Annotated in this window: 119 protein-coding genes and 7 pseudogenes (2 of these 126 running past the window's edge); 63 read left to right on the top strand and 63 right to left on the bottom strand. The window is 58.9% G+C overall.

The window, feature by feature from the left end; genetic code table 11:
- Positions 1-110: the 5' portion of an ATP-dependent zinc metalloprotease FtsH gene (ftsH, locus tag ABIE49_RS12580; RefSeq protein WP_192740810.1), read on the bottom strand. Its footprint begins 1,732 nt before the window's first position; only the first 110 of its 1,842 coding nucleotides appear in the window; it begins with the start codon at positions 108-110; its stop codon lies off the left edge, out of view.
- Positions 111-825: 715 nt separating this feature from the next.
- Here ftsH and ABIE49_RS12575 point away from each other — a divergent pair.
- The 4 genes from ABIE49_RS12575 to greA all read left to right on the top strand — a co-directional run bounded on the left by ABIE49_RS12575 (position 826) and on the right by greA (position 4,645).
- On the top strand, positions 826-2,007 hold the full coding sequence (locus ABIE49_RS12575; protein ID WP_192740824.1) for an NEW3 domain-containing protein: 1,182 nt from the start codon (positions 826-828) through the stop codon (positions 2,005-2,007).
- On the top strand, positions 2,004-2,936 hold the full coding sequence (locus ABIE49_RS12570) for an ABC transporter ATP-binding protein (RefSeq protein WP_192740809.1): 933 nt from the start codon (positions 2,004-2,006) through the stop codon (positions 2,934-2,936). The genes ABIE49_RS12575 and ABIE49_RS12570 overlap by 4 nt, the downstream gene beginning before the upstream one ends.
- Positions 2,933-3,889 carry an ABC transporter permease gene (locus ABIE49_RS12565; RefSeq protein ID WP_192740808.1) on the top strand — a complete coding sequence of 319 codons (957 nt, stop codon included), beginning with the start codon at positions 2,933-2,935 and terminating at the stop codon, positions 3,887-3,889. The genes ABIE49_RS12570 and ABIE49_RS12565 overlap by 4 nt, the downstream gene beginning before the upstream one ends.
- A 282-nt stretch (positions 3,890-4,171) precedes the next feature.
- Positions 4,172-4,645: a transcription elongation factor GreA gene (gene greA, locus ABIE49_RS12560; protein WP_192740807.1), complete on the top strand. Its 474-nt coding sequence runs from the start codon at positions 4,172-4,174 to the stop codon at positions 4,643-4,645.
- Positions 4,646-4,911: 266 nt separating this feature from the next.
- Here the strand turns inward: greA and groL are convergent, their stop codons facing one another.
- The 5 genes from groL to ABIE49_RS12535 form a co-directional block, all read right to left on the bottom strand.
- Complete coding sequence (groL, locus tag ABIE49_RS12555; protein ID WP_354066793.1) at positions 4,912-6,534, bottom strand: chaperonin GroEL; 1,623 nt, start codon at positions 6,532-6,534, stop codon at positions 4,912-4,914.
- 48 nt (positions 6,535-6,582) lie between these two features.
- A complete protein-coding gene (gene groES, locus ABIE49_RS12550; RefSeq protein ID WP_502915902.1) occupies positions 6,583-6,909 on the bottom strand; it encodes a co-chaperone GroES in 327 nt (108 codons plus the stop codon).
- A 381-nt stretch (positions 6,910-7,290) separates the two neighbouring features.
- The gene (locus tag ABIE49_RS12545) at positions 7,291-7,944 is read right to left on the bottom strand and encodes an NADH dehydrogenase ubiquinone Fe-S protein 4 (RefSeq protein WP_502915992.1); all 654 of its coding nucleotides are present in this window, start codon (positions 7,942-7,944) and stop codon (positions 7,291-7,293) included.
- Positions 7,945-8,123: 179 nt separating this feature from the next.
- Complete coding sequence (locus tag ABIE49_RS12540; RefSeq protein WP_192740764.1) at positions 8,124-8,621, bottom strand: Hsp20/alpha crystallin family protein; 498 nt, start codon at positions 8,619-8,621, stop codon at positions 8,124-8,126.
- Positions 8,622-8,705: 84 nt separating this feature from the next.
- On the bottom strand, positions 8,706-9,158 hold the full coding sequence (locus ABIE49_RS12535) for an Hsp20 family protein (RefSeq protein ID WP_192740765.1): 453 nt from the start codon (positions 9,156-9,158) through the stop codon (positions 8,706-8,708).
- Positions 9,159-9,392: 234 nt separating this feature from the next.
- On the opposite strand from ABIE49_RS12535, the gene ABIE49_RS12530 reads away from it, so the two are divergent.
- The 4 genes from ABIE49_RS12530 (at position 9,393) to ABIE49_RS12515 (ending at position 13,886) form a co-directional block, all read left to right on the top strand.
- On the top strand, positions 9,393-10,490 hold the full coding sequence (locus tag ABIE49_RS12530; RefSeq protein WP_192740766.1) for a S1C family serine protease: 1,098 nt from the start codon (positions 9,393-9,395) through the stop codon (positions 10,488-10,490).
- A gap of 92 nt (positions 10,491-10,582) precedes the next feature.
- Positions 10,583-10,873, top strand: coding sequence for a hypothetical protein (locus tag ABIE49_RS12525; RefSeq protein WP_192740767.1), 291 nt, complete (start codon positions 10,583-10,585; stop codon positions 10,871-10,873).
- Between the two features lie 1,504 nt (positions 10,874-12,377).
- Positions 12,378-12,833, top strand: coding sequence for a small heat shock protein HspD (gene hspD / locus ABIE49_RS12520; RefSeq protein WP_192740768.1), 456 nt, complete (start codon positions 12,378-12,380; stop codon positions 12,831-12,833).
- A gap of 678 nt (positions 12,834-13,511) precedes the next feature.
- Entirely contained in the window at positions 13,512-13,886 is a 375-nt protein-coding gene (locus ABIE49_RS12515; protein WP_192740769.1) for a hypothetical protein, read from the top strand.
- 281 nt (positions 13,887-14,167) lie between these two features.
- Here the strand turns inward: ABIE49_RS12515 and ABIE49_RS12510 are convergent, their stop codons facing one another.
- Complete coding sequence (locus ABIE49_RS12510) at positions 14,168-14,413, bottom strand: DUF6894 family protein (RefSeq protein ID WP_192740770.1); 246 nt, start codon at positions 14,411-14,413, stop codon at positions 14,168-14,170.
- A gap of 393 nt (positions 14,414-14,806) precedes the next feature.
- On the opposite strand from ABIE49_RS12510, the gene ABIE49_RS12505 reads away from it, so the two are divergent.
- Positions 14,807-16,402, top strand: coding sequence for an alpha-amylase family glycosyl hydrolase (locus tag ABIE49_RS12505; RefSeq protein ID WP_192740784.1), 1,596 nt, complete (start codon positions 14,807-14,809; stop codon positions 16,400-16,402).
- A 123-nt stretch (positions 16,403-16,525) separates the two neighbouring features.
- On the opposite strand, the gene ABIE49_RS12500 is transcribed toward ABIE49_RS12505, so the two are convergent.
- The 4 genes from ABIE49_RS12500 to ABIE49_RS12485 form a co-directional block, all read right to left on the bottom strand.
- Positions 16,526-16,867 (bottom strand): hypothetical protein, encoded by a 342-nt coding sequence (locus tag ABIE49_RS12500; RefSeq protein ID WP_354066792.1) that lies wholly within the window; start codon positions 16,865-16,867, stop codon positions 16,526-16,528.
- A 5-nt stretch (positions 16,868-16,872) separates the two neighbouring features.
- Positions 16,873-17,064, bottom strand: a complete 192-nt coding sequence (locus ABIE49_RS12495; protein ID WP_354066791.1) for a hypothetical protein — start codon at positions 17,062-17,064, stop codon at positions 16,873-16,875.
- A gap of 344 nt (positions 17,065-17,408) precedes the next feature.
- Entirely contained in the window at positions 17,409-18,692 is a 1,284-nt protein-coding gene (locus ABIE49_RS12490) for a DUF892 family protein (protein ID WP_192740771.1), read from the bottom strand.
- 64 nt (positions 18,693-18,756) lie between these two features.
- A complete protein-coding gene (locus ABIE49_RS12485; protein WP_210337591.1) occupies positions 18,757-19,677 on the bottom strand; it encodes a DUF72 domain-containing protein in 921 nt (306 codons plus the stop codon).
- A gap of 87 nt (positions 19,678-19,764) precedes the next feature.
- Between ABIE49_RS12485 and ABIE49_RS12480 the strand changes: the two genes are divergently transcribed.
- Positions 19,765-20,655, top strand: coding sequence for an NAD(P)/FAD-dependent oxidoreductase (locus tag ABIE49_RS12480; protein WP_192740772.1), 891 nt, complete (start codon positions 19,765-19,767; stop codon positions 20,653-20,655).
- Positions 20,656-20,843: 188 nt separating this feature from the next.
- Positions 20,844-21,665, top strand: coding sequence for a ribonuclease HII (gene rnhB / locus ABIE49_RS12475; RefSeq protein ID WP_192740773.1), 822 nt, complete (start codon positions 20,844-20,846; stop codon positions 21,663-21,665).
- 80 nt (positions 21,666-21,745) lie between these two features.
- Here the strand turns inward: rnhB and ligD (ABIE49_RS12470) are convergent, their stop codons facing one another.
- The gene (gene ligD, locus ABIE49_RS12470) at positions 21,746-24,427 is read right to left on the bottom strand and encodes a DNA ligase D (protein ID WP_192740774.1); all 2,682 of its coding nucleotides are present in this window, start codon (positions 24,425-24,427) and stop codon (positions 21,746-21,748) included.
- Positions 24,428-24,639: 212 nt separating this feature from the next.
- Here ligD (ABIE49_RS12470) and ABIE49_RS12465 point away from each other — a divergent pair, with 212 nt between their 5' ends.
- The 4 genes from ABIE49_RS12465 to ABIE49_RS12450 are packed head-to-tail and all read left to right on the top strand — an operon-like array spanning position 24,640 to position 26,304.
- On the top strand, positions 24,640-25,695 hold the full coding sequence (locus ABIE49_RS12465; RefSeq protein WP_354066790.1) for an ATP-dependent DNA ligase: 1,056 nt from the start codon (positions 24,640-24,642) through the stop codon (positions 25,693-25,695).
- Positions 25,696-25,701: 6 nt separating this feature from the next.
- Complete coding sequence (locus tag ABIE49_RS12460) at positions 25,702-26,007, top strand: hypothetical protein (RefSeq protein WP_210337592.1); 306 nt, start codon at positions 25,702-25,704, stop codon at positions 26,005-26,007.
- Complete coding sequence (locus ABIE49_RS12455; protein WP_210337593.1) at positions 26,004-26,138, top strand: DUF3072 domain-containing protein; 135 nt, start codon at positions 26,004-26,006, stop codon at positions 26,136-26,138. The genes ABIE49_RS12460 and ABIE49_RS12455 overlap by 4 nt, the downstream gene beginning before the upstream one ends.
- A 10-nt stretch (positions 26,139-26,148) precedes the next feature.
- Complete coding sequence (locus tag ABIE49_RS12450) at positions 26,149-26,304, top strand: DUF3072 domain-containing protein (RefSeq protein WP_192740775.1); 156 nt, start codon at positions 26,149-26,151, stop codon at positions 26,302-26,304.
- 151 nt (positions 26,305-26,455) lie between these two features.
- Here ABIE49_RS12450 and ABIE49_RS12445 read toward each other — a convergent pair.
- Positions 26,456-26,750 (bottom strand): annotated as a pseudogene (locus ABIE49_RS12445) (glutathione-dependent formaldehyde dehydrogenase); the annotation flags it as partial.
- Here ABIE49_RS12445 and ABIE49_RS12440 point away from each other — a divergent pair.
- From ABIE49_RS12440 to ABIE49_RS12420, 5 genes and pseudogenes are all read left to right on the top strand, one after another.
- Positions 26,721-27,263: a cupin gene (locus ABIE49_RS12440; RefSeq protein ID WP_354067467.1), complete on the top strand. Its 543-nt coding sequence runs from the start codon at positions 26,721-26,723 to the stop codon at positions 27,261-27,263. The pseudogene ABIE49_RS12445 and the gene ABIE49_RS12440 sit on opposite strands and share 30 nt — an antisense overlap.
- Positions 27,260-27,575, top strand: a pseudogene (locus ABIE49_RS12435) (DUF3147 family protein). Before ABIE49_RS12440 ends, ABIE49_RS12435 begins: the two are co-directional and overlap by 4 nt.
- A pseudogene (locus ABIE49_RS12430) lies at positions 27,572-27,878 on the top strand (DUF3147 family protein); the annotation flags it as partial. The pseudogenes ABIE49_RS12435 and ABIE49_RS12430, both read left to right, overlap by 4 nt.
- Before the next feature lie 493 nt (positions 27,879-28,371).
- On the top strand, positions 28,372-28,680 hold the full coding sequence (locus ABIE49_RS12425; protein WP_192740776.1) for a hypothetical protein: 309 nt from the start codon (positions 28,372-28,374) through the stop codon (positions 28,678-28,680).
- A 13-nt stretch (positions 28,681-28,693) separates the two neighbouring features.
- A complete protein-coding gene (locus ABIE49_RS12420) occupies positions 28,694-28,870 on the top strand; it encodes a hypothetical protein (RefSeq protein WP_192740777.1) in 177 nt (58 codons plus the stop codon).
- A 539-nt stretch (positions 28,871-29,409) separates the two neighbouring features.
- Here the strand turns inward: ABIE49_RS12420 and ABIE49_RS12415 are convergent.
- The 3 genes and pseudogenes from ABIE49_RS12415 to ABIE49_RS12405 all read right to left on the bottom strand — a co-directional run bounded on the left by ABIE49_RS12415 (position 29,410) and on the right by ABIE49_RS12405 (position 31,366).
- Positions 29,410-29,943: a DUF4142 domain-containing protein gene (locus ABIE49_RS12415; protein WP_192740778.1), complete on the bottom strand. Its 534-nt coding sequence runs from the start codon at positions 29,941-29,943 to the stop codon at positions 29,410-29,412.
- A 181-nt stretch (positions 29,944-30,124) separates the two neighbouring features.
- A pseudogene (gene ligD, locus ABIE49_RS12410) lies at positions 30,125-31,025 on the bottom strand (non-homologous end-joining DNA ligase).
- Entirely contained in the window at positions 31,022-31,366 is a 345-nt protein-coding gene (locus tag ABIE49_RS12405; RefSeq protein WP_192740779.1) for a hypothetical protein, read from the bottom strand. Before ABIE49_RS12405 ends, ligD (ABIE49_RS12410) begins: the two are co-directional and overlap by 4 nt.
- Positions 31,367-32,730: 1,364 nt before the next feature.
- Here ABIE49_RS12405 and ABIE49_RS12400 point away from each other — a divergent pair.
- Complete coding sequence (locus ABIE49_RS12400) at positions 32,731-33,063, top strand: GNAT family N-acetyltransferase (RefSeq protein ID WP_192740780.1); 333 nt, start codon at positions 32,731-32,733, stop codon at positions 33,061-33,063.
- 139 nt (positions 33,064-33,202) lie between these two features.
- Here the strand turns inward: ABIE49_RS12400 and ABIE49_RS12395 are convergent, their stop codons facing one another.
- Positions 33,203-33,445: a hypothetical protein gene (locus ABIE49_RS12395; protein WP_192740781.1), complete on the bottom strand. Its 243-nt coding sequence runs from the start codon at positions 33,443-33,445 to the stop codon at positions 33,203-33,205.
- Positions 33,446-35,064: 1,619 nt separating this feature from the next.
- Here ABIE49_RS12395 and ABIE49_RS12390 point away from each other — a divergent pair.
- Positions 35,065-35,217 (top strand): hypothetical protein, encoded by a 153-nt coding sequence (locus tag ABIE49_RS12390; protein ID WP_192740782.1) that lies wholly within the window; start codon positions 35,065-35,067, stop codon positions 35,215-35,217.
- Positions 35,218-35,763: 546 nt separating this feature from the next.
- Here the strand turns inward: ABIE49_RS12390 and ABIE49_RS12385 are convergent.
- Positions 35,764-35,928, bottom strand: a complete 165-nt coding sequence (locus ABIE49_RS12385; RefSeq protein ID WP_192740783.1) for a hypothetical protein — start codon at positions 35,926-35,928, stop codon at positions 35,764-35,766.
- Positions 35,929-36,138: 210 nt separating this feature from the next.
- Between ABIE49_RS12385 and ABIE49_RS12380 the strand changes: the two genes are divergently transcribed.
- From ABIE49_RS12380 to ABIE49_RS12370, 3 genes are all read left to right on the top strand, one after another.
- On the top strand, positions 36,139-36,918 hold the full coding sequence (locus tag ABIE49_RS12380) for a Crp/Fnr family transcriptional regulator (RefSeq protein WP_354066789.1): 780 nt from the start codon (positions 36,139-36,141) through the stop codon (positions 36,916-36,918).
- Between the two features lie 1,448 nt (positions 36,919-38,366).
- Entirely contained in the window at positions 38,367-39,887 is a 1,521-nt protein-coding gene (locus ABIE49_RS12375) for an ATPase domain-containing protein (RefSeq protein ID WP_192740888.1), read from the top strand.
- 118 nt (positions 39,888-40,005) lie between these two features.
- A complete protein-coding gene (locus tag ABIE49_RS12370) occupies positions 40,006-41,544 on the top strand; it encodes an ATP-binding protein (protein WP_354066788.1) in 1,539 nt (512 codons plus the stop codon).
- Positions 41,545-41,728: 184 nt separating this feature from the next.
- Here ABIE49_RS12370 and ABIE49_RS12365 read toward each other — a convergent pair whose 3' ends face one another.
- The 3 genes from ABIE49_RS12365 to ABIE49_RS12355 form a co-directional block, all read right to left on the bottom strand.
- Positions 41,729-42,025: a hypothetical protein gene (locus ABIE49_RS12365; protein WP_192740886.1), complete on the bottom strand. Its 297-nt coding sequence runs from the start codon at positions 42,023-42,025 to the stop codon at positions 41,729-41,731.
- Between the two features lie 5 nt (positions 42,026-42,030).
- Entirely contained in the window at positions 42,031-42,213 is a 183-nt protein-coding gene (locus ABIE49_RS12360) for a hypothetical protein (RefSeq protein WP_192740885.1), read from the bottom strand.
- 92 nt (positions 42,214-42,305) lie between these two features.
- Entirely contained in the window at positions 42,306-42,683 is a 378-nt protein-coding gene (locus ABIE49_RS12355) for a hypothetical protein (protein WP_192740884.1), read from the bottom strand.
- 1,024 nt (positions 42,684-43,707) lie between these two features.
- Between ABIE49_RS12355 and ABIE49_RS40045 the strand changes: the two are divergent.
- A pseudogene (locus tag ABIE49_RS40045) lies at positions 43,708-43,794 on the top strand (LuxR C-terminal-related transcriptional regulator); the annotation flags it as partial.
- Positions 43,795-44,298: a hypothetical protein gene (locus ABIE49_RS12340; RefSeq protein WP_354067739.1), complete on the top strand. Its 504-nt coding sequence runs from the start codon at positions 43,795-43,797 to the stop codon at positions 44,296-44,298. It begins immediately after the preceding pseudogene.
- A 760-nt stretch (positions 44,299-45,058) separates the two neighbouring features.
- Here the strand turns inward: ABIE49_RS12340 and ABIE49_RS12335 are convergent.
- Positions 45,059-45,199, bottom strand: a complete 141-nt coding sequence (locus ABIE49_RS12335; RefSeq protein ID WP_354066787.1) for a hypothetical protein — start codon at positions 45,197-45,199, stop codon at positions 45,059-45,061.
- Positions 45,200-45,361: 162 nt separating this feature from the next.
- Here ABIE49_RS12335 and ABIE49_RS12330 point away from each other — a divergent pair, with 162 nt between their 5' ends.
- The 4 genes from ABIE49_RS12330 (at position 45,362) to ABIE49_RS12315 (ending at position 49,436) form a co-directional block, all read left to right on the top strand.
- Entirely contained in the window at positions 45,362-45,811 is a 450-nt protein-coding gene (locus tag ABIE49_RS12330; RefSeq protein ID WP_210337596.1) for a hypothetical protein, read from the top strand.
- Between the two features lie 387 nt (positions 45,812-46,198).
- The gene (locus ABIE49_RS12325; RefSeq protein ID WP_192740829.1) at positions 46,199-47,032 is read left to right on the top strand and encodes an ABC transporter substrate-binding protein; all 834 of its coding nucleotides are present in this window, start codon (positions 46,199-46,201) and stop codon (positions 47,030-47,032) included.
- A 685-nt stretch (positions 47,033-47,717) separates the two neighbouring features.
- Positions 47,718-48,533, top strand: coding sequence for a hypothetical protein (locus tag ABIE49_RS12320; protein ID WP_354066786.1), 816 nt, complete (start codon positions 47,718-47,720; stop codon positions 48,531-48,533).
- A 696-nt stretch (positions 48,534-49,229) separates the two neighbouring features.
- Positions 49,230-49,436 (top strand): Rap1a/Tai family immunity protein, encoded by a 207-nt coding sequence (locus tag ABIE49_RS12315; protein WP_354066785.1) that lies wholly within the window; start codon positions 49,230-49,232, stop codon positions 49,434-49,436.
- 389 nt (positions 49,437-49,825) lie between these two features.
- Here the strand turns inward: ABIE49_RS12315 and ABIE49_RS12310 are convergent, their stop codons facing one another.
- From ABIE49_RS12310 to ABIE49_RS12285, 6 genes are all read right to left on the bottom strand, one after another.
- On the bottom strand, positions 49,826-50,023 hold the full coding sequence (locus tag ABIE49_RS12310; protein ID WP_192740830.1) for a hypothetical protein: 198 nt from the start codon (positions 50,021-50,023) through the stop codon (positions 49,826-49,828).
- A gap of 946 nt (positions 50,024-50,969) precedes the next feature.
- Complete coding sequence (locus ABIE49_RS12305; RefSeq protein ID WP_192740831.1) at positions 50,970-51,230, bottom strand: hypothetical protein; 261 nt, start codon at positions 51,228-51,230, stop codon at positions 50,970-50,972.
- Positions 51,227-51,673: a hypothetical protein gene (locus ABIE49_RS12300; protein ID WP_192740832.1), complete on the bottom strand. Its 447-nt coding sequence runs from the start codon at positions 51,671-51,673 to the stop codon at positions 51,227-51,229. The genes ABIE49_RS12305 and ABIE49_RS12300 overlap by 4 nt, the downstream gene beginning before the upstream one ends.
- 482 nt (positions 51,674-52,155) lie before the next feature.
- Positions 52,156-52,296: a hypothetical protein gene (locus ABIE49_RS12295; RefSeq protein WP_192740845.1), complete on the bottom strand. Its 141-nt coding sequence runs from the start codon at positions 52,294-52,296 to the stop codon at positions 52,156-52,158.
- Positions 52,297-52,313: 17 nt separating this feature from the next.
- Positions 52,314-52,559: a hypothetical protein gene (locus ABIE49_RS12290; RefSeq protein WP_192740833.1), complete on the bottom strand. Its 246-nt coding sequence runs from the start codon at positions 52,557-52,559 to the stop codon at positions 52,314-52,316.
- A 1,059-nt stretch (positions 52,560-53,618) separates the two neighbouring features.
- Positions 53,619-54,092 (bottom strand): ATP-dependent DNA ligase, encoded by a 474-nt coding sequence (locus ABIE49_RS12285; RefSeq protein WP_354067465.1) that lies wholly within the window; start codon positions 54,090-54,092, stop codon positions 53,619-53,621.
- A gap of 304 nt (positions 54,093-54,396) precedes the next feature.
- On the opposite strand from ABIE49_RS12285, the gene ABIE49_RS12280 reads away from it, so the two are divergent.
- Positions 54,397-54,582, top strand: coding sequence for a hypothetical protein (locus ABIE49_RS12280; protein WP_192740834.1), 186 nt, complete (start codon positions 54,397-54,399; stop codon positions 54,580-54,582).
- Positions 54,583-55,111: 529 nt separating this feature from the next.
- Here the strand turns inward: ABIE49_RS12280 and ABIE49_RS40040 are convergent.
- Both ABIE49_RS40040 and ABIE49_RS12265 read right to left on the bottom strand, forming a co-directional pair.
- Positions 55,112-55,504 carry a hypothetical protein gene (locus ABIE49_RS40040; RefSeq protein ID WP_502915901.1) on the bottom strand — a complete coding sequence of 131 codons (393 nt, stop codon included), beginning with the start codon at positions 55,502-55,504 and terminating at the stop codon, positions 55,112-55,114.
- A 47-nt stretch (positions 55,505-55,551) separates the two neighbouring features.
- A pseudogene (locus ABIE49_RS12265) lies at positions 55,552-56,146 on the bottom strand (IS5 family transposase); the annotation flags it as partial.
- On the opposite strand from ABIE49_RS12265, the gene ABIE49_RS12260 reads away from it, so the two are divergent.
- The 4 genes from ABIE49_RS12260 to ABIE49_RS12245 all read left to right on the top strand — a co-directional run bounded on the left by ABIE49_RS12260 (position 56,090) and on the right by ABIE49_RS12245 (position 59,378).
- Positions 56,090-56,605, top strand: a complete 516-nt coding sequence (locus ABIE49_RS12260; RefSeq protein WP_192740846.1) for a hypothetical protein — start codon at positions 56,090-56,092, stop codon at positions 56,603-56,605. The pseudogene ABIE49_RS12265 and the gene ABIE49_RS12260 overlap by 57 nt on opposite strands.
- A 254-nt stretch (positions 56,606-56,859) precedes the next feature.
- Positions 56,860-57,012 (top strand): hypothetical protein, encoded by a 153-nt coding sequence (locus ABIE49_RS12255; protein ID WP_192740838.1) that lies wholly within the window; start codon positions 56,860-56,862, stop codon positions 57,010-57,012.
- A gap of 48 nt (positions 57,013-57,060) precedes the next feature.
- A complete protein-coding gene (locus ABIE49_RS12250) occupies positions 57,061-57,195 on the top strand; it encodes a hypothetical protein (protein WP_354066784.1) in 135 nt (44 codons plus the stop codon).
- Between the two features lie 1,646 nt (positions 57,196-58,841).
- Positions 58,842-59,378: a hypothetical protein gene (locus tag ABIE49_RS12245; protein ID WP_192740839.1), complete on the top strand. Its 537-nt coding sequence runs from the start codon at positions 58,842-58,844 to the stop codon at positions 59,376-59,378.
- Between the two features lie 1,078 nt (positions 59,379-60,456).
- Here ABIE49_RS12245 and ABIE49_RS12240 read toward each other — a convergent pair.
- Positions 60,457-60,576: a ribbon-helix-helix domain-containing protein gene (locus ABIE49_RS12240; RefSeq protein ID WP_354066783.1), complete on the bottom strand. Its 120-nt coding sequence runs from the start codon at positions 60,574-60,576 to the stop codon at positions 60,457-60,459.
- A gap of 173 nt (positions 60,577-60,749) precedes the next feature.
- On the opposite strand from ABIE49_RS12240, the gene ABIE49_RS12235 reads away from it, so the two are divergent.
- Positions 60,750-61,505 (top strand): site-specific integrase, encoded by a 756-nt coding sequence (locus tag ABIE49_RS12235; protein ID WP_354066782.1) that lies wholly within the window; start codon positions 60,750-60,752, stop codon positions 61,503-61,505.
- Positions 61,506-62,852: 1,347 nt separating this feature from the next.
- Here ABIE49_RS12235 and ABIE49_RS12230 read toward each other — a convergent pair.
- Entirely contained in the window at positions 62,853-63,038 is a 186-nt protein-coding gene (locus tag ABIE49_RS12230; RefSeq protein WP_192740840.1) for a hypothetical protein, read from the bottom strand.
- A gap of 1,887 nt (positions 63,039-64,925) precedes the next feature.
- Between ABIE49_RS12230 and ABIE49_RS12220 the strand changes: the two genes are divergently transcribed.
- On the top strand, positions 64,926-65,246 hold the full coding sequence (locus ABIE49_RS12220) for a hypothetical protein (protein ID WP_192740841.1): 321 nt from the start codon (positions 64,926-64,928) through the stop codon (positions 65,244-65,246).
- Complete coding sequence (locus tag ABIE49_RS12215; protein WP_192740842.1) at positions 65,236-65,412, top strand: hypothetical protein; 177 nt, start codon at positions 65,236-65,238, stop codon at positions 65,410-65,412. Before ABIE49_RS12220 ends, ABIE49_RS12215 begins: the two co-directional genes overlap by 11 nt.
- Positions 65,413-65,675: 263 nt before the next feature.
- On the opposite strand, the gene ABIE49_RS12210 is transcribed toward ABIE49_RS12215, so the two are convergent.
- From ABIE49_RS12210 to ABIE49_RS12150, 13 genes are all read right to left on the bottom strand, one after another.
- A complete protein-coding gene (locus ABIE49_RS12210) occupies positions 65,676-65,861 on the bottom strand; it encodes a hypothetical protein (RefSeq protein WP_192740843.1) in 186 nt (61 codons plus the stop codon).
- 35 nt (positions 65,862-65,896) lie between these two features.
- Entirely contained in the window at positions 65,897-66,142 is a 246-nt protein-coding gene (locus ABIE49_RS12205) for a hypothetical protein (RefSeq protein ID WP_192740844.1), read from the bottom strand.
- Between the two features lie 75 nt (positions 66,143-66,217).
- On the bottom strand, positions 66,218-66,409 hold the full coding sequence (locus ABIE49_RS12200; protein ID WP_192740741.1) for a hypothetical protein: 192 nt from the start codon (positions 66,407-66,409) through the stop codon (positions 66,218-66,220).
- A gap of 171 nt (positions 66,410-66,580) precedes the next feature.
- Positions 66,581-67,033 (bottom strand): MltR family transcriptional regulator, encoded by a 453-nt coding sequence (locus ABIE49_RS12195; RefSeq protein WP_192740870.1) that lies wholly within the window; start codon positions 67,031-67,033, stop codon positions 66,581-66,583.
- 739 nt (positions 67,034-67,772) lie between these two features.
- Entirely contained in the window at positions 67,773-68,036 is a 264-nt protein-coding gene (locus ABIE49_RS12190; RefSeq protein WP_192740869.1) for a hypothetical protein, read from the bottom strand.
- A 1,590-nt stretch (positions 68,037-69,626) separates the two neighbouring features.
- Positions 69,627-70,265 carry a substrate-binding domain-containing protein gene (locus ABIE49_RS12185; RefSeq protein ID WP_192740868.1) on the bottom strand — a complete coding sequence of 213 codons (639 nt, stop codon included), beginning with the start codon at positions 70,263-70,265 and terminating at the stop codon, positions 69,627-69,629.
- A 54-nt stretch (positions 70,266-70,319) separates the two neighbouring features.
- Complete coding sequence (locus ABIE49_RS12180; RefSeq protein ID WP_192740867.1) at positions 70,320-70,634, bottom strand: type 1 periplasmic-binding domain-containing protein; 315 nt, start codon at positions 70,632-70,634, stop codon at positions 70,320-70,322.
- A 129-nt stretch (positions 70,635-70,763) separates the two neighbouring features.
- Positions 70,764-71,576 (bottom strand): N-acyl homoserine lactonase family protein, encoded by an 813-nt coding sequence (locus ABIE49_RS12175; RefSeq protein ID WP_502915900.1) that lies wholly within the window; start codon positions 71,574-71,576, stop codon positions 70,764-70,766.
- A gap of 466 nt (positions 71,577-72,042) precedes the next feature.
- Positions 72,043-72,210, bottom strand: coding sequence for a hypothetical protein (locus ABIE49_RS12170; protein WP_192740866.1), 168 nt, complete (start codon positions 72,208-72,210; stop codon positions 72,043-72,045).
- On the bottom strand, positions 72,207-73,211 hold the full coding sequence (locus ABIE49_RS12165) for an ABC transporter substrate-binding protein (protein WP_192740865.1): 1,005 nt from the start codon (positions 73,209-73,211) through the stop codon (positions 72,207-72,209). The genes ABIE49_RS12170 and ABIE49_RS12165 overlap by 4 nt, the downstream gene beginning before the upstream one ends.
- 471 nt (positions 73,212-73,682) lie before the next feature.
- Entirely contained in the window at positions 73,683-74,531 is an 849-nt protein-coding gene (gene ku, locus ABIE49_RS12160; RefSeq protein WP_192740864.1) for a non-homologous end joining protein Ku, read from the bottom strand.
- A gap of 72 nt (positions 74,532-74,603) precedes the next feature.
- Complete coding sequence (locus ABIE49_RS12155) at positions 74,604-74,876, bottom strand: hypothetical protein (protein WP_192740863.1); 273 nt, start codon at positions 74,874-74,876, stop codon at positions 74,604-74,606.
- Between the two features lie 681 nt (positions 74,877-75,557).
- Positions 75,558-75,698, bottom strand: a complete 141-nt coding sequence (locus tag ABIE49_RS12150; protein WP_192740862.1) for a hypothetical protein — start codon at positions 75,696-75,698, stop codon at positions 75,558-75,560.
- Positions 75,699-76,151: 453 nt separating this feature from the next.
- Here ABIE49_RS12150 and ABIE49_RS12145 point away from each other — a divergent pair, with 453 nt between their 5' ends.
- The 5 genes from ABIE49_RS12145 (at position 76,152) to ABIE49_RS12125 (ending at position 81,767) form a co-directional block, all read left to right on the top strand.
- Positions 76,152-77,105: an adenylate/guanylate cyclase domain-containing protein gene (locus ABIE49_RS12145; protein WP_354066781.1), complete on the top strand. Its 954-nt coding sequence runs from the start codon at positions 76,152-76,154 to the stop codon at positions 77,103-77,105.
- Positions 77,106-77,174: 69 nt separating this feature from the next.
- Positions 77,175-77,645 (top strand): tetratricopeptide repeat protein, encoded by a 471-nt coding sequence (locus ABIE49_RS12140; RefSeq protein ID WP_354066780.1) that lies wholly within the window; start codon positions 77,175-77,177, stop codon positions 77,643-77,645.
- A gap of 1,855 nt (positions 77,646-79,500) precedes the next feature.
- Positions 79,501-79,722 carry a hypothetical protein gene (locus ABIE49_RS12135; protein WP_354066779.1) on the top strand — a complete coding sequence of 74 codons (222 nt, stop codon included), beginning with the start codon at positions 79,501-79,503 and terminating at the stop codon, positions 79,720-79,722.
- Positions 79,723-79,726: 4 nt separating this feature from the next.
- Positions 79,727-80,122: a hypothetical protein gene (locus ABIE49_RS12130; RefSeq protein WP_354066778.1), complete on the top strand. Its 396-nt coding sequence runs from the start codon at positions 79,727-79,729 to the stop codon at positions 80,120-80,122.
- Between the two features lie 865 nt (positions 80,123-80,987).
- A complete protein-coding gene (locus ABIE49_RS12125; protein WP_354066777.1) occupies positions 80,988-81,767 on the top strand; it encodes a Crp/Fnr family transcriptional regulator in 780 nt (259 codons plus the stop codon).
- Between the two features lie 571 nt (positions 81,768-82,338).
- Here the strand turns inward: ABIE49_RS12125 and ABIE49_RS12120 are convergent.
- Both ABIE49_RS12120 and ABIE49_RS12115 read right to left on the bottom strand, forming a co-directional pair.
- Positions 82,339-82,518, bottom strand: a complete 180-nt coding sequence (locus tag ABIE49_RS12120) for a hypothetical protein (RefSeq protein WP_192740219.1) — start codon at positions 82,516-82,518, stop codon at positions 82,339-82,341.
- Between the two features lie 491 nt (positions 82,519-83,009).
- Positions 83,010-83,177, bottom strand: coding sequence for a hypothetical protein (locus ABIE49_RS12115; protein WP_192740218.1), 168 nt, complete (start codon positions 83,175-83,177; stop codon positions 83,010-83,012).
- Positions 83,178-83,331: 154 nt separating this feature from the next.
- Here ABIE49_RS12115 and ABIE49_RS12110 point away from each other — a divergent pair.
- Both ABIE49_RS12110 and ABIE49_RS12105 read left to right on the top strand, forming a co-directional pair.
- Positions 83,332-83,577, top strand: a pseudogene (locus ABIE49_RS12110) (hypothetical protein); the annotation flags it as partial.
- 15 nt (positions 83,578-83,592) lie between these two features.
- Positions 83,593-83,775 (top strand): hypothetical protein, encoded by a 183-nt coding sequence (locus ABIE49_RS12105; RefSeq protein ID WP_192740217.1) that lies wholly within the window; start codon positions 83,593-83,595, stop codon positions 83,773-83,775.
- A 184-nt stretch (positions 83,776-83,959) separates the two neighbouring features.
- Here ABIE49_RS12105 and ABIE49_RS12100 read toward each other — a convergent pair whose 3' ends face one another.
- Positions 83,960-85,300 carry a carotenoid oxygenase family protein gene (locus tag ABIE49_RS12100; RefSeq protein ID WP_192740216.1) on the bottom strand — a complete coding sequence of 447 codons (1,341 nt, stop codon included), beginning with the start codon at positions 85,298-85,300 and terminating at the stop codon, positions 83,960-83,962.
- A 25-nt stretch (positions 85,301-85,325) separates the two neighbouring features.
- Here ABIE49_RS12100 and ABIE49_RS12095 point away from each other — a divergent pair, with 25 nt between their 5' ends.
- Positions 85,326-85,958: a TetR/AcrR family transcriptional regulator gene (locus ABIE49_RS12095; protein WP_354066776.1), complete on the top strand. Its 633-nt coding sequence runs from the start codon at positions 85,326-85,328 to the stop codon at positions 85,956-85,958.
- Positions 85,959-86,833: 875 nt separating this feature from the next.
- Here the strand turns inward: ABIE49_RS12095 and ABIE49_RS12090 are convergent.
- The 4 genes from ABIE49_RS12090 to ABIE49_RS12075 form a co-directional block, all read right to left on the bottom strand.
- The gene (locus tag ABIE49_RS12090; RefSeq protein WP_192740215.1) at positions 86,834-87,229 is read right to left on the bottom strand and encodes a response regulator; all 396 of its coding nucleotides are present in this window, start codon (positions 87,227-87,229) and stop codon (positions 86,834-86,836) included.
- 801 nt (positions 87,230-88,030) lie between these two features.
- Positions 88,031-88,186, bottom strand: coding sequence for a hypothetical protein (locus ABIE49_RS12085; RefSeq protein ID WP_192740214.1), 156 nt, complete (start codon positions 88,184-88,186; stop codon positions 88,031-88,033).
- Between the two features lie 25 nt (positions 88,187-88,211).
- The gene (locus ABIE49_RS12080; protein ID WP_210337543.1) at positions 88,212-88,820 is read right to left on the bottom strand and encodes a hypothetical protein; all 609 of its coding nucleotides are present in this window, start codon (positions 88,818-88,820) and stop codon (positions 88,212-88,214) included.
- 731 nt (positions 88,821-89,551) lie between these two features.
- Positions 89,552-90,013 (bottom strand): hypothetical protein, encoded by a 462-nt coding sequence (locus ABIE49_RS12075; RefSeq protein ID WP_192740213.1) that lies wholly within the window; start codon positions 90,011-90,013, stop codon positions 89,552-89,554.
- Between the two features lie 1,096 nt (positions 90,014-91,109).
- Here ABIE49_RS12075 and ABIE49_RS12070 point away from each other — a divergent pair.
- Positions 91,110-91,295 (top strand): hypothetical protein, encoded by a 186-nt coding sequence (locus tag ABIE49_RS12070; RefSeq protein WP_192740212.1) that lies wholly within the window; start codon positions 91,110-91,112, stop codon positions 91,293-91,295.
- A gap of 116 nt (positions 91,296-91,411) precedes the next feature.
- Here the strand turns inward: ABIE49_RS12070 and ABIE49_RS12065 are convergent, their stop codons facing one another.
- The 8 genes from ABIE49_RS12065 to ABIE49_RS12030 all read right to left on the bottom strand — a co-directional run bounded on the left by ABIE49_RS12065 (position 91,412) and on the right by ABIE49_RS12030 (position 98,980).
- Positions 91,412-91,948, bottom strand: coding sequence for a DUF421 domain-containing protein (locus ABIE49_RS12065; protein WP_354066775.1), 537 nt, complete (start codon positions 91,946-91,948; stop codon positions 91,412-91,414).
- 18 nt (positions 91,949-91,966) lie between these two features.
- A complete protein-coding gene (locus tag ABIE49_RS12060) occupies positions 91,967-93,316 on the bottom strand; it encodes a PQQ-dependent sugar dehydrogenase (RefSeq protein WP_354066774.1) in 1,350 nt (449 codons plus the stop codon).
- Between the two features lie 63 nt (positions 93,317-93,379).
- Positions 93,380-93,733, bottom strand: a complete 354-nt coding sequence (locus ABIE49_RS12055) for a hypothetical protein (protein ID WP_192740211.1) — start codon at positions 93,731-93,733, stop codon at positions 93,380-93,382.
- A complete protein-coding gene (gene ctaD / locus ABIE49_RS12050) occupies positions 93,730-96,264 on the bottom strand; it encodes a cytochrome c oxidase subunit I (RefSeq protein WP_192740210.1) in 2,535 nt (844 codons plus the stop codon). Before ctaD ends, ABIE49_RS12055 begins: the two co-directional genes overlap by 4 nt.
- The gene (coxB, locus tag ABIE49_RS12045; RefSeq protein WP_192740209.1) at positions 96,261-97,187 is read right to left on the bottom strand and encodes a cytochrome c oxidase subunit II; all 927 of its coding nucleotides are present in this window, start codon (positions 97,185-97,187) and stop codon (positions 96,261-96,263) included. Before coxB ends, ctaD begins: the two co-directional genes overlap by 4 nt.
- Complete coding sequence (locus ABIE49_RS12040; protein WP_354066773.1) at positions 97,184-97,630, bottom strand: c-type cytochrome; 447 nt, start codon at positions 97,628-97,630, stop codon at positions 97,184-97,186. The genes coxB and ABIE49_RS12040 overlap by 4 nt, the downstream gene beginning before the upstream one ends.
- 124 nt (positions 97,631-97,754) lie before the next feature.
- Entirely contained in the window at positions 97,755-98,342 is a 588-nt protein-coding gene (locus tag ABIE49_RS12035; protein WP_354066772.1) for a c-type cytochrome, read from the bottom strand.
- A 2-nt stretch (positions 98,343-98,344) separates the two neighbouring features.
- Complete coding sequence (locus tag ABIE49_RS12030) at positions 98,345-98,980, bottom strand: cytochrome c oxidase assembly protein (protein ID WP_192740207.1); 636 nt, start codon at positions 98,978-98,980, stop codon at positions 98,345-98,347.
- Between the two features lie 163 nt (positions 98,981-99,143).
- Here ABIE49_RS12030 and ABIE49_RS12025 point away from each other — a divergent pair, with 163 nt between their 5' ends.
- The 12 genes from ABIE49_RS12025 (at position 99,144) to ABIE49_RS11970 (ending at position 104,658) form a co-directional block, all read left to right on the top strand.
- Positions 99,144-99,494 carry an HAD family hydrolase gene (locus tag ABIE49_RS12025; protein ID WP_192740206.1) on the top strand — a complete coding sequence of 117 codons (351 nt, stop codon included), beginning with the start codon at positions 99,144-99,146 and terminating at the stop codon, positions 99,492-99,494.
- Positions 99,495-99,508: 14 nt separating this feature from the next.
- Positions 99,509-100,123: a cell envelope biogenesis protein TolA gene (locus ABIE49_RS12020; protein WP_192740205.1), complete on the top strand. Its 615-nt coding sequence runs from the start codon at positions 99,509-99,511 to the stop codon at positions 100,121-100,123.
- A 367-nt stretch (positions 100,124-100,490) separates the two neighbouring features.
- Complete coding sequence (gene hspD, locus ABIE49_RS12015; protein ID WP_192740204.1) at positions 100,491-100,937, top strand: small heat shock protein HspD; 447 nt, start codon at positions 100,491-100,493, stop codon at positions 100,935-100,937.
- A gap of 70 nt (positions 100,938-101,007) precedes the next feature.
- Entirely contained in the window at positions 101,008-101,331 is a 324-nt protein-coding gene (locus tag ABIE49_RS12010; RefSeq protein WP_192740203.1) for a hypothetical protein, read from the top strand.
- 475 nt (positions 101,332-101,806) lie between these two features.
- On the top strand, positions 101,807-102,037 hold the full coding sequence (locus ABIE49_RS12005) for a sigma-70 factor domain-containing protein (RefSeq protein WP_354066771.1): 231 nt from the start codon (positions 101,807-101,809) through the stop codon (positions 102,035-102,037).
- On the top strand, positions 102,021-102,332 hold the full coding sequence (locus tag ABIE49_RS12000; RefSeq protein ID WP_354066770.1) for a hypothetical protein: 312 nt from the start codon (positions 102,021-102,023) through the stop codon (positions 102,330-102,332). Before ABIE49_RS12005 ends, ABIE49_RS12000 begins: the two co-directional genes overlap by 17 nt.
- Positions 102,333-102,468: 136 nt before the next feature.
- Positions 102,469-102,657: a hypothetical protein gene (locus ABIE49_RS11995; RefSeq protein WP_354066769.1), complete on the top strand. Its 189-nt coding sequence runs from the start codon at positions 102,469-102,471 to the stop codon at positions 102,655-102,657.
- Entirely contained in the window at positions 102,651-102,881 is a 231-nt protein-coding gene (locus ABIE49_RS11990) for a hypothetical protein (protein WP_192740201.1), read from the top strand. Before ABIE49_RS11995 ends, ABIE49_RS11990 begins: the two co-directional genes overlap by 7 nt.
- Before the next feature lie 81 nt (positions 102,882-102,962).
- Positions 102,963-103,868: a non-homologous end-joining DNA ligase gene (gene ligD / locus ABIE49_RS11985; protein ID WP_354066768.1), complete on the top strand. Its 906-nt coding sequence runs from the start codon at positions 102,963-102,965 to the stop codon at positions 103,866-103,868.
- A gap of 25 nt (positions 103,869-103,893) precedes the next feature.
- A complete protein-coding gene (locus tag ABIE49_RS11980; protein WP_192740200.1) occupies positions 103,894-104,046 on the top strand; it encodes a hypothetical protein in 153 nt (50 codons plus the stop codon).
- A gap of 202 nt (positions 104,047-104,248) precedes the next feature.
- Positions 104,249-104,476 carry a hypothetical protein gene (locus ABIE49_RS11975; RefSeq protein ID WP_192740199.1) on the top strand — a complete coding sequence of 76 codons (228 nt, stop codon included), beginning with the start codon at positions 104,249-104,251 and terminating at the stop codon, positions 104,474-104,476.
- A 2-nt stretch (positions 104,477-104,478) separates the two neighbouring features.
- Positions 104,479-104,658, top strand: coding sequence for a hypothetical protein (locus ABIE49_RS11970; RefSeq protein ID WP_192740198.1), 180 nt, complete (start codon positions 104,479-104,481; stop codon positions 104,656-104,658).
- 314 nt (positions 104,659-104,972) lie between these two features.
- On the opposite strand, the gene ABIE49_RS11965 is transcribed toward ABIE49_RS11970, so the two are convergent.
- Both ABIE49_RS11965 and ABIE49_RS11960 read right to left on the bottom strand, forming a co-directional pair.
- The gene (locus ABIE49_RS11965) at positions 104,973-105,146 is read right to left on the bottom strand and encodes a hypothetical protein (protein ID WP_192740197.1); all 174 of its coding nucleotides are present in this window, start codon (positions 105,144-105,146) and stop codon (positions 104,973-104,975) included.
- 176 nt (positions 105,147-105,322) lie between these two features.
- On the bottom strand, positions 105,323-105,586 hold the full coding sequence (locus tag ABIE49_RS11960) for a hypothetical protein (protein ID WP_192740196.1): 264 nt from the start codon (positions 105,584-105,586) through the stop codon (positions 105,323-105,325).
- Between the two features lie 665 nt (positions 105,587-106,251).
- Here ABIE49_RS11960 and ABIE49_RS11955 point away from each other — a divergent pair.
- The 3 genes from ABIE49_RS11955 (at position 106,252) to ABIE49_RS11945 (ending at position 110,948) form a co-directional block, all read left to right on the top strand.
- On the top strand, positions 106,252-108,282 hold the full coding sequence (locus tag ABIE49_RS11955) for a ParB N-terminal domain-containing protein (RefSeq protein ID WP_192740195.1): 2,031 nt from the start codon (positions 106,252-106,254) through the stop codon (positions 108,280-108,282).
- A gap of 775 nt (positions 108,283-109,057) precedes the next feature.
- A complete protein-coding gene (locus tag ABIE49_RS11950; RefSeq protein WP_192740194.1) occupies positions 109,058-109,369 on the top strand; it encodes a DUF736 domain-containing protein in 312 nt (103 codons plus the stop codon).
- A 382-nt stretch (positions 109,370-109,751) separates the two neighbouring features.
- Positions 109,752-110,948, top strand: a complete 1,197-nt coding sequence (locus ABIE49_RS11945; protein WP_192740193.1) for a DUF932 domain-containing protein — start codon at positions 109,752-109,754, stop codon at positions 110,946-110,948.
- 144 nt (positions 110,949-111,092) lie between these two features.
- On the opposite strand, the gene ABIE49_RS11940 is transcribed toward ABIE49_RS11945, so the two are convergent.
- Positions 111,093-111,269 carry the 3' portion of a helix-turn-helix domain-containing protein gene (locus ABIE49_RS11940; protein WP_192740192.1) on the bottom strand. Its footprint extends 51 nt past the window's final position, so the window shows 177 of its 228 coding nt (coding positions 52-228); its start codon lies beyond the right edge, outside the window; its stop codon occupies positions 111,093-111,095.

The following is a 111,269-nucleotide window of genomic DNA, read 5'->3' as shown; positions in this document are numbered from 1 at the left end:
TAAGGGATGACGGCGACCTGGCTGGTTGCCGAGACGATGTACTGTATGAGAAGGATCGCGGCGACTGCCGCGATCGCGTAGCCGACGTTGAAACGGGTATTATTCTTCATGCTGCGAACCGCTTTTGATGCTCATCGAACTCCGGCTGACGGAAATCAAAATTCTCATATTCCTCATCTCGTTTGAGCAAACTGGTCAGCGCGCAGCAGCTCTACATCCGTTCGCTCGAATCAGCCGCGCGACAGCAGATGAACTAGGAGCGTGCCGTTGGGTTTCAAGACCGGCGAGAGGGTGCAGCCAGTCCCACTTTTGTACCCGGTGCCTCTGGATCTGCGTGATAGCACCAAGTTTGCTCACCGCCGTGCCGCTGCTCGACGAATTGATGCAGTGGATGTCGCCGCAGCGATCGGCGCAGCGCTGGCTCAGTTTTCGCCTTATCGGTGGCCGGCGCGGGGTGCGGGAACGAGTCCCGGAGGATGGACGCGGGGTTAGGGAGAAGGAGCCGCGAGGACTCCTGGCAGGGTGCCAACGACGCACGTGGGATGACGTCGAGGCCCGGAAGAAGGGGCGCAGCTGCTCGAGATGCGACAAAAAGTTCGCGCGGCCAGGCTTGACGAAAGCAACGTGCGCCCTAAGTCGTTTGTCGTCCGGCGGCTTCAAGTCCCGGCCGCCAATGACATCGCCGATTCGAATTACCGGGTGCAACGCCTTTCACCCGATGCTGCTGCGTGCATGAAAACGCACTAACGTGGAAGAAAGGAGAGAGCCGCGGGTGCCCGATAAGAGGCGGGATCGGTTTACCCCGAAGGACAAAATGAGGATACCATGAGATCGTTTACGCACGGCGCGCGCTTTCTTCTGTTCGTCGTACTGGCGACTTTGATCGGTCCAGCTGACTCCCTGGCTGCAGAGACTTCCCCACCCCTTACCGGCCTTTGGATCACGACCCCGCATCCCGAATTCTCGCTGAAGCCGGGTGAGGCCGGATCAATCCAGATCTCCGTCCGGAACGCGCATCAGCCCCCGCAACGGCTGGGGCTAGACCTTGAGGGCGTTCCGGAAGGCTGGGAAGCGGCATTCAAGGGCGGCGGGAGACAAATCTCGGCGGTGATGGTGGGCCCCGATGAGACCGAGCGTCTTACGCTCGAACTGAAGCCACCCGCCGGTATCTCCGCCGGCACCTTCGCGCTCAAGATCAACGCCAGGCAGGACGGGCAAACGATCTCATTGCCTCTGAGCGTCAGGCTTTCGGAAGCGGCATCCGGCAAGCTCACGCTTGAACCTGAGCTGCCGGCCCTGCGCGGCACGCCTCGCTCGACCTTCACCTTCCGGATCAAGGCCACCAACGGCGGCTCCGACCAGTCGCTGTTTAACCTGTCGGCGCGAACGCCCGAGGGATTTCAGGCAAAGTTCAAGCGAGGTTACGGCTCGGAGGAAATCACCGGGCTTCCCATTAATGCAGGGAGTTCCGAAAACATCACCCTCGACATTGTGCCTTCGCGCGCCGCGGCTGCCGGCCGTTATCCGATCGCGGTGCGTCTGTCGGGCGGTGACAAATCCGCCGAAGCCACATTGAGCCTGGAAGTCACCGGAGAACCGCAACTGCGAATGGTCGGCCCGCAGGAGCGCCTCTCTGGCGATGCCGTTGCAGGACAGGAATCGAACTTCACCTTTACGCTTGTCAATGGTGGGTCGGCGCCCGCGACCGACATCGAGATGTCCGCTTCGCCCCCGTCGGGCTGGAGCGTCACCTTCGAGCCGAAGCAGATCGCGAGCATCGCGCCGAACCAGACGCGAGAAGTGAACGTAAAAATCAAGCCTTCCGAGCGGGCGGTTGCCGGGGACTACATGGTCACGCTGCGCAGCGGTGGCGGCGGCCTCTCCGAATCGGTGCAATTTCGAACGACAGTGCGAACGTCAACGATTTGGGGCGTTGCCGGACTCGGCGTCATTGCCGCTGCGGTACTGGTCCTGGGCGGCGCAGTGATGCGGTATGGACGGCGATGAGCGACGAGTTCGTTATCGAAGCGACAGGTCTTGCCAAGCAATATGGTCCGCATGTTGCCGTGGATGGCGTCGACCTGCAGGTCCGTGCCGGTGAGGTGATCGGTCTACTTGGTCCGAACGGTGCCGGCAAGACGACGACGATTCTGATGTTGCTGGGCCTGACCGAAGCCACGCGGGGGAGCATCCGGATTCTCGGCAAGGACCCGTTGCGGTGGCCGCTTGAGGTGAAACGCGATGTCGGATATCTGCCGGATTCCGTCGGTTTCTATGAGATTATGACGGGACGCGAGAACCTTGCCTACATGGCTCGGCTTGCAGCCATCCCGCGCGGGGCCGTGGACGGACGCATCGACAGTGTGCTCGCCTCCGTTCATCTGCTCGAGGTCGCCGACCGACCGGTCGCTACCTATTCGCGCGGCATGCGGCAGAGGCTCGGCATCGCCGAACTGCTGATGCGCCAATGCCGGATCGCTATTCTGGACGAGCCGACCTCAGGGCTGGATCCGCAGTCGACGCAAGAGTTGCTTGACCTGATCCAAAAGCTGAGTCGCGATGGCATGACGATCTTGCTGTCATCGCATATGCTCGACGTTGTTCAGACCGTCTGTCACCGGATCGCGCTTTTCAACAACGGCAGGATCGGCTTTTTCGGAACGATCGAAGAACTGGCGTCAAAAATTGGCGGTGGCACGTATGTCATCGATGTCGAGGCGGAGGGAATCGATTTGGCTGCGCTCGCTACCACCGTCGAGGGTGTCAAGAGCGTCATGGCGGTGAACGGGCATTGGCAATGCGAGGCCGTGCGCGATGTGCGGCCGCAGCTCGCGCAGCGGATCGTCGCCGCAGGCGGCGCTCTCCGCAACCTCGACCTGCGTCGTGCGAGGCTCGATGAAGCCTATGGCCGGTATTTCCGGGAGGTTCCCCGATGATCGTGCGTGAGGGCTCTCCGTTCCGCGGCGTTGGCGTTATTGCACTCAAGGAAGCGGCCGACCATTTGACCAGTGCCCGCATGCACCTGATCATGGGCCTGGTGCTGCTGACGGCGATCGGTGCGGTCTATGGCGCGATCGGCCGCATCAAGGATACCACGGCCGAGGACGCCTACCTGTTCCTGAAGCTTTTCACGGTCGCGCGCGAGCCGTTACCTTCATTTGCCGCGTTTCTCGGCTTCCTGCTACCGCTGGTAGCCATCGCGCTCGGTTTCGATGCGATTAACGGCGAATACAACCGCCGGACCATGAGCCGGCTGCTGGCACAGCCGATCTATCGCGACGCCGTCCTGTTCGGAAAGTTTCTCGGAGCACTTCTTGTCATCGCCATCGCGCTGCTCACGCTGTGGCTGCTGATGACCGGGCTCGGCATTCTGTTTCTCGGGCTGCCGCCCACGGCGGCCGACGTCGTTCGCAGTCTGGCCTATCTCGCAGCGACGTTGGCCTGCGCCGGCGTTTGGCTCGCGCTCGCCATCACATTTTCGGCTGTCATTCGATCACCGGCGACGTCGGCGCTCGCCGCCTTGTCGGTGTGGCTGATTCTCACGGTCTTTTGGGGAATGATCGCACCATTGCTGGCCGGCGTCATTGCGCCAATGGATCCACTGGATCCTTCCACCGTGCTCGCGCAATTCGAAGCTCAGCAATCGATCGCGCGGCTTTCACCGCAAACGCTGTATGCTGAAATCACCGCCATATTGCTTGATCCCGCAGCACGTTCGGTTGGACCATTGTTCATGTCGCAGCTTCAGGGCGCACTGTACGGAGCGCCTTTGCCGACGATGGAAAGCGCGCTGATCGTCTGGCCCCAGCTTTCGGCGCTGGTCGCCGCCATGATTCTGTTGTTCACGGTTGCCTATGTCGCCTTTCAACGACAGGAAGTGCGTGCCTAGGGTCGTCTGGTTCCATTGGCCGCGGGCTTCCAGCGCTGTAAAGTCCTTCATGCGGCCCGGACCTCGGCAAGCCTGGCGCCAGCGAGGTCAATTGCCGCCCAGTTTGGGCAATGTCGAGCTTTTGCCGTTTCGGTCGGAGTTATTTCGTCGGTAAATTGTTCAGCATAGGAACCATCTTATTCGGCAGGAATCGATTCCGAGCCCTCGGCCGTGAATTTCCAAGCCCGTGCCGCCGGTGAGCGGCCTTGTAAGTATCTCGATGCCTCAAGCTATGGATGGCCAATGAACAAACTGCCCATGACAAGCGAAGGCTTCGCAGCTCTTAAAGAAGAGCTAGGGCAATGCCATCGGGAGAGGCCGTACATCGCGGAACGCATCAGGGAAGCTATCGCGGACGAACCAAATCTGCCCGAGAATGCGGCTTATCAAACCGCCAAATCTCAGCAAGACCTCAACGAGGCTCGCATTGCGGAACTCCAGGATAAGCTTGCTCGGGCTGAAGTAATCGACGTCTCCCGGCTCTCCGGCGACACCGTCAAATTCGGTGCAACTGTGACACTTATCGACGAAGAAACTCGCAAAAAGCGGCGATGGCAAATTGTCGGTGAGCCCGAAGCCGATGCAAAAAAGGGCAAGATTTCAGTTTTTTCACCGCTTGGCCGCGCTTTAATTGGACAGACCAAAAACGCTACCGTGGAGGTCCAGACGCCTACCGGTTTTAGTACTTACAGGATCGACAACGTGGAATGGTGCTGAGTTTTCCGTGCACATGCTTGCTGATGGGCGGGGGACGAGCATAGGTCTTTTAATCGTTCGGCATTGGGCACCCAAGCCAGATCGGAGAATTGCCTTAGTCCGTCAGGTGCATGCCCATTCATTGCAGTTGGAGGCCTCCGGCGAATACCGCGGCGGCGGATTGGTTCCGAGATCAGGCCGCCGCGCCCGATCGAGGGTGAGCTATTTCGATTCGCTCCGTTTTAGCTCGCCCTCGGGAAGCCGCGCTCGGCTGGGCTCGGTCTCGATTAGAAGTCCATCGGCGGCGCGGCGGGCACCGGCTCGGACTTCTTCGGCTTCTCGGCGACCAGTGCTTCCGTGGTGATTAGCAACGCCGCTACGGAAGCCGCATCCTGCAACGCGGTGCGAACAACCTTGGCCGGATCGATCACGCCTGCCTTGGCTAGGTCCTGGTATTCGCCGCTGGCGGCATTGAAGCCCCAGGTGTAGCTGGAGTTCTCCAGCAGTTTGCCGACCACCAGCGAGCCGTCTTCGCCGGCGTTCTGCACGATCTGCCGCGCCGGCACCTGGATCGCGCGGCGCACGATGTCGACGCCGGCCTTCTGGTCGGCATCCGCGGTCTTGATGCCATCGAGCGCCTTCAAGGCGCGCAGCAGCGCAACTCCGCCGCCGGGCAGGATGCCTTCCTCGACTGCCGCCCTGGTCGCGTGCATCGCATCGTCGACGCGGTCCTTGCGCTCCTTGACCTCGACTTCGGTCGCCCCGCCGACGCGGATCACGGCGACCCCGCCGGCCAGCTTCGCAAGCCGCTCCTGCAGCTTTTCGCGATCGTAGTCGGAGGTGGTCTCCTCGATCTGCATCTTGATCTGGGCGACGCGGGCCTCGATGTCCTTCTTGGACCCCGCACCGTTGACGATGGTCGTGTTCTCCTTGTCGATGACCACCTTCTTGGCGCGGCCGAGCATCTTGAGCGTGACGTTCTCGAGCTTGATGCCGAGATCTTCCGAGATCGCCTGGCCACCGGTCAGGATCGCGATGTCCTCCAGCATGGCCTTGCGGCGATCGCCGAAGCCCGGAGCCTTCACGGCCGCGACCTTCAACCCGCCGCGTAGCCTGTTGACGACGAGGGTTGCCAACGCTTCGCCTTCGACATCCTCGGCAACGACGAGCAGCGGCTTGCCGGACTGCACGACGGCCTCGAGCAGCGGCAGCATGGACTGCAGGGTCGACAGCTTCTTCTCATGGATCAGGATGTAGGGGTCTTCGAACTCGACCCGCATCTTCTCGGCATTAGTGACGAAGTAGGGCGACACGTAGCCGCGATCGAATTGCATGCCTTCGACCACCTCGAGCTCCGTATCGAGGCTCTTGGCTTCCTCTACGGTGATAACCCCGTCGTTACCGACCTTCTGCATGGCGTCCGCAAGAAAACGGCCGATCTCGATATCGCCATTGGCCGAGATGGTCGCGATCTGGGCAATCTCCTCGTTGGTGGTGACCTTCTTGGCGTGCGCCTTCAAATCATCAACGATGGTTTCGACGGCAAGATCGATGCCGCGTTTGAGATCCATCGGGTTCATGCCCGCGGCGACGGATTTCGCGCCTTCCTTGACGATGGCCTGGGCCAATACGGTCGCGGTGGTGGTCCCGTCGCCCGCGAGGTCGCTCGTCTTGGAGGCGACTTCGCGCACCATCTGCGCGCCCATGTTCTCGAACTTGTCCTCCAGTTCGATCTCCTTAGCGACGGTCACGCCATCCTTGGTGATGCGCGGCGCTCCGAAGGATTTCTCGATCACCACGTTTCGCCCCTTGGGGCCAAGCGTCACCTTGACCGCATTCGCCAGCGTATCCACTCCCCGCAGCACCCGGTCGCGGGCGTCGGTGGAGAATTTCACCTCCTTGGCAGCCATGTTTGTTGCTCCTCTCTCCTCAATGACTGTCGGCTTCGCAAGTTGTGGTCAGGCGGCTTTCTTGACCGAGCCGGTCTTGTCGATCACGCCCAGAAGATCGCTCTCCTTCATGATTAAGTAGTCCTGACCGTCGATCTTCACTTCGGTGCCCGACCATTTGCCGAACAAAACCCGATCTCCCGGCTTGACGTCGATCGGGATCAACTGGCCTTGCTCGTTTCTGCCACCCGGGCCCGCGGCGACGATTTCGCCTTCCTGCGGCTTCTCCTTTGCGGTGTCGGGAATGATAATGCCGCCGGCAGTCTTCTCCTCGGCATCGATGCGGCGCACCAGCACGCGGTCGTGCAGTGGCGGAAATGCATGCACATCCTCCATGTCAGTTCAGCGATGTCCAAAAACCGGGTCCGGCAAGCGGCCCCCGGGCGAAAAGGACCTAGGAAGCAATAATTAGCCGTGCAAGAGGTCGTTCAAAGAATTTTTGTCACTTCGGCCGTCCCGGCTGTTAGCCAAGCTTTGGCTCGACCGGTCAGGCCGGATGTGCTCTTTGCATTGATGTCAGCGTCGCTTCTTTTCCTGGCTCCGCCCTTCAGCTGCTTGACTGCGATAGGTCCTTGCCAGGTTCAAAAGGTTTTCCGAGACTTCTGCATCAGCAGTCTCTCTCGCCCGTCGCTCGGCCTTGTCGGCCTGCTTTCGTAAGAATTTGGTTTCCTTTGGCATGGCGGGCGGGCCCCAGCAAAGATCCTCTCTGACTATCGCTCAACATCCACGATCCGGCCACTCCTTCGAACGCGATTGGCATCGCCTCATGGCGGCGCCTGCGATCGAAATCAACTCGCCTTCCTGTCGAACGTGCCGAAAGGATCCTGCCGTTATCTGCGGCTCCTCAAGATCGAGCAGCGCATCGATCACCTCCCAAAGATGGGAAGGCCGCGTCAGCAAGTTGCCCTTCGAGTGCTCCACGTCTATCCGATAGGCATCAAAAGCCCAGCGCCGCAAGACATCGTCCTTTTGCGTCGGCGACAGATTGCTGTCCAGCAGCACCTGTTGCGGATGTCTGTAGCTTGCGGCGGGAGCGAGTTCAGGCCCAAACCCGTGACGGAGCACGTCCGGTCCAAGGGTTCGCTCAATCCATTCCAACCTTCGGCGGCGCTGCTGGCTCGCAATTCGGGTTTCGGCGCTCGGATTGTCCGAAACCAGGCGCGGCTTCGACCCCGGCAGGTTCTGCACGGTAAACTGCAGGCCTTGGCGGCGAGCATAGGCGATCGCCGCCTCGGCGGACGGAAACGAAAGCTCCACCTGAGCCAGAGTATCGTCGCCGCCGGTCCAGCCCATCAACGGTTCGACGTACGGGGCAGAGCGGCGCTCGAAACGGAGCTTCCATTGTTCGGCAAGGGCCCGGCCCGAAGTCATCGGCGAGGGGGCGGCCTTGTGGATCGTGGCGTGCGCGTCCGCCGGGAATATCGATTGCGCCGACGGACCCGGGACGGGTTGACGGGCCGCAAACTCCGAATGGGTCGACAAAGGCGAGACTTTCATGGAAGCCTCCCCAGGCGGACGGGAGAAAACCCCCGCCCGCCTTGATCCTACTGTCAGTTGCTTACTCCGTTGATCGCGATCCTTTTCACCTTCCGCTGCGCTGTAGGCAGCTTGGGCAGCGTCACGGTGAGGACTCCGTCCTTGAACGACGCGGCGACCTTGTCCTGGTCGACGTCGTCGACGGGAATACGCCGCTCGAAACGTCCATAGTAACGCTCGCTGAAGCGACGCTCCTTGTCTTCCGATTGGCTCTTCTTCTCGCCGCTGATGGTCAGCACACCGTCCGAGAGTTCGATCGCAACGTCGTTCTGGTCCAGACCCGGAAGTTCAGCGATGACCTTGACCTCCTTTTCCGTCTCGTTGAGTTCGACGCTTGGCCAACCCGTCATCGAGGACGAGCCAAAAGAGCCAATATCGAAGCTCCGGAATGCCTCGTCGAACATGCGGTTCATTTCACGGTGGAGCGCAAGAAACGGATTGCCTGTTTCATTGCCTTGTACGCTCACATTGCGTGAGCTGTTGTTCCATGGAACGAGATCACGTAGTGCCATTTTGTACTCCTTTTTCATGTTTCAATGGTCGCAGCTCTCTAGAGCGCGGCTTGCCGCGCCGGTGCTGCTCGAAGACGGTCGCTCTCAGGCCGCCTGCGTATTTTCGGTTTTCTGGCTCTCGTTGCCAGCGCCGACGATCGGAATCCGCCGCGGCTTCATCGCCTCCGGTATCTCCCGTATCAATACGATGTTGAGCAGGCCATTATCGAACGTCGCGTCCTTCACCTGCATGTGTTCCGAGAGGTTGAAGACGCGGCGAAACGGCCGCACGCTGATTCCCTGGTGCAGGTAGTCGCCGTCTTCTTTCCCGACCTTACGGCCTTCGACTGCAAGTGCGGATTGTTCCGCGGTGATGTCGATGTCTTGCGGCGCGAAGCCGGCAAGTGCCATTGAGATCCGATACTGGTTTTCGCCGGTGCGCTCAACATCGAACGGCGGGAAGTTATCCTCCGCGACTGTCGCGTCACTCACCAGATTCAAGAGCCGGTCGAACCCGACAGTCGAGCGTCTAAGTGTTGGCAGATCATAAGTTCTCATAACCACATCCTCCTTCGAGCAACATGGATAGGAGCATCACCGGGGATGCCCCGATGGCCTCGGCCGGACCCTGCTTTGGCGTCCGGCGCCACCTTGGGTGGCTGCAGAAAAACTAGGAAGCCGTGATTTGGTTTCAAGAGGGGAGGGTTTTCCGCTTGCGATCGGGCGACTCGGAACGAACCCGGTTGGCGTGTCTTGATGCTGGAACTAACGACGCAGACTTGGAGTGGCTCCATGCGCCAACATTTTTCCCGGGCGGCTATCCTCATCCTGATTGTGCTGCTTGCCGCCTTGTTCGGGCGGCCCTACCTTGACACCCTGTTGTACGCAGCGACCTCTCCAAGGCCGATCGCCGCGCGGGGCGATCTAGCGGAAGCCGAACGCGCTACAATCGGCCTGTTCGAAAGGGTGTCTCCTTCGGTGGTTCAGGTCGTAGGTGCCGCAGCCAGTTTTGGATCGGCAGATGTCGAAGGCGAAGGTGGCCGCGAACAGAGCGGCACTGGCTTTGTCTGGGACGGCGCGGGCCATGTGGTCACCAACAATCATGTGGTGAGCGGGACCCGGGAGGTTGCGATCCGCTTCGCCACCGGCGAAGTAGTCGGCGCTTCGATCGTCGGGACGGCGCCGAACTACGATCTCGCCGTCGTCAGGCTGCGAAGCACTCGCAATCTGCCACCTCCCATCGCGGTAGGAAGTTCGGCCGACCTGAAGGTCGGCCAAGCCGCGTTCGCCATCGGCAACCCCTTCGGCCTCGATCAGTCGCTGACGACGGGCGTGATCAGCGCCCTGAAGCGGCGGCTGCCGACGAATGCCGGGCGCGAAATCGGCAATGTCATCCAGACCGATGCCGCCGTGAACCCCGGCAATTCCGGAGGTCCGCTGCTGGATTCTGCTGGACGGCTGATCGGTGTGACCACTGCGATCATATCCCCGTCCGGTTCCAACGCCGGCATAGGATTTGCGGTCCCGGTAGACACCGTGAACCGTGTCGTTCCCCAGCTCATCAGCAAGGGGCGGGTGCCTACTCCCGGCATCGGGATTGTGGCCGCGAGTGAGGCCGTGGCAACTCGGCTCGGGATAGAAGGCGTCGTCGTGGTGCGCGCTGTGCCGGGTTCACCGGCTGCGCAGGCCGGGCTGCGCGGCATAGACCAGACCGGCGCACTCGGAGACGTCATCGTGAGCGCAAACCGGCAACCTGCCAGGCGGCTGTCCGATCTGACCGACCAGCTCGAGGCCGTCGGCGTCGGAAAGGAAATCGAGCTCTCGGTCAAGCGCAACGACCGGTCGGTTACCATTCGGGTCAACGTCGAAGACATCGGCCGCTCCAGTTGAAGGAATTACATCGCCAAAAAATCCGAGCCCAGGAACCAGCTCCAGCTGTTTGTCGTTTATGGGACATCCCAACCTACCCACGGAGGTGTGAGATGAACTCCAAAACGTCCATGCTCCTGCGGCTCGGCCTGGCGCTCGTCGGCTCCCTCGGCATTGGCATAAGCAGCGCATCCGCGCAGAGCGTCTATTTCGAAACTTATGCGGAGCCATTTCCAATCGTCGAGCCCTATCACGTCGTGATGGCGCCCAGATACATCGTGCGACCCGCCGTCGTCGCACCGCCCGTCGTGCGTGAACGCACCATCGTGGTGAGTCGCCCAGGCTATGTGTCGGCGCCTCTGGTGGCACCGCCAACGCCGCCCTATGTAGTGGCCGGCTGGTAAACCCGGCCGATGCGCCCAAGGCCCCGACGGGTCTTGGGCTCTCGATCGCAGTTTTGACACAAGCGTTATGGTCGGTTCGAACACACGATCGCGCGGAAACAAGCCGGCCCTCCCGGCAGAAAGGAAGAAACGAACTAACGGAGCCGTGAAATGCGACAACTAGTAGTAATTCTCATCTTGGCCATGGCAACCGTGGCGCAAGCAAAGCAGGACGGGGACGCTCGGCCGACAAGCCGGTCTAAAGATCCGCCCAAGGCTACCGTAACAACTCCCGATCGTTTGCTTTGGCCTCAAGACACTCGCGATAAGGCGCGCGGCAAAACCGTCGAGACTATCATACCCGACATTTGCACCGGTTGCTGAGGCCGCCTAAAGCGAGATCGAAGGCGTGAGGAAATCCACCCCGAACGCCTTCGAAGTGAGCTTTACAGCCAAGCCTGCGAGGGGCAAACCGGATATTCTCCGATGCATTCGCACCGGTTTGTCTCAGGAGCCGGGCGAATGTCTGCCACGCATCGCGACGCGGTGATAACCGTGATCAGGGGACGTTCGGCCAACCAACAGCAGCACTACCGCCTCGACCAGGGAAAGGCCATCGGGACCACTCGATGGCGCCCCCTTCTTGCGTCCCGCCGTTCCCCTTTTAGCGGAGGAGAGCCCTTGCGCATGAAAATGTCGGGCTCAATGAATACTCACCGTGGTTTCGGTCCGACCGCGACAAGCAGCGTTGGCATCCAAAACTTCCAATGGATCTCCGCCGCGAGGGCTATTCGCTTCGTTGCCCCGGCTGCCTTCAGCCGAGGATGTGACGACGGCGGGAGGCTCTGAATTTATTGAATTTACTCCTGGGGGATCCGGCCGCGTCACCAGATACAGCTCGCCCGCTACCAGCATGACGGCGGCGACCGCCACTCCGAACATGGCCCATACCAGATCGTGTAGGTCGTCCATCGCATTCGAAATTTCGGGGCGTGCATGGAGCCATCGCCTTTGGCTATCCGCGCGAGCGCTAGTGGAGAATAACAGCGGGTCGAAAGACCTTTGGCTATCCGCGACAGGCGCCGTTGTGAACGGCGGGCGATGGCTCCGCCTTATCGAACGTCGCTCGAAATAAATCGTTCCCTTGCTGTCGCCACGAACGTCGAGCAAGCGCACTGGGTCTGCAACCCGTGGGGCCCCTGCGGGTGGCGGCCCGACTCGCTATCGCTTTCACGGCTTCTCCCCGGGCCACGCTTCGGGCATCGGACATTGGGAATGGCGCCATCGCGGCTGGCGCCGGTGGTAACCTTCTCGGGGGCCTTCCGCCCCTTTTTTTGGTGCTGGCGTTGAAGGTGCCCCTCCGAATTTGGCTTCAAAATTTTTACCGACGCTTGAAACCAAATTCCGTTTTCATAATTTTCTAGGCGCCACCGCAGGGGTGGCCCGGGCGCCTTAGGGCCCGGAGACGGGCATCGGTCGTGTCCGGTGCCGCTTGTAACCATTTTGCTCTTTGGAGGATCTGGCCATGCGCACTTACGACTTCTCTCCCCTCTGGCGTTCGACCATCGGTTTTGACCGCCTGTTCGACCTCGCGGAATCCGCACAGCGGACGGCCGAGGACAATTACCCGCCCTACAACATCGAACGGCTCGGCGAGGACAGCTATCAGATCTCGCTCGCGGTGGCCGGCTTCTCGCCCGACGAAATCTCGATCACAGCCGAGCAGAACGTCGTGACGATAGAAGGCAACAAACCCGAAAAAGCCGAACGTCAATTCCTGTACAGGGGCATTTCGACCCGCCACTTCAAACGTCAGTTCAACCTGGCCGATTACGTCCAGGTCAAGAATGCCTCGTTCGATAACGGCCTGCTCAAGATCGATCTGGTCCGGGAGATTCCCGAGGCCATGAAGCCGCGGCGGATCACCATAAATGGGGCCTCACAGGCCAACGTACATCAGCTCGACTCAAAGGCGGCCTGACAGGACATCCAGCGGCGGCCCGACCTCGTTGTCTCGGGCTGCCGTCCTTCAAGAGAGGAAGAACATGCGGCCCGCGACCGCTACCCACGGCCCGCGGGACGGAAGCAGCCTGTCGGCGTGGATGCGCGATCCTGGAGGCGTTATCCGAACTGGATGGCGGCCCCCGCAACCCCCCAGGAGAAAAGCCAAAGCGCCGCTTCTCCACGTCTCGGGCACTGGCGGCCTGAGGAGGATCCCATGGAAATATTCGTCTACCCCGTCACGTGATCGATCGTCTAGAGCATCGCTGGGCGAGCCGGCTGCAACAAGCCGCAAAGTACCAGGTGCATCCCATGCAAGCGCGCCACGTGCAGATCGATGGGTCGCAGACCATACCCGTCGTCGTCAGGCGCGCCGCAGGATATCCGGGCGGCCGGGACAGCCGCCCCAATTTAGGTTAGCGACGCGGAGAGCGGCGGAGCGCGATCAGTCGAGTTGCTGCATACTCGCACCGTTGCGCGGCCTGCGCAGTGGCGCCCACTTACGGCGTGGCGGTACGAGAAGGGTCTTTTCAAACCGACGAGCAATCGGCTTGTCCCTGGGGCATCGGCGGTAGTTTAAAACCTGGCGGCTCGTTAGCATGGTGTCAAACAAACCGCCCTGCCGAGGACCGCCTGAGGCTAACAACAAGAAGCCTGGATGCAGAACACAGGGCCGATAGAGCCCGCCTGGGTCAGAGGTTGCCTATCGGATAAGAGCGGCGAGTTTGGAACGCCAGAACTCTGCAAAAGTTTCTCGGACAGCAAATGTGGTCAAGCCATGTACGCTGCTCATTTCCCTGTTACACAAGATCCTGCTCTCTGCCGCGCCATGCAAATCGCGATGGAATATGTCCGGGCAGTCGGACTGGCTGAGAAGTTCAACAATCCCGAAGCCTTGGTAGCTACCGGCATCTCAACGGCATGGGAAAGCGGGGTGCGGCATCCCATTGCTCTGGCGAATGCGGGCATCGTGTGCGCGGAGCGAACGGCCAATCTTGGGCGGCTGCCGTCTATGTACGTTCGTCTAGTGTAGCAAGCTGCTCTTGATCTTTTCACCTTCGAAGAGAGGAGGTAGGTTTCTCGTCGAACTCGCTGTCGTACTTGCCCTCATTGTTGGCATTGCGCTTATCGAAAAAACAAATCCGCCGCTGCCTGGGGCAAAAGTGGCTCGCATCAAGCTCTCGCCAATCGGAAACGGCTTTGCCGTGGGAAGGCATCCGCCGCGCAGCAGTAGTTTTTCCGATGGGATGTACTCGGAGAAACGGCCCGGGTATTTTCCTTGATGCCTCGTACCTCGCCACGTCCCTGCCGGTATCAACTTTGCACGGTCTTCACGGACCACTTGGGGACAGGATCAATCGGGGTACGATAGATCTCCACATTGTTCGCATCTACCACGCGTACGAAGCACCGCTTGGAATGCAATTCAGGTCGTATAACGTAAAGCTCGCTCGCTAAAGCATCTGCGCGGTCGGAAGCGACTGCAAAGTCTTCCAGGATCATTCCGCCTTGGTCATGTGGTCGGCCATCAATCATGAGATCAAAATAGTAGTACGGCATTCCAGACCTCCTCGGCCTCAAAACGCCAGTGGGTGGTTCGGGTTCCAATAAAAATCCCGCCACGTTTTAGTCATGTGGAGTCTCTACTCCGCGCATTGTCGAACTGCCGAGCCGGAGGCTCTGACGGCGGCAGCGCATGGCATCTGCTAATTTGCCGGTCCGACGTTCACGTACCTTGAAAAAGGAATCGGGCGGGCATTGTGCTTAGGGATGATGAGGGACTCGTCATCGAACTCCTGAAGTCCGGCACTACTCGTCCGAGCGACGATAGCCCCGTCCCTGAACTTATAGGAACAAACGACGGAGCGCCGGAGTTTAACCGTCGGCTTTTTCAGGCGAGATCAATCGCCGCGCTCGCCGAAGTTGCTGCGCGTGAACAACAACGAAACGTCAATGAAGTCGTGTCCTTCCGGCGAAGCGTGGTGGCATGACGCGGTCGTGTACGAAATCGCAGCGATTTCTTTTTTGGACAGCAACGGGGATGGCATAGGTGACCTCCGAGGCCTTCTGCAACGGATCGATTATCTCAATTGGCTGGGCGTGGGCGCCGTGTGGCTCACACCGATCTACAAGAGTCCCAATCAGGACTTCGGCTATGACATTGCCGATTTCTGCGCGGTCGATCCACGCTTCGGCACGTTGGACGATTTCGATCGGGTTGTGCGAGCTTTGCACGATTCCGGCATTCGCCTGATTCTCGATCTGGTCCCCAATCACACGTCCGACCAGCACGCCTGGTTTAGGGAAAGCCGTTGCTCGCGAACCGATCCGAAGGCTGATTGGTATATCTGGACGGAACCCAACGCAAACGGCGGTCCGCCGAACAATTGGCTCAGCCGGTTCGGAGGCAGCGCCTGGGAATGGTGTGAGGAACGCCGGCAATTCTATTATCATTCCTTTCTGTCGAGTCAGCCGGATCTGAACTGGCGAAACCTCGAAGTCCGAAAAGCCATGGCGAGCACCATGCGCTTCTGGCTCGATCGCGGCGTCGACGGCTTTCGGGTCGACGCCAGCGCGGTGCTGATCAAGGATGACCTTTTGCGCGACAACCCCCGCGATCCCGAGGCGAACGATAAAACGCCACCGCCTCAGGTCAACATCCCCGTCTTTACGGACGACAGGCCGGAAGCCATGGAGTGCATCGAATACATCAGGGAAGTCCTCGACCGATACGATGGTAGACTGCTGTGCGGCGAGGTGCAGGGCAAGACGGATCGGATCGGGCATTTTTACGGAAACTCAAAACCGCGTCTGCACCTGCCGCTGAATTTCGCGCTACTCGATTCGGAATGGAATGCGATTTCGCTTCAAGCGACGATCGATGCCTACTTCAACGCCATCCCGAGGGGCGCCTGGCCCGACTTTGTGATCGGCGGCCATGACAAGCATCGCATCGCCAGCAAGATCGGTCAGGCCCAGGCACGCATCCTGGCGATGCTGCTGATGACCATCAGGGGCACACCCTTCCTGTTTGCGGGAGATGAAATCGGTGCGGAGCAGGTGGCCATCCCAGCGGAACGGGTCCAGGACCCTTTCGAAAAGCTCGTAAAGGGGTTTGGCCTCGGCCGCGACCCTGAGCGCGCGCCGATACGTTGGGACGACACGGATGGAGGCGGATTTACCAAGGGCGAACCCTGGTTGCCGCTGAGCCAAGACCGGGCGCGCAACATCATGGCGCAGCAACGCGACCCCAACTCGCTATTGAACCTCTATCGCGAGCTCATCGCATTGCGGCGTCGGGAGCCTTGCCTGTTGCAGGCCGCGTATCAGCCGCGGCGGCCCCGTAATGATGTTCTTTCATTTGCGCGGAGGTTGAACGAAACGGAAATCCTGGTAGGTCTCAATATATCGGGGGAACCGCGGCTCTTTGAGTGGCTGGGCCGCGGGGATCGATTGTTGTCTTCGGGACTGGATCGCCCGCCAGGAAATATAGAGGGACCACTACACCTGAGGCCGAATGAAGGTGTCATCATTAAATTGGTTCGCTGAACCCGCGAGGCAAAACGAATCCAGATGCTGTCGAGGGTGGTGTGATGTGTATCCTGCCCCGCCGTCGGGTGTCGCGACACCGATACGCATTCATGTCCTTCGGCCGGCCTGGCGCCACCTGGTCTATTGCTTCATGCGAGGCCCGCGGTAACGCAGGCCGCGGATCAATTCTTCGAGGTATGGCAGAACCTCGAGCAGCGCCGTCAAAGCCAGCATGGTGACAATGTAAGTCAGGGGCAATGGCGACTGCTTCGGGCTGAAGGAGAAGTCGGACGTTCCGTACCCGAACAAGGCCGCAAATGCCGGCCAATGAAGGGCGATGACGAGCAGCAATCCGGTCAGCGGGAGCATTTCGAGGACGCTATGGATGTGCTGCTCGCTGGGTGAAACCTCGCGCCGCCCCGAGGCGTAGCGGACGTCCCAGATCGCCGTAGCTTCATGGAGAACGAGGAACGCCATCATCACCAGGATCACCCCCCCGAAGTTATTTCCAGGAACAGCGCGGCCAGCACCGGGACGGCCATCTCGGCAAACTGCGCGATGTGGAGGACTGACTCTTTCCAGCCGCTGGTCTTTTCGATCTGGGTGGCGCGATGGGCGGCCAGCCAAAGCGGCAGGACGAAATACATCAACATCGCTCTCAGGACCTCATCGGGCCCCATGTCAGGTCTCCATGGCCAAATGCGCGGAAGGATAAATCGGGTGCCTGAGATCGTTCCTCGCGACGGAACTGGTAGGTTGATGCAGGCGGCAGTCAGGCAGGTTTGCAAGTGCCACCTGTCATCGCGCGTTTCGAGGTCGGTGCCTGCCCCTTCGGCTAAAATGGAAGACAAATGCGCCGCACAACCTGCCAACTCGACCTGCCATGGGTTCACGGCAAGAATGCAGCTGGTGGGTCGCGCGGCGCCTCATCGTGCATCGCCCCTGTTCTCGGCGCTGCCGTTCGAGGCCTCGCCCATGTCTCATCCGCCTCGGTCACCTGTCGAGACGGCGCTATGCTTCTGCTTCAGGCCTCTTCTTCAGAGCTCTGCTCGATGGCATCAGGCATCTTCGCAACAGACATCAGGGTTCGTGCGATCTGGTTCAGCAACTGGTCGGCGTTCTCTTCTTCGGCGAGCGATTTAGAGAGCAGCGCAACGATAGCGCTGTGCCGAAGCTGCTGCGCGAGATTCTTCGCGGTCGTGTATCCGGAGATCTCATAGTGCTCGACCCGCTGAGCCGCGCCGATGAGTGCGAGGTCCGCAAGTGCGTCCTCCTTCTCTTCGCCCTCTGCCATGACCTCCTGGCCTTCCTCGACAAGGCCCATCATGCCCTTGCAGGGCTTTGCACGGGCCGTCTCCCCGAGGAGCGAGAAGCATTCGTTGAGCCGCTCGATCTGGCCCTCGGTCTCGATGAGATGTTCTTCAAAACACTCACGAAGACGGTCAAACCTGGCTGCCTTGGCCATCTTGGGAAGGGCTTTGGTGAGCTGCTTTTCTGCATGCAATATGTCGCGCAGCTCGTCGAGCAGCAGGTCATTGATCCCCTCGGGCGCCGTCGGAGGCGAGCTCTCGGTTCTGATGGGCGCTTCGGTATCCGCGGTAGGCGCCGACAAGGCCGGCGACTGAAGGTATTCCCAGTCGCCGCCCTCGTTCCACGGGCCGCGTGTGTCAATCTCGCCCTCGTCGCCTGATCCGGTTGAGTCGTTGAAGAACTGATTCACGAGGCCGGGGGTCGGAGCAATCCTGCCGATGGAGAATGCCGGCTTCTTCATGCTCTCAAGCGCGGCGGCAAACGCCTTCATGTGCGTGATTTCCCGGGTCATGAGAAACTGCAGCGCGTCCTTTGTGCCGGCGTCGTCACAGAAGTTTATCAGTCGCTCATAGACGATTTTTGCCCGAGCTTCGGCCGCGATATTGCTCCGCAGGTCGACGTCGAGCTCGCCCGTGATCTTGAGATAATCGGCCGTCCAGGGATTGCCCTGCGAGTTGAAAAGATTGACTCCGCCGCCGCCTGCGATAGCAATAAGGGGATCGGCCTCCGCCCTTTCGCGGTCGAACTTGGTTGGCTTGAGGTGAAGGCGTGCAAGACAGCCGACTACTTCGAGATGGCTGAGCTCTTCGGTGCCGATATCCATCAGAAGGTCTTTGCGATCCGGGTCCTCGCAATTCAGTCCCTGGATGGAGTACTGCATCGCGGCGGCGAGTTCACCGTTCGCGCCTCCAAACTGTTCAAGCAGCATATTGCCGAATCGGGGATCCGGCTCGTCGACGCGCACGGTGTACATGAGTTTTTTGACGTGATGATACATGGTTACCTCGGGGTGGGGTTTTCTGAAATGGCTCTAATCAAATCCCCCACCATGCGGTCGGTTCCTATTTCGCTGCTTTTGTAATCCTTCTCGTCTTTGCCAGAAGGCGGTGGAAGGTTCTCGCGTTCCTCGGGGCATGGCCGCCGTAATCGTTGTTAAAGTAGATCCAGGCTCGCCTGGCGCCGCTCTTTTTGATCCGCTCCGCCCAACTACCGAGCTCCTGTTTGGAATAATCGTGCCTGTACCAGCGGACGGGACCATGGAGGCGTAAGTACACCTCGTCGGCCGTCTTGATGAGCTCGTCAGGCAGGCGGGGGCCGCTGCACGAGCAGAAGATGATTCCGGCGTTGCGAAAGGCGCTATACACCTCCTCGTTCCACCAGCTCTTGTGCCGGAATTCCACCGCGTTCCGCCGTGCTGGATCGAGCTGCTCGACGATCGAGGCGAGCCGGGCCTTGGTGTAACGGTAGCTTGGCGGGAGCTGAAACAGAAAGCACCCCATCCGCTCACCGAGAATGTCTGCGATGATCCCGAAGTCCCGTATCAAGGTTTTAGTGCCCTTGAACTGCTTGATATGGGTTATGAGCTCGCAGACCTTTACAGTGTAGACGAAATTCCTTTCGCCCGGCTGACGACGCCAAGCCTGAACGCCTGCAACGGTCGGCCATGAGTATAATGAGGCGTTGATCTCAACGGTGTCAAATTCGCCGGCATAGTGTCCGAACCATGCGGCCTGGGGGATGCCCTCGTAAAACGAGTCACGCCATTTCCAATATCGCCACCCCGAGCAACCGACATAGACCGTTTGCTTCAGGCTCATGGGCGGCCTTTCGCGCCTTTCAGTTTCGAATTTCAGCCTGGCTATATGCATCTTTGCAGAACGGAGAATGTTGTCCTTGCGCTGCTTGTCGCGGCGAAGGGCGCGCCGCTCCCGGCGCTCCTCAGGCGTGAGATTTCCGGATGTATGGCCTGATGTGAGCGGCATGATTTCCTTCCTCGCAGTGACAACGCGAGGAGAGGCCCAAGGGGTCCCATTGCAAACACGGCTGGAGGGCAAATGAAGTTTGATGTTGTGATCGCCGGCGGCGGGCCTGCGGGATTGAGCGCCGCCCTGATTTTAGGAAGGTGCCTGCGGCGGGTCCTTGTCTGCGATGAAAATCAGCAGCGCAACCGGGCCTCGCAGGGAATACATGGCCTTCTGGGACGTGAAGGAAAATCCCCCGCTGCGTTCCTGGATGAAGCAAGGCAGGAACTCGCTCGGTATGAAACGGTCGAGCTCAAGATGACGAGGGTTGTTGATATCAGGTCCGAAGGGCAGGGTTTCGCCTTTGGCTGCGCCGATGGCAGCAGGGGGACGGCCGCGAAGGTTTTGCTCGCTACCGGGCTTGTCGACGAACTTCCGGAGCTCTCCGGCGTGGAACGTCTCTACGGCGCATCTGTCCATCACTGCCTGTACTGCGACGGCTTCGAGTACGCCGGCAAGCCCGTGGCCGCCTATGGTAAGGGAGACAAGGGCGCAGATCTCGCCATCATGATGAAGCACTGGACGCCGGATATCGTCGCTTTGAGCGATGGAACGCAGGTAAGCGCGGATACCGCGCTGAAGCTCCGGCAATACGGTATACCATTGCGGGAGGAGCGCATCCGGTCTCTGGAGGGGACGGCCGAAAAACTGAACACTATCAGGTTTGAAAGCGGGCCAGACCTGGAACGCGAGGGATTCTTCTTCTCGACAGGCTGCCACCAGGCGTCCGACCTCTCGCAGCGCCTTGGCTGCCAACGCAATGAGAAAGGCGGAGTCGTCATCGATCGCGTGACGGAGGAAACGAGTGTTCGCGGCGTCTATGTCGCGGGAGACGTGTCGCGCGATGTCCTGCTTGTCGCGGTCGCGATCGGGGAAGGCGCCAAGGCGGCCGTCGCCATCAACAAGGCTTTCCTGAAGCGCGACGGATTAAGCGATTAGTGCCTAGCATCGCTTCAGAGCGCCGATAACGCGAGGGTGCCAGTCCAGTCCCCGAACGAGTGGAACCAGGTAGTCTTCGGAGGAATTCGTCCCGGTTCGCAATTCTTACAAGCGGATTTTTCAGATATTTGCCACAAACCTTTAGCAATCGTATCTGCGAGCTGGCTGTCCCTGTCGAAGCTTCAAACATGACCCGACTATCTCTCAATGAATTACATCAACGCTATGTCATAGAGCGTCGTCCGCTCGAGACCAGCCTTGAAGAAGTCTTGCGCGCAGACAGCCGCGCCGGAGCACGCGCTATCCTCGCTTCGATCGCAAGGCGGCGATTTGAAAATCGGTCAGAGGGACAGCGGCTTCGCAAGATGCTTCGCTTCGAGACCCTCCTCTGGGAGAAGGGCTACGATGCCGTGGCAGGCATTGATGAGGCCGGAATGAGCCCACTAGCGGGGCCTGTCTCGGCTGCCGCGGTTATTTTGAAGCCGGGTACGCGCATCATGGGCATCGACGACTCAAAAAAGTTGGACCCGTCTGCGCGGGAAACGCTCGCGGAAGAAATCAAGCAAAAGGCGGCGGCCTGGTGTGTCGCCTTCGTCGAAGTTGAGGAAATCGACTCGATAAATATCTACTGGGCGGGACTTCTCGCGATGCGACGGGCTGTTGAAGGGCTGCAGTCAACCCCGCAACATCTTTTGATCGACGCAAAACGGCTGAAAGAGGTGGCGATTCCGCAGCAGGCAATTATCAAGGGCGACGCCAAGTCGGCCAGCATCGCAGCAGCTTCCATTCTCGCGAAGGTGGCGCGCGATGCGCTGATGCGAGAGCTCGATACCTGTTATCCCGGCTACGGTTTCGCGGATCACAAGGGTTATCCCGTGCCCGCGCACTACGCCGCGCTCTCCAAACTTGGTGCTTGTGCAGCCCACAGACGCTCGTTTGGTCCTGTGCGTGAGATCCTTGGCTTGCCGCCGTTGCCACCTTGGCCCTTGCCATCCAAACACGACAGCTGATTGACCGCACTCCATCCGTTGCGAGCCAGCCGCCGACGCCGAGCGACTGAAGGTACCGGCTGTTGTGCTCCCCATGCCGGTCAGGCCGCGCGCCTCAGGACCTGGGGCTTTCGGAGTCGCGCAATAGCCTCCAGAGGAGATCGCTCGCCTTCGCAATAGTCTGCCCATGCCTTCGATTTTCTCAGAAGCCGGGGCACGGTATGGATCGTATATTCCGCCGGATCCAGACCGTGCTTCACCTGCGGCCACGTCACGGGCATGGAGACAGGCGCGTTAGGCCGGGCGCGGGGCGATAGTGGAGCCACGGCGGTAGAGAACTGGTCGTTCCGAAGGTAGTCGAGGAAGATCTTTCCCGTTCGCTTCGCCTTGCTCATGTTGATGAGATAGCGGTCGGGACTGTCAGCCGCCATTGTGCTGCAGACGTCCCGGGCGAACTGCTTCGTCTCGGCCCAGGTCAGCCGCTGTGTCTTTTTCGGACGCGCCAGCGGCGTCACGACATGCAGACCTTTGCCGCCCGTGGTCTTGCAGAAGGAGACGAGGCCGAGCCCCGACAGTCGTTCACGCATTTCCTTCGCAGCCTCGATGACGGCGTCGAAGTTGACATCCGGCGCGGGATCGAGATCGAACACGAGACGGCCGGGAAGGGCCGGGTCACCCGGCTGGTTGTTCCAAGGATGCAGTTCGAGGCCCGCACTCTGCGCCACGGCCGCCAGCCCTTCGATCCGATCGATCTGCACATAGGGCCTGCGGTCACCGGACACGGAGACTTCTTCGAGCAGATTGGACCCGCCTTTCATCGAATGCCGCTGGAAGAAGCGTTGTCCGCCGATGCCGTCTGGCGCTCTGATGATCGAGCAGGGGCGTCCCTTCAGGTGGTCCATCATCCACGTGCCGACATCTTCGAAATACCGCGCCAGATCGAGCTTGGTGACGGGGCCCTCGCCCTCGTCGGGCCAGAGCACCTTATCCGGATGGCTCAGGGGCACTCCCATTACCACGCCGTCGTCGGACGAGGTTTTGTTTCGCGCTCTCGCCGGCATCGGTTCTGCGACATCGGTGCTGTCGGAGGGCGCCGGCCGTTCGGCTTCGACCTCTTTCGCAGGCTTGTCCTGACGTAGTCCCTTGAACGCCGCCTGGCGGATCATACCGGCGCCGGTGAAGCCCGCAAACTCGATCTCGGCCACGAGCTCCGGCTTGAGCCAGTGCACGCCGGCCTTCTTGCGCGGGGCGTTCTTGCCTCCGAACGGGTTCTTCTCCGAGGCGGCGGCCTTCAGCGCCGGCATCAGGCGCGAAACCTTCTCGGCGCCGAATCCCGTTCCGATGTTGCCGACATAGACCAGATGATCGCCGCGGTACACGCCAGCCATCAGCGACCTGAATTGGCTTCCGTTGCTGTTCCATGCACCGATGACGACCTCGTGTCCGGCGCGGCATTTGGCCTTTGTCCAGCTATCGGTGCGCCCCGAGGCGTAGGGTGCGTCCGCCTGCTTCGAGACGATGCCTTCCAGGGACATCCGGCAGGCGGACTTGAGGACGGCGTCGCCTCCGCTCTCGAAGTGCTCGACATATCGGATCTCAGTCTGATGCTTGCCATAGATTCTTTCGACGAGGTTCTTGAGCGTGCTTTTGCGGTCCACGAGAAATCTGCCTCGCAGGTCCTTGCCTTCGAGGAAAAGCAAATCGAATGCGAAGAAGATCAGGTCGTCAGTCTTGCCATCGGACAGCGCGGCCTGCAGGCCCGCAAAGTCCGGGGAGCCGCGATGATCGAGGGCGACGATCTCTCCGTCGATCAGACAATCGGGCAGTTTTCTCGCCGCTTTCGCAATGGCGGAGGCGAATTTGGCGGTCCAATCGAGGCCCTTCCGGGTCTTCAGCGTTACGCCTCCGTTCTCGACACGCATCTGGATGCGATAGCCGTCGAACTTGATCTCGTGGACCCAGCCGCCGCCAGCGGGAGGCCGTTCGACCGACGTGCAAAGTTGCGGCGGCACGAAGGCTGGCATGTCGCTGTCGGACGCGCGCTTCTTCTTGCTCGTTTTCTTGGCCGAAGATCGCTTCGAGCGCGCCGCGAGCGGCCGAGACCGCTTCTTCGCCGCTGACCTGTTCGAGGCGGCACGATGCGAGGTCCATTCGGCCTTCGCGGACGCCCGCGATTTATTTCCCGTGATAAACGCTTTCGGACCCCGGCCCTTGCCGGCCGCGATGTCGTCCATCGAGCGACCCGAGGCCACGGAGGCGTCCTCGTCCAGGACCGTGTTCTTCCTTCCTTCGCGCGCGAACGCGTCCCGACGCTTGATCAAGAGCCAGTTGGTGCGCTTTTCGTTCTCCCGATTGCGCATGCGGGTGAGGATCCAGCCACCTTGGAGCTTCTCGCCTTCCAAAGTGAAATCCAGCTTGCCCTTGCGGTACGCCTTTTGCGGGTCGTCGCAATTCCAGAATCCGCGATCCCACACCATCACCGTGCCGCCGCCGTACTGGCCCTTCGGAATGGTGCCCTCGAAGTCGCCGTAGTCCAGAGGGTGGTCCTCGACCTCCACCGCGAGCCGCTTGTCGCGGGGGTCGAGGGAGGGGCCCTTCGTCACGGCCCAGGATTTGAAGACCCCGTCGAGTTCCAGCCGCAGGTCGTAGTGCAGATGCGACGCCGCATGCTTCTGGATGACGAAACGGAGACCCTTCGCTTTCTTGACTGCGGCGTCGCCGCTAGGCTCTGCCGTCTTCGAAAAATCCCGTTTGGCACGATATTTAGCGAGCAGTTTCTTCATTCGGCACCTCGCATTCCACAGGAACTGAAAGTTCCCGGGTCCGTTAAAGTTCCTGTCATCTGGAGGTTAGGAATGGCGCCGCGTGCCTATTGGAAGGGGTCGTTGAAACTCTCGTTGGTCACCTGTCCGGCGTCCGGACGCAGAAAGCCGACGAAAGCGGGGGCAAGGAAGGCGAAGCGGTCAAGGACGCGCGGCCGCATGCGCAAGGCCGCATGAGAAAAGCGTCCGTTCCACTCGCTGCCATGGAGGCGCGGTCGGTCGACGAGATTCCGCAAGGACCGGAGTGGCAGTACGAGCCCAAGTGGGACGGCTTCCGCTGCATCCTCGCGCGCGATGCCGGTGACGTCGCGATGTTCTCCAAGAGCGGCCAGGACCTAAAGCGCTATTTTCCGGAGCTCGTCGCTGCTGCGCTCGATCTGAACGCGAAAAGCTTCATCCTGGATGGCGAGATCGTCGTGCCGGTCGAGGGCCAGTTCTCGTTCGACGATCTGCTTCAGCGCATCCATCCGGCGGCAAGCCGCGTGAAAAGATTGGCCGCGGAAACACCAGCGTTATACCTGGCTTTCGATTTCCTGAAGGAGGGTATCAAGGACGTCGCAGCGTGGCCATTGTCTGAGCGCCGGCCACTCCTTGAGGATTTCGCGACGCGTCAATTTCCGGGAGCTGCATATTTCCGCCTCTCGCCCGCCAGCCGCAGGTTGAAGGAGGCAGAGCGCTGGCTCGGGTCGGCGGGTGGGGGCAGCGACGGCATAATCGCGAAGCGGCTCGATCTGCCGTATCAGGCCGGCAACCGCGAAGGCATGCAGAAGATAAAGAAGTTCCGAAGCGCCGACTGCGTGATCGGCGGCTTCCGCTACGCCGAGAAGAGGCAGGCGGGTCGCCGGGTTGTCGGTTCGATCCTATTGGGTCTTTACGATGCCGACGGTCTGCTTCATCACGTCGGCTTCTCTTCTGGCATCAAAGCCAAGGACAAAGCCGCGCTGACAGACAAGCTTGAGGATGTCGCTCAAAAGCAAAGCTTTACGGGAAACGCACCGGGTGGTCCCAGCCGGTGGTCCACGAAGCGATCGTCCGAGTGGAGCCCCGTGAAGCCGAAATACGTCGTCGAGGTCTCGTATGATCACTTCACCGCAGGACGATTTCGTCACGGTACGTCAATCCTCAGATGGCGGCCAGACAAGCGGCCGGACCAATGCACCATGGATCAGGTAAAGCAGAAGTCAGTCCGCGGGCTTGTGAGCCGCGTTCTGGCGAATGCCCGAAGGTGAAACCAATTGGACGACGAAGGAAAGAGCTCGGCACATACGGCAACTCGTCGGCAAAGCCGATCCCTTTATCAGGAAGCGCTTGCTGGATTTGGCCGGCGGCTGCGATTCAATTGTGCGGGGATGCTCGCTTCTCATGCCCAACTGACGATTGCCGGCAAGAGGGCGCCAGGCGACTGCCGGCAGAAGGAACGTTCAGCGAACGCCCACGTTATCGCGATCGAAAGGAGCGTCATCATGAGTAATCCGAAAACGGAATTAACCGACAACACTCAAAAGGATCCCGACGATGGGTTTCGGGCGATGACCCGATGACCGGCGCTCAGGCCTCCTATCTGAAAACGCTCTGCGAGCAGGCAGGCACGCCCGAGATGTATGACGACAATCTCACCAAAGCTCAGGCGTCAAAGCTGATCGATGAGATGCGGGAAAAAGCTAACATTTAGAGGAGAAACCATGGACGAACCAATGATGACCGCGGCGCAACGGGACGAACTCAAGACGCTGTGCCAGAAGGCGGATGTGCCGGACAAGTCGGGCGAAATGCTGACACAAGAAGGGGCGCAGCATTTCATCGATGATCTGAAGAAGCCGTTGGCCGAGCGAAAGTAGAATTGCAGCGCTGGAGTAAGACATATCTGGCCGTGGCCTGCGAGATAGTGGACTTCCATTCGGACCTTAACCAGCATCCCGGATCTTGAATCCGATCAGCGTCGCGACCAACGAAGCCGACAGCATTCGCGACGATCATCCCTGCAGCCGATCATGGCTTCATGACCACTTTGATGCATCCGTCCTGCTTGGCGCGGAACGTCTTGTAGAGTTCAGGTCCTTCTTCAAGTGTCGCCCGATGGGTGATGACGTGACGGATCGATCTCGCCCTTCTCGATACGTCCGAGAAGCTGGGGCAAATAGTGCTGGACCGGCGTCTGGGCCATACGGAAGGTGAGTCCACGGTTGATGGCCGATCCCATCGGAATCTTATCCAGCAGTCCGCCGTACACACCGACGATCGACACAGTGCCAAAATTACGACAGCAGTGGATTGCCTGCCGCAGGCGAGAAAACCTCATACCGTCAGGTTCAAGGATGACGGTCTCATCCCCAATCATCCCCGCTGGCCCTTCGTCATCTATCGGAACGCCGTCGATCTCAGCGACGATCACGATCCGGCGGCCGTGATGGAAGACCTGTTCGAGGCCAACGGTTGGGGCGATACCTGGCGCGACGGCATCTACGACTACGTCCACTACCATTCCAGGATTCATGAGGTGCTCGGCATCGCGCGCGGCGGTCGGGTGCGCTTCGGCGGCAACAAGGGCCGCATCTTCACGCTCAAGGCCGGTGACGTCGTGATCCTGCCAGCGGGGACCGGCCATCAGTGTCTTTCCGTCGATGAGAACTTCCTCGTCGTCGGGGCGTATCCGCCAGCCGGGACCTATGACGAATGCACGAAGGTTGAGGATCGCCCCCGAGCCCTGAAGACGATTCCGAAGGTGCCGGTGCCCCGGAACGATCCTGTGTACGGCAAGAGCGGCCCGCTGGCCAAACCCTGGAAGAAGCAGAAATGACCGAGTATCTCGTCCGCTTTCTTGTCGGCGGGGCCGTGGTGAAACCCAAGAATCGCCGGCCTGTTCGGGGCAGCGCCGTCGGTGGCGCTGGCGACCCTCGGCATCGCGATCTACCAGCACAATCCATCCTATGCGGCCTCTCAGAGCCTCTCAATGATGGCTGGCGCGATCGCGCTGATCATCTACAGCGATGTCGTCTGCCAACTATTGATCAGGGCACGCATGCGGGCACTGCCGGCGACGACGGCGTCGATCGTGGTGTGGCTAATCGCTGCTTTCGGCCTATGGTTCATCGCGGGAATGCAGGCATGAGCACGCCGATCCGCATTTCTGCGGTCCTCGCTGCGGGAAGGTCGCTGGTACGAATACGTGATCCGTTTCGCGCTCGGAGGAGCCGCGACGGTCTTCACGGGCATTATCAGCAGTCGCTACGGGGCTTCCGTCGGGGGCCTCTTCCTGGCCTTGCCGGCGATCTTCTGCGCCAGCGCGACGCTCATCGAAAAGCACGAAATTCGACGCAAGCGCGAAGCGGGTCTCAGCGGCGAACGGCGCGGGCAGGAAGCCGCAGCACTCGACGCCGCCGGTGCCGCCCTCGGTGCCCTTGCAATGCTCGCCTCGAATCAAACGATGAGCAGCAATATAACACCCGGCATCCTTGGTCTGAATCCACTGCGGTTTATGCCCACTGTCCACTGATTGATGTCCGCAGGTTCGGTCGCGAGCACCTCAAGCGCAATGTTCAAAAGTGAACCGAGCAATATGACGACAATTTAATTTGGGCAGCTGAAATCTTTCGGCGCAGCACGCATCGAGGCCGGCCGGCGGTCCTATCTCTTTGTCCCAGGGGTGGGGCCGCTGTACACACGAGCGGCAGCGGAAATTGTACGTCGTGGCAAACGATCGAAAGGTCGGTGAAGCCCTGCAGGCATCGGGAAAAATTGCGTCCTTTAGCTCGCACCGGCTGATAGGAACGATCAATATTCCTCTGACTTGGTTCGTCTCTAACAACGGAAGGACGCGACCATGAAGAAGCTACCATTCATTGCGGTAGGATTGTTTTTTGCGCTCGGTAGTTCACTAGCGCTTGCGCAGGGCGCAGGCGGCTCTGGTGCAGGCGGCTCTGGTGCAGGTGGCGCTGGTGCAGGTGGCGCTGGTGCAGGTGGCGCTGGTGCGGGCGGTGCTGGAGCTGGCGGTGCTGGAGCCGGGGCTGGCGGTGCTGGAGCTGGCGGAGCCGGTGGCGCAGGCAGTAGCGGAGCCGGTAGCGGTGCGGCTGGTGGTGGCGGCGGGGATCCCGCGCTGGACAGAGCCACCCCTGGCGCGCCGCGTGCACCGGGAACAGGTCCGCTGCCGAAGGATCGATAGGTTGAGCAGCGAACGGTCTCAGCTATCAATCTGCGGCCGTTCGTATCGCCCTTAAGCGGGAATTACCAATGAAAGATGACCCTTTAAAACCCGAGCACTTTCCGCTTCGCACTGAAAAGAAGAAGATCGTCACGAGCGACGGCAAACCTGTCGCTCAAGCTGCTGATGAACCGGCAGCTGAAGAGATTGCCGAGCGGCTAAACATCGAAGAGACTCAGCGAGAGGAAGACCGCTGGTCAGCTTGAGCGTGGCAAGCGATCGCCGACTGACGTTCGGTGTTGATGTAAATCAGTACCGTTGTCATCTGGAACTGATTCATCGCCCGCGAGAAGGCGGGAGCACCGGCCGCGAGCGTGGTCCAGTCGTAGGTAAGCGGGCGGGCTGATCTCGCCGGAGTGCAAATGCAAGCTTTCGGCCACAAGGGAACCATCCAATCCTTCGAGGGCTTAGTGCTTTTTAACCGGGAGGCTCACATGAAGAATCAGCGGCAGCGCTATCCTACTTCGTCCTCGGATCCTCACTTGTGTCGGCTCAGACCGGCGGGCTGATGAAAGACACCAGCAAAACGGGCGCCACTCCACCAAATGCAGGTGCAAGTGTGCCCAACACAGTTGACCCAAAGGCGAAGAAACCAACCCCTATGCCAGGGGCCGATACCAGCAAAGCAGGTGCCTCTCCTCCCAACGCCGGCGCGAGTGCGCCGATCGCGGTTGAAACAAAGAAGAGGTGAAAGAAGGCTCCGCACGAGCGGAGCCTTCTTTAATCTCCACCCCGATGCGGCTGCTCACTTCTTATCATCAAGCTTTTGCGCCATCTCCAGGTGATGACGAAGGTGCGGCAGCGTCTTGCCGGCCCAGGCCTTCAGCTCGGCGTTGTCACCGCCATTTGCGTATCGTTCGAATAGCGATACCGCGTCCTTGTGAGCACTGACCTGAATCGAATTGAATTCGGCGACAAAGTCATCGCCGGTTTTTGCTTTGAGTTTATCGAGCTTGCTCTGATGAGAGCTGTCGATCGCCGCCGGCAATTCCGCCGTTACCTTTCCGCTGGACACAAGCGATTTCAACTCGGTCGACGTTTTGGTGTGATCTTTGACCATTTGGGCGGCGAATGCCTTTTGGGCTGCGTTGCCCTTGTTCTCACCAAGCTTATTCGATTCAATTTCGAACATGTCCGAAATGGCGACTTGTTTGACGAAGTCGGGGGTGGACGGGCTAATGCCCAGCGCAGAGTTCACACCCGTCTTTTCTCCGACCGACTGTGCGAGCACAGGCGCCGCTATGACGACGCAGGTTAGCACGATCAAAATCCGCTTCATTTTTCCCTCACGAGTTGAATGCTTGTTCGACAAAACGAAGTGAGCGGCTGCTAGTTCCTAAGGCAGCCCGGACGGGGCCAAATCAAAAGCCATGCCGAAAGAGGGCCGCTTGCAATGGGGTACGTCCGCCCAGTATCGGCTTCCGTTGTTCCACTTTGCGATTGAGTTCAGATGAAGTGGGCTACAGATCTTCGCGCAGCCCCCTGAAGAACGGGTGCCTTACCTTGCCCTCGGCGGATTTGGCGCGGTACTCGATCTCGGCCAGCAGCTCCGGCTCAACCCAGAAGGCCTTGTGCGCGACCCGCTTGGCATAGGGCTGCGTCTTGCGGATCAGCGGCGTCAGTCGCTTGCGCAACTCGGCAGCGGACGTCTTGTCGAAACCGTGGTCGACTTTGCCGGCGTAGATCAGGTCGTTGCCCTTGCGCCGGCCGACATAGATGCCGTCCCAGTCATTGCCGTCGAGGGCGAAGCCGGCGATCGTCAATGTCTCGCGCTGGGCACAGGTTTTCTTGGTCCAGTTGTTACCGCGGCCGGACGCATAGACGCTGTCGCGCACCTTGGAGACCACGCCTTCCAGCCCGACCTTGCAGGCGTGCTTGAAGATCTCACGGCCGTCGGTCTCGAAGCTTTCGCTGAATTGGATGTGGGTCCCGGCGATAAGCTTTTTGAGGTGCGCCTTGCGCTCCAATCAGCGGCAACTTTCGCAGGTCGTAACCGTTGAGATAGAGCAGGTCGAAGGCGACCAGCACGATGCGGGTCGATTTGCCCTTCAGTTCGTTCTGCAGAACGGAAAAATCGGTGGTGCCGTCGGCGGCCGGCACCACGACCTCGCCGTCGATGATCGCGGATCCGGCGCTGATGTGCCAGGCGTCGTCGGCGATCTTCCTGAACCGGTTGGTCCAGTCATTGCCGCGCCTTGTGTAGACCTTGATCTCCTGGTGGGCGAGGTGGACCTGAATGCGGTAGCCGTCGAACTTGATTTCGTGGATCCATCGTTCGCCATTGGGCACGTTGTCGATCGAGGTTGCAAGCGCAGGCTCGATAAATCCGAGGAAGGGCGCCTTAAGAAGGCCACGGGTCACACCAGGCGTATCGGCAGCGGCAGCTGCACGTCGAGGTAGCGTTCGAAGCGGTCGGTGAAGTCCTGCAGGAAGAATGGGATATCGCGGCCCTGCTGATCGCAGCGCCGGCGCAGCTCATGGGCGACGTCCTTGGAGACGTCCTCCGACCAGCGCTCGGCGGTGTTGAAGGCGATAACGCGGAAGGGGTTGCGGTACTGGCCGGTGAGCAGATCCTGGATAACCGTCTCGAGGTCGGTGATCTCATAGTCGGCCTCGCGCCACGCGCGACCGATTTTGCCGAAATCCTCGGCGACCAGATAGACCGTTTGGTCGTCGCCGTCGGGTACGATCGACGGGTCCAACCGAACTTGCGCATCGAAGCAACTCCACGCAACAGAACCGAGATTCAAGCGGGGGGAGGCGTTTCGTGCCGGACGAGCCGCTGTTCGGCCCGGCTGCGATGGTATTTTAAAACACCAAAAAAACGCCCGGCGCAACGGCCGGGCAACCTTCGTCTGATAGGAACGGACACGAACACCTTAACCGGCCTTGGCTCGCTTCCCCCTGGCGCCGGGGCCGTTTTTTTGGGCCGGCGATGATGAACGGCCCCAGTGCGTCGGCAGGAACCGGGCCGCGACACGACATGTTGATACAGCAACGGCCTCAGCCTCGGGGGAGGGTACTGGGGCCGGTCGGTTAGGGAGCTAGCCTCATACGTCGGGCTGATTATGGCTCGTTTTTCCCTGTGTGGTGTGTCCCGGGCTGCTTCATATCCAGCGCCTTTAAAACGTGTGGCCTGGAACCACTCTATCTGTCGATCACCCCGCCACATATTCTCTACACCGTGGCCGTCAACGAGTAGAGCTTCGCGAACGGCCAGCCTAATCCGACGGATAGGACCTCGCCGAAATCAAAAGCCCCACCAAACCAATAAGATGGTTGTGGCCATGAACGCGACGGCCAGCCCGGCAATGCCGAACACCACGAGCGGACATGAAGGCTTGTCCATGCGCAGGCTTCCTTCGCGCCACGGCGGCCAGCATTTATCAAAAAGTGTAAAGCGGCAAGCTGCAACCCTAGAAAGGCCGGCTCATAGGCGCTTCATTCGCAGCCCCTGAAGCAGTCTAGGAACCTTCATGAGTCCCGCTATGCACTTTCGCGCGACGGGAGCATGGATTGTCATCCTTTCGCAACGACATGACCACCTGCCTGAAGGCCGCGCATCGCTGTCACTTGGAGAAGAAGCCCAGAGTGCGATCGAAAGGACGCGTGGTTAGAACTCCCTGATCTTTGGATGGACCTCGCGGAAGCTTTTCAGGCGGAGCAGCCGGTGTTGCACTAAGTAAGGCATGCTCGGTGCCCACTCGCTGTCTGACATCCGGAGGAGTCCGTGTTTTCGGTTGACTGTGGGCTGGACAACCTCTCCGAGCAATGGCATCGTCGTCACAGAACAACGACTGTGCGCAGTGGATCAAGTTTAGAACCTGCCATTCGATGGCGGGCTAGCGCGCGTCCATACGTTCGTGCACCCGCCGCGGAGGCGGGTTTTTTATGCCCATTTCCCGGCTCAACGATGAAGGAAGACTGCAATGCCGGGGAAGCAAATCGCGATCAGGCGTGCCGCGGCCGATGATGCGCGTGCAGTCCATGACATCGTTTTACGGGCGTTGTGCGAAACTAATGCCAGGGATTATCCGGCGTCAGTGATCGATCGCCTGTTCTGACATTGCCCGACAAAGTCGCGGCGAGCCTCCAGAAGTGGCATGCTTTCACCGCAGTGACTGACGGGCTTGTCGTCGGAACGGCAAGCCTTAGCGACCATGTTGTCAAATCTGTCTTTGTCCATCCTGACTTTCAGCGCCGCGGCGTCGCGACGAGGCTCATGGCCGCGGTCGAAAGCGCAGCGGTTGCTAATCTAGTCCGCAGGTTGGATGTCCAGTCTTCAATTACAGCGCAGCCCTTCTATGCTAAATGTGGCTTCGTAGTGGTACGGGAAGAAACTTATGGCGAGGAGCGAACGATCGTCATGTCAAAAACGATTTCGCCCACGTCTGAGTGATCCTTTCCGTGTCCGCTTCTGGCCCATCCCCACATACTGCGCTGTCGCACAAATTAGGTCGCTATAGGAGCCAAGCGGACGTAGTCACCAGTCAGATGACGCCGCGAGGTTCCTATAGGCACACGGGGCCTAGGCGCCGCTATTCGCCGACGCCGCGGTGGGCCTCGTTGATGTGCAGGTCGACGGTCGCGATCGTGAGCACGGCGCCACACAAGCAAAGGGCTCGGCCATCGGCGGTTTGTATGGGTAGGGGCATCATCGGGTCGTGCGTCTGGTTTTCCATGCATGAACGTCGCTGGCCCGATGTATGCGGCAGCGTCTGCTCGTACCAGATTAACGCCAAACCGATTCTAAATTTATTCGTGCCGGGGCTGGTTTTCATCACCGATAATATTGCGACCGGCGGGGGGGGCCGCGTTGCGCGGCCCCTTTCAATTTTGCGGGACCAATCACCCAGACGCGAAACGGGCCTCAACTCAGGGGAGGGAAAGCCCAAGAGAAGCATTTGCCCAAGGCCCCGGGGTAATCGTAAAGAAACGGCCTCCGCCCTCGGGGAAGCGCGCTGAGGCCGGAAAGTTAGCCGTATCCACCATACATGTCCTCCTTTCGGACACCGCATTACGGTCATTGCCACTTATTCCGGTAGTAATACTAAGTTCCAAGAATCAATCCGGCTGTTAGCATGGCCGGTGGCGCTCACTAAATCCAGGAGCGCTTTGGAATGTCCCTCGTCCGCTCTAGCCCCCGGACGGGGGAATTTGGTCTAGTGGCCTACTTTGAATCTGGAGTCGCCTATTCGTTCGGCCAGTAACGTTCGGTAGCTTAGCTTCGATTGCTTATTTTTCCCGATCCATGGATACATCGACGTTCGAGAAAGCTGCAGTCCGGACACCACGCCGCCGATTAGCTGGCCTCAACTGAGGCGGCTTTTTAGTGCAACGTCGGCTGGTCCGCCTGCTCGAAGACTTTCGCCAGCTCCGTCCAGCACTCGGCGAGGTCAAGCCACGCCTCCTCCTCCGAATCGCTGCCGGCCTCTACTGCCTTCAAGCGACAACAGTGCGCTCCTTTTAGGCATCTAGTGATGTTCTGGCGGAGGGATGACAGAGTGACGCTCCCGATGGGTCCGTTTCTCTTTGACATTAACTGAGGCGGCCTCACGTCTTTTTCTCGGGGTGAAGCGCGGCCTTTCCAGCGGTCGCTTCTGCAATCAATTGCTTGATGCCCTTCAGCGTAAGCTCGTCGGTCATGCTAGCTCCGATGCGCCGATGGTGCGCGATCTTCTCGTCAAACTCTTTGCATTTTTTACACATGGCTCACCGCATGTTTGGCGGGAGCGCAATAACTCTCAGTCATCGATAGAAGCCAAGGGCGGGACGATGATGGCTCTAATCATAATCCTTGTGTCCGGTTCCCGACATTGATTTTTTTTTCGCAACTAGTTCCTCGATCGCCCTCTCCGCGGCCAGAATTGCTTTTAAGCGATTGTGAGAGGTGCCGGTCTTGGTCCGCAGAGAAAAATGTGCAGTCCATTTCCAGCCCGTCGGGCTAGCAGTTTGGACAATTGTGTACTGGATGCCCTTGTGTTCCATACTAGACACCCGTTTTATGCGCGGGCGCTGATTGCGGCCGCGGCACGGTAGCGCGCCTAGCCAAGGAAAAAATCGGAATTTCGCTCTAAAACTGCGAGTCTCCTACTCAGTTCCATTTCTGGGAGGGCTAGGAGGCGGCAAATCCGTATTCTTTCGTGCGTTTGGTGGCCAGGTTTCGGTATGCCGCAGCTTGCTTCAATAACTGGAATCCTGTTCGTCCGCTGGCGAGAGGGTGCGAGCGCTACAAGGCGCGACCGGAGGTCGCCTCGCAAGCGAATGAGTCCGGAAACGGCGGGAGCGCGAACAGTTGGGGATGGCCGAGGTCGACCTTTGCCAAGGCGCCGAGAAGCGGCTTATCGGAAGCGATTATGTTAACTTTTGAACCAACCAGCCGCAGCACGCGTTAGAACGCATGACCGGCAACGACGACAGTTACAGGGCGAAGGCCGCAGAAACCCAGCGGGAAGCGGATCACGCGTCTAAGATCGCTGCCTGGTTGCGGATGGTGCAGGGCTGGCTAGCATTGATTAAAAATCAAACCCGATCTGATGACATCAAGGAGTAGTCTGCATCGTGCTGCGAGCGCACACCATTTTTGAGAGTAACCGAACATTGCAAACGGCCTCAGCGCGCTCCCCCCGCGTCGGGGTCGTTTATGGCTGGTGCTTGAACGTGGCTAGCTTGCGATCCAGCTGCCACAGCTCGACATTCCCGTCCACGAGGGCCTTGGCGCGCTCTTCGGCATCCTCTTGCTTTTCAAATGCCTAATCGACGCGATTGATGACGTGCCCGTCGGGGCCGATGATATAGGCGTAGAAGCCGTCCATAGCCGCCTCGAAACTAATCAACCAGGACACTTCAAACCCGGCGATCGCAACCACTCATTCACGCGGCTTGCGGTCTCCAACTCTCGGATTTTGCGCTCAACATCGTCCCGCTGCGGACCGTGCGGCAACGAAGCGGCTTTCTGCTCGAGCCGCTGTTTTTCCGCGGCGATCTGCTCTTCGAACAAATGAGGTTTTGAGCGCTTACGCAACATAACCGTAAATTTAAAACCGGAAATTAAAACCTGTCAGTCCGCTAGCCGGAATTGCGATCAACTTCTGCCAGCCTAGCGAGCGTTCGCTGGACGAAGGTGAGCGTCACGTAACTCGCAGCTGCAGCCACCGGCGCTGTATTGCGCCGGCGTGGCCTTGTCGCCGAACAGGAAGGAACCGTTGATCTTCTCGATATAGAGGTTGTCCTGGATCGGCTCGAAGGCCTGTGCATGCTCCATTCGTAGTACCCCTGCAGGGTGACGCTGTCCCGACCCCAGGGAAGAAGCCTTGGAGTAAAGCTGGCCTTTCTCGGAAACCTTTCGTTCGACGTTACACAACAACGTGTTGTGCTATGTCCGGTGGCGGACGCCCCATCTGCTGATCTTCGGTTAGCCTGTAGGGCCGATAGCCGCGAGTTGTTCGCTCCCGCCTGTCCAAGGAGGAGCGTCATGCCTCTCACCGATAATGTTGTCCTGGCCTCGCTGCCGGCAGCCGACTTGTCACTTCTGGCGCCACATCTAAAGGTCGTCGCGGTTAAGCAGCATCAAATACTGTTTGAGGCTGGGGATCCGCTCGAGGCGGTCTACTTTCCTTTAAATGCAGTCGTGTCGCTGGTTGTCAGCCTTTCAACCGGCCAGTCCGTCGAAGCTGCGATGGTCGGACGCGACGGCGTGGTCTCCGCCCTGTCCGCGTTAGACGGGCAAACCGCAGTGAACAGGGGAGTTGTGCAACTCGGTGGCCAAGTCATGGTCTGCAGTCCCGCGGCGCTTAAGGAAGCCGCAAAACAGAGCGACACCATTCTGTCGATGATCAGCCGCCATGAGCTGGCGCTATTTGCACAAGCGCAGCAATCGGCGGCATGCATGGCTAGCCATCGTGTCGAAGCCAGACTGTGCCGTTGGCTTCTGCGAGCGCGAGATCTCGCCGGCAGCGATGCGTTGCCATTTACGCAGGAGTATCTGGGCGAAATGCTCGGCGTCCGGCGTACGAGTGTCACTGTCGTCGCTAACACGCTTCAGCAGGCCGGTCTTCTTCAATACCGCAGGGGAAGAATTCAACTGGTGAATTTAGAGGCCCTCGAGGAAGCCGCGTGCGAGTGCTATCAGGCCGTAAAGTCAACTTACGAGAAATTGCTGGTGCACGATCATCGAGCCCATCGCGTCCTGCGACCGGTTTCGCCCTTAGACGATGTCGCGGTTGCGGAACGGCCCCAGCGCAGGGGGAGCTGAGGCCGTTGTCCGGGAGGTGCGCGCCGGCACCAAAACGAAAGAGGCCGCCAACTGAGGCGGCCTCAGAGGTCAAGCATCACCGCAGCCGCCCCCATGCCGATAATCAGCACGGCCAGCCAGCCCAGCGATAAGGCGAGCAGCCAGGTATCGCGTTCCATGATTGGACTCGCGCGTCGGGGACGGCCACCCGGATTGATCCAGATCAATCGAAACGGGAAATTATTTGGCGGCCTTACTTTGCGAACAGCAGGATCGCAGTTAGCGCGACGGGGACGAGACCAGCAATGATTACTAGTATGCGAAATAAAAGGTCATTTGCCACGGCACGGAGTTCCCGCACTCTGTGTGGTTGTTGCTGGGCACAATAAAATTAACCGCCAAACTTGGCATGTGCAGTTTGTGCCAATCTGAACTAGGCCGGCATCCCACTGATGCTCGAAGGGGGTACCTCCAAAGATTGCACGAACACGGCGTACAGGTCGGGGCAGAAGTGCGGCCTCTTCAACTCCGAATTAGGACACCCTTAAATTCAGCTTAGGACACTGAGGGTTAAATACGGACAGTACTATCAGTCAGGTGCAACCGCTCGAAGAAACGGCCCCACTTAGGGGCCGCCAACCCGAATGATACGGGTTTTCCTCCAGCGGTCGGGGGCACCGTTCGGCTGGAGTCTTCGGATTGACGCGCTTCCCAAATCGATCGTTCCAAAAAATTGCGAAATTCAGAATTAGAAGGTGCTTGCGACGACGCGCGACGCATTACCGCTTTTTCCGGAAGTGAAGTGAACGCGAAACGGCCCCAGCTCAGGGGTGGGGCCGGGGCCGTCGTCTCGGGGAGCATGCGCCGGCGCGGCCGGCGCGATCAGCTAATAGCGAAGGGCCGTAACAGTTCCTATGCGAAGGGTGCGGCGCCAGGTGAAATGAAAGTCATCCGAGCACCCGAGCAGGACCCTTTAGGAACTCGTCTGGTCTTTAGAAATTAAGCGCAAAGGCCGGTCATCGCCTTGGGTGGGGCAATTGGAAGTGGTCGGCTTAGGGGTCGCCGGTCATTAAATGGACTCCTCCCGGCGACCCCGATTCAGGTTACGGTCGGCGCACATTAGTTCCGCTAGCGCCGCGTGAATCGTTCGTTATGTCCCCGTTGGCCTCCTCAACCTGATCTGCAAGGGTGGTCAGGTGCAAGCCAGCCGGTCGAACAGCTCGCGCTTCTTCGGGTCGGTGGCAAGAGCCGACATTCGGCTGCGTCTGTCCGAGTTTTTCCAGGCGAGCTTCGTCTTTCATCGTCCCGATCTCCCGGCGTAGGCGCCCGTTCCAGCCGCTGATCAGTATGGCAAAAACTTCAGATTTCTCCCTCGGGACCGTATTACGTCGCCTGATCAAAGAGTTAGATATGGAACTCTCGGGGCAAAAACTAGTTGCTTATGCACTTTTGCGAGATGGGGAGCTATTATGATCCAGGATAAGGAGCTGCTTGATGAACTAGAGCTTCCAAAAATCTCCACCGGAAATTCCGGTCTGGATGACATTCTCGGCGGCGGCATCGACCCCGAAAGGATGTACCTGTTTGAAGGGCAACCCGGCTCAGGCAAGACCACGCTCGCGCTTGAATTCCTGCTGGAGGGCGTTCGCAGAGGCCAGCCCACACTTTACATCACGCTCTCGGAGACCGAGCGCGAACTGCGACTTGTCGCGAAGCGTCACGGTTGGTCTCTCGAAGGAATCACGATCTTCGAGTTGATCCCGTCAGAGGCCAGCCTGGATCCGACCCAGGAACTCACCGTGCTTCAACCTGCCGAGATGGAACTCAGCGAAACCACGCAAATGATCTTTGATCGGGTCGAAGCCCTGGGCCCTGGCCGCATCGTGCTGGACAGCCTTTCGGAGCTTCGGCTCTTGGCACAAAGCCCGCTTAGATACCGTCGCCAGATCCTTGCGCTCAAACACTTCTTTTCTGGTCGCAGGTCCACGGTTGTCCTGCTCGACGACCTCTCATCACAGCAGAACGATCTGCAACTGCATTCGATTGTCCACGGGGTCGTTTTGCTAGAGCAATTGGCCATCGATTACGGCGCGCAGCGGCGCCGGCTTCGGGTCGTGAAGATGCGAGGTATCGATTTCAAGGGTGGATTTCACGACTTCACCATCCGACATGGCGGCCTCCGGGTCTATCCCCGGCTCGTCGCTGCCGAGCATCATAAGGAGTTCGATACAGAGGCGGTCTTGAGCGGAAACGCAGAGCTCGACTTGATGCTGGGTGGTGGTTTGGAGCGTGGAACGAACGTGCTGCTCATCGGTGCCGCCGGCGTCGGAAAATCATCGCTAGCGCTTACTTACGTTATCGCGGCTGCATCTCGGAACGAGCGTTCCGCAATTTTCGCCTTCGACGAAGGGCGCGGCACGATGAGCGCACGCGCCAAGACCTTGGGGCTTCCGCTTCAGGAGGGCCTCGAGAATGGCCTAATCGAGGTCCATCAGATCGACCCTGCTGAAATGGCGCCCGGCGAGTTCGCCGATGCCGTTCGACGGAGTGTGGAGGTCGGAAATGCGCAAGTAGTGATCATCGACAGTCTTAATGGTTATCTCAACTCGATGCCTGACGAGCGGTTTTTGATCCTGCAGATGCACGAACTGCTGAGCTATCTCAGTAAGCGAGGCGTATCGACTATTCTGGTACTCGCGCAACATGGCCTGGTCGGACCAATGGATACCCCGCTCGATATCAGCTATCTCGCCGACGGGGTGCTGATGCTGCGTTATTTCGAATTTGACGGCAGCGTGCGCCGCGCACTGTCGGTCGTGAAAAAACGAAGCGGCAATCACGAACATACAATTCGGGAATTCAAGCTCAGCAGCCAAGGCATTACCGTCGGACCTCCACTCAAAGGGTTCAGCGGCATTTTCAGCGGCACGCCGATCTACAAAGGGGAGGAGACACCTCTGCTGTCTCAGGACGCCGATGGTCCGGGTTGAAACGCCAACAGGGGTGGCCCTGATCCTGATGCCCGTCGGTCGTGACTCGGCTACTGTAGCCGACCTAGTCGGAAGGACGGGCTTAAGCCCCGTGATTTGCAAGACGACGCAGGAGGTGGTGGATAATCTGGAATGCATCGTCGAGGTGGTGCTGTTGGCGGAGGAGGCCCTTTACGGCAATAACATTTTCGCTCTGGAAGAATGGGTAGACTGTCAACCGCCGTGGTCTGATCAACCCTTTATCGTCCTGACTAACCATAATGAAGGTCCCAAGTTTTCAGCTTTCCGGCGAGAAGTTGTGAAGCGCCTGCGCAATGTCGCCTTCCTTGAGCGTCCATTGCAGGCCATCACGCTTCAGACGACTGTTGTTTCTGCCGAACGCGCTCGAAGGCGGCAATATGAAGCACGCGCTTACCTTGAAAATCAACGCGACGCGGCGCAGGTGCTCGAACGCTTGGTGGCTGAGAGAACCGCGGACCTTGAGCGGGCGAATCGCCAACTACGTGAAGAAATAGCGGGTCGCGAGCGGGCCCAGGCAGCGTTGCTGCAGGCGCAAAAAATCGAGGCGTTGGGACAGCTTGTCGGCGGTGTAGCGCATGACTTCAATAACCTGCTCATGGCTATCATTGGCAACCTTGACCTTCTTACAAAAAAATTGGGAGAGGACGCGCGGCTTCAGAGGCTTCTGAATGGCGCAATGGCAGGTGCCCAGCGCGGCGCCATTCTCACGCAAAGGCTGCTTGCATTTGCCCGCAAGCAGGAACTCAAGGCGCAGGCGACGGATGTCCGAAGACTTGTCTCGGATATGCTCAATCTCATCGAGCGTTCGGTCGGACCGATGGTCCGCGTCGAACTAAAGGCGGAGTATAGCCTGCCGGCCATCGATGTTGATCCCAACCAGCTCGAAATGGCGCTGCTTAATCTTGCCTTGAATGCGCGAGATGCCATGCTTTCTGGTGGAGTGCTCACGATAGGGCTGAGCTTGAAAGATGTGCATGATGACCATCATATTGGCATTTCGTCCGGACGATACGTCGAGCTTTCGGTTCAGGACACGGGCGTCGGCATGGACGCAGAGACTCTGGCGCGAGCCGTCGAGCCTTTCTTCTCGACTAAGGGGGTAGGTAAGGGCACCGGTTTGGGCCTTTCGATGGTATTCGGGTTGGCGCAACAATCCGGAGGCGCTTTGCGTCTGGAAAGCTCCCTATCGGGCGGAACAACCGTCAGGCTTTACCTGCCGATTGCGATGAAAGCTCCGGCGGTCCCCGGCCGCGCGCCGGTTACCCCTAAGCGATCGGCCTCAGCAAGGATACTGTTCGTGGACGACGATCCTCTGATTGCAGCCAGCACGGTCTCTCTCCTGGAAGATCTGGGCCACGATGTGATCGAAGCGCACTCGGCGCCAGAGGCGTTGCGGCTTCTAGAGCGAGGATTGGTTCCGGACCTGCTAATAACGGATCACGCGATGCCGGGAATGACAGGTAGCGAACTCGCCCTTGAAGTGCGTCGCCGACATTCACGACTTCCCATCCTGCTTGCCACGGGATTTGCCGAGCTGGATGGCGACAAAGTGGCTGACCTCCCGCGGCTTGGTAAGCCCTATACGCTGGATCAACTCGCGAGCGAGATCGCGCGTCTACTCCCGCTCGAAAAGTAAGGGGATCAGATAGGCTTGGGCTAAAGGGCCAGCGACCAAGGTTCGCTCCCCTTGGTGGCGGGACATGGTCGACGAGTCGGCAGCGGCAGGCCAGCTTCTTGCATCGCTTTCTCCAAGCCGTCCAGGCTCGCTGGCGGCGATACTCGACGAAGTCGGCTTCCATGCATCGCGGCAGGTAGTCTTTCTACGCCGTTTCAAAGCCAGCCCGGGCCTGTTCGAAGGTTGACGCGTAGCCGCTGCGGGAGCGACCGCGATGTGATGCACGTCCCATCTCCATTGCTTGGCCTTCACCGGCAAGCCTGCCTGCATCGCGAGCGTGCCGGGTCGCGATCTTTCGATCTCGCTGCCAAAGCTCTACATCGTAGCTATCGACCAGGGCTTTGGCCCGCTCAATGGCGTCTTTTTGTTTCTCAAAGCGAAGATCGATCCGGTTATTAACGTGGCCATCCGGTCCGATGATGTATGCGTAAAAGCCGTCCATCGGGTTCACCGTGCGATGTAGCAAGCCAGCCATCGTGGTGAATCTTGGTCGATCCAGTTCTGCGCGTCGTCGTCCGAGCCAAAGCCGGTAACGACCTCTCGCCGGCCGTCCGGCAACATCGCGATTACGCAACTTCCGAGGCCGATTTTGTCTTTTTCGCTTGTGAATGACGGCTTCGCCTCCGGCATCGCGCACCTCCGGTTTTTGAGCGACGGGCAGTTTATCACAGAGGCACGCCAAAGCGCCCCACGAGGGGAATTGTTTTAGATTGCGAGCAACGTTAGCGCTTTGACTTCTTATTTTTCCTCTTAGATGACTTTTTGGCGGATTTCTTCGACGCCTTATTAGCTGACGTCTTCGGTGCGGACTTCTTCGCGGCCTTTTTCGATTTCTTGGCCGTCGACTTTTTTGCTGACTTCTTCGAGGCCTTCTTGGCGGTCTTCTTAGCCGCTGCAGCCTTGGCTACTTTCTTGGCGGCCTTCTTGACCGACCTCGGTACGCGCTTCGCAACCGCTTTGGTGGCCTTCTTTGCGACGGTCTTAACCGCGGCCTCAGCCAATGTTCCTGCCGCTCCAGCGACCAGATCGGTCATCTGCTCCATAATGGGCCTCTTGGATTGGTCGGCCTCATTAGCTTGCTCGGGCTTTTCAGTGTCCATGGTGTCCTCCAGAATCGGTATCCTAGCTCATTTTTCCTTCAGGCGGCATTGGTAGGGTGGGGTATCTCCCAAGAAATCATTCAGAGGGACTGATTTATGGAAATAGTGGCAGCCATCATCACGGGTGTGTTGAGCTTAGGTTATCCTGGCTCAACGCCGATCCGCCATTAGCCCCCTTAGTTGCCACGCAATCGCTTAATGCTAGAAGAGCACCTCACAAAAAGGAGTCCCTTGTGGCCAAGAAAGCTAAGAAGAAGCCAAAGCCAAGAAGACGGCGGCACGTCGTGGATATACGAAAGACGATCTAAAGCTGCTGAAGACGCATTCGAAGTCTAAGACTCCGGTGGAGCGTATCGCAAAGCTTATGAAGCGATCGGGTGCGACGTTGCGTCAAAAGGCGAGGGCAATGGGTCTGCCGCTGGGCCACCGTCGATAAATTGATACCGGGCGGCCCGTCTGCATGGTGTCAGGTGGACCGCCCGGCCAGAGGACCGTCTGTGGCTAAACGAGACGGCTGCCCCGAGAATACACAAGCGCGGTTTGAGTTCCTATTTTTTAGGCGCAGTAGTGATTTCGCGCCTGACCCGCAGAGTGCTGGTTTGCCGGAAGCACCAGAATAGGAACGGTGAAGTATTTACAAAGTTTTCTTACGCAGCAAGAGTGGTGTGGACCCATGTACGCTGCGCACTTTCCCATAACCGAAAACAATCTTCATGTCCCACCCCTCGAGTTCGAGCAAACCGAATCTTTGCGTGATGCGCGAAGCTGGGACAAAGCTCGTTCAGGTTCGTGGCATTATCTGGGCACAAGACGCGGCCTCATCGAAAGCATCCTTGACCCGCCCTAGCCGGTTCGGCGGATTGAACCATGGCTTTATTAGGCTGGTGTAGCAGCTGCCATTAGACAGCCGATCCTAAGCCGGTCCCTACGAGAGAATGAGAAAGATGGCAGGCCCGATCACTTCGCGGGCAATTGTCTTCAAAGATTGCGACCCTCACGCCGCGTGAACGAGAAGTATTAGTGGGTGTGGGTCGCGGGACGCTTAAATAAGCAGATCGCAGCCGAATTTGGCACGGTCGAAAAAACCATCAAGGTTCATCGCGGGAGAATGATGCAGAAATTCGCACCCTTCGACCTCGTTCGGATGACCAGTAAACTTAGGTGCAAGCCGGTGCTCGGCCTAACGCTGGCCGCCGCGCGCCAGGCCACCGGCGCAGGGCCGCCTCAATACGGATTAGCAGCGCGGGCAAACCCAGTTGCCGTAGGTATCGTAGCCGCAGCCGCCACCGTAATAGGCCCCTGCCGCAGCCGCGCCAACGGCAGCCGCGCCAACCGCCGCCGCGCCGTAGCCCCGACGATATCCGTATCCGCCGTAACCGTAGCGACCGCCGCGCACTGCGACAGCGCCACCCCGCGCGCCTCGAACCGCTACCGCGCCGCCGCGGTAACCTCGGCCTGCAACAGCGCCGCCGCGATAGCCGCCACCATGAAATCCGCCACCACCACGGAAGCCACCACCGCCGCGACCGCGAGCATCGGCAGGGTCTGGGATCAAACTGGCGGTGAGCAGAACGAGTGCTGCTGGAGCAGCGAGAATATAGCGAAGCATGACTGATCTTCTTTCTACATACCCAGCCGAGACGGAAATTGTTGCGCTGTCAGAGTGGGGCGTTGATGTAGATCAACGGAACTGGATCGCTCGACCGTGGTCCGCTCAAACAAATGCGAATGATCCCGACCGTACGTTCTGCCCCGTCTGCGTATTCGCGCGTCGTTAAGCGTACAAATGCGGTGTTCAACCTCACGCAAACAGATCTGCGCCGGCCGGCATGAACTTTTCGTAGGTTCCGCTCTCGTGGTACCACAGCCAGCCCTTATCGATTGCTTGCTGCAATCCAGCCCAGTATTCGAACAGCATCGGGCGGTCGATCTTCTCGATATGGATGCGGCCATCTGAATGGCCTCGACGGTGCTGGCGATCTCAATCAGTTTGCGCGCGGCGGCCTCCGGATCTGCGAATGGGCGGTCGGTGCGGAACTTCATGGTGCTACGAATCCATATGTGCTTCGTGAACGTGGCGGTCGGTTATCGCTATATCGATCGGGGCGCCACAGTAACACCGTGCCTGTCCACTGGTTGATTGCGTCGGCAGCGGCAGGCCAGCGGCATACATGGCGTATTTCCATGCCGTCCAGGCGCGCTCGCGCCGGTACTCGTCGAAGTCGGCTTCCGTGCACCGGGGCAGGTAGTCCTAGACCGCGGACTTCTGCATCCGCCTGAAGCTCAAGAAAACTCCCACAGCTAGTGGGGGACCTATTCTACTCAGGTCCGCCCCCGAATGTTCTGGTGTGGAAAGTGATTTCAGTCGGGACGTTTTAGGATGTGTTCGCTCTTTTTGGCGCGGTGAACGCCGCCGGTTGCGGCATCGAAAGATACTTTTTCCGCGCTGTAACCGCATAGGTGCCGGCGAAGATCAGAATTGCCGCGACGGCCGTCAAAGCGATGAACTTTTCCATTTTAGGAATGTGCTTTGGTACCGGTTTCACACTGGCTCAGTGGATGGTGAGCCAAATCAAGCAGTCCGACCCGGCCGTGGCTCGTGCTCTCGACAACACCATGAACAGGTTTGTCGCAGAAGCGCCGGATCCGACGCTCTTTCGCCGCCATCGGGTGACGCGATGTCCAATCGCCGCATTATAAGATCAATGGTCATCAAGGAAATCAGCGCGGTGGACCGTCCCGCTCAGGAGGGCGCACGTATGGCGATCATCAAAGGTGTAAGAGCCGACGTGCCCAATTTCGGCAAAGCAGCGGAAGCCGAGTGGGATGCCGCCCTTTCCGCCTACGCAAAGCGCAACAACCTCTCCGTAAATGCTGCGACGCTTGAGTTCGCAAATACCGTCGAGGCGAGCCAGATTTACAAACGGACGAAGGTCACAGCCCGATCAGATGCGATAGTTAAAGCTGCCGCAATCGGCAACGTGTCGGCCGAAGAACTTGCGAAGGCAGCATTTCCGGAATTGTCGCCCTCCGCTGCGATGGTTGCTTGGCTGGATACGTCAGAAGGGCGCAAATTCTACACGGACGATGTCGCAGCAAGAAGGAACGCGCGGCAAGGCGTCGCATAAGACCGCGACGGATTTTACCGTTGTTCAGGGCGAACCACCGCCGCCGGGCATCAAGCCATGTCCGCCATCGCAGGTGAAGCAGACTGTTTGGGTGCATCGCGGAATCGACACGAATGACCCACATCGCACATTGGGACGCAGCGTTTGCACCCGATTGTTTGCCCTTTCTCACTCGCCGTTTCGCCACAAAGTGTTAGGCTCGGCATTTGCCAAGACGCGCGTTCTCGGAGGTACCCATGCGTCGGCGGGAGTTCATCGCCCTTCTCGGCGGTTCGGCAGCCACGCTGCCGCTTGGGGCGCGTGCGAAGGGCGAGCGCGTCCGCCGCGTCGGCATATTACTCCCCGCAACTGTGGGATTCCGAATATCCCGGGCTCGTCAGTGCCTTAGTGCAGAGACTGCAGCAACTGGGTTGGAGCGAAGGCCGCAACGTTCGGATCGACATTCGCTGGGCCGGGGGTGGTACCGACGCTAATCGCAAATTTGCAGATGAATTGATCGCGTTGGCACCGGATGTAATCGTGGCGGCCGGCAACACGTCGGCGGCGCCGCTGCTCCAGGCCACAACAGCCATACCGATCGTGTTTACGGTCGTTCCCGATCCAGTTGGCGCCGGACTTGTCGACAGTCTGGCGCGACCCGGCGGCAACGCCACGGGATTCACGAGTTTTTCATATGACATAGGAGGGAAATGGCTGGAGCTACTTAAGGAACTCGCTCCGCGCGTGACGCGGGTGGCAGTCCTCCGAGATTCCAATTTCACCGCTGGAGTTGGTCAGTGGAGCGCGGTTCAAACGGCGGCCCCATCATTCGGGATGGAGGCGAGTCCGATCAACTTGCGCGATGCAGCAGAACTCGAGCGCGCGGTCTCAACATTTGCAGGCAATCCGAATGGTGGTCTGATTGTAACGTCGAGCGGACTGGCGATTAGTCATCGCGGTATGATCATCGCGCAAGCAGCCAAGCATAGACTCCCGGCTGTATACTACAGCCGCGGCTTTGTTTCGGCCGGAGGGTTGATTTCTTACGGGTCCGATCGGGTCGATCAGTTCCGACGCGGCGCGGGATATGTCGATCGTATCCTCAAGGGCGAGAAACCGGCTGACCTGCCGGTGCAGGCGCCAACCAAATATGAGCTGATTATCAATCTCAAGACTGCAAAGGCGCTCGGCCTAACCGTACCGCAGTCGCTGCTCGCGACCGCCGACGAGGTGATCGAGTGAAGCGATGCAATGTCTGAATCTGGCACAAAGCGTCAGTTTGCGCGGTGCGAGAGCATGTCCGGAGTTGGGAGTAAAGCCGACCTACCGGTTGAACTCCCGGAGTTCTTTTCGTTCGCGAGGCCGCGCATCGGCCCGGATGCCTCGGTTATCTTGCAAAGCCGTTCTCCGCGACGTCTCTGATTGAGATGCTCAACATAGCTTCGGCTGTCTCAGCAACCGAACCATTAAGAGGCGGCTCACGCTGACGAGGCTGGCGCGTGCTGTTGGCACATTTGAGACATGCCGACCCGTAGTGACAATGTCCGCTTCCGGAGAAAATCCGGAAGCCCTTGGCGGACAGCCAAACCGACGCGAATGACCCCGCAACGGGACATCAAGCAATTAATGAAGGCGTTGGTACAGCGGACATCGCGACAAAACCTTGTACTCCTCCGATCGCCGGCAAATTTTCCCGCCGAACAGTCAGGAAATGGGTCATTCGCGACCGGGTTTAGCCAAGCTAGAATTGCGGCGTTCGCCATGAGCACGCCTTGACGACATTTTGCAGTTATGGTGGCCTGACGGGTTATCGGCGGTTGGAGATTATGCAGTCATTTGCCAGTCCCGCCATCGATGCCTCAGTATGGGAAATAGCGGTGGTGGTGCCGACGATTCGGGCCCAGACTCGCTATTTTGGGGGTGGTGAATGGCGAAGGACAATCTCTCGGGCAGCACTTCGGTTTACAAGCACGTCCAAGAATCAGTGCAACGCCCCGATGTTGGTGTCGAAGCGCAATTCACGAATAAGAAGGCGCCCAAAACCTATCGATACGACTCGAGCCTCGCTCCCGAACTGTCATGGGATGAAAGCGCGGATCGTGGGTTTGCCGAATGGCTGCTGCGCCTTGTTGCGGACGCGGCAGAGAAAGGAGAAGCCAAAGTCTTCCCTGCGCCGAAAGTGTGGGAAGGGAATGGAGAAAGTTTTTCGTCGTTAACACAATGCGTGGCCCGCCTTCGCAGCCTCACCAAGCCCTTTGTCAACTGGACTGGCAAGGCGGAACGTCACAAGATGACAGTGCCAACTTTGCCGCTGTTCGTTCACGAACGTCATTCGACGCAGGCGATTCTCGAAACCTTAAAATCTCACCGGGCGATCGGCACCGATCTCGACCTGTTCGGTGACACTAACCTCGACATTGCCGACAAGCTGGATGCCTACGAACACGAGGGCCCGTGGACCAACCGCCTCATTCTCGGGGACTCGTTGCAGGTCATGAACTCTCTGCTCGAATTCGAGGGCATGAGCGGCCAAGTACAGATGATCTATTTCGACCCGCCGTACGGCGTTAAATTCGGATCGAACTTCCAGCCCTTCGTCCGCAAGAATTTCGTCAAACACGACGCGGACGATGAAATGATCCGCGAGTCCGAGATGGTAAGGGCTTATCGCGATACATGGGAAGACCACGACACTGAACCAATGAGGACGCCGCGCCGGAGTGTCGCTTGGATTGAAATTTAATGTGAAAGAGCAGGATCGCTCGATGTGCCACCGCCCCCAGCCAGAACGTGATCCGGATGCGCCGGCTCCGACACTGGCTAGGCCGGGGGCGAAGCAATCTGCCGTCGCGGAGCAAGAGAATTCGATCAGCGAGTTCGCCGGGCGGGCAGTCCTCGCCTTCGCGCGGAAACTGGGACGTCTCGTCTGATGCGAGCAGCTTCTAGTTTGTAAAAGCGCTTTGCATCATTGTAATCAGTGCAGTTTGCGATGGTACGAATAAGACGCGCCGTCGATATTGGCGAAAGCGCGCCGGCACTGCCGAGCTTCCTCGCTAGAGTAACGACACTCAAAGTATTCAACGCCTCACCTCGGCGAGATACTTAGTTCCGTCGTCCATAAAAATCCCCTCCCAATCACTGTGCGATCACATCCTTTAGCAACCAGAGCGGGCGAGCAAGGGGCGAAATTCGACGGTTCAAGCGGACAAATCGGGGCGTGCCTTATTTAGTGCCACTAAAGCATGCTCGGCTCAGTTTGTTGGACGCGGCTATCAATACGGAGGTGCAATGCGTCGATCTAAACTAAGCCTGTGCGGATTTGCTATCGTCGCGGCCCTGATGTTGAGTGGCGGATCGGTACGTGCCCTCGATGTTGATTATAAAATAGCGAACAGTGTCATGCCCGGGTGCCGGTTAGCCCTATCACCGACTGCCAGTAATGACCCTTTTGACCAGGGGATTTTGCATGGGTTTGGTCTACGGAATAATCTTCAATTCAGAAGCATGCATCCCAACTTCCGTCACCCGGGCGCAAGCGGTACGAGCCGTCGTGCAGTACATCGACGCCCAACCAGCGAGAATGCACGAAAGTTTTGCTAAACTAGCCGATGCAGCCATAACGACCACATGGCCGTGCAAGCCTTAGAATAGACGCGTCAACGCCTGCACCAAATCCAAGCGGGCCTATAGGTGGCTAATACAGACGAGCTTGCAGAAGCGGGGTCACTTCGATCTAGCTGGCCAGTCTTCCGAATTGGCCGCGATCCAGTCGGCGGCCTCCTTCTTTGTCGCGAAGTCTCCAACGTGGGAATCGGGTCCATTTCCGGTCACCACGACAACAGTCCAAGTGCCGGTCTTTCGCTGCTTTGGTTGAAACTCGGGCTTTGCGCTGTCCATTTTCCAGCCCTTCCGGCACCACGATCGAACTGACCACATACCGAGAACATACGGGAAATTCCTAAACGCGGATTCTGAGGGTGGAAAGCACCCTAGATGAGGTACTCCGAAGAGCGCATGAATGCGCCACAACTCGCATTAAAGGCCGTTGCTGGCGTTCGCGATAATCGATGAAAACTCTTCAATCGAATAGCACTTGATGCCGTCGCGAATAGAAACGTCGGCGAGCTTGCTCACGACATGCCATTCCACCGCTTTGGCAAATGCTTCTTTCGCAGTTTCGGTAGTCGCGGAAACGAGATGATCGTCAACGTAGGCGGAGACTGAAAATGGCATGAACCAGTGATTCCGAATCGAAGCTCCAGCATCTCCCGATAACGCGAAATCCCCCGTCCGGGGGGCTAGCGCGGACGGGGGCATTCCAAAGCGCTCCCGGCGGCGTTTTAATGAGCGCCATCGAAAGCCTAACAGCGGAGTTCATTGCCGCAAAGCAGATTCGGGAAAACTTGGTATTTGTACCGGGACACGCCTGCGGCCCCGCCTCACTTGCGGTAATACGTCCCACCCAAACGGGAATTATGAGATGATTGCGCGCGTTGCTATAAGCGCATCGTGAACCTTGAGTAAGCGGCGGACGAAAACTGCTTGCCGAAATAACCCGCGCACAAAACGGGAATGGCCCAAACTGCTTATGACTAAAGTGGCGGGGAATTTCGGGAACAAGTGGCAATGATCAGAATTGAGGGGGTGTCCGAAAGGACGACATGTATGGTGATACGGCAAACTTTCCGGCCTCAGCGCGCTTCCCCGAGTGGTGCTGGTGCCTTTCTTTTGGGCGAGTTTCACACAACGCCGTGCGGTAGTGCGTCAGTTTGTGGCAGAGTGCCGGGGTGGAAAGTGCCGGTCTACTTCGCATACTGGCGACATAGACGACCACCGCGAAGAACTCCTGGACGAGCTAGCCAGCATTTTGGTCAGCCTGAACGCTGATCTCAGCCTCGTTGTTGCGACGCGGTATCTGGTTCGTGCGTTTGGGGACACCGGTCCTGATGAAGTTTCCCGGATGAATGAACTTGCCCAGTCGTATGGGTGCTCTTTTCTGTTCGATAAAGCCGGGGGCTTTGGGACCTTCAGACGCGCCTATCCGCAAGTTGGTCACGCCTGACGGCGGCCCCAGAGCGGCTGGCGATACAGTTGGGGCCACCCCGTGGCACCCGCAGGCAGCGGCGGAGCGCCAAAGATCAGCTGGCCGCGACCCGACGATTGATACGTTGACGGAGGCTCAAGCGAAGAGCTTTGCTCCGGCCGGAGTGAGCTTCACGAAGGTGCCGCTCTCGTGCAGCAACAGCCACCCGCGCGATATCGCCAGTTCAAGCCCGGCTTTGTATTCGGCCGGGGTGGCGCGCTCCAGGTAGAGCATCGGCGCGTTTATCTTCTCGATGTAAATCTTTCCGTCCACCGGTTCGGTCGCATTGGCGATTTCAAGCAGCTTGCGGGCTGCCGTCTCGGGATCTGAGTAAGGGCGGTCGGTGACGTGTTTCATGCTTGCTGCGAATCCATATGCACATCGCAGATGTGACGGTCGGTTACAGCTATGTCGATCGCTGCGCCACAGAAACAGCGCGCCTGTCCACTGGTTGATTGCGTCGGCAGCGGGAGGCCGGCCTCGCGCATGATGTATTTCCAAGCCGTCCAGGCGCGCTGGCGCCGATACTCGCTGAAATCAGCTTCCGTACATTTCGGGAGGTAGGCTTTCCATGCGACCTCGAAGCCCGCCCGCGCCTCCTCGAAGCTCGCCGAATAGCCGGAGCGGTTATGTCCGCGGTGTGATGCCGGGTAGAAGCCGACATCCCATCTCCATTGCTTGGCCTTGACTGGCAGGCCTGATTGAATCGCGATCGTGCCGACCTGAACGTCACCGTAAAAAGATGTGCCAGCAATCAGAGCGTTCGGGATGACGGCGGCGGGTGAGGGCGGACATAGCACTATTGAAGCGCTGCTCCGCAGCTAACGCAAATTATCAATCCCTTGGGGATCGGGACGGCGCCTAGATACAGCTCCTCGTGGTTCAAGCTCGATATAATCTTTGTGAATCGCACTAATGTTTTATTGCCATCGAAGCGAACGCGGACGGTCCGGCTACGCGTTACCATGATGACGACCAGATAGGCCCCGATCCGACAGTCGGGAGTCGTTTCTGTGAAAAAAGTTGGGACGGGTTCGGTGCACAAAGTAACACAAGTACCAAATTCCATTTTGCGTCACGGAATCGAATTAATTTGCGTTGCGCCATCGCAGGATTAGCGTGGGTCTGACACCCCCTGCCGCCAGGGTGTGTTTCAATCGACGGCCCCGGCATGGTCCCCCTAGGCTGGGGCCGTTGCTTTTCACCGGCAGTGCTATGACCTCGGATCACGCGCGGACCCGCGGCGCGACCCATTTGGAGTTAGTGCGTCAGGTAAAGCGGCCTATCCGGCGCGGCCATCCCAAAGTTCGACCGGCCCGTCTGCAACAATAGCCTTGGCGCGCTCTATCGCCTCGGCTTCATCGGCGCAGTAGAGTTCGATCGAACTGACGACACTACCCTCGAACGTCAGTATGAAGGCCAAGTATCGTTTCATGCTGATCAGGGTTTAGGCTTCGCCTTCAGCCCCAGCGCAACAAGCGGATGTGCAGCACCACCGGTCGTTCGCCGTTTTTTCTTTGGAGGTTCGCGAAGGATTTCGATGGTCCTATCTAGAAGGCCGACCGCGACCGGCGCGAGCGGTAGCTCCAAAGCCAGTCCTCGATAATTTTCAATCTGCAACAAAAGTTTGTCAGTGCTCGAATTTCGAGCGTGGCGCCTGGCGGCGCGCTTCCCCTCAATAGCCATTGACGGCCTCCCCAGACCTGCCCGGCATTCGATAGCGACCGAACATTTAGCGAAGCATCGCAAAAACCCGCCATCCGCGACATATGCCAGATGGGCTAGAGCGCTTCGTGTGGCGCGCGGTCCTTCATCTATTGGGTGGAGCAGCCACCTCCGTAGTCCTTGGAGCAGCCTTGTGTGCGATGTGGGAGACGTTCCATGGTGATAATAGAAAGAGAACCGCTAGCAACGCAGTTGCACCCATTAAGGAGAGCACAGTCGGACTAAGATTACGCTTTTCCGGCATTTTTTCTCCCACGCCCCTGATGTTCAAACGATAAGCATCGAGGAAACGTTCCTCCGGAGCGGGCCGGTATGTCTAAATTCATCGCCTAGGCGGTCGATCGACCTGAGCGGCACAGCTCTGGATCAGCTTCGCTGGCCTCTAATGTCGATAGACTGAGCCGTTCAGGCTGATACAATTCCGGGTGGCCCTTATCCCGGGCCGCACGCAAGGTGACCCTTAGACTTAGCCCCGCCGGGTGAAGGCGGGGCTTTTTCTTGGAGCTAGGAACAATCAGGCGCCGGAAGAATCGATTCTGTGCTCCCGGTTTCCCCAACCTCCAACCGGGAGAAAACCCCCCGCAGGGTTGGCGGCTTTGGTGCGTGTGGCGTTCTCCGCGCCGGGGTCGTTTGCTTGATCGCGGCCCGTAGGCGTTATCGAGGGTAGGCTCGCCTCAGTTTGGTTGGTTCGATGCAGCCAAAAAAAGGCCTCAGCGGTCAGTGGGAAGCGCGCTGAGGCCGGCTAAGTTGGCGTGTCCAAATGTCCTCAAACCAGCAACGCCGGTCACTTGCCAGGTGTTCCCGAAATCCATCGCAATAGAAACGGCCCCAGCGCAGGCGCTAGAGCCGCCAACCCGGTTGGGTTTTCTCCCGGTGGCTTTAAGGGGCGTGAAATCCGGGAGCTTGAATTGACTCTTGGGGAGGTGCGAAGTTCCAAAAAGCAACCGCCTCGGCGCCTGTCTGGGGTGCGCGCTGGGGCCGTTTTTTTCAGGGCGCGTCAGCCGTGCTTATCGCCATCCATCAGGAGAACGCATCTTTGGCCCGCAGCATGGCGGGAGACGCCGGGTTCTTGAACTTCACCCAATTGGGCGAGCGGCCGGGGCGGTAAGGTCGATCATCTAACTTAGATACTAGGCCCTCCAGGCCCATGAGGCAGGCGTGCCGAAAAAGCTCTGAGCCGATCTCGCCGCGCTCGAAGTCGGAGATGAAGATGCCGTCAACGCGCCGCGCCAGTAGCCGGGCGAGGTTTGTCTTCCGCATAGTCAGGGGCAGCTTCCGGATATCGTCGCCATCTGCCACCAGCATATCGAAGGCATAGAACTGCACCTCGTCATTGTGCTTGCGGCTGTGCAGGCCGTCGAAGTCGGAGATCCCGTCAACACCAAGCAGCACGGCCTCACCATCCAGTACAAACGAGCTTGACCGGATGCGTAGCGCGGCCTCGGTGATTAGCGGATATCGGTCGCTCCAGTCGAAGCCGTTGCGGGTGAACAGCCGGACGCGCTTGCCGTCGCGATGAACGATCAGCCGATAGGCTTCACCTCATGGATCCAGCGTTTGAAGCTAGGGACCTTGGTGGCGCGGGTCGGAATGCAGGGTTCGAAGGCACTGGTACGCATGCCGGCTAAGTAAGCTCGGAGCTGGAAAATGCGAGTCCCAGGAGAGGAGCCGCCGGTTCACGCTGGCGGGCTGTCCGTTTCGAAGTGTGATCGCCATCACAGCGACCTATCGAGCCCTCTGAGATGCTCTTGTTACCGGTCAGGGGATGGCCCCGCCGCCAACAAGGGACCAAAAGATCATGAACACGAATCTGAATGGCTTGCTGACGGCAGACGATCTCAACAGCGTTTCGGGCGGCAGCGACGCCAGGGGAGCTGCAGTTAGCATAGTGGTACAATATTTGGTCGACACAGTTTTTATTGCGGATGGGTTGAAGAAAATGACTGGCACGCTGAAAGGCTTAACCCCAAGGCCGCCGAAGTAATGACCGGCGAGGCTCCACCACCAAACAATGTCTCGATTTAATTCAGACTGGTCAGTGGTCGGCATTGATGATCGATGGCTCCGTGAATGCTGGGTTCGCGTTCCGGGCTACCGGGACGAGGCCTGGGAAGCGTTCGAAGGCATGATGGCCACGCGGCATTGACGCTACATACTTGCAATTGCGGCATCTGACTTGAAGCCCGCCGGTTCACGCCGGCGGGTTTTTCTTTGCCCTGAAGACAGACGCGTGCGCGGCGTCGCAGGCACGTCAGCCCGCCTGTAACGAGGGTGTGATGTACTCCATAGGGCTCAAGCTGACTCAAAATTGTCCTTGATGCGCTCACGTCCAACCTCCCGTTCGCGGTACGGCGCGAGTGTTTTGGTCGAGCCGATATTTCGTTCATCCGCCTGTAAAACCAGTACTTCTTCGGATGCCGTATGTTGCACTCCGGTTACAGATTCAGTGTGTTCTTCCACAAAGTTGAGCTGTCGAGTCGTCCAGCGCAACTATTTCGACCAACCCAAGTCGCTTAGCCGACGGCACCTGATATTCTCTTGAACGCTGGAGAGTTTTGACCCCCAAACGAGAGGAGACCTGAAATGGTAAGAGGTGAGGAAGCCGAGCGGCTGCTCGTTCGTTTGCCTAGGGACGTAAAGACGTGGCTCGAAAGCGAAGCCTCGTACAACGGCGCCAGCCAGAACAGCGAGATCATCCGCAGCCTACGAGCGCGGATGGAGAAACAGCCGGAAAGGATCAACGGCTGATGTCTCGCGGCGCGCAAACCTTCAAACAGGGCGATGTCACCAAGGCCGTCAAAGGCGCGGTGAACGCTGGCTTGGAGGTTCAGCGCGTCGAGATCGATCAGGCCGGTAAGATCGTTAATTTTTGTCGGCAAGGTTGAGATCTTCAACAACAATGCCAACGCGATCCCCGCCAACGTATACGAGTGGGCCTAGGACCAATCGACATTCATTGGATCCAGATTATTGCGGCAGCGAGATGGATGAAGCCGGTAAAGTTGGCGGTTCGCCTGTCATAACGGGTTGCCAAGCGTCGGAAGTGTTTGAGCTGGCAGAAGCAGCGCTCGATGCGGTTGCGCTGTTTGTAGGCATCGGCGTCGTGCGGAATGATGATCCTGCGGGTGCGGTTTGAGGGGATCACCGCCGTTGCGCCGATTTCCGCGATGATCGCACGTAGGGCGTTGCTGTCATAGGCTTTGTCGGCGAGCACGGCATTGCCGCTCTGGCCATTGAGCAGGGCGGGCGCCTGGGTGATGTCATTGACCTGTCCAGCCGTGACGATGAAGCGGAGCGGACGGCCGAGCGCATCGGCAGCATGTGGATCTTGGTGGTCAGTCCGCCTCGGGAACGCCCCAGCGCCTGATCTTTGGCCCCCCTTTTCCGCTCGCCGCTTGCTGGTGGGCGCGGACGATGGTGCTGTCGATCATCAGATACTGGTTGTCGCGATCGGCGGTCAGAGCAGCGAACACGCGCTCCCAGACGCCAGCATGGCACCAGCGGCTGAAGCGCTGATGCACCGTTTTCCACTTGCCGTACCGCTCCGGCGCCACCAATTTCGCCGCAAAGCATACAAGCGGGTGACGATAAAGGGTCGTCCTGGCTCACCTGAATTCATGGACGCCTACCATGCACTGCTAGAACGAACTGGTGGGCCGCTATCTGTCGCCGAGATCGGTGCCGGTCGCACCAAGGCTGGGACGATCGACGCGCTTATCGTCGGATACCTCAAACATGATGCCTTCAAAAAGGGACTGGCATCCGCGACGCAGGCCATGCGTCGTCCCATCCTGGATCATTTCCGCGAATTCCGGACGCCGAGCGGAAGCCGCTACGGTGACAACCGTCTCGCGACGATCCAGCCCAAAAACATCACAGCGTTGCTGGAAGGCAAGACTTCGAACGCGCAAAAGAACTGGTTGAAGACGTTGCGTCACCTGATTGCGTTTGCAATTGCAAAAGGAGAATGTTCGCTCGTATCCCAGCAAAGACGTCAAGCCGCTTAAGGCCGTCAAGAGCTCGGGGCACATGACGTGGCATGATCCGCAGATTGCGCAATACCGCGAACGGTACGACCTAGGCACCACAGCGCGGCTTGCATTGGAGCTTTTTCTCAACATTGGGGCCCGGCGACATGACGCGCACCTGAAACCTGACGTGGCGTCCGCACAAGACACTGCGGAGCACCGCGAAGGTGCTTACTATTCGAGTGATGCCGGCGCTCCAGGCTGCGTTAGACGCCATGCCGCAAGGCGATGCCTTGACCTTCCTCGTCAATGACTATGGCAGGCCCTTCGCGTCCGCAGCCGCGTTCGGCAACAAATTCGCCGGCTGGTGCAACGCCGCGGGCCTCAAGCCGGTGCTATGCGACGATGGCCGGGTCAGAAACTACCGCGCCCACGGGCTCCGCTAGGCCGCCTGTAAGCAGTTGGCGCATGCAGGGTGCACGGGCCCGGAGATCATGGCGGTCAGCGGCCACAACACGCTGGCGCAGGTTCAGGTCTACATCGATGAGGTCGAGCAAGAGCGCATGGCGGGGTCAGCGATGGACAAGCGCAGTGCGGCAGAGGCCAAAACGGCAACACGCAGTGACTAACCATTTTAGAAGCGGTGACTAACGAGAGGTCAAGAGACTGAAAATGAACGAGAAAATTCTACTAGTGGCGATCCCAGCAGAATGAAAATGCCGCCCAAGATCAATTGGATAGACTGGCTCACCCCGCTAAAGGGCACCATAGTGCGCAAAAGGTAATTTGTGCCACTGGCTCACCATCAGGGGGAGAATCATCGGACGGCTACGCGCTCGTCATCACGACCCTGAACTCGGGCTGGCGGGTCATTGAATGCCCCAAGGCCCAGCAATGGATATTACAGCGCCGAGTCAGCGCAGAAACCGCTGCCACAGCGCGCTGGCAAGGCAGGTCCTTCTGCCGGACCCGAGAGGCTTTGGCGCGCTGTAGCATGGATCTCGCCGGCGATATCGACCCCATCGCTTTGCAGGCCATCACCTCATTGCCGTCCCGTGTCGGCCAAAAGAAAACCGCCCCCGGGCGGACCTCCGGGAGCGGTTCAACAATATGCGCGCGTGGAGGAAATAACACCTCACTTGCGCTGCCGCAATGAGGAGTAAGCAGCCCATACGACGTGTCAATGAGGTGTTCGGGCGTGATCCCATGGGTCGCGCTGCGGAGACAGCCTTCAATACATGGGTAAACTCGCTGACACCGAAGCAAAAGCGCACGTTGAAATGTGCGCCGACCAAAAGCAAACGGAAGCACGTCCGGCCGCTTGGCTAAGTCCACAAAGGCGGCGTGCGAAAAGCGATAGGCGTGACGCAGCGCCGCTTGGAGTGATGCAAAACCTGGGGATGACTGACCTGGGGGAACGACACCGGCGCGAGCCGGCAGAACGAAGGGTGCGTTCAGGCGCGCCCAGGAGTGGGAATGTACCCACGGATAGACGCGCAGCTAGCGGACCGGCGCGCGTCGTTTCTCCGCTGTTATGACAGTGCACGTAAAGCCTACAGAATAGCCCAGGCTGGCCAATAAAATGGTTGTGTCGATCCGCCTATGTCTTCGTCTCTTCCTAACGTCGTTTCATGGCATGGCTCGTCCCCCTGAGGGGGACAGCTACGCCCCGCCCCGTAGCCTTCATCATTTCATGGCCTTGGGAGAGAAAAGGCCTACGGCCCGCCCGGGGGCGCCGAAGTGGCGGCGATTGGGTCGGAATAACGGCGGCCAGTTTCCATTGAAGCCCAGCGGCCGTGCAGTTCCGTTTCTCGAAAGCGTCAATCGACGATTTGGCACGGCCGGTTGTTTGGTAGTAGCCGCGGATATTTTTTATATTATGGAAGGAAATATGAGCCTACGGCGAGAGCAGGAAGCCTCGAGCAACCTTGGCCGGGATATTTTTTATATTTGCGGATATTTTTATATTTAACGAAGGAAAGACGACAGACAGCGACAGCGAGCCTGCTTGGAGCAGGGGCCGAGCCTCAGTCTAATCTATTCTCGCACGTCGCGGGATTACCCGAGGCAACTCTTTGCCAGGCGTCCTTGGCGCAAGACTACGCTTGCCCTACAATTAGACGGACCACGCTAGAACCGCTCGGGCATCTTAGCCTCAAAGGAAAAGACAATGTCTAGGCCTCGAGGCAATGCCACCAAGACAGGCATATTGAAATCGGACGCCGGAACCGACAAGAAAGCTCCGGCCTAATTTGAGCGAGATCAGAAAGCCACCTTGAAGGAAATCGGGGGCGGGGGCGATAACGTTTGGAATCGCCGTATAGGCAATCGCCTATTTGCTGCGCTGCCCGCCATCACCCCTGAAAACGCGCCTGATGCAGGCCGCGCGACGATGTCCGGATTACTCGACATTAAATCGGCAGATCCAATTGAAGGGATGCTCGCTTCCCAGATTATCGCCGCTCATGAGGCATCCCTGCACCTGCGTCAGCTTGCCTGGCTTCCCGAGCAGCATTTCGTGGTTCAGACAAAATATCTCGAGCTTGCGGAGAAGGCGGCCCGAACCATGGCGGTTCTAATGGAGCGCCTTGATCAACATCGAGGTCGAGGCCAGCAACAAATCACCGTCAAGCACGTTACGGTCCACGCCGATCAAGCGGTTGTCGCCGACACAATCACTTCCGAGAGGCCCTCACGGGGCACCGCACAGCCATTTAGCAACCTTCTGACTGCCGGGGGGCAAAAGCCGATGGATATCCCGACTACCAAGAGCTGCACGATAGCGGTGGGCAGGGGTGACGAAAAAAAATGAGCAGCGACCCCATGCAAATCGCTCACGCATCCCCCCGTTGTGGCGCTCATTCAAAACGTACCGGGAACCCTTGCCGGGCACCTGCGGTTCGCGGCTGTCGGGTCTGTCGGATGCATGGCGCTGGCGGTGGAGGACCGTCAGGTAGCAAGAATGGAAGCTACCGACATGGAGGGCGGACAAAAGGCATGACAGACGCCGTCCGCTACATCAATTCGCTGGCGAGGGATGCTCGCAATCGCTGACCCGCGGTGCCAGACGCGACCATGTCTCCACGTATTCCGACGGGCTGACCTTTAAGATGGCCTCTCCAACCTAAGATGCCCTCCGCCTACTAAAGTCATCTATGAAGGCGACACTTCGAGTGGTCGCGAACGGCGGGATGCCCGGGCCAGCTGGCAAGGCGCTTTCTAGCAGCCCTTGCAGATGCTTTTCACCTTCGCATCGACCTTGGCGTTCTCTTGGCTAATTACCGCGTCAGCGGGAGTGGATGGCCCGCCCGGCGTTACCGTACCATCGATGCGGCCAGTGCTTGTGCCGCCGGCTCTGTTGCCTGCCGTTCCCGTTGTAAAAGAGCCGCGAGGTGCGGAGTTTCCCCCGCCAGCATTCCCAGGTGAACCACCAGAATTTGCGGTCCCCACGGTATTCGTGCCCGGTGCATTCGGAGCTGCAGCAGCATTGGCCGCCCCACTCGGGTCGTTCAACGAATTGTTAAGACCCGCAGGATTCGCGGGCCCGTTCGGTGCGCCGCTGATGGTCGAGCTACCAGCTCCAGCGGAGCCCGCGCTAGGGGCCGCGGTTCCCGGACTGGTCCCAACAGACCCTCCCGAAGCGCCGCCCGCAGACGCGCCGCTTGACGAACTCCCTCCTGCGGACCCGCCGCCCGAGCTTCCACCACTGCCTCCGCCACCACCTTGAGCAAATGAGGCGATGGGCGAAAGCACAAGAGCTGTAATGAGCAATTTGACGGGGAAGCGTATCGACATAGCCAATCTCCTTCTCCGCACACAATCAATTAAAGGAGGGGTTGTTCCTATTCTCCGTATGGGCGCCATCGCCGCGGACGCATCCTTTAAGAGGGCTAGACGTCATACCGCAGCGGATTTTCGACTGGCGGCCGCTTTCCTTTTTTCTTCAACAAATCATTCAACGCCTCGATTGCCGGTGCATTAAGCGTTGTATCCGTCTCAGTAGCGAGCATCCGCAGCGGCTAACCGTCCAAGTTCATCCGGACCAACATGTAGGATGGGATCGCGGGGTTTGTCGGGTCGTCGGGTGCGTGCCATCCACCAATACCTGCCGCAGTCCCCACGAGCTTGCCGAATCACGCAATAATGTTAGCTTCCGATAAGGCTTATTCTCGGAAGTAAACTCATGACGAACAGTCTGTCCACAAATCCCGCCGAGGGTGCGCTTGCGGTCGCGCTCAAGGCAGATTTCACCGCGGCCTTAGAGCTGGCCAAGGCTGAGAAGCCTGGCAGCACACGCAAGGCCTATGAAACGGACTTTCGGCTATTCCGGTCCTATTGCGAGGGCAAGGGCGTCAGCGCGCTCCCGGCTTCGCCCGAGACCGTGGCGTCCTATCTGGCTGCAGAGGCCTTGACCGCAAAGCCTTCAACAATTGGCCGGCGCGTCGCGGCCATCAGGTACGCCCACAAGCTGGCAGGGCTCGACGCCCCGACCGACGCCGAAGGAGTCAAGGCCACGGTCCGGGGTGTTCGTCGGACTTTCGGTGGCGCTAAGACCAAAAAAGCCCCGGCCGTCGCAGCGCGTATGAAAAGCATGGCGGCGCTGGCGCCTGCGAACCTGACCGGGATGCGGGATCGTGCGTTATTGCTGATCGGCTTTGCAGGCGCTTTTCGCCGATCCGAACTGGTCGCGCTTGATGTCGCAGACTTATTGGAGGCGGATGAGGGGCTACGAATCAGAATCCGCCGTGGCAAAACAGACCAGGAGGGCGAGGGGCGCTCAATCGCCATTCCTCGGGGAGACGTCATTTGCCCAGTAAAGGCATTGCGAGCCTGGCTGGTCGCAGCGAAGATTGAGACCGGGCCAATCTTTCGGCCGATCGATAAGGCCGGGACGGTGCTCCTCCCGTCTTACGTGCCGTTCGGTTGCCAATTGCGTTAAGACGTATGCGGCACGGGCTGGCTTCGACGCTAAAATCTATTCAGGACATTCACTCAGCCGGCTTTCTTACATCAGCAGCAGCAAACCGGGCTAACATCTTCAAGATGATGGATCAGTCGGGTCACAAGTCGGTCGAGACCATGCGAGGCTATGTGCGGGACGCGGAGTTGTTTCAAGATCATGCGGGCGCAGGACTGCTTTGAGATCTAAGTGATAAGTATGCAAGCATCGCTGTGTTTTTCTAAAAAAGGTCGCTCGCGGTGCTGGCCCGATCTAGGCGGCGCTTCAATTGCCGTACCTTCTGACCTAAACGGTCCAGACACGTTCTCCGCACTGCTGGCAGTCGAACAAATGAATGACAACTCCGCTTTCAGATTCCATGATCGTTTTGAGGAGAATGAGCTTTCCTGCGCAGAAGCGGCAGTCATGGTTTGATCGGTCCTGGGCAGTGGCAATCTTCTCAGCTCGAAATAGCTTCATGACGCCCTCCCTCCAAAAAGGGTAGGGTACCGAGCGCCAGTTTCGTGAGGCGCAAGTGGGGCCGCCCGTGGCACCCGCAGCGGCGGTCTGACTTAGCCCCGCCATCCTGACAGGCGGGGCTTTTTCTTTGCCACTAGGAACGATCTGGCGCCGTCTGAATCGATTCTACGCTCGCGGTATGCCCCTAACACCTCCAACCGGGAGAAAACCCCTCAAGGGTTGGCGGCCTTAGGTGCAGTGGTGGCTATCGCACCGAGGCCGTTTGTGCGCCATAAGCCCCGGCGGCGACTGCGACTTGATGGCAGATCGACGGAGCTCAGGCGGCTGCTACGCTGGACTTGACCCGCATGTGGGTGGGTCTTGAGCATCTACTTAGCCTCGCCCTAAACCGGCGAGGCTTTTTCTTTAAGCCATTAGGAACGATCCCGTACCCTCTGAATCTTTTCTGCGCTCCCGGCGCTGATCCCTCAGCACCCCCGGCCGGGAGGGCGGCCCCGCGTCGGAGAGACACCAACGCGGGAGCCGCTTCCGATTGGATAGGAGCGCAGAATTGATAGCGCTGCTTCGCAAAGTACGAGGATTCGTCGCAGCGTTTACGCGGCTCGGAGCAACGCTCGAATGCATCCTGAACGCTGACCGGTTCACGTCAGCGCGCTTTTCGATAGAATTACATCCTCAAATAGAACATTAAATTGTTCTACTTAGATGATGATTTTACAACAATTTTAGAAATCATCCGTTGGATGATGTGCCGCAACCGCCGTGCGGCCGACTGGCCGGGTCCCGCTATTTCACCTACCCCAGATGGTAGTGCGCCCGGCTACTTCGCGTTGGCGGTCGATCATGAAAACGCATCCACGGCGGGGGCTATCCCTTGCGGACTTTTACTGCCTCGATCATCGCCAGCTCGACCTGATCGGCAAGGGTCGTGAGATGCAAGGCCAGCCGGTCAAACAATCCCCGCTTTGCCGGATCTGTGGCGAGGTCGCTAATCAGTTTGCATTCGGCCGCATCGGTCCTGAGCTTTTCTAATTGTTTTTGATAGTCCTTCACGACGGGCACTCCAGCTAGCCAAGATAGGTTGCTGAGCGAAAAGCCCGGCGCGGTCGCCGGGCTAATCGCAAATATGAATAGGGCCTGAAGGCCAATCCAAGCATTAAAGATCTCCTCGGATTTGGCTGTCTGTCCGGTGTCCGACAGAGGGATTGAAGAATTGCCGTTTGACCCACCAAGCCTTTGGCGCACCCTATGAACAGGAGCAGCGAGACTGTCGATCCAAGGAGCCGCTACGGCACCACAGGCCTGTCACAAATCTCGCAAAAGAAGTTGGGGCCGCATTGATCATTGACGACCTTGAAGCCGCTGGGAACGGAAAGGACAATTGGCGTCTCGGCATCTTCGTGTTGGCTCAGACTCGCCATGCCGGTCTTGCCGCATATAGAACACCAGAGTTTCTCGGTCCATTGGTCAGCCATGGCCCTATAGGCTAGGCGAGGTACGCTGGCTTGTCGGTTCAAATTTAGACCATTCCGACGACCGTGCTGATAGAGGCGCGGCTGCGTTCGGATATCGCCCCTCAAAAAGCGACGAACCCTTGCCTGGAGCGCGTAATCCAGGGCCGTCCGGGGGGTCTTGCATATATATCGTGCTCGGGGGACAGGCACGACGATTCCATGTTTCGCAAACCGCCGCGACCGTTCCAAACGCCCGGCCAGTCCATCCCAAAAAGCAACGCTATTATTCACCGGAGGTGGATAGCTCGGCTTAGCAATCTCGGCGACGCCAGCCGGCGCAGCTGCGTTGATTTCAGCATGCCCTCCATGAGGGCTTAAGTGCCGAGGAACGATGGTGGCATGTGACTGCGCTCAAAAGCGCGCTCGCCGCGCTCAACAGTATGGGCGCGTAAGGGGCGATCGGCGCTGGCGGGTAACGACGCGTTAACCGGGAGTTGCCAGATTGTCCTAGACCTTTCGAGCGAGGGGTCACACTCGGAAAGCCGTCACCGACCTCAACCCAGTGGCGGCTTTTTGCTGCTTAAGGCAAATCGGGCGGAGGCGGGGTTTTCTTCGCTCGGAATACAATCCAGGCAGAGGCCACGGCGGAGCGGTTCCTTCGCCGCGGTCCCAGAGCGCATACTTCTCGACTGTCCATGCGGCTTCATGGCGCCAGTTGTCAAAATCCTCTGGCGTTCGCTTTGAAAGGTATTCGGCCCATGCGGCAAGGAAGGCTGCGCGCGCGTCTTCATAGGTCGCGGCTGCGCCGGAGCGGTGGTCGTGTCCGGCACCGTCAACTCTGAAGCCGCAGTCCTAGGTCCAATAGGTGAAGCCCCTTAGGCCCTCCGCTTTGGCGGAAGAGGTCCAGCCCCATCTCGCCCGTTCGAAGTCGCTCATGAATATGCCGTCAACACGCCGCGCCAGTAGCCGAGCGATTATCCAACTAGGAGAGGGTCACCGCTTGCCGGCCGTACAGGTGTGCTTGCGTAGAACGCGTTTGGGCTTTCAAAAGGGTCGGCGGCGTCATCGTGGCCCCTTCGGCTGCTATAGAGCATCAACGCCATAAGGCCGCGGTCAATCACAATCGAAAAAAAGGTGCCGAGGCCTTTCGAAATCCAACCGTGACGATTGCGGCCCTGCGATTTCCTAGTAGCCGGGCGGCGCAAGAGGCCCGCGGCGGGGTGAACGTCGCGGGCTTTTTGTCGGCTAGATCGCGGCACCGAGTAGACGCCGGCGAGGCGCGCCGTGTTCAAAAGTGTACTTACATTTTTTGCTGCTGTTGTCGCGAGCCGAGTCCAAATAGGAACGATCGGGATTTATCCGGTTTGTTTCATCTCCAACAACGGAAGGAGGTAACCCATGAGAAGGAAGCTACCAATCATTGCGTTAGGATTGTTTTTTGCGCTCGGTAGTTCACTAGCGCTTGCGCAGGGTGCTGGCGGCTCTGGTGCAGGTGGCGCTGGTGCAGGTGGAGCAGGCGCCGGCGGTGCTGGAGCGGGGGCTGGTGGTGCTGGAGCTGGCGGTGCCGGCGGGGCTGGAGCTGGAGCTGGCGGAGCCGGTGGCGCAGGTGGGAGCGGAGCCGGTAGCGGTGCGGCTGGAGGCGGCGGCGGGGATCCCGCACTCGACAGAGCCTCACCCGGCGCGCCGCGTGCACCCGGAACAGGCCCGTTGCCGAAGGATCGATAGGTTGGAGCGGCGAACGGTCTCAGCTATTTATCTGCGGCCGTTCGCATCGCCCTTCAAGTGGGGAATGACAAATGGACGATGACCCTTTAAAACCCGAGCACTTTCCGCTTCGCACGGAAAAGGATAAAATCGTCACCAGCGATGGCAAACCTGTTGCTCAAACCAACGACGACAAAACTGCCGAAGTCATTGCCGACCGTCTGAACATTGAGGAGGCCCAAAGAGAAGAGGACCGCTGGTCTGCCTGATCACCGAAGCTCGATAGCCTCGATCAGGTACGCACTTTCCATCCGCCTTTGTTGTTCCCGGCCAGGTTTTTCAATTTTGGGAAAAGCGAGGGCCAATTAAGCGTTTTTCAGTCCTCGCTTGAATGGCCTTCTCGATTGCGGCCTGAGCGGTCCAATAACCAAGGGCGTGATGGCTCTCTGCCGGTCTTTGGAATTTCAAATGTCCAACGAAGCCGGGTTCAGAACCGCCTCCCAGTATTCCGCGCTGCGCGGGCACCGATCGTTCAGACGACCAGCAGGTCGCTCGCATGGAGGGTCACACCGGCCTGGACTGTGGTGACGGCGACTTCCGACGCGTCGGTGCCGTCGACGTTGAAATACAGCGTCTGATCCCCGGTATCGAACCGAAACAGCTCACCTTCCTCCGTGAGTTCGTCGGCGACGACGAAAAGCGATTCCGTGATTTCCATGCCTTCCTTCATCCCGCCGAAGCCGCTGGCGGAAGTTAATTGCCTACGCGGGCGATCGGAGCGGGGGACTTCCAAATCGGGTTTTCGAAGTTGTGAACCGCTCCTAAAGGCCGAACACATGGCTGCACCGACCAATGCTGCAAACGTGAAGAAAGTCCTTGCCAACCCGGCGCGTTGAACGCCGCCGGTTGCGGCATCGAAAGAAGCGTTTTCCGCGCTGCATAGGTGCCGGCGAAGATCAGAATTGCCGCGACGGCCGTCAAAGCGATGAACTTTTCCATTTTAGGAATGTGCTTTGGATGCGTCGGAGCGACCCGGCGCGAGCAGAGTGCGATCGGACCATCCTCTCAAGACCTTCACACAGTTCGCAAGCCGTTACGCGCCTTCATGCGCTTAAGCGCGGCGGTCAAGTCCGGTCGATCCAGCACCATGACCAGCCGGTGAATAGTACTGGCGGGATGGTGCAGCGCGCCGGGCGCAAAGTGTTCTGCGAGGATGCGCTGGGCTTCCTCCATTGCGTCGACGACAAGGTCGCGATCCGTGCTCATAGAACTCCGCTTCCTGGCCTCTAGGTCACTCGTCGTCTGCGTCGAAAGGCGGTCCCCGCGTGTCCACCACCCTGCCATCCTGCGCCAGGGGAACATAGATGCAGGAACGACCGTGGCGATCGGTTACCTTGATCGCTTGCGGCATCGTATCAGTGGCGGCCATCTATCGGGCTATGCTGGAGGCGCGACCTCGGTAGTCGCCCCTGTTATGCGGTCGAAACATTCTTGGGCCATCAGGGCAAAAATCTGCGGTTGAGTCGCCTTCTCCTTGCAATGAAACTTATCGATCAAGAGAGATATCTCGCGGGTCCAGAACGTGCATTGCTTGGGAAGGTGAGCGAATTTGTTGCGTATATCCTTGATGATTTTCAGCTTGCTATAAGTGCTGTCATCGATTTGTCCGAGTGCGAAAGCAACCTCAATTTTGTCGCCAAACTCCGCAAGAGGGCCGTAGCCCTCGAACAGCCGTTCTTGTTTAATAGCGGAAAGTGATGGCCTCATCTTTAGAAGGATCGCGGTTCTCAACTCCTGGTCTAAGATGGCTGCGGTTAGCAGGGCCTCGCTTGCGTGCCCCTTCGACGATAGCTTGTGCATATGTACAAATGTCTTGACCTCTTCTAGCATGATTCCGCGGGGGCTTTTTTGACATGGCTGGGGTCGCACATTAACGTTAGTGGGCTAGTTCGATGCAAAGTCTAGCGGATAGGCTGGGCGCGCGAAAGCCCGTGAGGCATCCGGGGTTAGTGCGTCGGGTTAAAGCGGGAGATACGGCGCGGCCCATTTCAAATCTCGACGGGCCCATCTGCTACAAGAGCCTTGGCGCGCTCGATCGCCTCAGCTTCATCGGCGCAGTACAACTCGATCGAACTGACGACAGCTCCTTCGAATGTTAGTATGAAGGCCGAGTATCGTTTCATGCTGAGCGGTAGCCAATGCGAGGGCTTGGCTTAACATCTTGCGGCGGAGCTTTTTGATTATCTTCGACCGAGGCTTGAAGCCGTTATAGTTTCGCCGGAGGGGGAGGAGCCGGCGCCGGAGGGGGAGGAGCTGACGCTGGCGCGGAGGGCTCTTCCGGTGGTTCGCTTCCCCGAAGCTCTGACGCCGCCGCGCAGTTGCCAGCCCAAAGCTTGGTCCCCTTGACCGTTCCGACAAGCTTGCAGCCTTCTGCCGCTTTTGGCTTTACCTGAACGAGCCGCTTCTGGCCTACCTTCGGCGGCGAAGGAGCCTGCGCCATCGCGTTCGCCGAAAAACAAACCGCGGCTAGAATGATCAAAATCCTCATCATCGTCTTTCCCTGTACGGCCAGCATCGGGCTATTTGCGCACGGGCCGGGATACTCTGTTGGCCCGTCGTGTGTGGTGCGCTAGAATGGCCGCTTGGGCTTTTTTCGGAAAGGGTCTGCTGCTTCATCGTGGCCGCTTCGGCTGCTATAGAACATCAACGCCATGAGACCGCAGCCAATCACAATCGAAAAAAAGGTGCCGAGGCCCATCGCTATCCAACCGTGTTTGCTCATCTCCGCATCGCCACCGGAATTCCATGCGGCCACGAACCAAATTGCGGTTAGGCCGAATAGGAAGAGCAGGGTTGCTAAGAGAAAAATGTTTCCTTTGCCCATGTGCCGCATGATTGCGCCGTCTTCTCGTTTCGCGCCGAGGCAGCTACCCTATGGATAATTGGGGGCCACTGCGATGGTTCCTACCACCCGGCGATGGGGCTCGCGGGCGCGGAAAAACTCAAGGCGCAATCTGACTGACTTCTGTGACCTATTAAACGCTACCGCTATAGAAATGGTCGATCGACCGCTCGACACTAGTTGCAGCAAGCGGCGATCCTCCTCGTCGCTCCAATGCTTCCGTTTGTTCCTGAGCATAAAACTGTCCTAGGTTTCCCCGGCCAAGTACACGCCGCGGACGAAGGTTCCCAACGGGCGGCGACTCAGGTCCATCGCTTTGATTGTGTAACAGCCAAGGCGAGGCCGCCAAACGGAGGTGGCGAGGCAAGCCCGCGATATCCGGTATTACGCCTTGTAGAAATCGGTCGGCCCAAATGGCATATTGGCAAGATGCCGCACGGCACCAAGACCACGGTAATTTTTGCCTGCCCGGAGTGCGGTTTGGTGTACCGCGCCTCGCAAGCGCGACGCTCGCCCAGTCAATTGGGAAGTTTTCAATGCGGGAATTGCGGGTCTGAAATTTACCGATGGTCCGGCTATTACGACTATTTGGACTGGGGCCGGGTGATGAACGGCCAGGAGATGTGAAAAACAGACGATCCCGACGTTCTGTCAGTACAAAAGAAACGCCGTTCGCTGAAATAATCCGTGCACAAACCGGGAATGGCCCAAACTGCTTATGACTAAAGTGGCGGGGAATTTCGGGAACAAGTGGCAATGATTGAGGGGTGTCCGAAAGGACGACATGTATGGTGGATACGGCTAACTTTCCGGGCTTCAGCGCGCTTACCCGAGGGCGCTGAAGCCGTTTTCTTTTGGGCGAGGTCGCACAACGCCGTGCGGTAGTGCGTCAGTTTGTGGCAGAGTGCTGGGGTGGAAAGTGCCGGTCTATTTCGCATACTGGCGACATGGACGAACACCACGAAGAACTCCTGGACGAGCTAGCCAACATTTTGGTCAGCCTGAACGTTGATCTCAGCCTAGTTGTTGCGGCGCGGTATCTGGTTCGAGCGTTCGGGGACGCCGGCCCTGATGAAGTCTCCCGCTTCAATGAGCTTGCCCAGTCGTATGGGTGTTCTTTTCAGTTCGATGAAGCCGGGGGCTTTGGGTACGGCGGCCCCAGAGCGCCTGGCGATGCAAGTGGGGCAACCTGTGGCACCCGCAAGCAGCCGCCGAGCGCTAAAAGATCAACTAGCCGCGACCCGACGATTGCTCCGCTCCGGCCGGAGTGAGCTTCACGAAGGTGCCGCTCTCGTGCAGCAACAGCGACCCTCGCGCGATCGCGAGATCGAGGGGTGTTCGGGGCGGGATAGCACGCTCCAGGTAGAGCATCGGCGCGTTTATCTTCTCGATGTAAATCTTTCCGTCTACCGGTTCGGTCGCACTGGCGATTTCAAAGCAGCTTGCGGGCTGCCGTCTGCCTCGCCCGCCGACGACGTGATCACATGATTGTCCAGCGGATTCCATTCCGCGTCTCAAAATTGCCGCCAATCACTCTTGTATTGACAGGAACTTTTCAGAAATTCTGCCATTGCAGTTTGTTTAACTGAAGCGAACCCGCACCTTTGAGACATGCCCCCTATCCTGAGAATGTCCGTTCACCGGCGTAGACCGGAAGTCGCCGTCCAGATCGGCCCAGAGCTTTTCCGGCACGCCTGCCTGATGGGCCTGGAAGGTTTGGTGTCCAAGCTGCCCCAGGCGTTCCATCAAGCCTGCAGTGTAGACGCCTGCTCCGCCACCGGCGGCTGGGTCGCCAAGAACGATCGACTTTGCCGCCAGCAGCGTGCGCTTCAGCGCATCCACCGACGCCACGTCGGGATTGGGTGCGTCCTTCTTCACGAATACTGCGAAACCGACCCTGGCAATTTCCGCGCGGCTGCCCGCCAGCAGCTTGCCCCGCTTTTGTAGATCCTCATTCTGCTCGGGCGACACCATCGCTACGTCAACGGCTTCGCCCTCGATAAAACGTTTCGTAATGACGCCAAGTGTAGCGTAGCCAACCTTGACCGTGTGCCCCGACGATTCGAATTGCTGCAGGAGACCGGGGAGTACGATCCGAAGAGAGACTGGGCCAAGCAGCTCGATTTCGGCCGCCCGCGCAGGGGATGGCATTGTTGCAACCAGCAGCAAACTTGAAAATGCGGCAACAGCAAATGTTGCCGAAACTGAACGTTTGAACATAGCGTCCTCCTCTTGTCGGCAACTCACCAGATGAGCAAGGGATTGGCGTCAACGTTAGCATGCTATTGGGGAGCGCAGTAGAATTGTGCCCTCCGTAACGACGATATCAACTTTCTTGTTCACCAACTCGGCGGCGAGTTCTGGCAGCCGGCTAACATTTCCGTCGCCCCACTGCTCGACGAGAACGAAGTTGCGAGCTTGGATGAAACCCTTGTCGGAGAGCGCCTGCAGGAAAGCATCAAGCTCGCGTTGAGGAGGCCGGGCGGCACGTAGAAACCCAATACGCCAAACTTTGGCTGGCTGCGCTCGTGCGCCTAAACCCCAGAGTACTGCGCCGCAAATTGCTGCAATAAGCACACGTCGCTTCATGCCGAACCCCAAGTTGCGGGCCAACGTAGCACCGGTAAGGAAACGTAACGTCCGCGTCATTCGCGTCGGTTTGACCGGACCACGGCGAGTTCCGGTCTACCCCGGTGAACGGACGCGGGCGAACAGGCCTCAATCGTAGAAGCCCGGCGCCATTTTTAGGCTGTCGCGTTGTACTTTGTCATGGTTGATCCAAAGCTGCGCCTTTTCCCTCGCGAGAATGTCAGACATCCGCTGCAGTGATGCAGAGGTCTGCTCCTTGTTGAAATTGATGTCAGGGACGCGGCGGTTTTCCCAATTGTCCTTGAAATGGACGGCGTCGCCCGAGAGAAGGAGTGCGCCAGTGTTGGGCAGTTTGATCAATAGCGATTGATGGCCGGGCGTGTGGCCGGGTGTCGCCATGAGCGTCACGCTGCCGTCGCCGAAGACGTCATGGTCCCTCTCCAGCTTGTTGACCATGGATGGTCCGGTTTGAAGTGCCCGCGCGAAGGGCGAAGGCCACTCATATTCCGCCTTTTGCACCAACAGAGTTGATTGCGGAAACATGTTGATATTGCCGATGTGGTCGGGGTGGGTGTGCGAGAGGGCGACGTATTTGATATCGGAGGGTTTGACGTCAAGCTGCTCGAGCTGGCTCGCGAGCGTCTTGGGGCGTTTCCAATGGGTGGCGCGCGCATCCGTCGGCTTCTGGCCATCGGGCATGGCGGCGATCGCGTCGGTCACGCCGGTGTCCCACAGCAGCCAGCCCTGGCTATGCTTGATCAGGTAGCAATTATCCACGAAGTCCATGGACTTGCCGACGTTGACACCCGGCGACCAGCGGGAAATATCGCCGGCGACGCCTTCGCCGCAATTGAGGATGTATAGCCGCTCCACCCCGGGCTTGGCCTGAGCGTAGCTCGCTTCGTTGGAGAACATGGTCGCCGAAGCAAGACCGAACGCCACGGCGATGGCTGATATTCTGGTCATGCGCGTAATCCCTTGGACCAACATTCCAGGATCAACTCTGCAACGGGGTGCATGATAGCAGACCGAGAACCACATGTCTGCTTAGGGGTCAAAAACGGAAGTCGCGGCCTCGCGGCTGGATGTCTGCTTTGCCACGGATATTGTTGAAAAAGGCGTTTTGGGGTGAGGAACGAAAATTTCCAGCGCCGCTGATGCGCCTTATAGGCAGCGACGTGAGGGACCATATCGCTTCGTCCAAAATCGATCACGTGCCTCCGTAGTGGCGCTGGCAAACGATGCAGAAGCAGAGATGCATCGACGTCAACTTTCGCGAGATTTTTCGTGTCGCTCGATTTTCGACTTTTTCAACAATATCCCACGGCAAGCGGACATCGCCAGACCGCCCGACATGTCCGAAAAGTGCCAATTCCAGAGTTGAGCAGATGCAGCAAACTAAGCCAACTTACTCGATCACTTCGTCGCGTGCGCCTAGCAGCGTAGTTGGCACGTCGATGCAGAGCATCTTCACAGTCTTCTTGAGGTTGATGACCAGCTCGAACTTGGTCGGCGCCTGAACTACATGGCCGTTAAGATCTTCGAGCCAAGGTCCGCGGATACCCTGCGGAATCATTCGATCACGCGGTCGATTCGCAGAAGGACCGAGGGCGGGACTTTAATTCCGAGAATCGTCGCTATCTTGAAGTTCACCACAAGTTCGAAGCGCGTCGGCTGCTCTACTGGAAGCTCGCTCGGTTTTGATCCCCTGAGGACTCTGTCCACGTAACGCGCCACGCTATGGAAGCTTTCTTGCGCGTCCGGCCCGTAGGACATCAAACCACCTGCGTCCACGAATAACCGGGATGAAAAGATCGTCGGCAGCCGCTGACTTACGGCGAACTCTGCGATCATTCTGCGGTAAGCCAGGGTTCTATAATCGAAAAAGGTCAGTATCGCGTGCGGCCGGTCGGATTTGATTTCCGCGAACGCGCGTTCGGGGTTCGTGAGCCGTGTCACATCATAGGGCTCGAGCAAGATTCCTAGGCGGCGAGCGACGGCCTGAGCCTCTTCCAGCTCGCGCATATGCGCCGGGTGAGCCGAAGTCCAAAGTGTAGCGATGCGCGACAGGGCTGGTAGCACCTCCTTCAGGAGCTCTACCTTTTTGCCGGCGAGTTCCGGTTGCATAGCCGAGATACCGGGGACGTTCGCCCCGGGGCTGGCGAGGCTGGCGACCAGTCCGTTCCCCACCGGGTCCGAGACATATGTGAAAACCACAGGGATGGTTTGAGACGCTTGCTTGGCGGCCAATGCGGGGACCACGCCGGTAGCCGTGATCAGATCGACTCCCTTTTCGACCAGCGCCTCCGTCGCATCAGGCAGCAGTTCGGGATAAGACTCGGCCGAGCTATATTCAATTTTGATGGTTTCGCCCTCGATGTAGCCGAGTTCGCGCAAACCTTGTAGGAATGCTGCGCGTTCGGGAGACGGTTTGTTCGAAATCGGACTCAAGGTTAGATAGCCGATGCGCGGTATTCGAGCAGGAGGCTGTCGGGCGCCGAGTGGCAGCGGCCAAACGACTGACGGCGCCGCGCTGCCGAGCAGCGTGATGAACTCCCGCCTTCTCATGTCGAACATAGAGCTTCCTCCTGGGCCACACTTCCCAAGGGCGAGGAGGGAGTTGGTTCCCGCTCCTATGCTCCCGAGCAGACGGTAGCACAGATCACCATTATGCGGGAGAAGGCTGCGCCGCGGAATTTCAATCCAGCTTATGTCGCAGTTTGAGTCAAAAGGCGACATTCCGGGCCGATCAGCGCACGTTTGCTTTACCCCCGAAAGCGAACATCACGCATTTATGAGTACTCGCCCCAGCTTAGCCTCCTGCCGGGACCTTGCTGCCGCGCGTTGGAATGCATGGAAAGGATATCGATTCAATCCTCGGACGTGGCTGCCGCTTTCGCCCTTTCGCAGGACCGAACAGCCAAAGGCGATTGTCGAGCGCTCGCCATGCGCTTCAATGCATTGGCGATCGAAACGGTAGTTCGGCCGGCATCCCGCAATTCCAGCAGCCGCCGGTCCTTTCTTCGCTCCATGGTCCTGTCTTGACCATCAGCCGGCCTTGCGCTTCGCGGCTGGTTTGGCGCGATTCTTCCTCGCCGGCTTGTCGGCTGCGGCCGGACCCTTGTCACCCTTGATGCTCGCCTTCAGCGCATCCATCAGGTTGAAGACGTTGCTGGGCGCGGCTCGCTTCGCTGTGACTATCGGCTGGCCCTTCTGTTTCTTGTCGAGCAGTTCCTGCAGTGCGGCTTCATAGCGGTCCTCGAACCTCGCCGGCTCGAAGTGCCCGGACTTCGATTCCACGATGTGCCTGGCGAGATCGAGCATGTCCTTGGTGATCTTGACGTCCTGGATTTCGTCGAAATATTCCGCGGCGTCGCGCACCTCGTAGGGGTAGCGCAGCAGCATGCCCATCAGGCCCTTGTCGCGGGCTTCCAGCGCGATGACGTGTTCGCGGCTGGTGAGCACGACACGGGCGATCGCGACCTTGTCCAGCGATCGGATCGTCTCCCGAATGACGGCGTACGCATCGTGGCCGACCTTGCCGTCCGGCACAATGTAATAGGGACGAACGAGATAGAGATCGTCAATCTCGCTACGCGGCACGAACTCATCGATCTCGATGGTGCGGGTGGACTCGAGCGCGATGTTTTCGAGTTCGTCCTTGGTCACTTCAAGATAGCGGTCCTTGTCAACCTGGTAGCCCTTGATGATGTCGCTGCTCTCGACTTCCTCGCCGGTGTCGGCATCGACTTTGAGATAGCGGATGCGGTTGCCGGTCTTCTTGTTGATCTGGTTGAAACTGATCTTTTCGGATTCCGACGTCGCGGGAAACAATGCGATCGGACATGTCACGAGGGACAGCCGCAAGAAGCCCTTCCAATTGGCGCGCGGGGCCATAACTCAAAACTCCAACTGATACCCATTATTCGAGTCAATATAGGTGGATAACTGTTGAAGTGGAGTCCGGTTTCAGCAGTCCGGGCAGGTATCGCCGATCGACTGCATGACGTCCTCTAATGCTGCAATGCATGCTTCCGGCGTGGATCCGGGAAACGGGTTCCGCCAGGCTTCCTCACGTGCCCTGTCCCAGGCATCCGGGTCCGAGCGGTCTCGTCGATGGCCGTGATGGTCGCACTCGGTCACGGCACGCTGTTCGATCAGTACGCCGAGCGCCCAGCCTTCCAGCGTGCGGTAAGCTGGCCGTCCGGCCGGCGGAGAAGTGTTACGCTGCGGGCTGCTCATGATCAGTTTCCTCGAATCAAACGATGAGCAGCAATATAACACCCGGCATCCTTGGTCTGAATCCACTGCGGTTTACGTCCTGTCCACTGATTGATGTCCGCAGGTTCGGTCGCGAGCATCTCATGCGCAATGTTCAAAAGTGAACCGAGCAATATGACGACAATTTAATTTGGGCAGCTGAAATCTTTCGGCGCCAGCTTTGCGTATTTCGAGCGTCGGCAGAGGTGCGTCTAGCACGCATCGAGGCCGGCCGGCGGTCCTATCTCTTTGTCCCAGGGGTGGGGCCGCTGCCACGATCGGCGGGGAGCCCCGGCAAAGTCCGGTGGCGGACAGACAAATCCGCTCGGGAAATTATCCTTTTGCAATCGCAACTAGAAGGGGAGCGCGCGGATTTTGCGCTCAACATGGTCCCGCTGTGGACCGTGCGGCAAGGAAGCGGCTTTCTGCTCGAGCCGCTGTTTTTCCGCAGCGATCTGCTCTTCGAACGAGTGAGGTTTTGAGCGCTGACGCAACATAACCCGGAATTAAAAACCGAAAATTAAACCTTGTCAGTCCGCGACCGGAGATTGAGATCACTTTCTGCGAGCTCGGCGAACGTTCGGCATGGACGAGGGTTCAGGCGAACAGCCCCGCGCCGGCCGGCGTCAACTTTACGTAGGTGCCACTCTCGTGAAGTACGAGTCAGCCCTTCTCGATCGCATATTTGAGGCCCGCGCTATATTCCGCCGGCGTGGCCTTGTCGCCAAACCGGAAAGGCCCGTTGATCTTCTCGATGTAGATGCGGCCATCTTGGATGGGCTCAAATGCCTGGGCGTGTTCCATCAGGCGTCGGGCGGCTCTTTGGAGTAGGGACGGGGTTTGGTAAGTTTCATTGCTTGGGGCTCGGCGGCGGCTGTTTGTGATAGTTGGGCTGTGTCAGCGCGTCCCGATGGCCGCAAACCTTGCAAACGAACTTCTTTCCGAGCGCGGTAAGAATGACATCGTAATCCCATGACGCCTTTCTTACTGAGTGCGAACATTTGTGGTCGGCGTAGAACTGTGAACACCTACGGACCGTAACGACCCCACGGTGATCTTGTCGTTTCTTTCGTCCATCCCGTCATTTTAGGGCGTGTACTCGTAAATCCAAGGACATCCGTGGGCTTGGCGGTGTGCACTTTACCCCCAATAGCAGGACATCCGAGGCCGGGTGGGTTTGGTCCGAAAGCAGACGTTAGCCGAGTAGTCCGGTCACTCAATCCGTCGTACAATATGTTGTCGGTCAGGGTGCGAACCATGGTGCAGGATCGGCCAATTCGGGTCGAGCGCAGGTTGTCGGCCATAATGGCCGCCGACGTGGCTGGCTATTCGCGGCTCATGCACAATGATGAAGAAGCTACGCATGCCAAAGTTGCGGCACTTTTGATTGACGCTGTCACCCCCGCAATTGCCGAACGCGGGGGCCGGATCGTGAAGAACACGGGTGACGGGTTCTTGGCAGAGTTTCCGAGCGCGGTCGAAGCGGTTCGCGCTGCTGTCCAGTTCCAGGCTCGCATCAGGGAGCTTACAGTCGATGACTCGGAAGATAGCCGCATTATGTTTCGTGTGGGCATCAACGTCGGAGACGTAATCATCGAACCTCACGACGTTTTTGGAGACGGCGTCAATATCGCGGCTCGACTCGAAAGCATCGCAGAGGCCGGTGGGATCTGGATCTCATCGTCCGCCTACGATCATGTCCAGGGCAAGATTCAGGCGGAGTTCATCGATATGGGTGAACAAAGCCTCAAGAACATCGAACGCCCGGTTCGCGCGTTTAGAGTTCTCGACGTTGCGATGCCGCGAAAACCCGCGCCTCCACGTCGGGACAAGTCTTCGATTGTGCTGCCTTTCCAGAACCTCTGTGCGGACGCGGAGCAGGAATACCTGGCTGACGGCATCGTGGAGGACATCACGATGGCGTTGTCGCGCTTTCGTTGGCTGTTTGTGATCGCGCGAAATTCAAGCTTCACCTACAGAGGCCGGACGGTCGACGTAAGACAAGTTGGTCGCGAGCTTGGCGTACGCTATGTCCTTGTCGGTAGTGTGCGCAAAGCTGGAAACCGTATACGTATCGCAGGACAACTTATAGACACCGAAACCAGAGCGCACCTGTGGGCCGGCCGTTTCGAGGGTCCGCCCGAGGATATGTTTGACCTTCAGGACCGCGTGACAGAGGGCGTTGTGGGCGCAATCGCCTCCAAATTATAGATTGAGGAGATCAAGCGAGCCAACCGAAAGCCAACCGAGAATCTCCTGGCCTATGACTATCTGCGCGGAATGGCCAAGCATGATTTTGAGTCGATGGCCGCCAATCAGGAAGCGCTCCGGCTTTACCGCAAAGCGATCGATGTCGATCCCAAGCTAGCCTGCGCCTACGGCATGGCAGCATGGTGCTACGTGCACCGAAAGGCGCGCGGATGGATGATCGAATCTGCCCGGGAAAGTGCCGAAGCCACGAGTTTGGCTCGGAAAGCAGTGCATCTGGGTAGCGACGATTCCGTGGCATTGTGTATCGGCGGTTATGCACTTGCTTTCATAGCGCACGAGTTCGACGCGGCCGCGACTTTCATGGACCGGGGGCTGGAAGCTAATCCGAACCATGCGTCCGCCTGGACGCTCGGTGCATGGCTGAGGGTATGGAGAGGTGAGCCGGGTGTGGCGCTCGAACATGTCGCACATGCCGTTCGCCTAAATCCTCGCGATCCCGCTGGTGTGCATGGTGCAGCGGCATATGCGCTTTTCTGTTAGGCGATTACGACAGCGCGTCAGCCTGGGCCGAAACGTCCATGCGTGACAGTCCGCCTTTTCTGCTGCCGATTTGTGCGTATGCGGCAAGCAATGGGCTGGCTGGCCGTCTGGAACCGGCACAACACGGCGTAGAGTTGGTACTAAGACACAGGCCCGGTTTGCGCTTATCAAACTTGAAAGATCTCGCGTCATTCCGCCGAGGCGAGGATTTCGCTTTGTTCAGCGCTGGCCTACGAAAGGCCGGCCTTCCAGAGTGATCGGAGACGAAATCAGAACCAGCCGCCCACGTCCGCATCGGGTCATTTGTGTCGGTTTGGCCGGACCACGATAAACCGGACTCGATGGCCGTGGCGTCGTCTTTGCAAACAAATAACGCCCTTAGGATCGATGAGGCGATGCCCATTCTTTATTTGGAAAAAGTATCTCGGCATCGTCCCAACGCAAACGGATTGAAGGCTAGATTTCAGCCGCGCGGTCCATCAGTAGGGCTTAGCGGATTAGCCAATCCGTGTTTGGCCTGCCGAGCGCGGCGTTCTAAGCGGAGACGCTCCTTGCTTCCTTCTGGCAGACCGTCCGCTTGCTCAACCAGTTCCGCGGCTCGCCTGGCGACCCTATCTTCCAGAGATTCCTGTTGAATAGGAAGTTTTCGCATGATCGAAAATGCTCCGAGATGGAAACACAACGCGAAAATCGTTCATGCGTTCCCCATGATCTGATGACGCTTCAAATAGATGGCCCGGATTGCGAACACGGCCCCAGCCATGGATGAGCAGCCCCAAGCGTACCACGTTCAAGCAAATGAAGGGGCTATGGTCCCCAATGCCGCTGTGCCGGACGGGCTCGAAGGCTGCGCGTGCGCGCGCCTTCTATCGGGAACAAGGGTAAGTCCTTGGCGTTTCGTCCCCGGGCCGCAAACTCGAATCATCTCAAATCGATCGGAAACCATCCTGGAACCGCAAATGAGGGCGAGCGGGATCCGGCGGTCCTTCAAAGGATGGCACTGATCGAACTCCAAATTGCTCCGCGGAGATGAGCTAGTTGCCTGAAGAAGTTCACGTGCTGCATAGTATCCAACTGAAGTTCCGCTATGGAGCGCCGAATTCGTCTGAATCGATGCAGCCCGCAAGTGATGGGCCGAAGGGCAAGCGCTCGATTCTCCCTGTCTCAGCTCCATCAGTGGAATGCGCTGACGGATTGCCTGAGAGGGGCGCCGCGGTCGCGAGCCTGCACTTTAGCCGATGGCTGGGCGGATGAAGGCGGCCAGATCAAGTCAGGCGTAAGGCTGTGCCTGACGAGCGGCAGCGAGAGCGCAAGGCATATTCGTCTGAGCAAATTCCCGACCAGGGGCGACAAGTCGGTGCGCGCTCTATCGATGCGGGCCCACATGAAAGCGAACGGGACTGCATGTCAACCCGCCCTGGTCCGGCGTTTCGTGCCTCGCTTGCGCGTCAGATGGCGGCGCAGTTGATCAGGAAAGCAGCGATGGTGGGACAACAACCTCGCTCACGTTTCCATTGGTGACTTGATATATTGAGGTTGTTTCTGCGAGACAAATTACCGGCTTGAATGCGCACAAATGGAAACACCCACTCGCTGAAAAGACGCGCCAGCAGTCTGAGCGTTCCGGGCAAGGGCGACATGGCCCATTGAAGCGCGACGGGACCCGAGCAACGGCGCGAAGCTACAGTGTGTAGCCTCGACCGCCGAAAACGGACGACGAGATCACTGGTTGCCCATCGGATTCCATTCGGCGTCTCAAAATTGCCGAAGATCATTTCTTGTACTGACAGGAACTTTTCAGAAATTCTGCCATTGCAGTTTTGTTCATTGATGCGAACCCTCAGGAGTGTTTGCAATGGCAACCCAAGTCGTGATGGACCACAGTGGCGACACTCGCCACGACTTTGATTCGAATGACCCGAAGGCACGGCAAGAAGCAGAAGAGCGCTTTAAGCAGCTAACAGGCGTTGGCTTTACAGCAGCAACGAGAAATTCCTCGGGAGAACCTGTGGTAGCCCGTAGGTTCGACCCAGCGGCCGAGGAGACTCTGTTTTTCCCGAGGCTAATCGGCGGCTAGTCCCATGTTGGAGACGACTTTTCAATTTCTCACGGCAACTTCACGCCGGTGGCGAGTGTTGAGAAGTTTCTTTCGCGAACTGTTCCGCTCCGAAAGCGAGAAGCGGGCCATTAAGTTACTTTGCGAGTGGCTGTCGCCTGAACAACTTGCTCAGTTTGAAAAGCACGAAAGTTTCGAAGTCACAGGCTGCCAGAGCGGTAAGCGATATCGCATACGTTACGGGACAGCGGCCAATATTTACGAACTTGACCAGTACGGTCACCCGAAATCCGGGTGGTGTTTAGTGCCCAACGAGCCGCTTGTTCCTGGCGACGTAATGCTCGCACAGAAGATCGCCTTGGAGACCGACGAGTTAAGTGCATTGGCAGTAGCTAAATCGTTCCGACCGGTTTGGCACTGAACATGCATTGAGCAACTAGCCCGCCTTCAGCCCGCTTTCCGGCGGGGCTTTTTCTTGGTCACGTTGCTGAGGCCGTTGCCTTTCGGGAGCGTGCCGGGGGCGGCCCGGCACGCGGTTTCAATCGGGCTCCCGCGCAAAGGTTCCTATCTTCGGTACGGCCGAATAGGCCACTCTCAGATTGCAAACAGGCCACCAGGGGGAACAACCGCCGTGCTGGCGGCGTTTATTACAGGGCGTTAATGAGGAGACGACCATGCCAGTCCTATTACTCTGGGCCGTCCCGGCCGTGATTTTCGTCGGAGGCGTCGGCTACTTTTTGGTTAGAACCGTCAATTAGCTAAGCGGCTGAATTGACAGACCCGGCACCTGGCTAACGGTGCCGGGTTTTTTCTTTTGGCAGGAACAAGTGGCAAATGACCGGAATTGATGGAGTGTCCGAAAGGACGACATGTATGGTGGATACGGCAAACTTTCCGGCCTCGGCGTGCTTCCCCCTAGAACGCCGGGCTGCTCTTTTGGCTGCGCCCACCTACTGCACTGGCGTACCCATTAAGCCAAGCCGGCCCCATGTGCGTCTGGGGATGCAGTGGGGGCCGCCCATGGCGCCTGCAGCGACGGAACGCCAAACGGGTCAGGCAGCTCTTCGAACCAGTTCGGGGCGCCGAAGCTCATCGCCGAATTCAGGTTATGCCAGTTGTCGTGCATTAGGTCCGGAAACGGACGCCCGCTGTCTTTTCCCTTCGAAGTTACACAACAAAGTGTTGTGCTATGTCCGGTGGCGGACGCGCCATCTGCTGATCTTCGGTTAGCCTGTAGGGCCGATAGCCGCGAGTTGTTCGCTCCCGCCTGTCCAAGGAGGAGCGTCATGCCTCTCACCGATAATGTTGTCCTGGCCTCGCTGCCGGCAGCCGACTTGTCACTTCTGGCGACACATCTAAAGGTCGTCGCGGTTAAGCAGCATCAAATACTGTTTGAGGCTGGGGATCCGCTCGAGGCGGTCTACTTTCCTTTAAATGCAGTCGTGTCGCTGGTTGTCAGCCTTTCAACCGGCCAGTCCGTCGAAGCTGCGATGGTCGGACGCGACGGCGTGGTCTCCGCCCTGTCCGCGTTAGACGGGCAAACCGCAGTGAACAGGGGAGTTGTGCAACTCGGTGGCCAAGTCATGGTCTGCAGTCCCGCGGCGCTTAAGGAAGCCGCAAAACAGAGCGACACCATTCTGTCGATGATCAGCCGCCATGAGCTGGCGCTATTTGCACAAGCGCAGCAATCGGCGGCATGCATGGCTAGCCATCGTGTCGAAGCCAGACTGTGCCGTTGGCTTCTGCGAGCGCGAGATCTCGCCGGCAGCGATGCGTTGCCATTTACGCAGGAGTATCTGGGCGAAATGCTCGGCGTCCGGCGTACGAGTGTCACTGTCGTCGCTAACACGCTTCAGCAGGCCGGTCTTCTTCAATACCGCAGGGGAAGAATTCAACTGGTGAATTTAGAGGCCCTCGAGGAAGCCGCGTGCGAGTGCTATCAGGCCGTAAAGTCAACTTACGAGAAATTGCTGGTGCACGATCATCGAGCCCATCGCGTCCTGCGACCGGTTTCGCCCTTAGACGATGTCGCGGTTGCGGAACGGCCCCAGCGCAGGGGGAGCTGAGGCCGTTGTCCGGGAGGTGCGCGCCGGCACCAAAACGAAAGAGGCCGCCAACTGAGGCGGCCTCAGAGGTCAAGCATCACCGCAGCCGCCCCCGGGGGCACCGTTCGGCTGGAGTCTTCGGATTGACGCGCTTCCCAAATCGATCGTTCCAAAAAATTGCGAAATTCAGAATTAGAAGGTGCTTGCGACGACGCGCGACGCATTACCGCTTTTTCCGAAAGTGAAGTGAACGCGAAACGGCCCCAGCTCAGGGGTTGGGACTGGGGCCGTCGTCGTGGGAAGCATGCGCCGGTGAGCGCCGGCGCGATCAGCTAATAGCGAAGGGCCGTAACAGTTCCTATGCGAAGGGTGCGGCGCCGGGTGAAATGAAAGTCATCCGAGCAGGACCCTTTAGGAACTGGTCTGGTCTTTAGAAATTAAGCGCAAAGGCCGGTCATCGCCTTGGGTGGGGCAATTGGAAGTGGTCGGCTTAGGGGTCGCCGGTCATTAAATGGACTCCTCCCGGCGACCCCGATTCAGGTTATGTCGGTCGGCGCACATTAGTTCCGGTCGCGCCACGTGAATTCGTTCGTTATGTCCCCATTGGCTTCGCGAGTATGGCCTCCTCAACCTGATCTGCAAGGGTGGTCAGGTGCAAGGCCAGCCGGTCGAACAGCTCGCGCTTCTTCGGGTCGGTCGCGAGGTCGCTGATCAGCCGACACTCGGCTGCATCTGTCCGGAGTTTTTCCAGGTGAACTTGATAGTCTTTCATGGCCCCGCTTTTCCGTTTCGATACCGGAGTTTCCTCCCCGGAAGAGGTTGCAGTCAAATCGAATGGTGCTGTCCTAATTACGACACTCAGACTTCCGAATAAGGACATGGGATGGGCCATATCGAATGGTGAGTTTCTGGCATCGCACCTCGCCTTGGCAGGGGGGCGATATGGAATGGGCCCCAGCCAAGCCCCGGCTGGGGCCTCTTCATTTGGCTCGCAACTTCGGATGCGCGTGTGTGATACGCCTCAGTCGAGCTTCTGGCGCAACTTCTTGATGATCATTCGAAGGTCCTTCGCGTACTCCTCGATGATCCGAACCGCCTCCTCTGATCGCGTCGGCTTTGAAGGTTGGATCGATTTTACTCGTGCGGTGTTTATTGGGCGTCTTCATACCCCAGCATGCTGGGCGGGCCGCGAGTGTTCCGTTGAACCAGAAAAATGGAATTTTTTTTCGGTCGGAGAACCACGCTCACCCATTCGAGGCGGCCTTACTTCTTACCGGTAACCCTACGGATAATGAGCGATGACAGCTTGATCACAAGGTCTTTCAGCGAGGAGTTCTCCTTTTCAAGGGTTTCCACCACTTCCTTAAGGCGCTCTTCGTCGTCCACAATCTGAGGGTGGCGTTGGATAGGCTTTTGCTCGGGAAGATTCATTTGCTCTCCTCCGCCCCGAGAGACAATACCACATTTGGACGACGTCTGGCCGGCAGGCCGGATTGGATCGCGATCTTGCCCACTGCACCTCGCCGTAGAAGATTTGCCAGTGATCGTCGCGGCGGTCGCGATCGCGGCGGCGGGTGAGGGTGGTCATCAGACGCTCAAAGTGACACCTGCAATGGCCGCTGGCGTGACGGACAAGCTTTGGGAGATGGATGACCTCGTCGTGATGCTGGAGCAATGGGAGCTTGCGAACTTCAAGCCGGAGTACCAGTTCGTGGTCCGGCAATACGCCATCGGCAAGGGCCATTCGGTTAGCGTGATCTGGCGCGGAGGGGAAGTGGATACGATCTTCGGATTTGAAAAGGAGGCCGACGCGCTGCAACCAGGCGGCTAGGATGTACATCAGACCTTGAGCGACGATTTCGAACGGCTGTTCGGCAGGCATCACCTTGCTGCCGTACTTTTGGAAGACGAAAGCCAGCAAACCGGCTCCAATATCCCACCCCAATTCGTGGCGTTAGCAAAAGACCCGGTGAGGGCAATGCGCCAGCAGCGACGGGCGTACCAGCACAGGCGGCAGTATTTTCGGTAGAGTGGCTGATTCTGCATCTTATGGGCATATCACGTTCCCCTAGGCAGCGCCAAAGCCATCTGCAACACGCTGAGCTCACGAACCTGTTTGTTGCAGGTTTGGGCGAACCCCGGGGAGAAGGGGAATGCAATATCATGTTTGAACCATCGCGCGTCGTTGACGCGCGATGGTCTCTGCGCCCGACTTACCGGGCGTCGGGGATCCAGTTGCCATGAAAGCCTTGCGGAACGCGTCGTGGCAATTGGATGCGGGCCACGGGCTTCCCTTCGATCTTCTGCGCATCGAGAATCATCAGATCGCTTGTGCTGCGCGTGCGGTCATAGACGAATCCAATCAGCCAGCCATGGTCTTCGCCCCGCGCGCCTTCGCTCGGAATATAGGTGAACTCACTCGGCAAACCGGTTCCGAAATCATGAGCCGTGCTGCTGCCGGACGTGAGTTCGTATTTGCGGACGGTCGTGTATCGCTCGGAAGCAAGGTCAGTGCCGCTGTCGACGGAATAGACAATGTTATGTCTCAAGCCGGCTAGTCTGTCGTCGATACGCGGAAACTCGATTGAGCGGTCATCAAGTTGCTGCTCTTGGGCCTTCGAGGCCCCGGGCGGGATTCGCCATCGCTTCAGCGTCGCCTTGTCGAAATGAGTTGCCGACGGTCCGCCTCGCCACAGCTCATTGTACCAGGCCACATCCACGACGATCGTGCCGTCCGCCTCCTCGAACGCGTTGGCCACATGGAATACGTAGCCGGGCTCGATCTCGACCCAGCGCAGGCTCTCCAGACCGGCGCCCCGGGGCAGAATGCCGAGCCGGGCCCCGTAGCTGTCGCTCCATGCAAACGGCATGGTGCCGCGCTGTGCCGTGGGTAGATCGAACACGACTGGTAGGTCCATGAAAACGACGTGACCCGACGTCAGCGCAAAATCGTGCACCATTGTCGACGCGCGCACCGGGATCTCGATGCTGCGCACCAACGTGCCGGCGGCATCCGCCACATGGTAGGTCAGGAAGGGTGGGCGAAAGCCGTAGCCGAAAAAGTGCAGCTCGCCACTCATCGGGCAAACCTTGGGATGGGCCGTGAATGGCGTGTTGAGCTTGCCGTCGTAATCATGGAAGCCGACGGTGCCCAACTCACGGTTCATGATCATCGGCAGGGCGTTCTCCACCAGTGCCATGATGCGACCGGCATGGGAGATGACGTTGGTATTGGCCGTGCTGCTGCGAACGTCGAAGGCGCCGGGATTCCGTTCGGCGCCATCATATTGCGGCGTCCGTATCCAGCAATTGCGATACCACTCCGCCCGTCCGTTGCGCAGGGATACGCCGTGCAACATGCCATCACCAAAAAACCAGTGTCCGGAATGACCCTGACGCGGATTGGCGCCGTTGCGGGCATAAAGACCGCGCAACACGGGAGGGATCGCGCCCTCCACGGGGAGATCGAACGCGGTCACCTCCTCGGCCACAGGCGCGAGATTGCCGCGCAGCCAGAACGGCTTTGTCCCGGCCACAGATTCCAACTCGTTCATTTCCGTCGTGCTCCTTGATGCCTAAGTGAACAGTGGTTACTTTCTACAGGCGCGAGACAGGAATGTAAACGGTGTTGACATGAGGGCTGGAAAAAAGACCTATCACCATGGTGACCTGCGCAGCGCCCTTGTGATGCGCGCATTGCAGCTGGTTCGTAACGTTGGCGCGGAAAGCTTCAGCTTGCGCGAGGCCGCGCGCGACATCGGCGTCACAGCCGGCGCGACTTACAAGCACTTCGCGGATAAGGACGAATTGCTGTCCGCGGTTGCCGCGGAGGTATTGGAGCTGCTCGCCGGCCGCACTCAAAAGGCAATAACGGGCCTGGTTGGAAAGGAGCGTTTACGCGCCGCAGCCATGGCCTATATCGACTTCGCAGCGTCGGAGCCGCGGCTCTTCCGGCTGGCGTTCAGCCGCTTTGGTTCAAACAGCAGCGCCGAAGTCGATGGAATCCCCGACTCGTTCGAGCAACTGCGCATTGCCGTCGCCGGCGTTCAGGACAATCCAGGCAAACCGGTCGACCCCGACGTGCTGGCGTTGGCGTGGGTCGTCGCGCACGGCGCGGCGTCGCTCATCAGTGACGGCATGTGGAAAAAGAACGATCCCCGTCTTGAAGCGGCATTGCGGCTATCGTTCAAGGGGATCGCGCCATCAAGATAGCAAGTAGGCGAGTGCATCTTGAACCGAGTATCGGCATCGGTGGTTGGGAGTCCCCGATTTGAACCTACCGCACACAGTCATGGGAAATCGGCCCGGGATGTCACGCCCTCCTGTTCCAGTTTGGGCGGCCATTCTGAAACGCCTTGAAAAGCAATGAGGCGTTTCTTACCCAAACAATTCCGTAAAGTATTGAATTTACTATACTGCTTCACTACCGGCGGGCCTCGGCCCGGTTAACCAAGCAAATGTTTCGGGGTCAGATTAACTGACCCACTACCCTCCGCTGGAACCTATCTAAATTTGCAGGCGGCGGGCTGTGACACTTTCGAAGATCCGGGAGGGGCGGGAAGCGTCGTTGACCGCTAGACAGTGGGCAGTGCTTCGGTGAGTGAGTGGATCGTGCCTTTTGGGGCTAGCAGAAATAGACCACTCGCAAATTCAAAAAAGGCAACTAACGAAACGCCCGGCTCTTGAGGCCGGGCGTCACGTAAATTAGCCGTCGAATACAACTTGATATCGTCAATGCCCGAAGGTTATTTCCGCACAATTATGATGTCGGTCCGGTAGCCGACACTAAGATCGAAAAATCAGGAAAAAGTGGCAACGACCGTAATTGGCGGCGCGTCCGAAAGGACACGTAGGGACGGACACCGCCTTTATGGCCTCAGCGCGCTTTCCGCTTCGCGATGGGGCCACTTTTTTGGAACCTCCCCACACTCCGAGAGTCGATTCAGCGCTCCCGGATTGTTGTCCCCCTAAAAGCCACCGGGAGAAAACCCGACCTGGGTTGGCGGCTCTAGCGTACCCGCTGGGGCCGTTTCTGATTCTAACCGGAAGAGGCCGCCAGCCAACTGAGGTACTTAACTGCGCGGGCCTTATCCTGTCGGCGTGGGCGACGGCCCGGGAGTGTTGAGTAAGTTGGAAATGGCGGTCACCAGCTGCGCGGCGGCGAAAGGCTTAATCAGTAGCAGGCTGTTAGGGACGCCTCGGACTGGCCATTGGTCCGCCACAGCGCCCGTTATATAGACGACGGGGAAGTTGGGATCGATCTCGCGTGCCGCCCGCGCGACTTCCCACCCATCGATTCTGCCGCGCAAATTGATATCACTCACCAACGCGCGGTACGGGAGCTGACGGCCCTTTAGCAAGGTCACCGCCTCTTCGCCCGAAGCCGCGAGCGCTGGTTCGTAGCCGCCCTCACAAAGAGCTTCATCGATGAGCGCTTGCACCGCGGGGTCATCTTCAATGACCAGGATCAGTACAGTTTCCACGTGCGATTTCCCCTTAGGGCGCTGGCATACCACGCGGCGCTGACGTTTCGCATAACGAAATTAGTCTGGGATTTAGTCTGGGACTTTTTCCGGATTTCGATCCCTTGCGTTCTACGATTTGGCTGTATGCCGTTTCGAAAAAGCCAAGTGTTTCAAAGGGGTTTAGTGGCGATCCCAGCAGGATCAACCCACGGAGTAGAAATCCGTTACGCTAAGGACAAGTCCTGAACGGCAGTTGGCAAATTCACTTTTAGGATTTGCCAACTGCGGAATCGAACCTTCCAAGGAGAACATCGCAGTGATTTCGCAGTGAATTGGGTGAAATGAAAGTGAACAAAACGTGGTGATCTGGAGCGCTAATCCCTAATAAATCAATGACATAGAAATCATGCACTGCGTTCGGGACGCAGGGGTCGCAGTAGGCAGGTTCGCGGCGCAATGTTCAAAAGTGAACCTAGCAACATGACAACAATTTAATTCAGGCAGCGGAAATCTCTTGGCGACCAGCTGCGTATTTCGAGCGTCGGCAGAGGTGCCTCGCATGCAGCATCGACGCCGGCCGGCGGTCCCATCGCTGTCCCAGGGTGGGACCGCTGTCCACACGAGTGCAGGGGCAGTTGCACGGCATGGTAACGATCGAAGGATCGCTATTGCTGAAAACCGCCAACGAATACTCACAGGCCTACTGCAAAGCATTGCCCATCAGAGTTAGGTCCAGCGGGAAATCGCACCGACGATTATCACGACAATGACGACGGCAAGGAGACCCCCAAAAGCCACGGCATGTCGCGGCGCTCGGTGTCATGGGCGAATCTTCTTTTCACTAGGCGGAATCTTGTCATGGCTCTCGGCTTCAGCCCGTCGTGCCTGGTCTTTTCTTTGCCATTCATCAAGCGGGTGGCGAGGAACAGTCTTTTCCGACGACTGCGGATTTTCATCGTCGTTAACGACTTTCATTTCCATCTCCTTTGTTTGCAACGCTTCAACTGTGACGCCCTTCGGCGGTTCCTATCCAGTCCGGCGCTGATGTGCCGGGCATCGTCGGCGATCTTCCGGAAGCGGTTGATCCCGTCGTTGCTGCGTCGGGTGTAGACCTTGATCGCTTCGTTGGAGGTGGACCGAAGCCGTCGAACTTGATTTCGTGAATCCAGCGTTCGCCTTGGTACGTTACCGATCGTGGTCGCAAGTGCAGGCTCAATGAAATCCGGGGAAGGGCGCCTTGACGCCGATCGCCGCCGGTTTCTTGCGCTGAAAGGCCACGGTCACACCACATGTATCGGCAGCGGCAGCTGCACGTCGCGGTAGCGTTCGAAGCGGTCGGTGAAGCCTTGCAGGAAAACGGGATGTCGCGGTCCTGCAGATCGCAACGCTGGCGCAGCTCATGGGCGATGTCTTCGGAGACATCCTCCGACCAGCGCTCGGCAGTGTTGAAGGCCACGACGCGGATGGGGTGGCGGTATTGCCCGGTGAGCAGGTCCTGGATGACCGTCTCGAGGTCGGTGGTCTCATAGTCGGTCTCGCGCCAGGCGCGGCCGATTTTGCCGAAATCATCGGCTACCAGGTAGACCGTCTCGTCGTTGCCGTTGGGCACGATCGGCGTCCAATTGGACTTACGCATAAAAGCAACTCCACGCAACGAACCAGACTCAAGCCGGCGCGCTGGGATTCGTTCCGGCTGTACGGGGAAGCCCTTACTCAGGGCGCAGAGCGGCTTTCTTGGTCTCCAACACGCAATTAACTGGGCAATCCCGTCGATGTTGTTGGTCAATTAGTCGCGCGACCAAATACCGAAGGCGCTCAATTTTGGCGTCGATCTGTTAGCACTGACGATGATGAACCGGCTCTGGCGCATCTTCTGCGCCGTCTCGACGATGAACGCCATGCCCAGTCGAGGCCGCTCTGGACGCCATCGAAGCAGCAAACGATTTGCTTGCTCAAGGATCCGCTCAAGTAACCATCGAAGCCGGTGGCAATGTCTATACGCTCGTAAATTTCCCCCTGACCATCATCGACCCCAGAGATTAGGGCTAGCGGGCCGCTACACTTATCGACGTTTCTCTAACTGTACGTCGGCCTCTCTGCCATGCCGAAAGTAGCTAGTGCGACCATCGTCCCACTTCACTTTGATTTCTCCGTCTTGTTCGGTGATGGCCCCGCACTCTGCGCTACTCTTGCGGCCAAGTTGCGGTCGATTGTGGGGGGGCAATTTTACATGTGACATTGCTATGTCCTTTAGCTGAGCTATTGATCGCTAGCAAATTAGTGGGGTCGGGTTAGAGCGGGCGATACGGCGCGGCCATCCCAAAGTTCACCGGCCCGCGATTATTCGTCCCCGATGAGGAACCTGACGAATTCCTCTCTGAAGTTGTAGCGCGGCACAGCTGACGTGGTTACGTCGTAGATAGCGCCAGTATGAATCATGATCGTTAGAATGGATCGCAGGTAGGAATGAGCTTCCTCAAAATAGACGAACTGTCGCTCACTCCCTGAGAAACGGACCCTGTTGTTGGGAAGAATAGCGAATTGGCGAACTAACGATTCTTTGCGGAGGTCTTCTCGCATCTCGCTAATCAGTCCCGGGGCCTTCTTTTCGAGATCGGCAAAGGGGCGGGCTCTGGTAACAGCGAAGCCCTTCGCCTCCACAAAGGCTATCCCCTCCGAGGTTTCTTTCCACTCGCGCAGCAGGCTTGCCGGAAATGAAGTTTCATCGTCGTCGATGAGTTTAGCGTGGTTCTGGCAAAGCCAAATCCCATTCATGATGCCGGAGCGTTCCTCAGAGGTCATGTCCGGATTATATCGCGCCCCGCCGGGGGAAGCCGCACTAATGTGCGCTGCGACACCAATGTTTGTTACGGCGTCCGGATCATCTGAACTAGGCCCAGACGTCGGCGCCCTGCAGTCAGGATTGGAGCAGCGCATCCCTACACGTTTGGCTAGGCGCTCCTTGATTTGCTGTGTAAATTCATCTCTCGGCATTGAACTTAAGGGCCTCAAGCATTTCGACCGAAGGAATGGTTTGCACGACTCAAGTCTGGTCGCTTCAACTATGGAGAGTCAATGGCGGGTGAGGTCACTTGTCCGCCGCGACTCAGGTCTGCAATCTGTCGGCGCATTCCGCGCTGATGGAGCGGAGCCATGGAGATCGAGCGCTTACCGTTGGGCCAATACCTTGCCGACAAGCATCGAGCCGCCGAACTGAGGTGGCGAGGCATGCCACCCGGTAACCGTTATCGCGCCTGTAGATATCGGCCGGCCCACGGGGCGGCTCATCTGTTGCCGAACCTCAGCCCTAACTTATAGGCGTGCCCTAAAACAGCAGCTTGTGTTCGTTTCAACTTCTTCGCTATCTGCGCGGAGTTTTGACCGGCATTCACGGCATCTCGAAGTTGCTCCTCTTCCAGAGCAGTCCACGCAAGGTAGATTTCCTGGCGCGGGAGGTGATCTAATTGTTTCGCTCCGGCACGCAAAAACTCAAGGCGCAACCTGACTGCCTTTTGCGACCTATGAAGAGCCGCGGCAATAGATATGGTCGATCGACCGCTCGACACTAGTTGCAGCAAGCGGCGATCCTCCTCGTTGCTCCAACGCTTTGGTTTGTTCCTGAGCACAAGACTGTCCTAGGTTTCCCCGGCCAAAAATACACCTCGGGGAGCAAGGTTCCTAACGGGGCGGCAACTCACCGGTTTGGCAACAGCCGGCTGGTGTCTCGGGACGAGGTTCATTCGAGGACGGTTTAAGCGACCAGGGGCAGGCGCGCGAAAGGGCTTGGCAATCGCCGGTTGTCTTGTGTGATGTCTGGCACAGTAAGCCCTCGAACGGACCGGGTAGCTTGGCCGCATGACGAGCGATGATCGCCGTCCCGGACCAACGGAGAGGGACAATGAACAACCTTCGCGAACTGACCATCGACGAACTGGACACCGTCAGCGGCTGTGGAGATGACTGGACCTTCGCGTCGGCGCTGGAAATGGAGTCGAAAAAGCGGGAGATGATGAAGACAGAGGGCACGGCAACCGAACAAGCTAAGCCAAGCGTCGCCAGGCCCATTAAGATCAGGCTTAACTAGGACCGCTTCCCGGAGAGATTCCTGCAATTATGGAAGGGCTCACTCAACGGTAGCTGTTGGCGGATCGCGCGAAAACGATGGTAGAACTGAAAGACGGGAAGATTACGTTACCCGTGTTAAGCAACGGGCTGCCGTCTCCGCTTGGGCGCATCTTCCTTGTCTTTCCTGATGACGCTGATCTCGCCGTTGCCTTCGAGCCAGGCAGCCTTCACGTCACGGGCGTCCTCGACGCCTTGTTGCCGCAACTCACTGGACAATTCGTCCTCGGTAATAAATTCCTTACGCATATTGCGCTTGATCATGTCCCCGTCTTTGACGAGCAGCATTGGTGTCGGCGCGAGCAAATGCGCAAAGAGCTTGTAGCGATAGCTCAAATAGTTGAGCGCGAAATCCCAGAACACGATTGTCAGAACCAGCACAAGCCCCTCTGTGATCGACTTGTACTCCCGAGAGAACGCGTTCTGAGCAGCATCGGCAATCACCACCACAACAAGAATATCGGCGATGCCGATCGTGGAGGTCTGGCGTTTCATCACAAAGCGAAGAATCAGAAATAGCGCCAGGTACGTCACCGTGCCGCGCACGAGCATCTCGCCAATTGAATGAGTTGGAATGACCAATTCGGCCCAATCGACAGCGAAAAGTTTCTCCACCCTCGGGTTCTCCGACAACTAATTCGCGGCAGTGCGGCTTTGCGGCGCGACGCGCCATACCACATTGCCGACATCGTCGGCGACGAGAAGTGCGCCTTTCTTGTCGATCTCGACGCCCACGGGCCGACCGTAAGCGTCACCGTCCTTGTTGACGAAGCCTGTCAGGACGTCGATCGGCTTGCCCTCGGGTTTTCCGTCCCTGAAGGGCACGAAAATGACTTTGTAACCGCTGAGCGGCGTGCGATTCCAGGAACCATGCAGGCCGACGAATCCGCCGTTCTGCAATTGCCCCGGCAGCAGGTCGCTAGATGCGAAGGTAAATCCAAGCGGCGCGACGTGATTGCCGAGCGCATAGTCCGGGACTATTGCCTTCTCGACCATATCGGGGCGCGGCTTCACGCGGGTATCGACGTGCTTGCCGAAATAGCTGTAGGGCCAGCCGTAAAACCCGCCGTCCTTAACGGAAGTCAGATAATCCGGGACGAGATCGCTGCCCAACTCGTCGCGTTCGTTGACGACCGTCCAAAGTTCGTTGGTCTGCGGATGGAAGCTCATGCCGACTGGATTGCGCAGACCGCTCGCGAACACGCGCGACTGTCCGGACTTTACGTCGATCTCAAGGATAGCGGCGCGCCGGTCCTCCTTCTCGATACCATTCTCGGCGACGTTGCTGTTGGAGCCGACAGAGGCATAAAGCTTTGCGCCGTCCTTGCTTGCCACGAGCCCCTTGGTCCAATGATGGTTCAACGTTCCGCCCGGCAGCTCGGCGAGTTTCGTGCCGGGTTCACTGATCTGCGTGACGCCTTCCTTGTAAGGGAAACGCACGACAGCATCGGTGTTGGCGACGTAAAGGTGATCGCCGATCAACGCCATCCCGAACGGCGAGTTCAAGTCCTTGAGGAATTCCGTACGGGTCTCGGCAATGCCGTCGCCATCGGTGTCGCGCAAGAGTGTGAGCCGGTTTGCGCTCGGTACCCCTGCGCCGGCGCGCTTCATGACCTGGTTCATCACAAAGGTCTTGAGGCCGGAGCGCTCTTCGCGCTTGGGTGCGTTAGTCTCCGCAACAAGGACATCGCCATTCGGAAGCACGAACAGCCAGCGCGGATGGTCCAGACCTTTCCCAAACGCGGTCACGGCGAGGCCGCTTGCAGGCGCCGGCTTGACGCCTTCCGGCCAGCCCTTGGCGGGCGCGATATCAACGGTTGGGATCAGGGTGGTGACCGGCTCAGGAAGCGTGGGATTGGGGCCGATCGTTGCCGTTTCCGAGATTTTTGAGCTGTCGCCCCAGACGGAAAACAGGAAGGCGAGGGCGCCAAGGACGCCGACGACACCCAGGGCGGCCAGCATTCGGGTGCGGGTGATTGTCATGAGGACCTCCGGACGGCGCGGCGCGCCTCTCCCAACAACCGCACCGAGAGACGCCGGTTCCGACTAGGGTGTTGCCAGCGCGCAGGCCCGTACCAATGCCAACGGTAGAGTATTCCAGATGATGCCGACGGCGGACAAAAGCGCGAGCGACAGCGCGGTATTGCGCAAAAATGTCGCACCCGTTTGCTTGCTTCGTGCGTCTACCCGTGGCGCTGAAACTGAGACCAGGACCAGGGCTGCGAGCGCCGCCACGGTTGCGGAAATGCCAACCCAGATTGTTGCCCGCGCGGAGCCGGCCGGCGGTATGCAAAGGAGAGCCTCCGCGCCGTAAAGCAGGACAAGATGAATGAACCAGACCACCGGCGCAACGAAGATACGCAGAAAATCGGCAAGAGGCCGGGTGCGCGGCACGGTCATGCGATCCTCGGAAAGCCGTGCACGAGCAGGAGACCGAACAAACCTTGTGCGACCGTGTAATGCCAAAGCAGCGCGGCATTGTCGAAGACGACACGCCGCCGATGGCTCAGTAAGCCGGCAAGGCGGCGCGCGACGGCAAAGCCGGCCATGACAACGAGCGCAAGCACAAGCTGAAGCTGAAGGAACGATGTCATGTAAACGAGCGCCGCATGCGCATCGGCTTCTGGACGAAAGCCAGCGCGCCAGTGTGAGAGGACTTCGACGCAGAGACCTCCGCAAAGCAACGCGACCGCCAAGCCAATTGCAGCGACGAATGCTGCCCCGTCGCGAATTCGCTTCGGAAGAATGCGGCCCGCTACGACCATCAGCCCGCTGCTGGCGCTGAGTAAAACAGCCGAAGCGAATGGCCAGGTGGAGTGCGGCAGTTGTTCAGGTTTCGGCCAGATCTGCGGCGAGACCGTCCAAAGGAAAAGGTACGAAAACACCAGGGACAGGAAGAGCGATCCGGCCACGAGCAAGAGTACGACCATTGCCCACCAGGAATGCGAGAGTGGGCCGCTGACATAGGTCGGAACCTTGATGCCGTGACCAATCTCGGCACGAGGGAGCGGCTCGGGATCGTTGCTCCACATCCAGATCAGGATCATCATCAACGCGAGCACGCCCGAGATGATTGCCAGCGGCACAAGATTCACGGTGAGCAGCATGAAAAAACCAGCCGTGAAGACCGCGCCGAGCAGCGGCGTCCAGCCGTCTCCGGGCAGACGTTGAAGCGCCTGTGGTGTCGCCTCGATCGGGGAGGTGATGATGGTTTCGCGCCGACCTGTTACCGTACCAGGCAGATAATGACGCCCCTGTTTCGATTCCTCGGATAGCCCGGGCTGGTCCCAAAGTGGGTTGCGGCTCGTCACCAGCGGAACGCTGCGCGGTCCGTAGACGTCGTTGTGCATCCATTCGAGCGAGGCGCTCTTCCACACGTCCCCGACCGGCTCGGAAAGGGTTGGACGCAAGTTTCGGACGAGATCGACCAGGAAAAGGAGGACGCCGGCCGCAAACAGGAATGCTCCGATCGTCGAGATCATGTTCAGCACGCCCCACTCTGCAACGGCCGGATACGTGTAGACGCGGCGCGGCATGCCCATGAGCCCGGTGATATGCGTCGGGAAAAAAGCAACATTGAAGCCAATGAACATCAGACCGAATGTCGCCTTGCCGAGGCGCTCCGAGAGCACGCGGCGGCTGAAGGCGGGTACCCAATAATACAAGGCACCGAACAGCGGAAATACCATGCCGCCTACCAGCACATAGTGAAAATGCGCCACGACAAAGTAGGTGTCATGCGCCTGCCAGTCGAAGGGCACCATCGCGACCATCACGCCCGTCAATCCACCCAATGTGAAGATGAACAGGAATCCAAGCACGAACAGCGATGCCGTCGTTATCTGCAGACGTCCGGATGCGATCGTCGCGATCCAGGCGAAAATCTGAATGCCGGTCGGCAGCGCGACCGCCATGCTGGCAGCCGAGAAGAAGCTCAACGAAAGCGCGGGGATGCCAGTGGTGAACATGTGATGCACCCAAAGGCCGAAAGAGAAAAAGCTGGTCGCGATCAAAGCGACGACGATCAAACGGTGCCCGACCAGCGGAGTGCGGGCCATCGTGGGTACAATCATCGAGACCATGCCGGCAGCCGGCAGGAAGATGATGTAGACCTCCGGGTGGCCGAAAAACCAGAACAGATGCTGCCATAGCAGGGCGTCACCGCCGTTCTGCGGAATGAAGAACGGCCAGCCGAAGGCGCGCTCGAACTCAAGCAGCAGCGTAGCCAGAATGACGGCCGGAAACGCAAAGACGATCATTCCGGCGAACACCAGCATCGTCCAGGCGAATATCGGCATACGGTCGAGCGTCATGCCCGGCGCCCGCGTTCGCAATACGCCGACGATCAGCTCGATCGCGCCCGCGATAGCGGATATTTCAATGAAACCTATGCCGAGAAGCCAGAAATCCGCGCCAAGACCAGGGGAATACTGCGAGCCTGTGAGCGGCGGATACATGGTCCAGCCACCGGATGGGGCGAGATCGTAGAACAGCGTACCGAAGAATATGATTCCTCCAACGAAGTAGGCCCAGAATGCGAAGGCGCCGAGGCGTGGAAACGGAAGGTCGCGCGCGCCCAGCATCTGCGGCAACAGGAGAATGCCCATGGCTTCGACGACCGGCACGGCGAACAAGAACATCATCACGGTGCCGTGCATCGTGAAGATCTGATTGTACGTTTCCGGCGACAGGAACGTGTTGCCAGGTATCGCAAGCTGAAGGCGCATCAGGAGGGCCAGGATTCCTGCCAGCAGGAAAAACAGCAGCGCCGCGGCTACGTAAAAATAGCCAATGACGGTGTTGTTGACCGCGCTGACGATCCGCCACCCCTTCGGCAGCTTCCAGGCGGCCTTGAGCTCTTCCAATTCTTGCTTAGGCCGCGGCAGGCTGTTTGGGCGCTCTCCCAAGCGCGCTTTTGACGGTTCGCTCATCGCAGGGCCATCAGATAATTAACGAGGGCCGTCTGCTCAGCCGGTGAGAAGATACGAAATTCCGGCATACGGTTGCCTGGCTTGATGTGTTGGCCATCGCGGATGAAGCTCGCGACGTTGTCAGCCGTAGTCGGCAGGGTGTCGATTCCAACGGAACCGCGCGCCCCGAAATCTGTCAGATCGGGACCAATTGTCCCTGCGGCATCTGTGCCCCGCACGGCATGGCAGGTGCCGCAGCCGGCTGCCAGGAAAAGAGATCGGCCACGTTGCTCGATATCGGTTAGGCGAACCGCCTTCCGTTCGACTGCACGGGCAAGCCAGGCGTCATATTCGCCGCGTGGCATGGCGATTATGTTGAGAGCCATCAGCGCATGCGGGCCGCCGCAGTATTCCGCGCATTGCCCGCGATAGACACCGGCGCGTTCGGCAGTCAGCCGCAGGCGCGTCATGCGGCCGGGGATCATGTCGACCTTGCCGCCGAGGCTGGGGACCCAGAAGCTGTGGATCACATCTGCTGCCTTGAGCGTAAAATCGACAGGCTGGCCCACGGGAATCCGGATCTCGTTCGAACTCACGACGGGCGTTGGACCCGCATAGACAACGCGCCACCACCATTGCTCGCCGGTCACCTCGATGCGAACGGCACCGTCCGTATGGCCGGCCTGCACGCGCGTGAGCCATACGCCGTAGCCCAACAAGACGGTGAGCGTGACCACAGGCAAAGCCAGGCCAAACGCGATGATCGAGCGTTCCTGGGCGAGTGCCCCGCGTATGCGCGGCGTGCCGCGCATCGAGAGCCACGTCGCTGCGATGACCAGCCCCAGGATGAGCGAACCGAATGCGAACAGCACCCAGGCAAGTATCGCGATCTGTTCGGCCTGTGGACCGTGCGGCGCAAGTACGGACTGAAAGAATCCGTTCATCGCGGCTTACCCGAAGGAAGAACGCGCGAAGCGTAATACGCCGCCACGTCTTCGATCTGTGCTTCACTCAATGCGCGCGCGATCGGGACCATGATGGTGTCAGTCGCGGTGCCTGGCGCGAGGCCGTTTTTCCAGAGACGAAGCCGGTTAAGCATGTATGGGAGATTTTGCCCGGCCAGGCGAGGATAGATCTGCAAAGCATCTTCGCCATGGCAGCCCAGGCAAGCGGGGACTCTCGTGTTCGGGTCGCCATTCGTCGCGATGATGCGTCCTCGCTCGATAGCGGACGCATCCGTTGATCCTTGTGGCAGGGGTGGGGGTGCTAGGCTTGCATAATATTTTGCCGCACCTCGAAAATCGTCATGGCTGAGCGCGCGCGCGACCGGCTGCATGATTCCACTTGCGCGATGCGCGCTTGCATAAGCCTCGAGCGACGCGACCATGAACGCCTCCGGTTGCCCGTGCAGAACGGGCACCAGGGAGCTGACCGGCCGCGACTGCTCGGCACCGTGGCAGCGAGCGCACGCGCCGATCGCGGGAGCCGTCGTCTCGCTGGTGGCAAGGCTCTCACCGCTCTGCGGTGGCACGCGCAGGCCTCCAGGCGAGGATAGATCTGCAAAGCATCTTCGCCATGGCAGCCCAGGCAAGCGCGAATTCGCGGTATTGTGCGGCGTCCAGGGTCGGGAGCCGTCGCAGAAAGGCAGTGAGCGCCCACGCTTCGTCGTCGCGCTGCTGCGCCGACCACGCTGGCATGCCCGTATATTTGATGCCATTCTTGATGATCCAGAACAGCTCGCGATCGCGCCATGGTCGCATGTCGCTCACAAGATCCGGCGGGGGCGGCAGCATGGCCTGTGCGATCGGGCTGATGGGGATGCCGGGAGCGCCATGACAATAGGCGCAGCCGCCATGGAAGTGCGCCGCGCCGAGTGTCACGAGATCGGCATTATCGAGCCGCGGCACTTCGATTGTCAGTGCGTGGGTCTTGACGGAATTGCGCATTGCGAACGTCAGCAACCATTCGGTCACCGCCCAATGCCCGCGACTTGCGGCGACGCTGTAGATGCCCGACCACATGAACAGTATGCCAAGGATTAGAGCTGCCATTCCGGCCAGCAGGACGATGCGGACACGCACCGTAGGATGGGTGCGCATGGCTAACTGACGGTTCGCTGAATCTGTGGGGGCGCGCCTGAAGGTTCACCCGCGCCGACCAAATGGACCGTCAAGAACACAGCCACGATGAGGTAGCTGAACGGACAGGCTGCAAGCATCAAGAGCCCCGCGAGGTGCTGATCGTCCAAGCTGGGTGCGGTATGGGCCGAGGACCCATAAAGCACTCGTGGCGCTAAGACGAGGAGAGCGGCGAGCAGGCAGACCAACTTGCCCGTGACCAGGAGTGCCGGAATAGCCTGCCAGCGCGAGGAGGCGCGCAGGGAGAACAAGGACGTCCAAAATGCTACGGCAGCCATCAACAGTAGAACGTGCATCACGCCCATCCAGGCAGGTGCATGGTATAGGAGGTTTTGCGCGATTGGTGCGTGCCAGCTCCAAAGCAGGGTGATCTGGAGAATTGTTGCGAGCCAAAGCAGGGAAACGCCCCTAGCAGGCCTCGTGCGGCGCGCGAGCACGATTACGCTGAGTATCGGGGCCGCGACGTTCATCGTGAGGATATGGGCCATCATGTGCTGGGTGTGCGGCCCGAATTGTAAGAAGCCCGCGATCAGCGCGACGATCGCGAAAACGCCTGTGCCGCTCGCAAGAAGAGCAACCTGCGGAGGTCGAGACTGCATGGCCCCTCTTGCCCTGAAAAACGCTGAAGCGACGCGATTAGCTTAACGGTTTGCTCCCGATTTGGTTGTCGTGACAGATTGACGCTGGCACAAAGACATCGCGGTTGGTGCCATCTTTACCAATTGCTCTGGGAGAGTCCCTAGAGCGAGCGCGCCTCGTCGATTGGGCGGTTGCCGAGATCGCCTTTGCTTCCTCGGCCAAGAGGATGATGTCGAAAAGTATCTCGACATCGCAGGCATCAACGACCTGGTGGGCTTGAAAACTTCTTCCGACGACGTAGAAGAATGGAAAATGGCGCCGGACATCTTCGAGATCGGATCGACCGTCGCGATTGGGGACAAGCCCTACGATGCCAAAGCAGCAGGGAAGGTGGGCATCGCGACCATCGGTGTGCCTTTGGCGGGTTTCCTGAAAGCTCGTTACGATAAGCCGGATGCGGCGAGATTTATCCCGGGCCAGCCGGCGGGCGAGGTAGACAAAACGCCCGATCCCACGGTAGCGGTCAGTGGGTAATGCAGGGGCTTTCCATGGCGAGAAAACTGAAAACCTACCAGACCTCGTTGGGCTTTTTCGATCAGGCGATCGCCGCGCCATCAATGAAGGCGGCTCTGGAGGCGTGGGGCGCCGACAGCAATCTCTTCCACCAGGGCGCGGCGAAGGAAAGCGACGATCCGGAAATCATCGCCGCGGCCATGGCGAAGCCCGGCGTCGTTCTCAGGCGCCCGGTTGGAACCGACCGACCCTTCAGCGAACATGCCGAGCTACCCACCGATCTTGGCGACGGCGGAGCAGCGAAGGCCACCCGCAAGTCAAAAGGCTCAAAGACGAAAAAGCGTTCCTCTCGCCCTGTCGATAGGGCGACGGAGCGACAGACCGCTCTCGCCTACGAACGGGAGCAGAGGCGCCGCGAGCTTGAACAAACGAAGGAAGAAGCCGCCAGGCAGAAGGAGCGCGAGCGCCGGCGGCAGGCCGTCGACAAGGCGCACGCTGCGTTGAAGAAGGCTGAGCAAGAGCACGTGAGGCGGGCCGCCGCCATCGAGGCCCAGGTCGAGGCGCTCGAGAAGAGATCACAAACCGAGGTAGCCTGCTGGAAGAAGGAGAAGGACCGATTGGAAGCTGCGCTGCGGCGCGCGCGGTGTTAGTCAACGGCTCTTAGTCGCGGAGAGGTACAGCATCCTACTGCAAAGCCGTTTGCAAGCGCGCAGCTGGTCACGAAATCGCGGAGTCTCCATTCTCCGTCACGTCGGCGAGGGTTTTTCTGGACCGGTCCCCGGTCGACGTAGGCCCCAAAGGGCGGCCGGCGGCGGCGTGGAAGATCGTTAAACCAAGCCACCTATGGCCAGGCTGAAAAATTTTCAGGCGCCTCTTGAAACCAAAATCCGTTTTTTTTATTTTTCAGTCGCCATCGCAAGATGGCTCCTAGGCGCCTGATGGGCCCGGGAACCTGAGACGGACACCGGTCGTGTCCGGTGCCGCTCGTACCCATTTTGCTCTTTGGAGGATCTGGCTATGCGCAGTTACGACTTCTCTCCCCTTTGGCGTTCGACCATCGGTTTCGACCGCCTCTTCGACCTCGCGGAATCCGCCCAGCGCGCGACCGAGGACAACTATCCGCCCTATAACATCGAACGGCTCGGCGAAGACAGCTACCAAATCTCGCTTGCGGTGGCCGGCTTTTCGCCCGACGAAATCTCGATCACGGCCGAGCAGAACGTCGTGACGATCGAAGGCAATAAGCCCGAAAAGTCCGAGCGCGAGTTCCTGTACCGCGGCATCTCGACCCGGCACTTCAAGCGGCAGTTCAACCTGGCCGACTATGTCCAGGTCAAGAGCGCCTCGTTCGACAACGGGCTGCTGAAGATCGAACTGGTCCGGGAAATCCCCGAGGCCATGAAGCCGCGGCGGATCGCCATCAACGGCAGCAACGTTCATCAGATCGAAGCCAAGGCGGCTTGAGCGAATACCCTGCGGCGGCCCGGCCTCGTTGTCGGGCTGCCGCCCCACTCGTCTTAGAATGGAGGAAAACATGCGGCCGACGACCGCCACCCACGACAACGTTTTCGACTTCCAGGCGCTGCTGCACCCCGGCACCGTCTTCGAGCATCCCAAGGATGTGGTATCGCATCCGGATCTGACGCTGGCCGAGAAGCGGGCGATCCTTGCCTCCTGGGCTTCCGACGCTTCAGCGATCGCTTCATGCCCTGCTTTGCGGGCTCCGAAAGCACTGAAGGCGCCAGTAAGCATTGACGCCATCCTCTCGGCCTTATGTGAACTCGATGGTGGCCCGCGCAACCCGCCTGGTGGCACGCCAAAGCGCCGGTTCTCAACGGCGCGGACGATGGCAGCTTGAGGAGGAGCGCATGGACGATATCCGTTTACCTCGTCACGTGATCGACCGTCTGGAGCATCGCTGGGCAAAACGGCTGCAGCAGGATGCGAAGGCATGGAGCGGCGAGAGGGGCAGGTCGGTCCGGTTACGCCCTGTGCAGTCCTGCGGTGCGCGAGACATCCCTGTCACCGTCAGACGTTCTCGCCGTGCTGCGGATGCGCCTAGGTTCGAATAGAACCGCAAGACTTCGAAAGCGATGGATGACCCATACGATCTAGTGCTGGGCATGTTTGCTTTGGCGATCGCTGCCGTCATGCTGGTAGCGGGCGAACTCTATCTTGTGATGCGGCCCGATCCACCGCAAACGTACACGCCGCCGCCCTCGGTCGTAACGTCATCCATCAACGGGTACCGTGCGCCAAATTAGGTTTTTTCAAATCTGGGTACGAAAACGCTGGCAATACGCGCTGTCGAAAAGAGACGAGGAGGGTGGACAATGGGAGGCACTTCATTTGTTCCGATGCTGTCGCTCGACGCCGGGTTGACGCACTATCTTACGGAAATCCGCAAGTTTCCGATGTTGCGGCAGGACGAGGAGTCGGCCTATGCCAAGCGCTGGCGCGAGCAGAATCTTTGGCTGCCTTGTATTCTTAACTTGAAATTTGTTCTTTATTTGTTCTCTATGGGCTCGACCCGCAAAGAGGTGAGCCATGGACAACCGTATTAACGAAATCCGCAAGAAAATCAGGGCATTAAGGGTGAGCATGCTGGAGGCTGACGCCATCATGCACGAGCAGATCAACCAGGATGAGGAATGCTCGGAAATTGCCGGGGAGATCATGGTGATGCGTGCCGCCATGAGCTTGCTGGTTCAGGAGCGCGCCCGGCTCGGTGACCGGGAGCCAATCCTGGTCAACAGCTTCTTCATTCCCAGACGCGCTCCGGCGGCGCCAAGACCGGTTTCTGATAGGCCGACCAGACGGCGCATTGATGCGCGCGGGCCTGAGAATGACCACGCGTAAAAACCGTGAAATCGAAATCCTGTTCAGACGGCTCCGCTTCTACGATCAGCTCGTCGCCGGGCTGAAGGCCTGTACCGGCAAATCCAGAGGGCATTGACGGATGGACCTAGAAGGTGTGCGAAAGGAAATCGAGCACATGCGCGTCCAGTCCGGGAGGCAGCGCAAGGAAATCCTTCAGCTTCAGCGCGCCGGTGTACCGACCGCCTCCGCTGAACTCCTCCTGCTGAGGATGCAAGTCAAGATCGACCAGCTTTGCATCAAGCGCGAGGAACTGAAGAAGGATTTGCCGGCTCAACGGCGGGTACTGGGAGGCCGTAAATGGTGAGCCAGCCTCCGAAGTGGTTCGACGAGAGCGTCACTGACCCTTTTCTGAAATCGCTGGCCGAAACCCGACGCCTCGCTGCCCGGCAGGGATGGTGCTACCAGCACGCCCAGGCTCTCATGGTTGCGATCGACCAATACGCCGAAGCCGCGACCGGCAACCGCTTCTATTTTCTGGATAAGCCGCACAGCATCGGCGGAGGTCGGAGGAACAGCGATGTCCCTTAGGCGTTAAAGACTCGTGGGAAAAGCGTGAGTAGACTGCCCGTCGTTGGCCCCCTAACGGCGGGCTTTTTGTGAGTTGCGTTTGTGGCAAAGCGTTTGGAGATGCCGGGGTTCATTAAGCCCCAGCTTGCGACCCTGAAGAGCAAGGCTCCCCAGGGCGAGCAATGGATTCACGAAATCAAATACGACGGCTACCGCGTCCAGCTCCATGTCAATGCCGGAAAAAAACGAGTGTTTACGCGGAACGGTCTCGATTGGACCAAGCGTTTTTCCACCATTGCCGGCGCCTTCGATATCTCCGGCCAGGCCATCATTGATGGCGAGGTGGTCGTGGTTCATGAAGGCCGGACCAACTTCTCCGAACTCCAGGCCGAACTCGCCGCGGGCGGGCAAGATCGGCTGGTCTACTACGCCTTCGACCTACTCTGGCGAGATGGCGACCGGAGGAAGCTGCCCCAGATCGAACGCAAGCGGATGCTGGCCGACCTGATGGGAGAGAATGATGTCGGCATGCCGGTGCTCTACAGCGAGCAAATGACCGGCGACGGCCAGGAGATGTTTGAGCATGCCGCCAAGCTTGGCTGGGAAGGCATCATCTCCAAGCGCGCGGACGCGCCATATCGATCGGAGCGCACTGAGGCCTGGCTGAAAATCAAAGCCGTCCAGACGGGGAAATTTCCGGTCATTGGATTCGTCAAGGATCCGAGCGGTGTTGCTGCTCTTTATCTCGGGAAGAAGGAAGGCAAAGAGCTTGTCTACATGGGTAAGCTCGGAACAGGCTGGAATCGCACCACCTCAAGCCAAATCCGCAAGGCACTCGACACCGTTGTGAGTCCAAGGAGCAAACTTAGTAAGCCGCTCAAGAAGCCTAAAGCAACGTGGGTGGAGCCTGTTTTTACTGCCAGTATCGAGTATCGCGACATCACGTCTGAGGGCCTCCTCCGGGCCAGCTCGTTCAAAGGCCTGTCCAAGGGAACGAGAGGTTCCTGAAAGTGTTTTAGGTGGGAGGTGCGCCATGGACAATAAAACTCAAGACACACCCGCTGAATGCGCCCGCGAAGCCCGGAAACAGGTCGCCTTGCTGGCGCCGGGGAAGGTTCGCGATGCACTTATAGAAAAGGCCAAGCAGTACGAGGCTGAAATGCGCGAAAAGGTTCTGAGTGATTGACGGTCTCAAGCTGAATCTGCAAGCAGCTTGGTACGCTCGTGAGCCCGAAGTCCAAGCTCACCAAGCAGGTGAAGAAAACTGAAGGCGACGTGGGTCGACCCGGTGTTCATGGCAGATATTAGCACCGGGCTATCACCTCGCAACGGCTGCTGCTCAAGCTGAGCAAAAAGGAACGTTAAAGCCTGGGCGGCGTTCCTGTTTTATGACCGAACCGCTTCCAGTTCTGATCGAAAACTCGCTGCAAATCGCCTGGGATTACCTGGTGGGAATAGGCGAGCTTGCCGACGAGCAGCAAACCGCTGAATTCCTTCTTAGGAACATTCAATCACAGATGCTTGAGGGCGAGCGACGGATACTTATGCTGTCAAACCGCGCGATCGAAAGCTACCGTAAACAGCCAAACCATCTGCAACTCGTCAGGTGCGGCTAGGTATGGAATACGTCCACAAAGACAAGCAGCAGCCCACCAAAGAAGAGCGCGCGGCCAAGAAAGAGAAAGCCCGTTGGGATGCGGAGCAGAACCTCACCGCCCGAAAGAAGGTTGATAACGCGTTCCGGTCGAATTTTGAACGGCTAAAGGCAGAGCGTCTGGCCCGTGAAAACAAAGAATAGGATTGGCGGCCTAGCCCCCCAAGGTGGCCGTCGTGGGCGCGCGGTATACCTGCGACCTCTGGAGCAGGGGCCGCGCGTTCGTATGAGGCAAGATGGATTCTGACTGTCCGATCTGCCTGGGGATAGGTTTCGTCTGTGAGAACCACCCCGGCAAAGCATGGTCCGAAGAGAGTGGATGCCAATGTGGCGCGGGGATGCCCTGCCAATGCGTGCGCGCTGAGGGGCTCAAGAATTCTACAAGGCAACCACGTGCAGATACATCCCCAGTAGAATTAGAACGCTGATTATGATGATTCCGATGAAAAACCGGCCCATCACCTCTCCTTGCGGACACCCTTGAACTTCTTGGCGCTTTTCTTGACGGCCATGAACTGCCCGCCCGTCTTGTTGCGCTTGGTCGCCGTCTTGGTCAGCGGGTTCTTGAGCTGGGTGCGCTTCTTCACCGCGCCCTTACGGGCGTTGTCGCCGGTCGGTTTATTGACTGCCATTGGTGCCTCCAAAGCACATCAATCTCCGAACCACTCGTGAGTTCCCTATTCGGAGGCGACCGCTGGGCCGCGCGCATCTCGATCTCGGGATGCCTCCACATCACTCCTTCCATTGCCCGTCTCTCTTTGGGGCCCATAGAGGAATAGGTTGGTATCGTGCTCGGCGCCGGTCCTTCTTAATCAGGAGGACATTCCAGGCAGCTATCACCGATCGAGTTCAGCACGTCGCGAACCTCGGCCACCGCTGCATCAGGAGAGACCCCTGTTGGCGGGTCTTCACGGGCGATATCGATCGCTCGCTCCCATGCATGCGGATCGGCGCGGTCCTGCATCCAACCATGCTCCTCGCACTCGCGGATGGCGCCAGCGTTATGAAGCAGGTCAATCGCCCATCCGCGCATCGTCCGTATCGCCGGCCTTCGTTCACGTGTCATCAGCATAGAAATGGCTCCTGAACGGCGAATCGTTTCGTCCGTCATTCGTTCCGGCGGATAACACATGGCTGGGATTCGCAATGGCGGAACTCACGGTTTGGTTCGAATCATTTGACGCGCCGACACTCAGTCCCTGAACTTGGTCTTCCTGACCTTTCGTTTGGGCGCGTGCGGCAAGTGCCGCACCGGGCTCTCGTGAACCGAGCCGCATGGCGTCTCGGCTATTCGGCTTCGATCCCTCGCGCGATTATGAGTCGCTCGCCGGAGGCACTCGCCCTCGGTCCCGCCGTCATTTCATTCCGGCGTCGCTATCACTGCCCTTCGTTCGGGTGCCGTTCTCGCGACTGCACTCGGTCCCGGGTCCCGCCGCTATCGCGTCGGCGCTATGCTGACCCTCCTGCGGGTGCCTCTTTCTGTTGAGTGCTAAGGGCTCCGCCCTCGCGCGGGCAAGGGTGAAGTCCCGGAAGATCCGGGACCGGCCGGGGCGGTCTCCCCGACCTTCCGCGCGGAGGCCAAGACTGGACAGCTTTCACCATGGGAATCCGCTTGTGCAGGCCGGGTGATCCCCCTCCGCCCCGGCCGCCCTTGCCCTTGCTACCCCGGTCTCGCCGACGGGCAGGGCTGCAGGCGCGAGGTGCGCTCTGCACCCATGCCCTCAAAGGAGATTGATCATGACTACCAAGAACGTTGAAATCGTCACGGCGAGCGGGACCGAGAGCTTCATTCCGCTCAACAAGCTCAAGAAGTCGCCCAAGAACGCCCGCAAGACGCCGCACAACGAGGCGTCGATTGAGGCCTATGCGGCCAGTATCGCCGCCAAAGGCATCATTCAAAACCTTGTCGTTGAGCCTGAACTGGATACCGACGGCACCGCAACCGGGTTCTATTTCGTCACCGTCGGTGAGGGCCGCAGGCTGGCGCAGCTTCTGCGCGTCAAGCGCAAGGAGATCAAGAAGACCGAACCGATCCGCTGCGTCATCGACACGGTGAACGACGCCTTCGAAATCAGCCTCGATGAGAACGTCACGCGCGAGAACATGCATCCCGCCGATCAGTTCGAGGCGTTCAAGAAGCTGGCGGATGAGCGCGGCTTCGGTGCGGAAGAAATCGCCGCCCGCTTCGGCGTGACGCCGCACGCGGTGCGGCAACGTCTCCGTCTTGGCGCGGTCTCCCCGAAACTAATGAAGGTCTATCGCGATGGCGATTTGACGCTTGAGCAGTTGATGGCCTTTGCCATCACGGATGACCACGCCCGGCAGGAAGGCGTTTATGACCGCTTGTCCTACAACCGGGACGCCAGCACCATCCGCCGCCTGCTCACCGAAACCCACGTGGCGGCCACGGATCGGCGCGCGCGCTTTGTCGGCATTGAGGCCTACACGGAAGCGGGCGGCACGATTCTGCGCGACCTCTTCACCGAGGATCGCGGTGGCTATTTGGAGGATGTGGCGTTGCTCGATCTGCTGGTGACGGCAAAACTCGGGCGTATGGCCGATGTTCTGCGGGAGACGGAAGACTGGAAATGGACGGAAGCCCATCTTGATTTTCCGCACGCCCACGGCATGCGCCGGACGTACCCCCATCCGGTGGAGCTTTCGGCAGAAGATCAGGCCGCCCTCGATGCTGTGCGGACCGAATTCAACAGCCTGACTGGGCAGCACGAGGCAGCCGAGGATCTTCCTGACGAGGTGGACGCGCGGTTTGGCGAGCTTGAGGCCGAAATCGAGCGGCTGGAAGCGAAGCGACAGGCCTATTACCCGGACTACATCGCGCGGGGCGGAGCATTCGTCATCCTCAACCATGATGGCACCGTGCGGATCGAACGCGGTTTCATCCGAACCGAGGATGAAAAACCCCAAGACGAAACCGGGCAGGCGGCCGATGCTTCGGAGAACGCCGACGCCGACAGCAGTGAGGGCCGGTCAGGCGAGGAGGGAGAAGGGGAGGCGGATCAGTCCTCGGACGAGGAAGAAACCGACAGTCCTTTGTCAGATATCCTTGTTCGTGACCTCACCGCCCATCGCACCTTGGGGCTGCGGCTCAACTTAAGCGAACAGCCGGAAGTCGCCGTCGTGACCGTCACCCATGCCCTCGCCGCCCAAATCTTCTATCTCGGGGCGGAAGCGCACGTCGTCGACATTCGTTCGGTCAACACGGTGCTGGCGTCTCACGCGGACGGGATCGAGGATACCCCGGCTGGCAAGGAATGGGCGGATCGCCATGCCAATTGGGCTCGGCAGATGCCTCGCGACGTGACCAACCTCTGGACGTTCGTGTCCGAACTTGATCACGACAGCCGCATGGCGTTGCTGGCGCATTGCGTTGCGCTGACGGTCAACGCGGTCAAATTGCCTTGGGAGCGGAAACCACGGGCCTTGGCGACAGCGGACCGATTGGCGGAAGCCGTCTCGCTCGATATGACCGGCTATTGGCGGCCGACCGCGCGGTCTTATCTCGGACGCATTACCAAGGCGCGTATCCTCGAAGCAGTGCAGGAAGGCGTCAATCACGAAGCGGCCGATCGTATGGCGGATATGAAGAAGCCGGACATGGCGGAAGCCGCCGAGCAGTTGCTCGCCGCCACGGATTGGCTGCCCGCGATCATGCGGACACCGAAGACCGTGCAGGAGAGTGTGGAGCAAGCGCAGACGGAGGCTGTTGCGGAAGCGGACGCAAACGCTTATTCCGACGCTGCCGAATGATCGGAACGGCCGGGACCGCTCACACGGTCCCGGCCTGTCGTCGTGCAGCCATTGAAATTTTGGCCGCGCGCCTTTGGGCGCGCGGCCAAGCTCATGATGCTCACACCCTCAATCGGGTGCATTTAAGGGAAGCTTGAAGCAGGATGGGGGCGCGTTGTGGTCAGCGCCTGTTAACTCCGCCTCGGAAATGGCGGGGCGCATCGACGATCAGTCGCTGTTGTGGCGGAACCAGATCAGCGTGAAGCTGTCGTCGCGCGCGCCCTTCACCAGCAAGGCGTAGATCGGGCCGGACCTGTCGGTCATCTCTGACATCGAACTCGCAATCTGGACTCCGCGGCTTTAGGTCGTAGGCGGCGTGGTCGGCCGCGCCGCGATGCGAAATCATACGCCATCGTTCGTTGGGTCACGCCTTCGCCTTTCGTTGATGCGCACCGGCAAGTCTTTGTGCGACCGGTGATCCCTATCCTTGTGCGGTGGCGGTAACGGCAGTCATGGTGGTCTCCATCAGTCTGTTTGATGGGCGCGTCCCACGCAACCTCGAATGGACGGATCAGGCCCGAGGGCCGGCTTCGCCTCGATCGCCTTCCCGCAACGGCTACGCCGGCTTTTTTCCCCTGCCGCCAAGAGGCGGCATTCCTCGCGAGGCAAAAAAGCCGGCTACCGCCGTCCTCCGCTGCGCTGCGGGCCTGACGGCTGCGGGCCGATCGCTCCCCGGGCCAAGGACCGCCATCGAGGCTGCGATGGTCGCGGCCCGACAAACAGAACGGAGACCACCATGGCTACCATCGGAACCTTCACCGCAGCGGACAACGGCTATACCGGCTCGGTCAAGACGCTCACGCTCAACGTCAAGGCCAAGTTCGTCGCGACCGAGAAGGAGCACGACAAGGCGCCCGACTATCGCATCTTTGCCGGGGCGACCGAGTTCGGCGCCGCCTGGAAGAAGACCGCGCAGAACAGCGACCGCGAATATCTCTCGGTCAAACTCGACGACCCGAGCTTTCCGGCCCCGATCTACGCCTCGCTGGTGAAAGGTGAGGGTGACGACAGCTTCACGCTGATCTGGTCCCGCCGCAACGGCGACTGATCCAACCGCATCGACGCACCCCGCCTCTTCGGAGGCGGGGTTTTTGCTGTGCTCATGACCACAACGCAGCAGAAAGAGGGGCAAGGACCTTCGGCCTCCTTGTTTGGATGGTGGTCGCTAAGGGCTCCGCCCTCGCGCGCGCAAGGGTGAAGCGCCGAAGCCGGCGCCAGCCGGAGCGGTCTCCCCGGTCTTCCGCGCCGTCGCAGAATTTTTTGAAGCCATGACGGCGAGGCGCGTGCAGACGCGCGCGTGCCGCGCGCCCCCTTGGGCGGGTGATTCCCCTCCACTCCGGCCGCCCTTGCCCTTGCTACCCCGGTCTCGCCGACGGGCAGGGTTGCAGCGCAGCGCTGCGCTTTAACCCGGCCCCAAAGGAGATTGATCCATGACCTTGATGACTCTGACCCAGAACGAGCAGCCTGTTTCCGGCGGCTTTCGTGTCGATGTATCGCGCGGCCAGCGAATCGGCCGCGTGTCGTCGGAATGGTTCTCGCGACCGGATGACGAACGTTATTTGAACCTGCCGGACCTCTACGAGGCCGTGCGCTATCGCGCCGAGCATACACAGGCGCGGACGGTGGAAAGCAGGGCCATCCGGGTGGAGGCCAACCGCAACAATCCCGAGCGACTGGCTTTGATGGTCCCCGGCCGTGAAGAGCCGGTCGCGCCCACCCATTGGAGCTTTGGCCAGTTGTGCACGCTGGTCGGCGCACCGACATCGTATCTTCGGCAACTTCCCGCAGCCCTGTCAGGCATCAACCTGCAACACGGCTTGCTGTCACACCGCGCCGAGCTCGTGAAAACCCTCGAAGCCGATAAAGGCCGCGTCGAGCTTCGTGCTGTCACCGGCCCCGACTATGGCCGTATCTGGGACCATGAACTTGTTGCCGCCGTGATGAAAATTGCGGGGAACGGGACGGGCGACACGCGGTGGAAGGTGCCGGGCGTGCTGGACTGGTCGACCATGACCCACAATCCGTTTGTGGATGTCACCAAGGACACAACCACGCTCTACGCCAGCGACCGCGACGTGTTCCTGTTTCTGGTCGACGATACCAACCCAATCGAGGCGGGGCGGTTGCCGGATGGATCGCCGGATTTGTATTTCCGGGGGTTTTACTGCTGGAATAGCGAGGTTGGCAGCAAGACGCTCGGGATTGCGAGTTTCTACCTGCGCGCCGTCTGCATGAACCGCAATCTGTGGGGCGTCGAGAATTTCGAGGAGATCACGATCCGGCATTCCAAATTCGCTGCGCAACGCTTCGCGCACGACGCCGCACCAGCCCTGACGAGTTTTGCCAATTCCTCGCCTGCGCCATTCGTCGCCGGTATCAAGGCCGCCCGGGAGCGGATTGTGGCCCGTACCGACGAGGACCGGGAGTCCTTCCTTCGAAGGAGCGGATTTTCCAAGTCGGAGACGACGAAGGTCATCGAGACCGTCTTGGGCGAGGAAAACCGCAAGCCGGAAAGCATCTTTGATTTCGTGCAGGGGATCACAGCATTCGCTCGGACCAAGGCGCATCAGGATGCAAGGCTCGAACTGGAAGGCAAGGCAAAGCGCCTGATGGAGCGCGCCATCTGAACAATAGGCCGCGCGATCGGTAACGGTTGCGCGGCATCTTTCACGTGCCCCAGTGCATCGCCGCCGATCCGGCAAGCCGGACCGGCGGCGATGACGCGTGTCCGCGTCCGGCGCTCGCCGGGCCTTCGGCCCGGCTCGCGAAGATCAGGATCGAATCTTAGACGCTCTTTCGTCAAGCAGGTCTGCAGGCCGAACTTCTAGGGCTTGGGCAATCTGCCAGATCGTAAGCAAGGTCGCGTTTTGCAGCCCTCTTTCCATGCTGCTTATGAAGGCCCTGTCCACGCCCATACGTTCCGCAACAGCCTCTTGGCTCAAGCCAAG

Origin of the sequence: Bradyrhizobium sp. OAE829, from assembly GCF_040546575.1 — a bacterium.
Taxonomy (GTDB): domain Bacteria; phylum Pseudomonadota; class Alphaproteobacteria; order Rhizobiales; family Xanthobacteraceae; genus Bradyrhizobium.
Note: the sequence above shows the minus strand (reverse complement) of the source record. Positions and strands in the feature narration are given on the sequence as shown.

Coding starts and splice junctions, on each gene's coding strand:
- ABIE49_RS12575 (WP_192740824.1), top strand. CDS start 826: ATGAGATCGTTTACGCACGGCGCGCGCTTTCTTCTGTTCGTCGTACTG.
- ABIE49_RS12570 (WP_192740809.1), top strand. CDS start 2,004: ATGAGCGACGAGTTCGTTATCGAAGCGACAGGTCTTGCCAAGCAATAT.
- ABIE49_RS12565 (WP_192740808.1), top strand. CDS start 2,933: ATGATCGTGCGTGAGGGCTCTCCGTTCCGCGGCGTTGGCGTTATTGCA.
- greA (WP_192740807.1), top strand. CDS start 4,172: ATGAACAAACTGCCCATGACAAGCGAAGGCTTCGCAGCTCTTAAAGAA.
- groL (WP_354066793.1), bottom strand. CDS start 6,534: ATGGCTGCCAAGGAGGTGAAATTCTCCACCGACGCCCGCGACCGGGTG.
- groES (WP_502915902.1), bottom strand. CDS start 6,909: ATGGAGGATGTGCATGCATTTCCGCCACTGCACGACCGCGTGCTGGTG.
- ABIE49_RS12545 (WP_502915992.1), bottom strand. CDS start 7,944: ATGACTTCGGGCCGGGCCCTTGCCGAACAATGGAAGCTCCGTTTCGAG.
- ABIE49_RS12540 (WP_192740764.1), bottom strand. CDS start 8,621: ATGGCACTACGTGATCTCGTTCCATGGAACAACAGCTCACGCAATGTG.
- ABIE49_RS12535 (WP_192740765.1), bottom strand. CDS start 9,158: ATGAGAACTTATGATCTGCCAACACTTAGACGCTCGACTGTCGGGTTC.
- ABIE49_RS12530 (WP_192740766.1), top strand. CDS start 9,393: ATGCGCCAACATTTTTCCCGGGCGGCTATCCTCATCCTGATTGTGCTG.
- ABIE49_RS12525 (WP_192740767.1), top strand. CDS start 10,583: ATGAACTCCAAAACGTCCATGCTCCTGCGGCTCGGCCTGGCGCTCGTC.
- hspD (WP_192740768.1), top strand. CDS start 12,378: ATGCGCACTTACGACTTCTCTCCCCTCTGGCGTTCGACCATCGGTTTT.
- ABIE49_RS12515 (WP_192740769.1), top strand. CDS start 13,512: ATGCAGAACACAGGGCCGATAGAGCCCGCCTGGGTCAGAGGTTGCCTA.
- ABIE49_RS12510 (WP_192740770.1), bottom strand. CDS start 14,413: ATGCCGTACTACTATTTTGATCTCATGATTGATGGCCGACCACATGAC.
- ABIE49_RS12505 (WP_192740784.1), top strand. CDS start 14,807: ATGAAGTCGTGTCCTTCCGGCGAAGCGTGGTGGCATGACGCGGTCGTG.
- ABIE49_RS12495 (WP_354066791.1), bottom strand. CDS start 17,064: ATGGGGCCCGATGAGGTCCTGAGAGCGATGTTGATGTATTTCGTCCTG.
- ABIE49_RS12490 (WP_192740771.1), bottom strand. CDS start 18,692: ATGTATCATCACGTCAAAAAACTCATGTACACCGTGCGCGTCGACGAG.
- ABIE49_RS12485 (WP_210337591.1), bottom strand. CDS start 19,677: ATGCCGCTCACATCAGGCCATACATCCGGAAATCTCACGCCTGAGGAG.
- rnhB (WP_192740773.1), top strand. CDS start 20,844: ATGACCCGACTATCTCTCAATGAATTACATCAACGCTATGTCATAGAG.
- ligD (WP_192740774.1), bottom strand. CDS start 24,427: ATGAAGAAACTGCTCGCTAAATATCGTGCCAAACGGGATTTTTCGAAG.
- ABIE49_RS12465 (WP_354066790.1), top strand. CDS start 24,640: ATGAGAAAAGCGTCCGTTCCACTCGCTGCCATGGAGGCGCGGTCGGTC.
- ABIE49_RS12455 (WP_210337593.1), top strand. CDS start 26,004: ATGACCGGCGCTCAGGCCTCCTATCTGAAAACGCTCTGCGAGCAGGCA.
- ABIE49_RS12450 (WP_192740775.1), top strand. CDS start 26,149: ATGGACGAACCAATGATGACCGCGGCGCAACGGGACGAACTCAAGACG.
- ABIE49_RS12420 (WP_192740777.1), top strand. CDS start 28,694: ATGAAAGATGACCCTTTAAAACCCGAGCACTTTCCGCTTCGCACTGAA.
- ABIE49_RS12415 (WP_192740778.1), bottom strand. CDS start 29,943: ATGAAGCGGATTTTGATCGTGCTAACCTGCGTCGTCATAGCGGCGCCT.
- ABIE49_RS12395 (WP_192740781.1), bottom strand. CDS start 33,445: ATGAAAACCAGCCCCGGCACGAATAAATTTAGAATCGGTTTGGCGTTA.
- ABIE49_RS12390 (WP_192740782.1), top strand. CDS start 35,065: ATGACCGGCAACGACGACAGTTACAGGGCGAAGGCCGCAGAAACCCAG.
- ABIE49_RS12385 (WP_192740783.1), bottom strand. CDS start 35,928: ATGGAGCATGCACAGGCCTTCGAGCCGATCCAGGACAACCTCTATATC.
- ABIE49_RS12380 (WP_354066789.1), top strand. CDS start 36,139: ATGCCTCTCACCGATAATGTTGTCCTGGCCTCGCTGCCGGCAGCCGAC.
- ABIE49_RS12375 (WP_192740888.1), top strand. CDS start 38,367: ATGATCCAGGATAAGGAGCTGCTTGATGAACTAGAGCTTCCAAAAATC.
- ABIE49_RS12365 (WP_192740886.1), bottom strand. CDS start 42,025: ATGGACGGCTTTTACGCATACATCATCGGACCGGATGGCCACGTTAAT.
- ABIE49_RS12360 (WP_192740885.1), bottom strand. CDS start 42,213: ATGCCGGAGGCGAAGCCGTCATTCACAAGCGAAAAAGACAAAATCGGC.
- ABIE49_RS12355 (WP_192740884.1), bottom strand. CDS start 42,683: ATGGACACTGAAAAGCCCGAGCAAGCTAATGAGGCCGACCAATCCAAG.
- ABIE49_RS12340 (WP_354067739.1), top strand. CDS start 43,795: ATGCAGAAATTCGCACCCTTCGACCTCGTTCGGATGACCAGTAAACTT.
- ABIE49_RS12335 (WP_354066787.1), bottom strand. CDS start 45,199: ATGGAAAAGTTCATCGCTTTGACGGCCGTCGCGGCAATTCTGATCTTC.
- ABIE49_RS12330 (WP_210337596.1), top strand. CDS start 45,362: ATGTCCAATCGCCGCATTATAAGATCAATGGTCATCAAGGAAATCAGC.
- ABIE49_RS12320 (WP_354066786.1), top strand. CDS start 47,718: ATGGCGAAGGACAATCTCTCGGGCAGCACTTCGGTTTACAAGCACGTC.
- ABIE49_RS12315 (WP_354066785.1), top strand. CDS start 49,230: ATGACCCTTTTGACCAGGGGATTTTGCATGGGTTTGGTCTACGGAATA.
- ABIE49_RS12310 (WP_192740830.1), bottom strand. CDS start 50,023: ATGCCATTTTCAGTCTCCGCCTACGTTGACGATCATCTCGTTTCCGCG.
- ABIE49_RS12305 (WP_192740831.1), bottom strand. CDS start 51,230: ATGAAACACGTCACCGACCGCCCTTACTCAGATCCCGAGACGGCAGCC.
- ABIE49_RS12290 (WP_192740833.1), bottom strand. CDS start 52,559: ATGGCTATTGAGGGGAAGCGCGCCGCCAGGCGCCACGCTCGAAATTCG.
- ABIE49_RS12280 (WP_192740834.1), top strand. CDS start 54,397: ATGAACACGAATCTGAATGGCTTGCTGACGGCAGACGATCTCAACAGC.
- ABIE49_RS12260 (WP_192740846.1), top strand. CDS start 56,090: ATGGCACCAGCGGCTGAAGCGCTGATGCACCGTTTTCCACTTGCCGTA.
- ABIE49_RS12250 (WP_354066784.1), top strand. CDS start 57,061: ATGGCGGTCAGCGGCCACAACACGCTGGCGCAGGTTCAGGTCTACATC.
- ABIE49_RS12240 (WP_354066783.1), bottom strand. CDS start 60,576: ATGCTCGCTACTGAGACGGATACAACGCTTAATGCACCGGCAATCGAG.
- ABIE49_RS12235 (WP_354066782.1), top strand. CDS start 60,750: ATGACGAACAGTCTGTCCACAAATCCCGCCGAGGGTGCGCTTGCGGTC.
- ABIE49_RS12215 (WP_192740842.1), top strand. CDS start 65,236: ATGGACGATGACCCTTTAAAACCCGAGCACTTTCCGCTTCGCACGGAA.
- ABIE49_RS12210 (WP_192740843.1), bottom strand. CDS start 65,861: ATGGAAATCACGGAATCGCTTTTCGTCGTCGCCGACGAACTCACGGAG.
- ABIE49_RS12205 (WP_192740844.1), bottom strand. CDS start 66,142: ATGGAAAAGTTCATCGCTTTGACGGCCGTCGCGGCAATTCTGATCTTC.
- ABIE49_RS12200 (WP_192740741.1), bottom strand. CDS start 66,409: ATGAGCACGGATCGCGACCTTGTCGTCGACGCAATGGAGGAAGCCCAG.
- ABIE49_RS12195 (WP_192740870.1), bottom strand. CDS start 67,033: ATGCTAGAAGAGGTCAAGACATTTGTACATATGCACAAGCTATCGTCG.
- ABIE49_RS12190 (WP_192740869.1), bottom strand. CDS start 68,036: ATGCGGCACATGGGCAAAGGAAACATTTTTCTCTTAGCAACCCTGCTC.
- ABIE49_RS12185 (WP_192740868.1), bottom strand. CDS start 70,265: ATGTTCAAACGTTCAGTTTCGGCAACATTTGCTGTTGCCGCATTTTCA.
- ABIE49_RS12180 (WP_192740867.1), bottom strand. CDS start 70,634: ATGAAGCGACGTGTGCTTATTGCAGCAATTTGCGGCGCAGTACTCTGG.
- ABIE49_RS12170 (WP_192740866.1), bottom strand. CDS start 72,210: ATGATTCCGCAGGGTATCCGCGGACCTTGGCTCGAAGATCTTAACGGC.
- ABIE49_RS12165 (WP_192740865.1), bottom strand. CDS start 73,211: ATGTTCGACATGAGAAGGCGGGAGTTCATCACGCTGCTCGGCAGCGCG.
- ku (WP_192740864.1), bottom strand. CDS start 74,531: ATGGCCCCGCGCGCCAATTGGAAGGGCTTCTTGCGGCTGTCCCTCGTG.
- ABIE49_RS12155 (WP_192740863.1), bottom strand. CDS start 74,876: ATGAGCAGCCCGCAGCGTAACACTTCTCCGCCGGCCGGACGGCCAGCT.
- ABIE49_RS12150 (WP_192740862.1), bottom strand. CDS start 75,698: ATGGAACACGCCCAGGCATTTGAGCCCATCCAAGATGGCCGCATCTAC.
- ABIE49_RS12145 (WP_354066781.1), top strand. CDS start 76,152: ATGGTGCAGGATCGGCCAATTCGGGTCGAGCGCAGGTTGTCGGCCATA.
- ABIE49_RS12140 (WP_354066780.1), top strand. CDS start 77,175: ATGGCCAAGCATGATTTTGAGTCGATGGCCGCCAATCAGGAAGCGCTC.
- ABIE49_RS12135 (WP_354066779.1), top strand. CDS start 79,501: ATGGCAACCCAAGTCGTGATGGACCACAGTGGCGACACTCGCCACGAC.
- ABIE49_RS12130 (WP_354066778.1), top strand. CDS start 79,727: ATGTTGGAGACGACTTTTCAATTTCTCACGGCAACTTCACGCCGGTGG.
- ABIE49_RS12125 (WP_354066777.1), top strand. CDS start 80,988: ATGCCTCTCACCGATAATGTTGTCCTGGCCTCGCTGCCGGCAGCCGAC.
- ABIE49_RS12120 (WP_192740219.1), bottom strand. CDS start 82,518: ATGAAAGACTATCAAGTTCACCTGGAAAAACTCCGGACAGATGCAGCC.
- ABIE49_RS12115 (WP_192740218.1), bottom strand. CDS start 83,177: ATGAATCTTCCCGAGCAAAAGCCTATCCAACGCCACCCTCAGATTGTG.
- ABIE49_RS12100 (WP_192740216.1), bottom strand. CDS start 85,300: ATGAACGAGTTGGAATCTGTGGCCGGGACAAAGCCGTTCTGGCTGCGC.
- ABIE49_RS12085 (WP_192740214.1), bottom strand. CDS start 88,186: ATGAAAGTCGTTAACGACGATGAAAATCCGCAGTCGTCGGAAAAGACT.
- ABIE49_RS12075 (WP_192740213.1), bottom strand. CDS start 90,013: ATGACCTCTGAGGAACGCTCCGGCATCATGAATGGGATTTGGCTTTGC.
- ABIE49_RS12070 (WP_192740212.1), top strand. CDS start 91,110: ATGAACAACCTTCGCGAACTGACCATCGACGAACTGGACACCGTCAGC.
- ABIE49_RS12060 (WP_354066774.1), bottom strand. CDS start 93,316: ATGACAATCACCCGCACCCGAATGCTGGCCGCCCTGGGTGTCGTCGGC.
- ABIE49_RS12055 (WP_192740211.1), bottom strand. CDS start 93,733: ATGACCGTGCCGCGCACCCGGCCTCTTGCCGATTTTCTGCGTATCTTC.
- ctaD (WP_192740210.1), bottom strand. CDS start 96,264: ATGAGCGAACCGTCAAAAGCGCGCTTGGGAGAGCGCCCAAACAGCCTG.
- coxB (WP_192740209.1), bottom strand. CDS start 97,187: ATGAACGGATTCTTTCAGTCCGTACTTGCGCCGCACGGTCCACAGGCC.
- ABIE49_RS12040 (WP_354066773.1), bottom strand. CDS start 97,630: ATGGTCGCGTCGCTCGAGGCTTATGCAAGCGCGCATCGCGCAAGTGGA.
- ABIE49_RS12035 (WP_354066772.1), bottom strand. CDS start 98,342: ATGCGCACCCATCCTACGGTGCGTGTCCGCATCGTCCTGCTGGCCGGA.
- ABIE49_RS12030 (WP_192740207.1), bottom strand. CDS start 98,980: ATGCAGTCTCGACCTCCGCAGGTTGCTCTTCTTGCGAGCGGCACAGGC.
- ABIE49_RS12020 (WP_192740205.1), top strand. CDS start 99,509: ATGGCGAGAAAACTGAAAACCTACCAGACCTCGTTGGGCTTTTTCGAT.
- hspD (WP_192740204.1), top strand. CDS start 100,491: ATGCGCAGTTACGACTTCTCTCCCCTTTGGCGTTCGACCATCGGTTTC.
- ABIE49_RS12010 (WP_192740203.1), top strand. CDS start 101,008: ATGCGGCCGACGACCGCCACCCACGACAACGTTTTCGACTTCCAGGCG.
- ABIE49_RS12005 (WP_354066771.1), top strand. CDS start 101,807: ATGGGAGGCACTTCATTTGTTCCGATGCTGTCGCTCGACGCCGGGTTG.
- ABIE49_RS12000 (WP_354066770.1), top strand. CDS start 102,021: ATGGACAACCGTATTAACGAAATCCGCAAGAAAATCAGGGCATTAAGG.
- ABIE49_RS11995 (WP_354066769.1), top strand. CDS start 102,469: ATGCGCGTCCAGTCCGGGAGGCAGCGCAAGGAAATCCTTCAGCTTCAG.
- ABIE49_RS11990 (WP_192740201.1), top strand. CDS start 102,651: ATGGTGAGCCAGCCTCCGAAGTGGTTCGACGAGAGCGTCACTGACCCT.
- ABIE49_RS11980 (WP_192740200.1), top strand. CDS start 103,894: ATGGACAATAAAACTCAAGACACACCCGCTGAATGCGCCCGCGAAGCC.
- ABIE49_RS11975 (WP_192740199.1), top strand. CDS start 104,249: ATGACCGAACCGCTTCCAGTTCTGATCGAAAACTCGCTGCAAATCGCC.
- ABIE49_RS11970 (WP_192740198.1), top strand. CDS start 104,479: ATGGAATACGTCCACAAAGACAAGCAGCAGCCCACCAAAGAAGAGCGC.
- ABIE49_RS11965 (WP_192740197.1), bottom strand. CDS start 105,146: ATGGCAGTCAATAAACCGACCGGCGACAACGCCCGTAAGGGCGCGGTG.
- ABIE49_RS11960 (WP_192740196.1), bottom strand. CDS start 105,586: ATGCTGATGACACGTGAACGAAGGCCGGCGATACGGACGATGCGCGGA.
- ABIE49_RS11955 (WP_192740195.1), top strand. CDS start 106,252: ATGACTACCAAGAACGTTGAAATCGTCACGGCGAGCGGGACCGAGAGC.
- ABIE49_RS11950 (WP_192740194.1), top strand. CDS start 109,058: ATGGCTACCATCGGAACCTTCACCGCAGCGGACAACGGCTATACCGGC.
- ABIE49_RS11945 (WP_192740193.1), top strand. CDS start 109,752: ATGACCTTGATGACTCTGACCCAGAACGAGCAGCCTGTTTCCGGCGGC.